Source organism: Haloarcula sp. Atlit-47R (assembly GCF_003665985.1).
GTDB classification, from domain to species: Archaea; Halobacteriota; Halobacteria; order Halobacteriales; family Haloarculaceae; genus Haloarcula; species Haloarcula taiwanensis.
The window spans coordinates 1-109981 of sequence record NZ_QPLQ01000001.1 but is presented as its reverse complement, the minus strand read 5'-3'; the positions used below and the strand labels follow the sequence as shown (position 1 = coordinate 109981).

The 109981-nt window shown below is 63.1% G+C and carries 120 protein-coding genes, 2 tRNA genes, 1 other RNA gene and 2 pseudogenes (1 of these 125 cut by a window edge); 68 read left to right on the top strand and 57 right to left on the bottom strand.

All coding sequences use genetic code 11. The annotated features are described in order from the left end of the window. From DVK00_RS00595 to DVK00_RS00580, 4 genes are all read right to left on the bottom strand, one after another. Positions 1-101, bottom strand: the 5' portion of a protein-coding gene (locus DVK00_RS00595) for a 50S ribosomal protein L10 (RefSeq protein ID WP_121513069.1). 949 nt of this gene lie to the left of the window's left edge; 101 of the gene's 1050 nt are visible here — the first part of the coding sequence; its start codon is at positions 99-101; the stop codon falls past the left edge of the window. 1 nt (position 102) lies between these two features. Continuing rightward, positions 103-741: a 50S ribosomal protein L1 gene (locus tag DVK00_RS00590; RefSeq protein WP_053969032.1), complete on the bottom strand. Its 639-nt coding sequence runs from the start codon at positions 739-741 to the stop codon at positions 103-105. A gap of 238 nt (positions 742-979) precedes the next feature. Further along, a complete protein-coding gene (locus tag DVK00_RS00585; protein WP_121577088.1) occupies positions 980-1468 on the bottom strand; it encodes a 50S ribosomal protein L11 in 489 nt (162 codons plus the stop codon). A gap of 133 nt (positions 1469-1601) precedes the next feature. Next, positions 1602-1802, bottom strand: coding sequence for a hypothetical protein (locus DVK00_RS00580; RefSeq protein ID WP_044951920.1), 201 nt, complete (start codon positions 1800-1802; stop codon positions 1602-1604). A 156-nt stretch (positions 1803-1958) separates the two neighbouring features. Here DVK00_RS00580 and DVK00_RS00575 point away from each other — a divergent pair, with 156 nt between their 5' ends. From DVK00_RS00575 to artA, 6 genes are all read left to right on the top strand, one after another. Next, entirely contained in the window at positions 1959-3068 is a 1110-nt protein-coding gene (locus DVK00_RS00575) for a GTP-binding protein (protein WP_101350459.1), read from the top strand. A 93-nt stretch (positions 3069-3161) separates the two neighbouring features. Then, positions 3162-3602, top strand: a complete 441-nt coding sequence (locus DVK00_RS00570) for a TIGR04206 family protein (protein ID WP_101350458.1) — start codon at positions 3162-3164, stop codon at positions 3600-3602. 72 nt (positions 3603-3674) lie between these two features. Further along, the gene (locus DVK00_RS00565) at positions 3675-4427 is read left to right on the top strand and encodes a VOC family protein (RefSeq protein ID WP_101350457.1); all 753 of its coding nucleotides are present in this window, start codon (positions 3675-3677) and stop codon (positions 4425-4427) included. A gap of 429 nt (positions 4428-4856) precedes the next feature. After that, positions 4857-7628, top strand: coding sequence for a BGTF surface domain-containing protein (locus DVK00_RS00560; RefSeq protein ID WP_101350456.1), 2772 nt, complete (start codon positions 4857-4859; stop codon positions 7626-7628). A gap of 515 nt (positions 7629-8143) precedes the next feature. Continuing rightward, entirely contained in the window at positions 8144-10906 is a 2763-nt protein-coding gene (locus DVK00_RS00555; RefSeq protein ID WP_121535094.1) for a BGTF surface domain-containing protein, read from the top strand. A 147-nt stretch (positions 10907-11053) separates the two neighbouring features. Then, positions 11054-12055, top strand: a complete 1002-nt coding sequence (artA, locus tag DVK00_RS00550) for an archaeosortase A (RefSeq protein ID WP_101350454.1) — start codon at positions 11054-11056, stop codon at positions 12053-12055. 24 nt (positions 12056-12079) lie between these two features. On the opposite strand, the gene dph5 is transcribed toward artA, so the two are convergent. Beyond that, positions 12080-12859 (bottom strand): diphthine synthase, encoded by a 780-nt coding sequence (dph5, locus tag DVK00_RS00545; protein WP_121513075.1) that lies wholly within the window; start codon positions 12857-12859, stop codon positions 12080-12082. A gap of 75 nt (positions 12860-12934) precedes the next feature. Here dph5 and DVK00_RS00540 point away from each other — a divergent pair, with 75 nt between their 5' ends. The 11 genes from DVK00_RS00540 (at position 12935) to DVK00_RS00490 (ending at position 21911) form a co-directional block, all read left to right on the top strand. Next, complete coding sequence (locus DVK00_RS00540) at positions 12935-13915, top strand: class I SAM-dependent methyltransferase family protein (RefSeq protein WP_121577087.1); 981 nt, start codon at positions 12935-12937, stop codon at positions 13913-13915. Between the two features lie 46 nt (positions 13916-13961). After that, entirely contained in the window at positions 13962-14213 is a 252-nt protein-coding gene (locus DVK00_RS00535) for a hypothetical protein (protein WP_101350451.1), read from the top strand. 61 nt (positions 14214-14274) lie between these two features. Continuing rightward, a complete protein-coding gene (locus tag DVK00_RS00530) occupies positions 14275-15822 on the top strand; it encodes a DASS family sodium-coupled anion symporter (RefSeq protein ID WP_121577086.1) in 1548 nt (515 codons plus the stop codon). A gap of 143 nt (positions 15823-15965) precedes the next feature. Then, a complete protein-coding gene (locus tag DVK00_RS00525) occupies positions 15966-17276 on the top strand; it encodes an amino acid ABC transporter substrate-binding protein (protein ID WP_101350449.1) in 1311 nt (436 codons plus the stop codon). A 5-nt stretch (positions 17277-17281) separates the two neighbouring features. Then, positions 17282-18169 carry a branched-chain amino acid ABC transporter permease gene (locus DVK00_RS00520; protein ID WP_101350448.1) on the top strand — a complete coding sequence of 296 codons (888 nt, stop codon included), beginning with the start codon at positions 17282-17284 and terminating at the stop codon, positions 18167-18169. Then, the gene (locus tag DVK00_RS00515; protein WP_101350447.1) at positions 18166-19230 is read left to right on the top strand and encodes a branched-chain amino acid ABC transporter permease; all 1065 of its coding nucleotides are present in this window, start codon (positions 18166-18168) and stop codon (positions 19228-19230) included. The genes DVK00_RS00520 and DVK00_RS00515 overlap by 4 nt, the downstream gene beginning before the upstream one ends. Next, the gene (locus tag DVK00_RS00510; protein ID WP_101350446.1) at positions 19223-20008 is read left to right on the top strand and encodes an ABC transporter ATP-binding protein; all 786 of its coding nucleotides are present in this window, start codon (positions 19223-19225) and stop codon (positions 20006-20008) included. The genes DVK00_RS00515 and DVK00_RS00510 overlap by 8 nt, the downstream gene beginning before the upstream one ends. Positions 20009-20010: 2 nt before the next feature. Then, on the top strand, positions 20011-20760 hold the full coding sequence (locus DVK00_RS00505; RefSeq protein WP_101350445.1) for an ABC transporter ATP-binding protein: 750 nt from the start codon (positions 20011-20013) through the stop codon (positions 20758-20760). A gap of 3 nt (positions 20761-20763) precedes the next feature. Continuing rightward, positions 20764-21177, top strand: coding sequence for a universal stress protein (locus DVK00_RS00500; protein WP_101350444.1), 414 nt, complete (start codon positions 20764-20766; stop codon positions 21175-21177). Positions 21178-21255: 78 nt separating this feature from the next. Further along, positions 21256-21329 (top strand) — tRNA-Thr (locus tag DVK00_RS00495). 276 nt (positions 21330-21605) lie between these two features. After that, a complete protein-coding gene (locus DVK00_RS00490; RefSeq protein ID WP_121535090.1) occupies positions 21606-21911 on the top strand; it encodes a hypothetical protein in 306 nt (101 codons plus the stop codon). A gap of 51 nt (positions 21912-21962) precedes the next feature. Here DVK00_RS00490 and DVK00_RS00485 read toward each other — a convergent pair whose 3' ends face one another. From DVK00_RS00485 to DVK00_RS00470, 4 genes are all read right to left on the bottom strand, one after another. Next, positions 21963-23003, bottom strand: coding sequence for an NAD(P)-dependent alcohol dehydrogenase (locus DVK00_RS00485; protein ID WP_101350442.1), 1041 nt, complete (start codon positions 23001-23003; stop codon positions 21963-21965). Between the two features lie 150 nt (positions 23004-23153). Continuing rightward, a complete protein-coding gene (locus DVK00_RS00480; RefSeq protein WP_101350441.1) occupies positions 23154-23789 on the bottom strand; it encodes a PGF-CTERM sorting domain-containing protein in 636 nt (211 codons plus the stop codon). 54 nt (positions 23790-23843) lie between these two features. Beyond that, positions 23844-24086, bottom strand: coding sequence for a flagella cluster protein (locus DVK00_RS00475; protein ID WP_101350440.1), 243 nt, complete (start codon positions 24084-24086; stop codon positions 23844-23846). 42 nt (positions 24087-24128) lie between these two features. Continuing rightward, entirely contained in the window at positions 24129-24992 is an 864-nt protein-coding gene (locus DVK00_RS00470) for a heme-copper oxidase subunit III (RefSeq protein ID WP_101350439.1), read from the bottom strand. 166 nt (positions 24993-25158) lie between these two features. Here DVK00_RS00470 and DVK00_RS00465 point away from each other — a divergent pair, with 166 nt between their 5' ends. The 3 genes from DVK00_RS00465 (at position 25159) to DVK00_RS00455 (ending at position 27177) form a co-directional block, all read left to right on the top strand. After that, positions 25159-26505, top strand: a complete 1347-nt coding sequence (locus DVK00_RS00465; RefSeq protein WP_121535089.1) for a hypothetical protein — start codon at positions 25159-25161, stop codon at positions 26503-26505. Continuing rightward, entirely contained in the window at positions 26502-26813 is a 312-nt protein-coding gene (locus tag DVK00_RS00460) for a C2H2-type zinc finger protein (protein ID WP_101350437.1), read from the top strand. The genes DVK00_RS00465 and DVK00_RS00460 overlap by 4 nt, the downstream gene beginning before the upstream one ends. A gap of 79 nt (positions 26814-26892) precedes the next feature. Further along, positions 26893-27177 (top strand): DNA-directed RNA polymerase subunit L, encoded by a 285-nt coding sequence (locus DVK00_RS00455; protein WP_005538371.1) that lies wholly within the window; start codon positions 26893-26895, stop codon positions 27175-27177. Between the two features lie 2 nt (positions 27178-27179). Here DVK00_RS00455 and DVK00_RS00450 read toward each other — a convergent pair whose 3' ends face one another. Both DVK00_RS00450 and hisF read right to left on the bottom strand, forming a co-directional pair. Then, positions 27180-28028 (bottom strand): hypothetical protein, encoded by an 849-nt coding sequence (locus DVK00_RS00450; protein ID WP_101350436.1) that lies wholly within the window; start codon positions 28026-28028, stop codon positions 27180-27182. Between the two features lie 296 nt (positions 28029-28324). After that, complete coding sequence (hisF, locus tag DVK00_RS00445) at positions 28325-29140, bottom strand: imidazole glycerol phosphate synthase subunit HisF (protein ID WP_121577085.1); 816 nt, start codon at positions 29138-29140, stop codon at positions 28325-28327. A 116-nt stretch (positions 29141-29256) separates the two neighbouring features. On the opposite strand from hisF, the gene DVK00_RS00440 reads away from it, so the two are divergent. The 3 genes from DVK00_RS00440 (at position 29257) to DVK00_RS00430 (ending at position 31975) form a co-directional block, all read left to right on the top strand. After that, on the top strand, positions 29257-29448 hold the full coding sequence (locus DVK00_RS00440; RefSeq protein WP_101350434.1) for a hypothetical protein: 192 nt from the start codon (positions 29257-29259) through the stop codon (positions 29446-29448). Positions 29449-29542: 94 nt separating this feature from the next. Beyond that, positions 29543-30754, top strand: a complete 1212-nt coding sequence (locus tag DVK00_RS00435) for an FIST signal transduction protein (protein ID WP_121535086.1) — start codon at positions 29543-29545, stop codon at positions 30752-30754. 3 nt (positions 30755-30757) lie between these two features. Further along, positions 30758-31975, top strand: a complete 1218-nt coding sequence (locus tag DVK00_RS00430; RefSeq protein ID WP_101350432.1) for a HAMP domain-containing sensor histidine kinase — start codon at positions 30758-30760, stop codon at positions 31973-31975. Here DVK00_RS00430 and purL read toward each other — a convergent pair whose 3' ends face one another. Continuing rightward, positions 31976-34141 carry a phosphoribosylformylglycinamidine synthase subunit PurL gene (purL, locus tag DVK00_RS00425; protein WP_121577084.1) on the bottom strand — a complete coding sequence of 722 codons (2166 nt, stop codon included), beginning with the start codon at positions 34139-34141 and terminating at the stop codon, positions 31976-31978. A 325-nt stretch (positions 34142-34466) separates the two neighbouring features. Here purL and DVK00_RS00420 point away from each other — a divergent pair, with 325 nt between their 5' ends. Beyond that, entirely contained in the window at positions 34467-34832 is a 366-nt protein-coding gene (locus DVK00_RS00420; RefSeq protein WP_101350430.1) for a hypothetical protein, read from the top strand. 67 nt (positions 34833-34899) lie between these two features. Here DVK00_RS00420 and DVK00_RS00415 read toward each other — a convergent pair whose 3' ends face one another. Next, on the bottom strand, positions 34900-35232 hold the full coding sequence (locus tag DVK00_RS00415) for a hypothetical protein (RefSeq protein ID WP_101351457.1): 333 nt from the start codon (positions 35230-35232) through the stop codon (positions 34900-34902). Between the two features lie 305 nt (positions 35233-35537). Further along, positions 35538-36074, bottom strand: coding sequence for a hypothetical protein (locus DVK00_RS00410; RefSeq protein WP_101350429.1), 537 nt, complete (start codon positions 36072-36074; stop codon positions 35538-35540). Positions 36075-36163: 89 nt separating this feature from the next. Here DVK00_RS00410 and DVK00_RS00405 point away from each other — a divergent pair, with 89 nt between their 5' ends. Then, on the top strand, positions 36164-36397 hold the full coding sequence (locus DVK00_RS00405; RefSeq protein ID WP_101350428.1) for a DUF2249 domain-containing protein: 234 nt from the start codon (positions 36164-36166) through the stop codon (positions 36395-36397). Then, positions 36394-36711 carry a cupin domain-containing protein gene (locus DVK00_RS00400; RefSeq protein WP_101350427.1) on the top strand — a complete coding sequence of 106 codons (318 nt, stop codon included), beginning with the start codon at positions 36394-36396 and terminating at the stop codon, positions 36709-36711. Before DVK00_RS00405 ends, DVK00_RS00400 begins: the two co-directional genes overlap by 4 nt. A gap of 82 nt (positions 36712-36793) precedes the next feature. On the opposite strand, the gene DVK00_RS00395 is transcribed toward DVK00_RS00400, so the two are convergent. Next, positions 36794-37066 (bottom strand): hypothetical protein, encoded by a 273-nt coding sequence (locus tag DVK00_RS00395; RefSeq protein WP_101350426.1) that lies wholly within the window; start codon positions 37064-37066, stop codon positions 36794-36796. After that, positions 37063-37347, bottom strand: coding sequence for a DUF2249 domain-containing protein (locus DVK00_RS00390; RefSeq protein WP_233560769.1), 285 nt, complete (start codon positions 37345-37347; stop codon positions 37063-37065). Before DVK00_RS00390 ends, DVK00_RS00395 begins: the two co-directional genes overlap by 4 nt. Before the next feature lie 89 nt (positions 37348-37436). Between DVK00_RS00390 and DVK00_RS00385 the strand changes: the two genes are divergently transcribed. Then, positions 37437-38750, top strand: coding sequence for a hypothetical protein (locus DVK00_RS00385; protein WP_121577083.1), 1314 nt, complete (start codon positions 37437-37439; stop codon positions 38748-38750). Between the two features lies 1 nt (position 38751). Here the strand turns inward: DVK00_RS00385 and DVK00_RS00380 are convergent, their stop codons facing one another. The 3 genes from DVK00_RS00380 to DVK00_RS00370 all read right to left on the bottom strand — a co-directional run bounded on the left by DVK00_RS00380 (position 38752) and on the right by DVK00_RS00370 (position 39884). Next, positions 38752-39048, bottom strand: coding sequence for a hypothetical protein (locus DVK00_RS00380; protein ID WP_101350423.1), 297 nt, complete (start codon positions 39046-39048; stop codon positions 38752-38754). Positions 39049-39204: 156 nt separating this feature from the next. Beyond that, positions 39205-39504, bottom strand: a complete 300-nt coding sequence (locus DVK00_RS00375) for a hypothetical protein (RefSeq protein ID WP_053969073.1) — start codon at positions 39502-39504, stop codon at positions 39205-39207. Between the two features lie 2 nt (positions 39505-39506). Continuing rightward, on the bottom strand, positions 39507-39884 hold the full coding sequence (locus DVK00_RS00370) for a helix-turn-helix domain-containing protein (protein ID WP_004516178.1): 378 nt from the start codon (positions 39882-39884) through the stop codon (positions 39507-39509). Between the two features lie 211 nt (positions 39885-40095). Here DVK00_RS00370 and DVK00_RS00365 point away from each other — a divergent pair, with 211 nt between their 5' ends. Beyond that, complete coding sequence (locus DVK00_RS00365) at positions 40096-41247, top strand: multicopper oxidase domain-containing protein (RefSeq protein ID WP_121513095.1); 1152 nt, start codon at positions 40096-40098, stop codon at positions 41245-41247. Positions 41248-41438: 191 nt separating this feature from the next. Here DVK00_RS00365 and DVK00_RS00360 read toward each other — a convergent pair whose 3' ends face one another. After that, positions 41439-42014: a halocyanin domain-containing protein gene (locus tag DVK00_RS00360; protein WP_101350421.1), complete on the bottom strand. Its 576-nt coding sequence runs from the start codon at positions 42012-42014 to the stop codon at positions 41439-41441. A gap of 254 nt (positions 42015-42268) precedes the next feature. Here DVK00_RS00360 and DVK00_RS00355 point away from each other — a divergent pair, with 254 nt between their 5' ends. Further along, positions 42269-42766, top strand: coding sequence for a cytochrome c maturation protein CcmE (locus DVK00_RS00355; RefSeq protein ID WP_101350420.1), 498 nt, complete (start codon positions 42269-42271; stop codon positions 42764-42766). Positions 42767-42779: 13 nt separating this feature from the next. Then, the gene (locus tag DVK00_RS00350) at positions 42780-44303 is read left to right on the top strand and encodes a molybdopterin-dependent oxidoreductase (protein WP_101350419.1); all 1524 of its coding nucleotides are present in this window, start codon (positions 42780-42782) and stop codon (positions 44301-44303) included. Between the two features lie 7 nt (positions 44304-44310). On the opposite strand, the gene DVK00_RS21535 is transcribed toward DVK00_RS00350, so the two are convergent. After that, a complete protein-coding gene (locus DVK00_RS21535) occupies positions 44311-44433 on the bottom strand; it encodes a CcmD family protein (protein WP_198560181.1) in 123 nt (40 codons plus the stop codon). Between the two features lie 2 nt (positions 44434-44435). Then, positions 44436-45194 carry a cytochrome c biogenesis protein CcsA gene (gene ccsA / locus DVK00_RS00345; RefSeq protein WP_101350418.1) on the bottom strand — a complete coding sequence of 253 codons (759 nt, stop codon included), beginning with the start codon at positions 45192-45194 and terminating at the stop codon, positions 44436-44438. Between the two features lie 150 nt (positions 45195-45344). On the opposite strand from ccsA (DVK00_RS00345), the gene DVK00_RS00340 reads away from it, so the two are divergent. The 3 genes from DVK00_RS00340 to ccsA (DVK00_RS00330) are packed head-to-tail and all read left to right on the top strand — an operon-like array spanning position 45345 to position 49616. Beyond that, the gene (locus DVK00_RS00340) at positions 45345-46754 is read left to right on the top strand and encodes a cytochrome-c peroxidase (protein WP_101350417.1); all 1410 of its coding nucleotides are present in this window, start codon (positions 45345-45347) and stop codon (positions 46752-46754) included. 49 nt (positions 46755-46803) lie between these two features. Continuing rightward, complete coding sequence (locus tag DVK00_RS00335; protein ID WP_101350416.1) at positions 46804-47268, top strand: thioredoxin family protein; 465 nt, start codon at positions 46804-46806, stop codon at positions 47266-47268. Beyond that, positions 47265-49616: a cytochrome c biogenesis protein CcsA gene (gene ccsA / locus DVK00_RS00330; protein WP_121535084.1), complete on the top strand. Its 2352-nt coding sequence runs from the start codon at positions 47265-47267 to the stop codon at positions 49614-49616. Before DVK00_RS00335 ends, ccsA (DVK00_RS00330) begins: the two co-directional genes overlap by 4 nt. A 5-nt stretch (positions 49617-49621) precedes the next feature. Here the strand turns inward: ccsA (DVK00_RS00330) and DVK00_RS00325 are convergent, their stop codons facing one another. Both DVK00_RS00325 and ccmA read right to left on the bottom strand, forming a co-directional pair. After that, on the bottom strand, positions 49622-50299 hold the full coding sequence (locus tag DVK00_RS00325) for a heme exporter protein CcmB (RefSeq protein ID WP_101350414.1): 678 nt from the start codon (positions 50297-50299) through the stop codon (positions 49622-49624). Beyond that, complete coding sequence (gene ccmA / locus DVK00_RS00320) at positions 50296-50994, bottom strand: heme ABC exporter ATP-binding protein CcmA (protein WP_101350413.1); 699 nt, start codon at positions 50992-50994, stop codon at positions 50296-50298. The genes DVK00_RS00325 and ccmA overlap by 4 nt, the downstream gene beginning before the upstream one ends. A 53-nt stretch (positions 50995-51047) precedes the next feature. On the opposite strand from ccmA, the gene DVK00_RS00315 reads away from it, so the two are divergent. Beyond that, positions 51048-51722: a cytochrome c biogenesis CcdA family protein gene (locus tag DVK00_RS00315; RefSeq protein ID WP_121513101.1), complete on the top strand. Its 675-nt coding sequence runs from the start codon at positions 51048-51050 to the stop codon at positions 51720-51722. Here the strand turns inward: DVK00_RS00315 and DVK00_RS00310 are convergent, their stop codons facing one another. Continuing rightward, positions 51723-52364, bottom strand: coding sequence for a hypothetical protein (locus DVK00_RS00310; RefSeq protein ID WP_101351456.1), 642 nt, complete (start codon positions 52362-52364; stop codon positions 51723-51725). 71 nt (positions 52365-52435) lie between these two features. On the opposite strand from DVK00_RS00310, the gene DVK00_RS00305 reads away from it, so the two are divergent. The 5 genes from DVK00_RS00305 to DVK00_RS00285 all read left to right on the top strand — a co-directional run bounded on the left by DVK00_RS00305 (position 52436) and on the right by DVK00_RS00285 (position 57301). Continuing rightward, the gene (locus tag DVK00_RS00305; RefSeq protein ID WP_101350411.1) at positions 52436-53446 is read left to right on the top strand and encodes a hypothetical protein; all 1011 of its coding nucleotides are present in this window, start codon (positions 52436-52438) and stop codon (positions 53444-53446) included. An 80-nt stretch (positions 53447-53526) separates the two neighbouring features. Further along, complete coding sequence (locus DVK00_RS00300; RefSeq protein WP_101350410.1) at positions 53527-53841, top strand: Htur_1727 family rSAM-partnered candidate RiPP; 315 nt, start codon at positions 53527-53529, stop codon at positions 53839-53841. Beyond that, a complete protein-coding gene (locus DVK00_RS00295) occupies positions 53838-55073 on the top strand; it encodes a TIGR04347 family pseudo-SAM/SPASM protein (RefSeq protein WP_101350409.1) in 1236 nt (411 codons plus the stop codon). The genes DVK00_RS00300 and DVK00_RS00295 overlap by 4 nt, the downstream gene beginning before the upstream one ends. Before the next feature lie 447 nt (positions 55074-55520). Further along, complete coding sequence (locus DVK00_RS00290; RefSeq protein ID WP_101350408.1) at positions 55521-56207, top strand: PHP domain-containing protein; 687 nt, start codon at positions 55521-55523, stop codon at positions 56205-56207. Then, positions 56207-57301, top strand: a complete 1095-nt coding sequence (locus DVK00_RS00285) for an asparagine synthase C-terminal domain-containing protein (protein ID WP_121577082.1) — start codon at positions 56207-56209, stop codon at positions 57299-57301. The genes DVK00_RS00290 and DVK00_RS00285 overlap by 1 nt, the downstream gene beginning before the upstream one ends. Positions 57302-57308: 7 nt before the next feature. Here the strand turns inward: DVK00_RS00285 and DVK00_RS00280 are convergent, their stop codons facing one another. Together DVK00_RS00280 and DVK00_RS00275 are read right to left on the bottom strand one after the other, a co-directional pair. Continuing rightward, positions 57309-57785, bottom strand: a complete 477-nt coding sequence (locus DVK00_RS00280) for an NUDIX hydrolase (protein ID WP_121577081.1) — start codon at positions 57783-57785, stop codon at positions 57309-57311. 43 nt (positions 57786-57828) lie between these two features. Continuing rightward, positions 57829-58803: a transcription initiation factor IIB family protein gene (locus DVK00_RS00275; protein ID WP_004591831.1), complete on the bottom strand. Its 975-nt coding sequence runs from the start codon at positions 58801-58803 to the stop codon at positions 57829-57831. Between the two features lie 223 nt (positions 58804-59026). On the opposite strand from DVK00_RS00275, the gene gatC reads away from it, so the two are divergent. The 4 genes from gatC (at position 59027) to DVK00_RS00255 (ending at position 62200) form a co-directional block, all read left to right on the top strand. Beyond that, positions 59027-59305: an Asp-tRNA(Asn)/Glu-tRNA(Gln) amidotransferase subunit GatC gene (gene gatC, locus DVK00_RS00270; protein WP_101350405.1), complete on the top strand. Its 279-nt coding sequence runs from the start codon at positions 59027-59029 to the stop codon at positions 59303-59305. After that, positions 59306-60583 carry an Asp-tRNA(Asn)/Glu-tRNA(Gln) amidotransferase subunit GatA gene (gatA, locus tag DVK00_RS00265; protein WP_121577080.1) on the top strand — a complete coding sequence of 426 codons (1278 nt, stop codon included), beginning with the start codon at positions 59306-59308 and terminating at the stop codon, positions 60581-60583. A gap of 256 nt (positions 60584-60839) precedes the next feature. Next, the gene (locus DVK00_RS00260; RefSeq protein WP_121577079.1) at positions 60840-61973 is read left to right on the top strand and encodes a M48 family metallopeptidase; all 1134 of its coding nucleotides are present in this window, start codon (positions 60840-60842) and stop codon (positions 61971-61973) included. Between the two features lie 41 nt (positions 61974-62014). Next, positions 62015-62200, top strand: coding sequence for a hypothetical protein (locus DVK00_RS00255; RefSeq protein ID WP_004516202.1), 186 nt, complete (start codon positions 62015-62017; stop codon positions 62198-62200). A 31-nt stretch (positions 62201-62231) separates the two neighbouring features. Here the strand turns inward: DVK00_RS00255 and DVK00_RS00250 are convergent, their stop codons facing one another. Beyond that, positions 62232-63335, bottom strand: a complete 1104-nt coding sequence (locus DVK00_RS00250; protein WP_101350403.1) for a glycosyltransferase — start codon at positions 63333-63335, stop codon at positions 62232-62234. Positions 63336-63437: 102 nt separating this feature from the next. Here DVK00_RS00250 and DVK00_RS00245 point away from each other — a divergent pair. Beyond that, a pseudogene (locus tag DVK00_RS00245) lies at positions 63438-64778 on the top strand (MFS transporter); the annotation flags it as partial. A 19-nt stretch (positions 64779-64797) separates the two neighbouring features. Here DVK00_RS00245 and DVK00_RS00240 read toward each other — a convergent pair. Then, the gene (locus DVK00_RS00240) at positions 64798-65847 is read right to left on the bottom strand and encodes a glycosyltransferase family 4 protein (protein WP_101350401.1); all 1050 of its coding nucleotides are present in this window, start codon (positions 65845-65847) and stop codon (positions 64798-64800) included. 120 nt (positions 65848-65967) lie between these two features. Between DVK00_RS00240 and DVK00_RS00235 the strand changes: the two genes are divergently transcribed. The 4 genes from DVK00_RS00235 (at position 65968) to gghA (ending at position 70056) form a co-directional block, all read left to right on the top strand. Further along, the gene (locus tag DVK00_RS00235; RefSeq protein ID WP_101350400.1) at positions 65968-66255 is read left to right on the top strand and encodes a ribonuclease P protein component 4; all 288 of its coding nucleotides are present in this window, start codon (positions 65968-65970) and stop codon (positions 66253-66255) included. 52 nt (positions 66256-66307) lie between these two features. Continuing rightward, positions 66308-66556: a YhbY family RNA-binding protein gene (locus DVK00_RS00230; RefSeq protein WP_121513108.1), complete on the top strand. Its 249-nt coding sequence runs from the start codon at positions 66308-66310 to the stop codon at positions 66554-66556. Beyond that, positions 66556-67434 carry a mechanosensitive ion channel family protein gene (locus DVK00_RS00225; RefSeq protein ID WP_101350398.1) on the top strand — a complete coding sequence of 293 codons (879 nt, stop codon included), beginning with the start codon at positions 66556-66558 and terminating at the stop codon, positions 67432-67434. Before DVK00_RS00230 ends, DVK00_RS00225 begins: the two co-directional genes overlap by 1 nt. A 228-nt stretch (positions 67435-67662) precedes the next feature. Continuing rightward, on the top strand, positions 67663-70056 hold the full coding sequence (gghA, locus tag DVK00_RS00220) for a glucosylglycerol hydrolase (protein WP_121577078.1): 2394 nt from the start codon (positions 67663-67665) through the stop codon (positions 70054-70056). 94 nt (positions 70057-70150) lie between these two features. On the opposite strand, the gene DVK00_RS00215 is transcribed toward gghA, so the two are convergent. The 3 genes from DVK00_RS00215 to DVK00_RS00205 are packed head-to-tail and all read right to left on the bottom strand — an operon-like array spanning position 70151 to position 72803. Continuing rightward, positions 70151-70948 (bottom strand): ABC transporter ATP-binding protein, encoded by a 798-nt coding sequence (locus DVK00_RS00215; protein ID WP_101350396.1) that lies wholly within the window; start codon positions 70946-70948, stop codon positions 70151-70153. Continuing rightward, entirely contained in the window at positions 70939-71781 is an 843-nt protein-coding gene (locus DVK00_RS00210) for an ABC transporter permease (RefSeq protein WP_101350395.1), read from the bottom strand. The genes DVK00_RS00215 and DVK00_RS00210 overlap by 10 nt, the downstream gene beginning before the upstream one ends. Then, complete coding sequence (locus DVK00_RS00205) at positions 71778-72803, bottom strand: ABC transporter substrate-binding protein (protein ID WP_198560180.1); 1026 nt, start codon at positions 72801-72803, stop codon at positions 71778-71780. Before DVK00_RS00205 ends, DVK00_RS00210 begins: the two co-directional genes overlap by 4 nt. Before the next feature lie 608 nt (positions 72804-73411). Here DVK00_RS00205 and DVK00_RS00200 point away from each other — a divergent pair. From DVK00_RS00200 to DVK00_RS00190, 3 genes are all read left to right on the top strand, one after another. Continuing rightward, positions 73412-73642, top strand: a complete 231-nt coding sequence (locus tag DVK00_RS00200) for a hypothetical protein (RefSeq protein WP_101350394.1) — start codon at positions 73412-73414, stop codon at positions 73640-73642. Positions 73643-73651: 9 nt separating this feature from the next. Then, a complete protein-coding gene (locus DVK00_RS00195) occupies positions 73652-74068 on the top strand; it encodes a PIN domain-containing protein (protein WP_101350393.1) in 417 nt (138 codons plus the stop codon). Positions 74069-74450: 382 nt separating this feature from the next. Then, entirely contained in the window at positions 74451-75167 is a 717-nt protein-coding gene (locus DVK00_RS00190; RefSeq protein WP_101350392.1) for a ZIP family metal transporter, read from the top strand. A gap of 376 nt (positions 75168-75543) precedes the next feature. Here the strand turns inward: DVK00_RS00190 and DVK00_RS00185 are convergent. After that, a tRNA-Arg gene (locus DVK00_RS00185) sits at positions 75544-75618 on the bottom strand. 75 nt (positions 75619-75693) lie between these two features. Then, a complete protein-coding gene (locus DVK00_RS00180; RefSeq protein ID WP_101350391.1) occupies positions 75694-75969 on the bottom strand; it encodes a DUF5798 family protein in 276 nt (91 codons plus the stop codon). Positions 75970-76048: 79 nt separating this feature from the next. On the opposite strand from DVK00_RS00180, the gene DVK00_RS00175 reads away from it, so the two are divergent. Further along, positions 76049-76462 carry a hypothetical protein gene (locus DVK00_RS00175; RefSeq protein ID WP_101350390.1) on the top strand — a complete coding sequence of 138 codons (414 nt, stop codon included), beginning with the start codon at positions 76049-76051 and terminating at the stop codon, positions 76460-76462. Positions 76463-76541: 79 nt separating this feature from the next. Then, positions 76542-76854, top strand: an RNA gene (gene ffs, locus DVK00_RS00170) — signal recognition particle sRNA. Positions 76855-77236: 382 nt separating this feature from the next. Here the strand turns inward: ffs and DVK00_RS00165 are convergent. Beyond that, complete coding sequence (locus tag DVK00_RS00165) at positions 77237-78910, bottom strand: acyl-CoA synthetase (protein WP_121577514.1); 1674 nt, start codon at positions 78908-78910, stop codon at positions 77237-77239. A 95-nt stretch (positions 78911-79005) separates the two neighbouring features. Here DVK00_RS00165 and DVK00_RS00160 point away from each other — a divergent pair, with 95 nt between their 5' ends. From DVK00_RS00160 to DVK00_RS00150, 3 genes are all read left to right on the top strand, one after another. Next, positions 79006-79608, top strand: coding sequence for a class I SAM-dependent methyltransferase (locus tag DVK00_RS00160; protein ID WP_101350389.1), 603 nt, complete (start codon positions 79006-79008; stop codon positions 79606-79608). A gap of 534 nt (positions 79609-80142) precedes the next feature. Next, complete coding sequence (locus tag DVK00_RS00155; protein ID WP_121535078.1) at positions 80143-81006, top strand: fumarylacetoacetate hydrolase family protein; 864 nt, start codon at positions 80143-80145, stop codon at positions 81004-81006. A 324-nt stretch (positions 81007-81330) separates the two neighbouring features. Continuing rightward, positions 81331-82095, top strand: a complete 765-nt coding sequence (locus DVK00_RS00150; RefSeq protein ID WP_101350387.1) for an IclR family transcriptional regulator — start codon at positions 81331-81333, stop codon at positions 82093-82095. A 668-nt stretch (positions 82096-82763) separates the two neighbouring features. Here DVK00_RS00150 and DVK00_RS21530 read toward each other — a convergent pair. Then, positions 82764-82940, bottom strand: a complete 177-nt coding sequence (locus DVK00_RS21530) for a hypothetical protein (protein ID WP_199722304.1) — start codon at positions 82938-82940, stop codon at positions 82764-82766. Positions 82941-83029: 89 nt separating this feature from the next. Between DVK00_RS21530 and DVK00_RS00145 the strand changes: the two genes are divergently transcribed. Next, positions 83030-83428: a hypothetical protein gene (locus DVK00_RS00145; RefSeq protein WP_101350386.1), complete on the top strand. Its 399-nt coding sequence runs from the start codon at positions 83030-83032 to the stop codon at positions 83426-83428. A 27-nt stretch (positions 83429-83455) separates the two neighbouring features. Here the strand turns inward: DVK00_RS00145 and DVK00_RS00140 are convergent, their stop codons facing one another. From DVK00_RS00140 to DVK00_RS00125, 4 genes are read right to left on the bottom strand one after another with little or no spacing between them, the layout of a single operon-like run. After that, positions 83456-84499: a cytochrome b/b6 domain-containing protein gene (locus DVK00_RS00140; protein WP_101350385.1), complete on the bottom strand. Its 1044-nt coding sequence runs from the start codon at positions 84497-84499 to the stop codon at positions 83456-83458. Continuing rightward, the gene (locus tag DVK00_RS00135; protein ID WP_101350384.1) at positions 84496-84906 is read right to left on the bottom strand and encodes a hypothetical protein; all 411 of its coding nucleotides are present in this window, start codon (positions 84904-84906) and stop codon (positions 84496-84498) included. Before DVK00_RS00135 ends, DVK00_RS00140 begins: the two co-directional genes overlap by 4 nt. Further along, the gene (locus DVK00_RS00130) at positions 84903-85565 is read right to left on the bottom strand and encodes a 4Fe-4S dicluster domain-containing protein (protein WP_101350383.1); all 663 of its coding nucleotides are present in this window, start codon (positions 85563-85565) and stop codon (positions 84903-84905) included. Before DVK00_RS00130 ends, DVK00_RS00135 begins: the two co-directional genes overlap by 4 nt. Before the next feature lie 11 nt (positions 85566-85576). After that, a complete protein-coding gene (locus DVK00_RS00125) occupies positions 85577-88978 on the bottom strand; it encodes a formate dehydrogenase subunit alpha (RefSeq protein ID WP_121577077.1) in 3402 nt (1133 codons plus the stop codon). A 235-nt stretch (positions 88979-89213) separates the two neighbouring features. Between DVK00_RS00125 and DVK00_RS00120 the strand changes: the two genes are divergently transcribed. Together DVK00_RS00120 and DVK00_RS00115 are read left to right on the top strand one after the other, a co-directional pair. Beyond that, positions 89214-91346, top strand: coding sequence for a hydrogenase iron-sulfur subunit (locus DVK00_RS00120; protein ID WP_121577076.1), 2133 nt, complete (start codon positions 89214-89216; stop codon positions 91344-91346). Beyond that, on the top strand, positions 91343-91969 hold the full coding sequence (locus tag DVK00_RS00115; protein WP_101350380.1) for a molecular chaperone: 627 nt from the start codon (positions 91343-91345) through the stop codon (positions 91967-91969). Before DVK00_RS00120 ends, DVK00_RS00115 begins: the two co-directional genes overlap by 4 nt. Before the next feature lies 1 nt (position 91970). Here the strand turns inward: DVK00_RS00115 and DVK00_RS00110 are convergent, their stop codons facing one another. The 3 genes from DVK00_RS00110 to DVK00_RS21525 are packed head-to-tail and all read right to left on the bottom strand — an operon-like array spanning position 91971 to position 92621. Continuing rightward, positions 91971-92204 (bottom strand): hypothetical protein, encoded by a 234-nt coding sequence (locus DVK00_RS00110; protein WP_121577075.1) that lies wholly within the window; start codon positions 92202-92204, stop codon positions 91971-91973. After that, a complete protein-coding gene (locus tag DVK00_RS00105) occupies positions 92197-92472 on the bottom strand; it encodes a hypothetical protein (protein WP_101350378.1) in 276 nt (91 codons plus the stop codon). The genes DVK00_RS00110 and DVK00_RS00105 overlap by 8 nt, the downstream gene beginning before the upstream one ends. Beyond that, positions 92472-92621, bottom strand: a complete 150-nt coding sequence (locus DVK00_RS21525; RefSeq protein WP_198560178.1) for a hypothetical protein — start codon at positions 92619-92621, stop codon at positions 92472-92474. The genes DVK00_RS00105 and DVK00_RS21525 overlap by 1 nt, the downstream gene beginning before the upstream one ends. A 97-nt stretch (positions 92622-92718) precedes the next feature. Here DVK00_RS21525 and DVK00_RS00100 point away from each other — a divergent pair, with 97 nt between their 5' ends. Next, a complete protein-coding gene (locus DVK00_RS00100; protein WP_121535075.1) occupies positions 92719-93936 on the top strand; it encodes a hypothetical protein in 1218 nt (405 codons plus the stop codon). 39 nt (positions 93937-93975) lie between these two features. On the opposite strand, the gene DVK00_RS22165 is transcribed toward DVK00_RS00100, so the two are convergent. Genes DVK00_RS22165 through DVK00_RS00080 form a run of 6 tightly spaced genes read right to left on the bottom strand, consistent with a single transcriptional unit; the run spans position 93976 to position 97445 of the window. Then, on the bottom strand, positions 93976-94104 hold the full coding sequence (locus DVK00_RS22165) for a hypothetical protein (RefSeq protein WP_255410190.1): 129 nt from the start codon (positions 94102-94104) through the stop codon (positions 93976-93978). Between the two features lie 44 nt (positions 94105-94148). Next, a complete protein-coding gene (locus tag DVK00_RS00095; RefSeq protein WP_198560177.1) occupies positions 94149-94493 on the bottom strand; it encodes a hypothetical protein in 345 nt (114 codons plus the stop codon). Next, positions 94490-94633, bottom strand: a complete 144-nt coding sequence (locus DVK00_RS21520; RefSeq protein ID WP_198560176.1) for a hypothetical protein — start codon at positions 94631-94633, stop codon at positions 94490-94492. Before DVK00_RS21520 ends, DVK00_RS00095 begins: the two co-directional genes overlap by 4 nt. After that, positions 94630-94896: a hypothetical protein gene (locus DVK00_RS00090; protein WP_121535074.1), complete on the bottom strand. Its 267-nt coding sequence runs from the start codon at positions 94894-94896 to the stop codon at positions 94630-94632. The genes DVK00_RS21520 and DVK00_RS00090 overlap by 4 nt, the downstream gene beginning before the upstream one ends. A gap of 48 nt (positions 94897-94944) precedes the next feature. Continuing rightward, positions 94945-95676 (bottom strand): hypothetical protein, encoded by a 732-nt coding sequence (locus DVK00_RS00085; RefSeq protein ID WP_101350374.1) that lies wholly within the window; start codon positions 95674-95676, stop codon positions 94945-94947. Next, positions 95673-97445, bottom strand: coding sequence for an aldehyde ferredoxin oxidoreductase family protein (locus DVK00_RS00080; protein WP_121577074.1), 1773 nt, complete (start codon positions 97443-97445; stop codon positions 95673-95675). The genes DVK00_RS00085 and DVK00_RS00080 overlap by 4 nt, the downstream gene beginning before the upstream one ends. Positions 97446-97531: 86 nt before the next feature. On the opposite strand from DVK00_RS00080, the gene DVK00_RS00075 reads away from it, so the two are divergent. Next, entirely contained in the window at positions 97532-98137 is a 606-nt protein-coding gene (locus DVK00_RS00075) for a molybdenum cofactor guanylyltransferase (protein ID WP_101350372.1), read from the top strand. A gap of 27 nt (positions 98138-98164) precedes the next feature. On the opposite strand, the gene yqeC is transcribed toward DVK00_RS00075, so the two are convergent. Then, a complete protein-coding gene (gene yqeC, locus DVK00_RS00070) occupies positions 98165-98884 on the bottom strand; it encodes a selenium cofactor biosynthesis protein YqeC (protein ID WP_101350371.1) in 720 nt (239 codons plus the stop codon). A gap of 106 nt (positions 98885-98990) precedes the next feature. Here yqeC and moaA point away from each other — a divergent pair, with 106 nt between their 5' ends. From moaA to DVK00_RS00055, 3 genes are all read left to right on the top strand, one after another. Continuing rightward, positions 98991-100073 (top strand): GTP 3',8-cyclase MoaA, encoded by a 1083-nt coding sequence (gene moaA / locus DVK00_RS00065; RefSeq protein ID WP_101350370.1) that lies wholly within the window; start codon positions 98991-98993, stop codon positions 100071-100073. Positions 100074-100124: 51 nt separating this feature from the next. Next, complete coding sequence (locus DVK00_RS00060; RefSeq protein WP_121577073.1) at positions 100125-101210, top strand: putative sulfate/molybdate transporter; 1086 nt, start codon at positions 100125-100127, stop codon at positions 101208-101210. Positions 101211-101334: 124 nt separating this feature from the next. Next, the gene (locus DVK00_RS00055; RefSeq protein WP_121577072.1) at positions 101335-102348 is read left to right on the top strand and encodes a bifunctional oligoribonuclease/PAP phosphatase NrnA; all 1014 of its coding nucleotides are present in this window, start codon (positions 101335-101337) and stop codon (positions 102346-102348) included. 8 nt (positions 102349-102356) lie between these two features. Here DVK00_RS00055 and DVK00_RS00050 read toward each other — a convergent pair whose 3' ends face one another. Further along, positions 102357-104279 carry a beta-CASP ribonuclease aCPSF1 gene (locus tag DVK00_RS00050; protein WP_101350367.1) on the bottom strand — a complete coding sequence of 641 codons (1923 nt, stop codon included), beginning with the start codon at positions 104277-104279 and terminating at the stop codon, positions 102357-102359. A gap of 174 nt (positions 104280-104453) precedes the next feature. Here DVK00_RS00050 and DVK00_RS00045 point away from each other — a divergent pair, with 174 nt between their 5' ends. Next, positions 104454-104633, top strand: coding sequence for a DUF5786 family protein (locus tag DVK00_RS00045; RefSeq protein WP_053969115.1), 180 nt, complete (start codon positions 104454-104456; stop codon positions 104631-104633). An 18-nt stretch (positions 104634-104651) separates the two neighbouring features. On the opposite strand, the gene DVK00_RS00040 is transcribed toward DVK00_RS00045, so the two are convergent. The 3 genes from DVK00_RS00040 to DVK00_RS21515 form a co-directional block, all read right to left on the bottom strand. Further along, positions 104652-104990: a glutaredoxin gene (locus tag DVK00_RS00040; RefSeq protein WP_101350366.1), complete on the bottom strand. Its 339-nt coding sequence runs from the start codon at positions 104988-104990 to the stop codon at positions 104652-104654. 71 nt (positions 104991-105061) lie between these two features. Next, complete coding sequence (locus DVK00_RS00035; protein WP_121577071.1) at positions 105062-105304, bottom strand: BolA/IbaG family iron-sulfur metabolism protein; 243 nt, start codon at positions 105302-105304, stop codon at positions 105062-105064. Between the two features lie 52 nt (positions 105305-105356). Continuing rightward, a complete protein-coding gene (locus DVK00_RS21515) occupies positions 105357-105533 on the bottom strand; it encodes a hypothetical protein (protein WP_198560175.1) in 177 nt (58 codons plus the stop codon). 79 nt (positions 105534-105612) lie between these two features. Here DVK00_RS21515 and DVK00_RS00030 point away from each other — a divergent pair, with 79 nt between their 5' ends. Continuing rightward, a complete protein-coding gene (locus DVK00_RS00030) occupies positions 105613-105996 on the top strand; it encodes a DUF393 domain-containing protein (RefSeq protein ID WP_101350364.1) in 384 nt (127 codons plus the stop codon). Between the two features lie 9 nt (positions 105997-106005). On the opposite strand, the gene DVK00_RS00025 is transcribed toward DVK00_RS00030, so the two are convergent. From DVK00_RS00025 to DVK00_RS00015, 3 genes are all read right to left on the bottom strand, one after another. Further along, a complete protein-coding gene (locus DVK00_RS00025; protein WP_121577070.1) occupies positions 106006-107463 on the bottom strand; it encodes a lipase maturation factor family protein in 1458 nt (485 codons plus the stop codon). A gap of 80 nt (positions 107464-107543) precedes the next feature. Next, complete coding sequence (locus DVK00_RS00020) at positions 107544-107954, bottom strand: CoA-binding protein (RefSeq protein ID WP_101350362.1); 411 nt, start codon at positions 107952-107954, stop codon at positions 107544-107546. 46 nt (positions 107955-108000) lie between these two features. After that, positions 108001-108375 carry a helix-turn-helix domain-containing protein gene (locus DVK00_RS00015; protein ID WP_004956789.1) on the bottom strand — a complete coding sequence of 125 codons (375 nt, stop codon included), beginning with the start codon at positions 108373-108375 and terminating at the stop codon, positions 108001-108003. 355 nt (positions 108376-108730) lie between these two features. Between DVK00_RS00015 and DVK00_RS00010 the strand changes: the two genes are divergently transcribed. Continuing rightward, the gene (locus tag DVK00_RS00010) at positions 108731-109456 is read left to right on the top strand and encodes a ThuA domain-containing protein (RefSeq protein WP_101350361.1); all 726 of its coding nucleotides are present in this window, start codon (positions 108731-108733) and stop codon (positions 109454-109456) included. A gap of 227 nt (positions 109457-109683) precedes the next feature. Continuing rightward, a pseudogene (locus tag DVK00_RS00005) lies at positions 109684-109981 on the top strand (NAD(P)/FAD-dependent oxidoreductase); the annotation flags it as partial.

The window sequence follows — 109981 nt, the reverse complement described above, 5'->3', positions numbered from 1 at the left end:
CCGACGCTCTCGTAGGACTCGATCATCTCTACGATGGCGTCGACCTCTTCCTGCTTCCACTCGGGAATGGTCTCGGTCTTGCGTTCGGATTCGGCGCTCATATCAGGCAACCTCCATCGCAGGCCCCATCGTCGTCTTCACGTAGACCGTGTCGATGTTGAGCGGGCCCTTCTCGAGGTCCGCGTGCAGACGGCGGAGGATAACGTCGATGTTGTCCGCGATATCCTCGGCGGACATGTCCTCCGCGCCGACCCGCGTGTGGAACGTTCGCCGTTCCCCGCTGCGGAGCTGCACGGTGTTTTTCATGCGTTCGATGACCTCGACGACGTCGTCGTCGGGGTCGAGCGGTTCCGGCATCTTCCCACGCGGACCGAGGACGGTCCCGAGGTAGCGACCGATGTCCTGCATCAGATCCTTCTCCGCAATGAAGAAGTCAGTGTCATCGGCGAGGTCCTTGGCGGCGTCGTCGTCGCCACCCAGTTCCTCGAGTTCGTCCTCGTCGAGTACGTCGTCTGCGACTTCCTCAGCACGAAGGGCGGTTTCGCCCTCGGCGAAGACCACAATAGTGGTCTCCTGACCGGTGCCAGCAGGAAGCACGACGGACTCGTCGACGCGGTTCGACGGGTCGTTAAGATCTAAGTCGCGCAGGTTCACAGCGAGGTCGACCGTTTCGCGGAAATTCCGCTCAGGTGCGTCCTCGAGTGCGCGCGAGACTGCGTTCTCTATTTCCTGATCTGCCATTGTTCACCTCCGTAGTACGCCAATCGGCTTCTACGGGTCAGTGAAACAGGCGGATGCCTGTCTCGTGCGGGTAGACGCCAATGCGACACTTAAACCCGTCGAACCAGCCCAAGGGCCGCTGACGGGCGTGTTTCCGGTTCGCAGGGACCAGTTGTTGACGGGGGTCCAGCAGACAGTGCAGTGGCTCAGCAGCGTCGAAAGCAAGGGAAAACACACGCCAGTCGCACAGCGGTCCGACTTACGCCTGTGCTTCGGCCGCGAACACGTCGTCGTACTCGCCCGCGTCGATGCGTTCCTTGAACTCGCGTGGGTTTTCGCCTTCAATAGTGACGCCGAGGGAGGTACACGTCCCGACGACTTCCTTTGCGGCGTTCTTCAGGTCGTAGGAGAGCAGGTCAGTCTGCTTTTGCTCGGCGATCTGCTTGACCTGGTCGACGGAGAGATCAGCGACGAAGTCTTCCTGAGGCTCGCCGCTGCCAGTCTCGAAGCCGGCCTCGTCCTTGATGAGTTCGGCCGTCGGCGGGACACCGACTTCGATCTCGAAGGAGCCGTCGTCGTCGTACTCGACGGTGACGGGGACTTCGGTGCCGTCGAACGCTTCCGTCTGGTCGTTGATCTCCTGTACGACTGCCTGCACGTCCACCGGTGTCGGGCCGAGTTCCGGGCCGAGTGGCGGGCCAGGGTTGGCCTCCCCACCGGGAACGAGGACTTCGATAGTTCCAGCCATACATAGTGGAATCCTCGCGGCGGTTTAAAGGATTGCGTTTCACGGATCGCTGCGTGAGGCCTCCACACGCTCGAACGCTCACTATTCTATCGACGGAGCGTCCAGCACGACAAAAAATAGGATCCCTGTCGGCTCAGGCGAACGTCACGCCGTGCCGTGCGAGAAAATCACTTGCGTCTTTGATTTCGACCGGAGAGCCGATGATCCGAATCTGCTCACCGTCTTGATGAACACTCACAGTGAACTGCTGTTCCAACTCCTCGCGAATCCCGTCGAGCGCACCGACTGGCAGCAGTATCTGCGTACTGTCGCGGAACCGACTCGCCGCTCCCATTATCGACATATGACGGAGGGTGGCCTATAGGTGTGTCGAATTACATGAGGGTCGTTTGACCATTCTGAACGGGAAGACAGCCATGACGCGTGCCGCGGGGGTGGCGTCGACGAGGGAGGAAAGCCTTATTCGGTGTGAGGGGCCGACATACACTTAATGGGGCTCGAAGAGGAGATTCAGGAACTCGAGGACGAAATCGCCAGCACTCCCTACAATAAGTCTACAGAGGCCCATATCGGTCGGCTGAAGTCCAAGCTCGCCGAGAAAAAGGAGAAGCTCGAACAGCAGGCCTCGTCGGGCGGTGGCGGTGGCTACGGCGTCGAGAAACACGGTGACGCGACTGTTGCGCTCGTCGGGTTCCCAAGCGTCGGGAAGTCGACGCTGCTGAACGCACTGACCAACGCCGAGTCCGAGACCGGCGCATACGAGTTCACCACGCTCGACGTGTACCCGGGGATGCTCAAGCACAAGGGAGCGAACATACAGATTCTCGACGTTCCGGGTCTCATCGAGGGCGCTGCTGGCGGCCGCGGTGGTGGGAAAGAAGTGCTGTCCGTTGTCCGGACCGCGGACCTCATCGTCTTCCTCATCTCCGTCTTCGAGATCGACCAGTACGACCGCCTCAGCGAAGAGCTGTACAAGAACAAGATTCGCCTCGATCAGGACCCGCCGTGGGTTAACGTTCGAAAGAAGGGTAAAGACGGGATTTCGGTCAACACGGCCTCCGGCGTCGAACTCGACGACGAGACAGTCAAGGCCGTCCTGCGTGAGCACGGCTACGTCAACGCCGACGTGACTATCGGCGAGGACATCGATATCGACCAGCTCGTTGACGGTGTGATGGACAACCGCGTCTACCTGCCCTCGCTCGTCGCGGTCAACAAAGCCGACCTCATTGAGCCAGACTACCTCCCGAAAGTCGAAGACGAACTCCGAGAGCGGGACATCGACCCCGACGAAGCGATCTTTATTAGCGCCGAGGAGGAGAAAGGGCTGGACAGCCTCACCGAACGCATCTGGGAGGAGCTCGGCCTGATACGGATCTACATGGACAAGCCGGGCCGCGGCGTTGACCGTGAGGAACCGCTGATCCTCCGTGAGGGAGACACCGTCGACGACGCCTGCGAGAAACTCGGCGGAAGTTTCGACGAGCGGTTCCGCTTCGCTCGTGTGACCGGCCCGAGCGCCAAGCACGACGAACAGCAGGTCGGGCGTGACCACGAACTCGCGGACGAAGATATCCTGCGAATCGTCGCCAACCGGTAGTGGTTGTCGCGCGTCGGCCCGCGCGTGCACACGACATCCAAGTTCTGACAAAGAAGTAGATGCGTTCATGGGTGTGGAGCCCTGCGACCAGATATGGATCGCGGTCCCCGACGCCGTCTTGTGGCCGTTGTCGTTGCCGGCCTCGTCCCGTGGACAGTAGTGCTAATCGGAGCAGAACTGACGCTCATCTTCTCCTTTGGGCTCTTTAATACGAATCCGCCGGAGCTACTCTCGGCCTATAGCTACTTCGTTCGGTTTACCAACGCACTCCCGCAGTTTATCGAGTCGTGGGGCTCAGGCGTCCTGCTGTATGCCCTTGCCCTGGCCAGCGCTGCCGCCGGTGTCGTCTGGCGTGAGGATGTTCGGGTCACCGCTCTTGCTCTTGCAGGTGCGGGTCTGACCCAGTTTCCCGTGTTTCTGGGATTCAACAGGCGGCTCAACTACGTGGCTGTCCCGGTAGGCTCTCTCGTCTTACTGGCCGTGGTCTGGTGGTACTATCTGCCGGCAATTCGGACCAGTTCGGCGACGCGGTGACCCGCAGTATCGAATCCGGACGGAACCGCCTGTGGCGGTAGCCTTTTCGCTCGCTCGGACCACATGCCGTGTATGTGGTCACTCGATCATACGATGATGCGCGTCGAGGATCTGGACGCCTCGCTAGACTGGTACCAGACGTATTTCGATTACGAGGAAAAGGGCCGCTGGGAAGCCGACACGTTCACGAATGTCTTCCTTGGTCCGGAGGACGTCCACGACGAGGGTGCACTGCTCGAACTCACGTACAATCATGACGGGCGCTCGTACACGATGGGCGACGCGTGGGGACACATCGCCGTCCGCTGTGATGACGTGTACGACGCCTACGACGACCTGATGGACGCCGGTGTCGAGGATTACCGCGACCCAGACTCCTGTGGCGGTTCCTATGCCTTCGTCACAGACCCCGACGGCCATGAGATCGAGATCGTCGAGCGGGACCACGGCGCGAAGTGGTCGCTCGACCACACGATGATCCGCGTCGAAGACGCCGACCAGGCTATCGGCTGGTACACCCGAAAGCTCGACTACGACCTGTTCCGCCGCGAAGAGTTCGACGACTTCGCCCTGTACTTCCTCAAGCCCGAAGATGCTCCCGACGAGGCGATGTCAGTCGAACTCACATACAACTACGACGGCCGGTCCTACGAACTTGGCGACGCGTGGGGGCACCTCGCGGTTCAGACTGATGACCTCCACGACGCGTGGGAGACGCTGATGGGGCGCCACGCCGAGGACTACCGTGATCCCGGTAGCTGTGACGACCGTTACGCGTTCACCAAAGACCCCGATAGCCGTGAAATCGAAATTGTAACGAACTGACGGTACTAGTCGGAAGTGACCGTTCAATCCTCCTCTATTCTCATGCCGTAGCTGTCAGGTGTGGTTCTTCTGCGGACTCGTTCCTGAGTGAGCAGTTAGCACTCGTGAGGGTCTGGTATCTCTGGCCAATGAAACCAGCTCCACGATGTACATTCAACCCGTCAGACGCACGAATGACGGAATTATAGCTTGGAATCCACGCTGCTTCTCCTACATCTGATCGCCACGGACGGCGTTTCAATCCTTGACCAGTCATGACAGTCAGATATCCTAACCACAAAACATTTACAGTATACACCTATCGTTTAGACTGTACCCCTACCCATGGCGCCAGAAGTGAGTACGCCGGTTCGGTCTACACGCGATTGCGGTGATTGCGTTCCGACCAGGTGGAAAACTGCTGGGGTCGCCCGATAGCAAACACAAACTATGACAGGAAACTCAGACAAGATCCGCAGCCTGTTCCTGACGGCGCTGATGGTCTTCTCGGTATTTGCCGGGACCATCGCGTTCTCCGGTGGCGCAGCCGCCGCCGCAAACGTCAGCGTCGAGCAGGCAGCAGAATACGATAGCGGCACAGTTGAACTGGCACTTAATGGATCGACCGGCAGCGCAGTCCCAAGAGGGAACATCGATGTCTACATTGACGGGAACGAGAACCCCGGTAATTACAATGTTTCCTCTGTCGATGGGACTGACGACGGGACGACTGGACGTCTTGAGTTCAGTCTCGATCAGGACGTTCAGCCGAACCGGAATCTGACTGTCAAGGTCACCGGTCTCAGTGGCGGTGACGGAACCGTCGTCGCTCAGGATATCGACGTGACATCCGAGACAATCACGACGACTGGGACAAACGATACGGACATCAACGCCTTCCGCGGTGAAGTGATTGCCGTTGAAAACACCTCTGCAGACAACGTTAACAACGGCCCATCCATCGAGGTTGATGCAGACAGCGTCGTTCTGTCCGACTCGTACACTGACAACAGTGAAGTCTACACCGTTGACACCAGTGACCTCGACACTGGCGAGGATTACACGATCAGTGTCAACAATAATGAGGAAGCGGTCGTCACAGTCAGCGACCTCAGTCTGGAAGTGAACATCGACGATGATGTCGGCGACGGTGCCAACATCGACGACACAGACACGCTGGCTGTCAACGTCTCCACGAACCGTGGTGGCGAGCCAGCCAACGCAACGCTGTTCAACGAAGACGACGACAAGGTTGCCACAATTGTCAAAAACCTCCAAGGTAACGAAAATGTCGTGTTCGACTTCGGCAACCAGAGCGCCGACGACAGTCCGTACTACGTCAAGGTGACGGACAACCAGACCGGCGTCTCCGCGGAATCCGACCAGATCAACGTCTCCGAGTCCGACGACGGTGACGCAAGCTTCGAAACCTCAACTGTACAGGATGAGATTGGTGATGTCAGCAACATCACGGTCCAGATGTCCAACACCGAGGACGCCGTGATTAACGTTGGTAGCCAGGAAGACGACAACTACTACATCCAAGGTCAGCTGACCGACGAAGATGGTGACGGCGAAGTCACTGTTCAGTTCAACAGCTACACCGCTGGGACTAACAACAACAACACGGTTCTCAGTGTCCCCGGTGACGACGACCTCGATGATGTCGAAGAGGGTGGTAGCTTTACCGGAAGCAGAGCAGCCCTCGATGAGGACGTGCTTGAAGCCGGTTCCTACTCGATGAATGTGACTGCAGGGACGTCCCCAGATGTCACCAGCCCTGATAATGTTGGAACGCTCCGACTTAACGAGAACTCAGTCGAGAATATGCGGACTTGGGTTGCACCGAGTGACGCGGATATCGACGACGAGGATATCGACATCTACGATCGCATCGGTGAGAACCTCACGCGGTCCGACGATGTCGCAGCTGAGGATCTCGTCGTCCACGAAATCGAAGCATCCGGTATCGAAGGTGCCCTCGAATACGAGCAGGAAGATAACGGATCTTCCGACGTGACTGAGGCGTTCATCGCCGCTGCCGACACTACGCCGGATCGTATCAATGATGACTCGAGTGCGTCCGGCCTCCGACTCTACGTCAACCGGACCGATGTCGGTGCGAACGCGGATGAAGATCCCGTCAACTTCACGAACAGCAGTGATGCCGTGACTGTTGTCGACGACCCGGACAACAACACCTACTTCGTTGCTCTCGACACCAGTGATGTTGAGTTCGAGTCTGGTAACACGATTACCGGCGAAGAGGACACGGCACTCAACGCGACCTTCTCCGTTCAGGAAGGGCCGTTGAGCGACGATAGCACATCCGAAAGCGCACTCTACACAACGTCCGAACGCAACGCGGAGTTGAACCTCGACGAGGACGGCTTCGTTACTGTTGGAGCCGCGGCCGGACAGACCGTGAGCGGCGATACGAATGTCGCTCCTGGCTCCGAGCTTGAGGTCGAAATGGAGTCTGAAAGTGAGGCAAATCCATTCGTCCTCCGTCCAGAAGCAACTGTCGGTCCAAACGGCACGTACACTGCCACGGCTGACTTCAGCGAATACTCCGCCGGCACGAACTTCACCGTCCAGACGCTCGACGTCGATGGTGACTCTGACTTCAGCGACGAGGAAGACGGCCGCATCGTCGAAGCCGACACGGCCACCGTGAGCATCAGTGACCAGGAATCCGACGGAAGCGAAGTCGTCGTCGACAGCGCGCAGCTGTCTAGCGGTGGGTTCATTGTCATCCACGACGGCTCACTGCTTGACGGCGATGTCGAAGGTAGCGTTATCGGGAACTCCGAATATCTCGAAGCCGGTACCTACAATGACATCACGGTCACGCTCGACGAGCCAATGGACGAGAACTTCACGGCCATCGCGATGCCGCACCTCGACACCAACGGCAACGAAGCGTATGACTTCCCGGGTGCTGACGGTCCGTACACCTCGAACGGCTCTGCCGTGACGGACAGTGCGAACGTGACCGTCTCAGCCGAGGAACCGGAGGACACGCCTGAGGACACGCCTGAGGACACGCCTGAGGACACGCCTGAGGACACGCCTGAGGACACGCCTGAGGACACGCCTGAGGACACGCCGATGGACACTGAAACCGAGACCACTGCAGCGGAAGGCCCTGGCTTCACCGCAGCTATCGCGCTCATCGCGCTGGTCGCTGCTGCGCTCCTCGCTGTCCGACGCGACAACTAACCGGAACACCCCCGGTCCCTGAACACCGTTCTTTCTTCCGCGCGCACGTGGGCAGTGCCAACAGTCTCATACAGCGTCACCGATTCGCGGCCCGGTTCCCGATTCGGGATTGTGCCTTCGCTTCCATGCAGCTAATTGCCGACTGTCAGTCGTGACTGGGTATAGTCGGACGCTGGCGCTCTCTTCGAAATGAACTCCGAGTGAGACACACCGGTCTGTGGCGCTCTTCAGACAACTGCCTCAGCCGGCGTGGATCCTCTCTAATTATCTAACAGGTCAACGGAAATACCATATCAGGTGTAAATATATGTTCAAAAACATTATTCGCTGATGACTACTTGTAGTATACTTACCAGCTTTATTCCACAAAGCATTTACCACACTTCGGGCAATGTACCGATACCCCTACCCATGACGCCAGAAGTGAGTACGCCGGTTCGGTCTATGCGGGGCCTCGGTGGCCGCGTTCCGACCAGGTGGAAAACTGCTGGGGTCGCCCGATAGCAAACACAAACATGACAGATACAAGCGAAAAAATCCGCAGTCTGTTCCTGACGGCGCTGATGGTCTTCTCGGTATTTGCCGGGACCATCGCGTTCTCCGGTGGCGCAGCCGCCGCCGCGAACGTCAGCGTCGAGCAGGCAGCAGAATACGATAGCGGCACAGTTGAACTGGCACTTAATGGATCGACCGGCAGCGCAGTCTCTGCCACTGACATCGATGTCTACCTCGACGGGAACAAGAACCCGAGCAACTACGGCATCACCAGCGTCGGTGCTGACGGGCAGAACGGACGTCTCGCGTTCAGTCTTGCTCAGGACGTTCAGCCGAACCGGAACCTGACTGTCAAGGTCAGCAACCTCACCGGTGGCGACAACACAATCGTCGCTGAGGACATTGATGTGACGTCCGAGACGATTAAGGCGTCTGGTTCAAACGATACGGACATCAACGCCTTCCGCGGCGAAGTGATTGCCATTGAAGACACCGACGCAGACGCCACTAACAACGGCCCATCCATCGAGGTTGATGCAGACAGCGTCGTTCTGTCCGACTCGTACACTGACAACAGTGAAGTCTACACCGTTGACACCAGTGACTTCGACACTGGCGAGGATTACACGATCAGTGTCGACAATACTGAGGAAGCGGTCGTCACAGTCAGCGACCTCAGTCTGGAAGTGAACATCGACGATGATGTCGGCGACGGTGCCAACATCGACGACACAGACACGCTGGCTGTCAACGTCTCCACGAACCGTGGTGGCGAGCCGGCCAACGCAACGCTGTTCAACGAAGACGACGACAAGGTTGACACAATTGTCAAAAACCTCCAAGGTAACGAAAATGTCGTGTTCGACTTCGGCAACCAGAGCGCCGACGACAGTCCGTACTACGTCAAGGTGACGGACAACCAGACCGGCGTCTCCGCGGAATCCGACCAGATCAACGTCTCCGAGTCCGACGACGGTGAGGCAAGCTTCGAAACCGGAACCGTTCAGGACGAGCTCGGCGATGTCGCCAACATCACGGTCCAGATGTCCAACACCGAGGACGCCGTGATTAACGTTGGTAGCCAGGAAGACGACAACTACTACATCCAAGGTCAGCTGACCGACGAAGATGGTGACGGCGAAGTCACTGTTCAGTTCAACAGCTACACCGCTGGGACCCATGGAACCAACACGGTTCTCAGTGTCCCTGGTGACGACGACCTTGATGAGGTCGAAGAGGGTGGCAGCTTCAACCGAGGAACGCTCTCGGACGACGCACTTGAAGCCGGCTCCTACTCGATCAACGTGACTGCAGGGACTTCCCCTGACGTCACCAGCCCCGACGCAGTCGGGACGCTTCGCCTCAACGAGAACTCCGTTGAAAGCATCAATACGTGGGCCGCCCCGAGCGACGCAGAGATCGACGATGACGATGTCGATATCTACGACCGCATCGGCGTGAACCTCACCGAGTCCGACGACCTCGCAGCCGAGGACGTTGTCGTCCACGAGATTCAGGCCTCCGGTATCGAGGGTGCACTCGAATACGAGCAGGAAGACGGAAGCGCGTCTGACGCAACCGAAGCGTTCATTGACGCGACCGACACCACGCCGGACCGCATCAACAGCACTGATACGACGGACTCCGGCCTCCGACTCTACGTCAACCGAACCGATGTCGGTGCGAACGCTGAGGAACAGCCGATTGACTTCTCGAACAGCAGTGGCGCCGTAACTGTTGTCGACGACCCGGACAACAACACCTACTTCGTCGCTGTTGATACCAGCGACGTTGCGTTCGAAAACGGCAAGACGATCGTTGGCGAAGAGGACACGCGCCTCAACGCGACCTTCTCCGTCCGAGAGGGTCCGCTGACCGACGACCGCAACAGTGACAGTGCGATCTACACCACGTCTGAGCGCGACGCGACGCTGAACCTTGACGACAGCGGTGTTGTCACGGTCTCGGCCGCGGCCGGGCAGGAAGTGACTGGTACGACGAACGTCGCCCCCGGCTCCGAACTCGAAGTTGAGATGGAGTCTGAAAGCGAGGCGAACCCGTTCGTCCTCCGCCCGGAAACTGATGTCGCACCTGATGGCACGTACACTGCCACGGCTGACTTCAGCGAATACTCCGCCGGCACGAACTTCACCGTCCAGACGCTCGACGTCGATGGTGGCTCTGACTTCAGCGACGAGGAAGACGGCCGCATCGTCGAAGCCGACACGGCCACCGTGAGCATCAGTGACCAGGAATCCGACGGAAGCGAAGTCGTCGTCGACAGCGCGCAGCTGTCCGAGGGTGGCTTCATCGTGATTCACGACAGCACTCTCCTTGACGGCGAGGTCGAGGGTAGCGTTGTCGGGAACTCGGAGTACCTCGAGGCAGGCAGCCACGAGGACATCACGATCACGCTCGACGAGCCGATGGACGAGGACTTCACGGCCATCGCGATGCCGCACCTCGACACCAACGGCAACGAAGCGTACGACTTCCCGGGCGCTGACGGTCCATACACCGCCAACGGCTCCGCCGTCACGGACAGTGCGAACGTGACCGTCTCAGCCGAGGAAGAGCAGACCGAAGCGCCGGACACGGAAACCGAAACCGAAGCGCCGGACACGGAAACCGAAACCGAGGAGCAGACTGAGGAGGCCACCACCATGGACTCCGGAACCGAAGAAGCTGAGACCACCGCCGCGGAAGGTCCCGGCTTCACGGCAGCTATCGCGCTCATCGCGCTCGTCGCTGCTGCGCTCCTCGCCGTCCGACGCGACAACTAACCGGAACACCTCCGGTCCCTGAACACCGTTCTTTCTTTCGTGCGCTACGCCGGTAGCGACAGCGCTACCGATAGGTCGGTCTGACGACACTACCGCACAGTAGCGCAACGACAAAACATATACGCCGGTTTGGCTAACGTACGAGCAATGAGTGAGACAGTCCTGCAGGCAGGCGTCGACATCGCTGGACTGTCGTTCGACCCGGTCACAGTTTCGGAACCGCTGATGTGGCTCGTTCTTGCGGCGTTTCTGGGAAGCGTGGCCGTTGCGCAGTATGATACGCGACTGGCTCGCCCCGTTGGCACGGCCGGCTGGGTTTTATTCGCGGCGTACTGGCTCGTCCTGGCCCCGCATTTCATACTGATACAGAAAAGCGTCGTCGAGGGACTGGGAAGCGTCATGGCCGTCCCACTGTCGCTGTACACCGGCTATTTACTCTGGAACGGCCGGGAGTCGTTGCTGGTATTGACCCGTGCCATCGGTATCATGGGGGTCATCTACGTGCCCTTTCTCACTATCGGGCCGCTCCGCCAGACAATCATCGAGATCGTCACTGATCAGGTCGCCTTCCTGATGACGCTCATCGGGTACGACCCGATGGTAGTCGACGGGCTTTCGTACAACGGCATCGACATCGCGTCGAAGCAGTACCCTTACGAAAACACGTTCTGGTTCGACAGGAACGAGCGGCCGATAACGTACACTATTATTCTGGCCTGTACAGGTATCGGCAGCATCTCCATCTTCGCCGGCGGCATACTGGCAGTCAAGGCACCGTGGCGGCGGAAGCTCCGCGTGCTGGTCGGGGCCGTCGGTATCATTTATCTCTTGAATCTCCTTCGGAACCTCGGGATCGCCCTGGCCTTTGGCCTCCAGAAGGCGCAGTTCTTCCCGGGAACGGTCATGACGCTGTTTGGCCTCAGTGACCCACAGCTCGTGTCCTACTACATCGTCGACCGGATGGTGGCGCAGTTCGGCTCCGTCATCGTCCTCGTCGGGCTGACGTGGGTACTGATGCGGGAGCTACCGGAACTCACGGTTATCGTCGAGGACCTTCTGTTTCTCGTGACCGGAACAGAGTACGACCTCGGAACGGCGTTCGAAAAGGACCGGTCGGAGTCGAGCCCCGCAGCGCCCGGTGACGACTGAACCGCGCCGCGGGACCGACACTCGCTATTCTAGCGCTGCACCAGCGATTGACTCCAGTGCATCCGCCTCAAGCGGATGAAGTGACCCGGGGATGACAAGCAAATGTAGCGGGTCGCCAAACGTCTGTGTAGCGAGTTCGTCGAGCGTAGCAGCAACCACCAGTGGTTCAGGACTGCCGGCTCTGGCCACGACAACGCCGTGCGTGTCCGGGAATGGCTCCGACAGCATGGCGGCGGCTTGGCTTGCGGTCATGTACGTGTCGTCGCTGTCGTCCCAGTGGGGGTCGTCGACCTTGATATCGAGGTAGACCAGCGTATGGAGGTCCCGGTCCTGATTGTCCTCGATGGTAGCAACGACGCTATCCGGAACGCCGTCACCGCCGTGGGCGTCTTCGAAGGGGAGCGTTGTGGCCTTCCCGAAGCGGTAGTTCTGCAGGCCGGTCAGCGAACCGGCGGCAGTCTGGGCGGTCGTGCCGTGGACGATTCGGGTCTGGATACCGCGGTTCTCGGCACGGAGTCGGAGATCAGTGTGTGTCGTTGAGACCATCGTATCCCCGGCGGTACAGAAGACGACGCTTTCGCGCTCAGCGGCTTCGAGAATCGGCTCGGGGTCCTGCTCGATACCGGCACGGTCGCGGAGTTCGATACTCGTCTCCAGCGCGTCCTCCAGCGTTTCGAGATCAGTGCCGATCAGCCGGCTCGTGTAGAACTCGGCGAACACCCGGTCGGCGTCCCGGATGGCGTCGCGGCCTGCGACCGTGACAGAGCGCTCGTCATAGAGGCCCAGTCCGACGAAAGTGAGCATATCCGGAGTGGGTCGCCGCCGGGCATAAAGGGCGCGAAGCGTCAGGCTTACCACCCACGGTCGGAGAAGAGACGTATGGGCGTTCCCTGCGTTCGCGTTCCCCGCGAGGCCGGCGAAGAGACGCGCCAGCGCCTCGCCGAGGCAAACCTCGTCGACGACGGCTACGATATCACGGTCGTCGACGGCCAGCTATACGTTCCTGTCACCGACCCCACAGCGGTGCCGTCAGACCTGGCCGTCGTGGAGGCAGATCCGCCGGTTCGCGAAGGCCAGACGATGCCGGCGGATGCCCTCGGCTTCGATCCGAGCTACGAACGCATCGGCGACATCGCGATTGTCGACGAGGACGACGACGAGCGGGCGCGGGCGATTGCCGACGCGATTATGAAGTCGGACCTCCCCGTGCGAGCGGTGTTGAATCGCGCATCGAAAATCAAGGGCGAACAGCGGGTCCGCGACTGGGACGTACTCGCTGGTGAGGGGACGGAAGTCACTCACCGGGAGTACGGCTGTACGTTCGACCTCGACCTCGCAGAAGTGTACTTCTCGCCGCGGCTGGCGACAGAGCGCCATCGTGTTACCAAGCAGGTCAGTGCGGGAGAGCGAGCCTTCGACATGTTCGCCGGTGTCGGTCCGTTCGTGATTCCGTTCGCCAAACGCGAGGCGACCTGTGTCGGGACCGACATCAACGAGACGGCGATCAAGTACCTCCGGGCAAACACAGAGCAAAACGGCGTCTCCGACCGCGTGACCGGTATCTGTGGCGACGTACGCGAGGTTGCCGGCGAGTACGAGGGCTGGGCCGACCGCGTCGTGATGAACCTGCCCCACAGCGCCGATGAGTTTCTTGAGACCGCCGTCTGTCTGGCGGCCGACGAGTGCGTTCTGCATTACTACGACATTCAGCACGAGGATGACCTGTTCGGTCCCGGCGAGCGAGTGATCCGGGCGGCTGCGGAGCCGACGTACGACGTGACGGTCGAAACGCGCCACACTGTTCGGTCGTATGCCCCGAAAGAACACAACGTCGTTCTCGACGTTCGGCTGACACGCTAAGACGAACAGTTATGTTCATTCGTCTGATGGTGGGGAATAGTAGCAGATGGAGGTGAGCGAGGGTGACGACATCGACATCCACGACATCTCGCCGACAGCGTGGCGGCTCCTCCGCGTCGCGGCGGGGTTCGGCCAGCGGGAGGTCGAGGTGGAAATCGACGATATCATGCAGGCTCACATCTCGATGCTGGAGAACAACAACCGGAGCCTCTCGGAGCAACGACTCGAAGTGTTGTTCGATCTGTACCAGTCGGAGCTGACTACCGAGCAGGTTCGCGTGCTGGTTTCGAACTTCTAACCATGACCGAAGGGATATCCAACGGACGCCGAGACGCGGTGACTAACCAGCGGGGCTTGCCATGACCTGGTCGGGTCGAACGCGACCGCGACGAACGGCGGCGGCGATTGCCGTCGCGCTCGCCTCGACAGCTGTGATAGCCGCGGTCCCGACGCCGTCCGGACTCGATATCGCCGCCCAGTATGCACTGGCGACGATGGCCTTCGCGGCGATTCTCTGGGTGACCGACGCGCTGCCGCTCCCGGTAACGGCGCTGCTGATACCGGTGTTACTGACGGTGTTCGGCATCTACACCGAGATGGAGGCCGCACTCTCGGGGTTTGCCGACCCGCTCATCTACCTGTTCGTGGCCGGCTTCATGCTCGCGAAGGCGCTCCAGACTCACAACATCGACCGTCGCATCGCCCTGCACCTCATTAGCTGGATGGGGCGCTCGCCACGACTGCTCATTCTGGCAATCATGGTTGCGACGGCGTTTCTCTCGATGTGGGTGTCGAACACGGCGACGACGGCGATGATGACCCCCGTCGCGCTGGGTGTGCTTGCCGAGGTTGTCGGTCGAGATGTTCCCGACGGCGAGACATCGAACATGCGGGTCGCGACCTTGCTCGGCACGGCCTACGCGGCGAGCGTCGGCGGGGTTGGGACCCTCATCGGGACACCGCCAAATGTCGTCGCCGTGGCGTTTCTCGACAGGCTCATCGGTGTCGAGATATCGTTCGTGCAGTGGCTGGCCATCGGGCTTCCGATCGTCGTGTTGACCCTCCCACTGACGTGGTACGTTCTGACGTTCTGGCTCTACCCGCCGGAAGTCGAAGACGTGAGTGAAGCGAACGCGCAGGCGAAAGCGTATCTTGCGGAGGAGGGGCCACTGTCGGCAGGGGGTCGCCGCGCAGCGTATATCTTTGCGGCTACAGCGGGCCTGTGGATCCTCGGTGGGCTTGGGTTCCTGTTCGAAGGCATTCTTCCCGACCCGGTGTTCGTGACACTGTTCGGCGGCGCAGGCGACACTGTGTTCGGTCTGACGGGGCATCGGGGCGTCCTGTATCTCGTGGTGGTCGGACTGCTCGCGATCCCGGCACTCGTCCTCTCCGGCGCCGACGACTGGGAGAATCTGGTCGATATCGACTGGGGGACGATTATCCTGTTCGGTGGCGGCATCTCACTGGCAGATGCACTGGCCGAAACCGAGGCGACGACGTGGCTGGCACGGACTGTCTTCGATACTCTAGTCGGCGCACCGCTGGTCCTCGTCGTGCTTGCTGTCGTCGTGTTCACCGTGCTGGTGACGGAACTGTCCTCAAATACGGCGACGACAACGATACTCGCTCCGATCCTCATCGGCCTCGGGAGCGTGCTCGCCGGAACACTCGGCGTCGAGCCGGTGCAGGCTGCGATTACGCTGACGGTTACCGGGGCTATCGCGGCGAGCTTCGCGTTCGCACTCCCCGTCGCGACGCCGCCGAACGCCATTGTCTTCGGCAGCGGCCACCTAGAGCAGCGGGATATGATACGGGCCGGTATCGTGCTGAACGTCCTGATGACGCTCGTGTTGACAGGGCTTGTCCTCGTTTCCTTCGCGGTCTTCTGGCCACACATACTCTGGTAGGCCGCTCTTCCGCGTGGCTCGCTCTGAGAGGGGTTTTATACGTACAGGTCTGTCTCTGTCGCCGTATCCTTAACATTTAATAGGGTATGTCACAACGGAACGTACAGGCCGTGTATCATTGATACACGGGTGTAAAACGACCTATGACTGGACAACACGACCGACGCGCGTTTCTGAAGGTGGCAGGAAGCACAGGTGTCCTCGGACTGACCGGCCTCGCTGGCTGTTCTGGTGACGGGGGCGACGGCAGTAGCGACGGGGGCGATGGAAGTGGTGGCGGCGACGGCGGCTCCACCGGCGAAAGCGGCAGTGGAACGAACGTCATCACTCTCGGTGGCTCGATGAGTCTCACTGGAGACAACGCCGACCTCGGGCAGTTGTACAAGGACGCGTACGAACTGACCATCGAGCGCATCAACGAGTCCGGCGGCGTCGAGGCCGGCGACGGCAACACGTACGAACTGGAGATGGTGCTCCGTGATGACAGCACCGACGCTTCCCAGTCGAAGTCCATCTATCAGGAACTCATCGACCGCGAAGGGATCGACTACCTGCTCGGACCGTACTCAAGTACGGTCACCCTGCCCGCGAGCGCCGTGGCCGCACAGAATCAAAAGCCGATGGTCGAGGGCGGCGGCGCGAGCCCTGAAATTTTCGCACAGGGCAACGAGTGGATTTTCGGCCTCCTGCCGACGGCGAACAAGTACGCCAAGAGCTACATCGACATGTGCCTCGCACAGGACTCGGCACCGGAGTCTATCGCGATCCTTGCCGAAGACGGCACGTTCAGCCAGTCGACCGCAGAGGGGGCACGGAACAAAATCAGTGACACAGATCTGGAACTGGTCGTCGATCAGACGTTCCCCTCGGACACGTCTGACCTCTCGACGAACCTCGGCAGAGTTCGAGACAGCGGCGCTGACATCCTCCTGCTGTGTGCCCACCAGAAGCACAACATTATTCTGGCCAACCAGATGGAGAGTCAGAACGTCAACGTCGACGCGGCGATGGGGACCGTCGGCAGCCTCAACGAATCGTTCAAGAACGAGGCCGGCGCGAACGGTGATTATCTGTACGGGCCGTCCTCGTGGGCCGTCAACGCGAACTTCGACGATCCGGTGTTCGGCAAGACCGGCGACTTCGTCTCGGCTATCGAGGAGAACTACGACTACACGCCGGACTACCACAGCGCGGCCGGCGAGGCAGTCATCCTCACCTATATGAACGCCTTCCAGAACGTCGACGAACTCAACCCGACAGCGGTCCGAGACCACATCCGACAGGCCGAATTCTCGACGGTGTACGGGTCTGTCGCCTTCGATGACAGCGGCGTCATCGACAAGAACATGCTGGTCTATCAGTGGCAGCCTGACCCGGGCCTCCAGATCACGTACCCGGAGAACGTCGCACAGTCGGAACCGATATATCCGATGCCCGACTGGAGCGAGCGCTGAGAGCGATGGCTGCCACCCAGTTCGTCGTCAACGGCCTGCTGGTCGGTGCGCTGTTCGCAGGCGTGGCGGTCGGATTCGCGCTCATCTGGGGCGTCGTCGACATCATCAATCTCGCCCACGGCGAGATGGTGATGCTCGGCGGCTACACCTCTTACTGGGTGCTGACGCTGATTACCGGGAACGCGGAGGGGTCGCCGCTCCTGTTTCTGGCGACCATCCCGGTCGCCATCGCCGTACTGTTCGGAATCGGCTACGCGCTCCAGCGAACGCTGGTCTCGCGCGTCATCGGAACCGACATCTTCCTCACACTGCTGGTGACCTTCGGCGCGAGCATCGCCATCCAGCAACTGGCGATACAGGCGTGGTCGGCGAACCCGCGGTCGATTCAGGTCAGCTTCGCGGACCCGTCGATGACTCTCGCCGGTATTGTCGTCCCGAAGATGAAACTTGTCGCCTTCGCCGGCGCGCTCGTCCTCACTGCGCTCATGTACGTGTTCCTCCAGAAAACACGGACCGGACGAGCGATACGGGCCGTCTCACAGAACCCCGAGGCCGCGGCGCTGGTCGGCATCGACGTCGAGCACACCCGCGCGGTGACCTTCGGCGTCTCATCGGCTATCGCCGGCGGTATCGGCGCGTTCATCGCCGTCATTCTGAACATCCAGCCGCAGATGGGGCTCATCTACACGCTCAAGAGCTTTATCATCGTGGTCTTTGGCGGCGTCGGAAGCATCCCCGGCGCGCTCATCGGCGGCCTGTTGCTCGGCTCGGTCGAGGAACTGGTCGCCGGCTTCGCGTCCTCGCAGTGGACGCTCGCAGTGAGCTTCTCGCTGCTCATCGTCTTGCTCATTCTCAAACCGAAGGGCCTGTTCGGCCAGGAGGCTGACCAATGAGCACGACTGACGAGGAGTCTGGCGGCGTCCTCCGGTCGATTCTTCCGCCGGAGCAAGTCGACCGGTTCCTCGGGACCTGTGACGACTACGGCTGGCCGCTTCTCGGTCTTGGAGCACTGGTTGCAGCCTCGTTCCCTCTCCTCGGCCTCGAAGGCGGGTACTACATGACAGTGCTCACCGAGATGTTCCTGTTTGCCATCCTGGCGCTCTCCTGGGACATCGTCGGCGGACAGACCGGCTATCCCAGTTTCGGGAACATGGCCTTCTTCGGTATCGGCGCGTACGCGACGGCCATCCTGACGAAGGACTTCGCCCTCGCGTTCCCGGTCGCGTTCCTGCTGGCCGGCTTGCTCGCCGTCACCTTCGCAGCTATCATCGGCATCGTCGTGCTTCGGCTCCGTGGCCACTACTTTGCCATTGCGACGCTGGGCGTCCTGCTGGTCGCGCAACAGGTCTCCCGCATCCTCGATATCACCGGTGGCGCCAGCGGCAAGATACTGCTGGAGACGCCGTCGGCCGAGACCTTCTACTACCTGTTCCTCGGCGTTCTCGTCTTCGAGATGGGGCTCGTCTACTACCTCTCGGGGACGCGCTTTGGCTTCGTGCTGAACGCCATCCGCGACGACGAGGAAAAGGCCACGGCGATGGGGTTCAATACCACCTACTACAAGACAGCCGCGTGGATGCTGGCCGGCCTGTTCACGGGCTTTGCCGGGGCCGCGTACAGCCTGTTCAACACGTTCATCGACCCCCAGACCGCCTACAACGGCGCGTGGAACGTGGAGCTCATCGCGATGGCGCTGCTGGGCGGGTCCGGCACCGTTGCCGGCCCCGTCATCGGCGCGTTCGGCCTCCACACCATCATCGAACTCGTGGAGACGTACGCCGTCGGGTGGCAGCTCGTCTTGCTCGGTGGGGCCGTCATCATCACTGTTATCGGCTTCCCCAAGGGGGTCGTCGGAACGCTCAGCGAATACGCGAGCCAGATGGACTACTACAAGCACGGCGGCATGGCCGCCACAGATACTGACGACGGATCGGAGGTGAGTGCCGATGAGTAAAGCGACGAGCGGCCCGGTGACCGACACGGACAGCGACCGTGCGGTGTTGCAGACGGACGGCGTCACGAAGCGCTTCGGCGGGCTGACCGCCGTCGACGACGTGGACATCGCAATCCACAGCGGCGAAATCGTCGGCCTCATCGGGCCGAACGGCGCGGGCAAGTCCACGCTGTTCAACTGCATCACCGGCACGCTGACGCCCGACGAGGGCCGGGTCTACCTGCAGGGCGAGGACGTGACGGACTGGCCCGAACACAAAATCGCGCGGGCCGGCCTGGGCCGGATGTTCCAGGAAACCCGCATCTTCGGGGACATGACCGTCCGCGAGAACCTGCTGCTTGCGGCACAGGAGGGCGGCGCTGACGTCTCAAGCCTCATGCGTCGCCCCGACAGTTCGCTGCTCGCCCGGACGGACGAATTGCTGGACTACGTCGACCTCGGCGGGCTGGCCGAGACCCGCGCCGGGCGGATGAGCTTCGGCCAGCAGAAGCTACTCGAGTTCGCGATGGAGCTGATGTCGGAACCGGAGATCCTGCTGATGGACGAACCGGCCGGTGGCATCAACCCCTCGATGCTTGGGAATCTCATCGACTACATCCGCAGTGCCAACGAGGAACAGGAGTCGACCATCTTCCTCATCGAACACAACATGGACTTCGTCATGGACATCGCCGACCGCATCTACGTCCTGGCCCACGGCGAACGTATCGCTGAGGGGACGCCCCAAGAGATACAGAACGACCAGCGCGTGCTCGACGCGTACCTCGGGAGGGAGTAAGTATGGCATCCACACCAGACGCCACGGGCGACTCGACCGGGGAGCCGGTGCTTCGGATGGAGAACGTCACAGCCGGCTACGGCAACACGACGGTGTTACACGACGTGAGCATCGCTGTCGAGGACGAACAGGTCGCCTGTCTCATCGGTCCGAACGGCTCGGGGAAGTCCACGCTGATGAAGAGCATCTACGGCTTCGCGGATGTCCAGACCGGGACAGTATCGTTTCGGGGCGAAGACATCACTGGCCGGTCGCCACAGCAGAACCTCAGCAACGGGATGAGCTACGTGCTGCAAGATGCCAGCGTCTTCCCGGGGATGAGCGTCCACGAGAACATGCTGATGGGCGGGTACGTGTTCAACGACGACGACCGCGCCGCCGCCCGTGCCGAGGAACTGTACGCGGAGTTCCCGGTGCTCGCCGACCTCCGGAGCCAGTCTGCCGGCACCCTCTCGGGCGGCCAGCGTCGCCTGCTGGAACTGGCCCGCGCGCTAATGGTTGAACCGGACGTGATGATGCTCGATGAGCCGTCTATCGGACTCGAACCGCGGTTTATCGACGACGTGTTCGAGCGCATCAAGCAGCTCAACGACCTCGGGACGACCATCCTGCTCGTCGAACAGAACGCCGAAAAGGGGCTCTCTATCGCCGACCGGGGCTTCGTGCTCGCAAGCGGCGAAATCAAGTTCACCGGCACGGGGACCGAACTGCTTAACGACGAGGAAGTCGGACGCTTGTATCTAGGAGGGTAAAACATGTACACGATACTTGTCCCAGTCGATGCCGATGAAGACCGCGCTCGTGGCCAGGCCGCCTTCGTCGCGGAGCTACCGTCTGCCGAGACCGAGATCAAGGCCGTAATCACACATGCACTGACCAAGGAAGAGGCGGAAGCGCCCGAGGAGATACGCAACGTCGAGCGGATCTCGACAGTCAGGCTCGTACGCGACTATCTCGAGGACCACGATGTCGATGTCCAGCTAGCTGAGGGCCAGCAGCCGCCGGCTGACGGCATCATCGACCTAGCCGAGGAGTTCGACGTCGACCAGATCGTCATGGGGTCCAGAAAGCGGTCACCGACCGGCAAGGCCGTGTTCGGGAGCGTCTCTCAGCAGGTCCTGCTTGAGGCGGACGACCCGGTCACCGTCGTCGGGTCCCGAGCTGAGTGAGAACGTCTCTCTCGGTGGCGCCGATTCGCAATCCTTATTGCGGTTATGCGTCCAACAACTGATGTACGCGAGCGACGCGCCGGTGTAGCTCAGACTGGCAGAGCGAATCCTTCGTAAGGATTAGGCCGAGGGTTCAAATCCCTCCACCGGCTTTCCGCTTTTGAATGTTGGTTTACGGGTTAGCCGTGTATTCTACCGAAGGCGGTTTGTCGACAGTTACAGGAACTGTGTCACTGTTCCGACGGTGCTCCGCAAGCTAATATAAAAATGAACCTCAGCAGTGATGCGATACGGCAACGGACTGCCGGGCGGAATTTCTAGCCGTAAACGATGGTCACACAGCACGAATTACTGGCGGAGACTGCGGTGTGCCCGCGAGACCGGCACGACGGACGCACGTGCGGACAGTCAGATGGAGTGTGGTTCTGATGGATTTCCGAAACGCCTGGCACCGCGACACCGACGAAGACGTCTGTTGCATCGCCTGCGGTGAAACGGTCGCCCGGTCGGACGCCCGAGAGTACGATAAGTACGGGGACCGCTGGAACCGCGACGGCAAGTCCTTCGAATATCTGTGCAAGCCCTGCTACCAAGAGTACTGTCACTTCGGCCGGGCCGGGCTGGAAGACCGACTCGAAGCGGCCGGTGCCGGGACCGTGAGTCGAGACACGTTTCTCAGACGCTATCATGATCTGGCCGAGGACACAGAGCAGACCCGCGCCGACGGTCACTGAGCCGGACGGTGGGTCCTCCGCCCGGCGATGGGATACCGTCTCGGGAACGGTTCAGGGCGTTATAACCGCTCTCCCGTCGATATCCCGGTTTTCCAGCATCTGTGCGACGGTGTTCACCTCGCTGAGGTCGTACTGGGTCGTGTGGAGGGTAACCGCGCCGCGGTCGACGAGTGCGACCAGTTCCTGCAGCTCGGTGTACTGACCGACGATGTTTCCCTGATAAGCGAATTCGCCGTTGACGAGCGCCTGCGCGGGCTCGTGGATATGGCCGCCGTAGCCGATGATGTGGTGGTCGCCGCCGGCGGCACAGATATCGGGCGCGAGCGCCGTCGTCTCATCGGCCCCGACGAAGTCAAGGACTTGTGCGGCACCGACGCCATCGCTGATGGCTTCGACCTCGGCGGCGACGTCTTCGCTTTCTGGGTTGATGGTGTAGTGTGCACCGAGGTCGGCGGCGAGGTCGCGAGCGGACTGCTTGATGTCGACGGCGACGAGGTCGGCGGCACACATGGCGTCGAGGCACTGGAGGCCGATGTGACCGAGGCCGCCGATGCCGATAACGACCGCTGTGTCGCCGGGATTGAGTCCGTCGACGGCCTTCTTCGCCGCGTGATAGGCCGTGATACCGGCGTCGGCGTGCGGGGCGATGTCAGCCGGGTCGACGCCATCGGGGAGCGGGATGACCGACCGGTCGCTGGTCAGTAACTGGTCGGCGAAGCCGCCGTCGGTCGTCAGTCCGTTGAACGCGTCGTTCTCGCAGTACATGGTCTCACCTTGCCGGCACGGTCGGCAGGTCCCACAGGTCTGGACCGGGTGGCAGATGACTTTGTCGCCTTCCGAGACGATGTCGACGTCGTCGCCCGTTTCGACGACTGTGCCGGCGTTCTCGTGGCCCAGCGTCATCGGGAGGTCCTGCGGGACGTACTGCTCCCACATTCCCTCGATGATGTGATTGTCAGTCTGGCACCAGCCGGCTCCGTCGACTTCGACGATGACATCATCTCCGGCTGCGACCTGTGGCGCACCTACGTCGTCTATCGAGAGCCCGTTCGACATGTCGTGCGTGTACTCGTGGAGTCTGGCTGCGCGCATCGTCCTGTCTCCGGACGAAACGACAATAAACCCATATTATAAAACATCGTATATATTGGCTGTATCGTTGTCCACCCGTCTGGAAGAGTGTCGGGCAGTCGGTCGGCGTTGCGTCCGAATATAAAAACAGCGGTGCGGTGACGCAGCTACTCAGTCCCGACTGGCAAGCAGCGCGGCCCCCAGCAGTGCCACGACGGCGACGGGAATTCCCATACCGGGACCGAAGGCCGACGAGGGCGCGGGGCTGGTCGCGCGGATTGGGTCCTCGACCGGCTCATCAGCCGCGTACTCCCAGACAGCGGTCTCGTTTTGAACGATATCAGCGTTCGAAGACGAGATGTCGGCGGGCATCGTCAGCCGGTACTCGACTGCGACGCCGTCGCCGAAGGCCACATCAGTATCCTCGTTCGCAGTGACGAACGTCCGGTCTTCGAACGTGACGTTGCCCCCGCTCGCGTTGACCGACACATCGCTTTCCGGGCCGGGGTTCCAGTCCGTGAATGTCATCGAGAGCGTGACGTTCTCACCCTCCAGTTCTTGTTCGTACGTGTAGTTCGACATTCGACTGGTGTTCACGTCGGCCAGAAGATATCCTTCGACCGAGTCATAGCCTTCCTGCTGGGCCTGATTCTGAAGCCCGTCGTACACTGACGGGGACATTTCGAGGGTCAGGTCGTACTCCGAAACTGTGCCGTCGGCGGCCACAGTCGAATCAACCGTCGCCGTCACACAGCCGGATAGCACGACGAGGGCAGCGAGGCCGATTGCGGGGATAATCCGATGCATACCTCACCGAATCGGATGCGGTGGAATAAGCCTTGTTACCGAAGTCGGTCCGGCTCAATGTGTCAGGACCAGCAGCTGGTCATCAGTCCGGACCAGACAGAAGGGCGACCCGGGGTTTCCGAAGGTATTTGTCCGTTTGTCGCTGATAAAGAGCGTCTCGAACTCGTTGCCACAGGCCGGACAGGCGAACCCCTCTCGGTTCGACAGCGTCATCGTACCCCGGTCGTCTTTCAGCAGCTTGAGCCCGTGTCGGTACTCGTGAACGTCAAAGCTCCCGCTGATGTCTAGCCGATCCATACGTGTGAAACGAGCGGCGGCCGTCTAAAACTCGTCGGCGACTTACACCAGGTTCGCGCCCATGTAGAGCACGACGACGAGGAAGATCCAGACGATATCGACGAAGTGCCAGTACATCGACGCCGTCGAGACGGAGGTGTGCCGTTCAGCCGAGTACTGCCCGTAGTACCCGCGGATGAAGACAATACCGAGGAGCACAGCGCCCATCGTGACGTGGAGCCCGTGGAGCCCAGTCAGCCCGTAGAACGCGGACCCGTAGATGCCGCCACCGATTGTAAAGCCCTTGTGAACGATGAACTCGTAGTACTCGTAGACCTGTCCGCCGATGAAGACGATGCCCAGTAGCAGCGTCGCGCCCAGCAGCTTCAGGAACCGGCTGCGGTCCCCGTTACGGAGCGCGACGTGACTGAAGTGCAGCGTCACGGAGCTGGCAATCAGAATCAGCGTGTTAATAATCACCAGCGAGCCGAACACTTCGGGCACTGCCGCCTGTGTCCAGACCTCGCCGCCGCGCACAATGAAGTAGTACACGAAGCCAGCGCCGAACGTGGCGATTTCGCTCCCGAGAAACAGGAGCATGGCGAACTTCAGCGTCTTGTCCGAGTGGTAGTCCGTCCCGCGCTCCCAGAAGTCCGAGACGAAGGCGTGGTACAGCCAGCCGTAGATGCCAACGAGGAAGAGGCCGACACTCCCGGCCATCGCTCCTGCCCCGACAGTCTGGCTGACAAGCGCGTTCTCACCCATCGAGAGCACGAGCAGGGCCGCGCTGACGTAGATGCCCGAACCACCGATCGCCGTCACAAAGGGCCACCAGCTGGCCTCGCCGAACCCGTGGGGCCAGTCCTCCGTCGCCGGGAGGTGGTGGTCCCCGTGCCCGTCGTCCGCGTGTTCATCGGAGACACTCATACTAGGGCCCTTGCGAACGGAATACTAAAAGCCCATCCAATTCCCTGCGGCCTGTGCCACCGCAACCCCGATCCGACGGGTGCCTCGCCGGCATCCCGGAAACTACACGGGGGCGAAGCCCCAACTATCGACGATGACATCTGGGAGGCGTCGCACAGTCGCGCTTGTGGTGTGTGGGCTGGGCTGGCTGGCCGCGACAGGGACGGCGAGCGCACACGGCGGCAGTCTCGCCGGCGGCGGCCGCGAGTCACTGACGATCCCGACGTGGCTCTTTCTGAGTACCGGCGGCGCGGCCGTCGGCGCGTCGTTCCTGCTGGCGTCGTTTGTCACTGACCGCGCGTTCATTGAGCGCATCCACGACTGGGGGCGACCGCTGTCGGGTAATTTCGAAGGCATCCTCCGGCTCGCTGGGCAGCTCATCGGGCTTGCCGGACTCGCCGCAGTGTTCGTCGTCGGCTTCATCGGGCCGACGAACGCCCGGACGAATCTCGCAATACTGCTCGTCTGGGTCGGCTGGTGGGCTGGGCTGACGATGACAACGTACCTCGTGGGGAACAGCTGGGCGACGCTCAATCCGTTCAAGACCCTCGCTGGGTTCCTCCCGACACTCGACCGCAGCTACCCGGCCCGCGTCGGGTCGTGGCCCGCCGTCGGTGGCCTGCTCGTGCTGGTATGGGTAGAGGTCGTCAGCCCGCTCGCTGACCAGCCCCGACTGCTCGCGTCAGTTGTCGCCGGCTACGCTGTGGTGACACTCGCGGGCGCGCTCGTGTTCGGGCCTGACGACTGGTTCGCTCACGCCGACCCGGTGGAACGGGTGTTCCGCTACTACGGTCGCTTTGCACCCATCGGCCGCGATGAGGACGGACTCCGGCTCCGCCTCCCCGGCATGGACCTCTCGACGCCGCGGCTGGTCGACGGGCCTGACGAGGTCGCCTTCGTGATCGCTTTGCTGTGGGTCACGACCTACGACGGACTGGTCACGACACCGGTCTGGCGGGACCTGACGACGCCACTCGTCGCAGCCGGTGTCCCGCCGCATCTCCTGTATCCGGTCGCGCTCGCTATCGGCTTCACCGGCTTCCTCGGTGTGTACCGACTCGCGGTCCGGCTCTCCCGCGATATGTCGGACACGTATCTGACCCCGGCGGTTCTCGCACGGCGGTTCGCGCCGCCGCTCGTCGCCATCGCCGTCGGCTATCATTTCGCGCATTACCTCGGATACTTCCTCGTCCTCGCACCCTCACTGGCCGTCGCGCTCACGTCGCCGTTTGCGAATCCGGCAGTAGTGCCGACCGTCGACCTGCCGGCGTGGTTCGGCGCGGTCGCGCTCGCGTCGGTCATCGTCGGTCATCTGGTCGCTATCTGGGTGGCCCACGCCGCCGCATACGACCTGTTTCCCGCGCGACTGCAGGCGATTCGGTCGCAGTACCCGTTCATCGCGGTCATGGTGTTTTATACGATGACGAGTCTCTGGGTCGTCTCACAGCCGGAGGTGGCACTCCCACATCTATGACTGACACAGCAACCCAGCCGGTAGCTGATACGGCAGCGACAAGTACCGACGACGAACCAGCCTACGATGTCCCGGCCGACGCCACGGCCCACACGTGTTCGTACTGCGGCCGGCCGTTCGCCCGCGAGTCTTGGCTCGCGCTCCACCGCGGTCTGGCCCACCCTAACGAACTCGGCGACGAGGAGATTGAGGCCTTTCGAGCGGCCCACAGCGAGGAGGAAGAGTCGCTTTCGACGTTCCGACTCCAGGCACTGGGCGCGCTCGTACTCCTCTACTTTGGCTTCCTGATGGTGTACGCACTCGTGTAGTCTCCGGGTGTCACGCTGTCACCGACACAGCGGACGGGAAGCGAAGCGTTGATGGGTCGCAGGTGACCAACAGATGGGTATGGACCTTCGCGTTATCGACAAATCCGACACGGAACTCTCTATCGAAATCGCCGGTGAGGACCACACGTTCATGAACGTCATCAAAGGGGCGCTGCTGGAGACAGAGGGCGTCACGGCGGCGACCTACGACGTGAACCCGGAACAGTCCGGTGGCCAGACGGACCCGGTGCTGACAATCAAGACCGAGGAGGGCGTCGACGCGCTGGAAGCGCTCGAAGACGGAACCGACGCCGTCATCGAGAAGGCAGACAGCTTTACCGACGCGTTCGAAGCCGCCGCGTAATTCTAACAGAGCACGTACGTGACGAACACGCGTTCGTCCGGACCGACGTGGATGTCGAGACCGATCAGTCCGTCCTCCGCTCTCTGAATCCTGTTGCCTCGCTCAATGTAGCTGTCGACGAGTGCGGTCGCCAGTGCCGTCTCGTTCTGGTACTGGCTGAGTGACTGTGGCGTCCGGTCGTAGGCCACCTCGTAGCTGACCACGACTGGGCGCTCACAGGAGGGGGCGAACCGGGAGACCCCCTCGCGCGTCGGCCGCTCGCCGTTGTCGTATCGCGCGTCGACACGGCCCTTGTTGTAGTAGGCTGCGGCGTCGTCTAGGGTCGCGTTCCGCGAGACCGTCCCGCCGCCGACGCCCGACCGCCGGACGTTGTACACGTCGACGTAGGTGCCCTCGACTGCGGCGAGCGAGAGCGAGTCGACGGTGTCGCCGCTTCCGGCGGGGGATGCGATCTGCGGTGGGCCGGCGGGGGTTTCGGCGGCGAAGCCCGGCAGCGTGATGCCGCCGACAGCAGCAAGCACAATGAGGCCGAGCAGCAGTGCCACGGCGGCGTAGCCGAGCACGTACTTCGTTTCGAGCACGTCCAGCCAGCCGGTCTTTATATCATCCAGCGGATCGTCCTCCGGCGGCCCCGTCCGTCGCTCGAAGTTACTCCCGCCACAGCGTTTGCACGGCGGCGAGTTCTTCTGGTGCTGGCGACCGCAGTCCAGACAGACCCATCTGGGGCCGCCCTCGACGACTTCTTCGTTGACTTGCGTCACGGCCTCCTCGAAGGAACCGTGCCCGCAGTTGTCACACGGCGGGTCATTTTCTTCGTGAGGTTTGCCACACCACTCACACCGCCATTTCATTGGTGATGCTCCGTGGTGGGCGGATAAAGCCTGCCCGATGCTAGGCCACGGCGCTGTGACTCTCTGGAGCCGTACCCCCACTGTCGCTCAGCCAGTTGACGCCCCGGGTACGACCTCCCCCACGGACGGATGCTGCCAGCGACTGCCGAATCTGTGCCCGCTAACGCCGACAGCTGATACCGAACGCCGAGACGCGGAAAAAACCGAGGCCATCCGAGACGCCCAGAGAACTGCGTCATACAAAGAAAGAGACAGGTACGGCTATTTACTATTTCGACCCCAGGCCGGGGACGGTGTTACAGTCGGACCGGAATCCCCTTGCCGCCGAGATACTCCTTGGTCTCGGCGATGGAGTACTCGCCGAAGTGGAAGATAGAGGCGGCGAGACCGGCGTCCGCGCCGGCATCGACGAACACTTCTTCCATGTCGGCCGGGCTCCCACAGCCAGAGGAAGCGATAACCGGCGTCGAGACGGTGTCACAGACGGCTTTCATCAGCGGGATGTCGTAGCCATCCTTGGTCCCGTCGGCGTCGATAGAGTTGACGAACAGCTCGCCCGCGCCGCGCTCTTCTGCTTCGGTGGCCCACTCGATGACGTCCAGTCCAGTTCCCTCGCGCCCGCCCTTGACGGTGCATTCGAACCAGCAGGACTCGCCGTCGACCTCGGTGTAGTGCTCGCCGTCGTTGTCAAAGCGCCGCCGGGCGTCGACGGAGATGACGATGCACTGGCTCCCGAAGGCTGCCGCGCCCTCGTTGATGAGGTCCGGTTCGGCGATGGCCCCGGAGTTGATCGATACCTTGTCCGCACCGGCCCGCAGCGTCTCTTTGATGTCGGCGCGCGTCCGGATGCCACCGCCGACGGTCAGCGGGATGAACACCTCGTCGGCCACGGCCGACACTGTATCGAGCATCGTCTCGCGACCCTCGGCGGAGGCGGTGATATCCAGAAAGACGAACTCGTCGGCCCCGGACTCGTTGTAGGCCTTTGCCATCTCGACCGGGTCGCCGGTGTACTCCAGATCCTCGAAGTTGACTCCCGTGTACACTGCCGCGTCACCGTTCTCGTCTACGTCCACGTCGATACAGGGGATGATCCGTTTCGTGAGCGTCATTCGATAGTTGTGGATTCGACACAACGCCGCTTGACCGTTTCGACTGGTGCAAGTGTCTGGCCGATACGCAGTGCCAATCCGACAGCTACACGTACGACGCTCCTGAACCACCGACTATGGCAGACGACCACCACGAGGAGGACCGGCCGGATTACGACCCCGAACACGTCGAACTCCCCGCGCGCGAACCGCCGCTTCGCTCGACGGCCCCACAGAGCGCGTTCACCATGTCGCAGGTCGGCACAGGGCTCGGCGTACTGCTGGTCGGACTGGTTCTCACCTTCGGTCTCGCGCTGGCGCTGGCCTGAGACGGTCGATAAGGCCTCGCCGACCGGCATAAATATCAGATCTGATATTCCTGGGGAGGGGTATATAGGCTTACACGTCAATAACTGTTGTACGATGTCGCCCCAGTCAGACGCACGTACGGCGGTCGCTACGGGAACGTCAGTGGCGACTGCTGGGAAACGCGCTGGCCGGGAGGCGACAAGCACTGCTCGTGACCGGCTTGACGCCGAGCGAGTGGATTTCTGTCAAGTGTTTGCTAGCTCGGAGTTCGATGCTGAAGCCGTTCTGGCGGGCGTGAATGCGCTCGTCGGCGACGAGACAGCCGTTGTCGGCTGTACGGCCAGTGGCACGTTCACCGAGGAGCGAGCGATGGATACCGGCGTGGCCGTCACGCTCGTTACCAGTGATTCGTTCCGGTTCGATACGGCCCTTGCTGCTGGCCTCAGCGACAACACCCGTGGGACTGTCAGAGACGCTGTCCGGTCGCTTCCTGGAAACATCGAAGAACCGTACCAGTCAGCGATCGTTCTCCACGACGGTCTCGCAGGTGTCGGTGAGCAGTTGTCGTTGTCGGTCCAGCGACGGCTCGGCCCCTATGTTGAATTCGCAGGTGGGGCAGCGTCTGACGGTCTCCGGATGGAGTCAACGCCGGTGTTTTGTGATGCGTCAGTTGTCGAGGACGCAGTCGTTCTCGTACTCGTTTCCGGCGAGAAACGTCCGATCATTACTGTCAACCACGGTCACAGCCCCATCTCGGAGCCTTGGGAGGTAACTGATGTCTCCGGAAACGTGGTTCACGAACTCAACGGTGAGCCAGCCTTCGACGTGTGGAAAGACGCCGTCCGAGACCACGTTGCGGAGACGTTAGGGGTCGCGGTCGATGATGTCCCCGTCGGTTCAGCGCAGCTCAGGAAGCTCATGGTCGCATACCTGTTTGGCATCGACCAGGGTGACACCTACAAGATTCGCTGGCCACGGACTGCGATTGAAGAGACTGGCGCACTGCAGTTCGCCGTCGATATTCCGGCGGGGACTGTCCTTCGGATAATGCATGGCGACAGAAGGGACCAGATCAGGTCCGCCGAGCAGGCTGCTGTCGACGCTGTCTCGCTGTGCGACGGTAATATCGCCGGCGCGTTCGTCTACGACTGCGCGTGCCGTCAGATTCTCTTCGACGACGCGTTTCCGGCGGCTGTCGACGGTATCACGTCGACCCTGTCGGCTCCAGTCGCTGGGTTTGAGACGTACGGGGAGCTGTGTATGCAGGCCGGACAGCTCAGTGGCTTTCACAACACGACAACGGTGCTTTTCGCACTGCCGGAGTAACAGATGGATCGAACAGGACTCGTTTCAAAGTTCGCAGAAACGGTGGGCATCGAGAAGGCGTCAGCTATCGTCGACGACGCGATAGCCGACCTCGGTATCAGCGACGAAACGGAGATAGACAACACGGATGCACAGGACATCTGTGATATAATCCAGCACAACCATGAGGGATACGTCGCACTCGTCGCGAGTGAACTCCGCGTACAGCTGGCGGCACAGGAACGATTTGACGCGCTTCTGGGAAACATTCCGAACCCGGCTGTCGTCGTCGGGTTCGAGCAGCGAGAACCGTACGTCAAGTCGATCAACGAAGCGTTTGCGGAGTCGTTTGGCTACGACCAGACGGATGCAGTCGGAGCGAAGCTTCGGACACTCCTTGCGCCACCCGGGTCCGACGCCGAAGGTATCAGGACAGACTGGTGGGAACAGACCGGTCAGTCAGAGCAAGAGGTCAGACGGATGACCGCATCAGGCGAGGTCCGGACCTATCTGTTCCGGAGTACGATTGTCACCCGTGACAGCAGCCAGCTGGAAGGGTTCGGGATATACACCGACATCACAGATCGAAAGCGCCGGGAACAACAGCTGAAACACCAGAACGAGCGGCTCGACGAGTTTGTCAGTATCGTCAGCCACGACCTTCGGAACCCGTTGAACATCGCCTCCGGTCGCACCCACCTCCTGCTTGATGACATTGAGGATGGGGCTGTGCAGGAAGGGCTACAGGAGATCGCTGCAGCACACGACCGGATGGCCCAGATTCTCGATGATACGCTGACGCTCGCGCGGCAGGGGCGAGTCGTCGGAGAGACCGCGAGCGTCTCCATCGAAACCGTCGCCGCCGACGCGTGGCAACAGGTCGAAACCGAGGACGCAACGCTTACCATCGAAACCGAAGCGACCGTCGAGGCGGACGCCGAGCGCCTCCAGCAGCTCTTCGAGAATCTCTACCGGAACGCCATCGAGCACGCGGGCGCTGACTGCTCCGTTGTTGTGTCTGTGCCCGAGAGACACGGGCAGAGTGGGTTCTCCATCGCGGACGATGGTCCCGGTATTCCACCGGACGACCGTGAGCTGGTGTTCGAACACGGTTACTCAACGAACTCGGACGGGACAGGGTTCGGCCTATCAATCGTTCAGAGCATCGCTGAAGCACACGGCTGGTCGGTCACAGTCACAGAGAGTGAGATGGGCGGGACGCGGTTCGATATCCGCTGGTAATCAGGCCAGTTCGTCGTCGATAACGGACCGCAGAGCGGCGATTTCCGCGGCGTCGTACTGCAGTTGCTCGTCGGTGACGGTGATATCGAGGTGGTTCGAGCCGGTGGCCGCACCGAGCTCCGTCACCGGCGCGACGCCATCGAAGGCCTCACGGACTGCTGCCGGGTCGGTCGTCTCGAACACGACGCGGCCGGGCCGCTCGTTGAACAGGAGTCGGTTCTTGGTCCCGCGGTCGACCGTTTCGATTTCGACCGACGCGCCGGCGTCCTCGTGGACCATCTCCGCAAGTGCCACCGCGAGGCCGCCGTGGCTCACGTCGTGGCTCGCCAGTACGTGGTCGGCGTCGGCGACCTCGGCAACGGTCTCGACGACCTCCGTCGTATCGGCGGGGAGGGCGGGGAAGCGGTCGGTTCCGCCGAACTGCGCGGTGTACTCAGAGCCGCCCAGCCGCGGGTCGGTCTCGCCTTCCAGCGCGGTGTCGCCGACGACCACGAGCGTTCCCTCACCGGACAGCGACAGCGGCGGAGCGTCGTAGCCTTCCTTGACCCCGACCAGTGCGAGCGTCGGCGTGGGCGGAATCGGCCCCTCCTGGGAGTCGTTGTACAGCGAGACGTTGCCGCCGACGACCGGCACGTCGAGGTCGCTGCACATGTCGGCCAAGCCATCGACGATGCCTTTGAAGCCGCCGTAAACGTCCGGCTTCTCGGGGTTTCCGCCGTTCAAGCAGTCCACGGCCGCGTGGGGCGTCGCGCCCTTCGCGGCGACGTTGGTGGCGTTCTCCAAGGCGACGGCGCGAGCGCCCTCGTAGGGGGCCGCGTCGGTCCAGTTGGGGTCCGCGCCGGCCGAGAAAGCGAGGCCGGTGCCGGCTTCGCGGATGGCGAGCAGGGCGGCGTCGTCCCCCGGCAGGACGCTCGTGCGGACCTGCACCTCGTGGTCGTACTGGCGGTACACCCACCGCTTCGAGGCGCAGTTCGGACTGGCGACGATGCGCTCGAAGGCTTCCTCCAGTGACACGGTCGGCAGGTTCCGTTCCTGTTTCGGTGGCGCGTCGCTCGGCAGGTCGTTCATCGGCGCACCGTCCCCGAGGAACGCGGCGTCCACGTCGACGACCGTCTCGCCCTCGAAGGTACAGACGTAGTTCGTACCCGGCTCGGTGAGTTCGCCGATGACCGAACAGCCGAGGTCGAACCGCTCGGCGAGTTCGGCCACGCGGTCGACGTTCTCCGGCGCGACCTCGTAGACCATCCGCTCCTGGCTCTCGGCGAGCAGGTACTCCATGGCGTTCATGTTTGGCTCGCGCTCGTGGACGCGGTCGAGTTCGATGCGCGCGCCGAGGCCGCCCTTGGCGACGAGTTCCGAAGACGCCCCACCGAGGCCAGCGGCCCCGAGGTCGCGGGCCGACTCGACGAGGCCCTCGTCCAGCAGCGCCTCGTTGCACTCGATGAGCAGTTTCTCCGAGTACGGGTCGCCGACCTGCACAGCCGGCCGGTCCTCCGTTTCGGCGTCCTCGGCGAGGTCCTCGCTGGCGAATGACGCGCCGCCGAGGCCGTCCCGGCCCGTCGCGTTGCCGACGAGGACGAGCTTGTTGCCCGGCTCCTGTGCCTCGGCGGTGATGGTCCGCTCGGGTTCCAGCAGGCCGATACAGGAAACGTTCACGAGCGGGTTCCCCTTGTAGTCGTCGTGGAAGGCGACGCTGCCGGTGACGGTCGGGACGCCGATACAGTTCCCGTAGTGGGAGATACCCTCGACGACGCCCTCGAAGAGATAGCGGGAGTGCTCTCGGTCGAAGTCGCCGAAGTACAGGCAGTCGGCCAGCGCGATGGGATACGCGCCCATCGACAGTGTATCGCGGACGATGCCGCCAACGCCCGTCGCCGCCCCGTCGAAGGGGTCGACGTAGGACGGGTGGTTGTGGGACTCGACGCCCATCGTGATGTACATCTCCTCGCCGTCACCGTGGGACGGCAGGGAGACGACGGCTGCGTCGTCGCCGGGGCCGATGACGACCTGCTCGCCCTCGGAGTCGAACGCCGACAGCAGGGGGCGAGAGGAGCGATACGCGCAGTGTTCGCTCCAGAGGTTCTCGAAGAGAGCGGCCTCCGCCCGTGTCGGCTCCCGACCGATCTCCTCGACCACGAGTTCGTGGTCCGCGTCGGACAGGCTCATTACCTCGTCGTGGCCGCCCACAAGATAAGTCCCTTTCCATGCACCCGCGCCGGCAGCACACGAACGTACAACAGCGTCGGGAGCACACGTCCCACGCGAGGTGAGTGACCCGTTCAACGACCCGCAGCCAATAGCTGAAACGCATGTCTGACTACGAGCTTCCACTGCCCTCGACTATGGTTTTCAGGAAGTGAAGATGAAGACGTAGCGCAGTCATAATGAGGTCCTATGCCGGTATTCTGCAGGAACCACACGGAACTCCTTTTTCAAATCAGATAACTGGCCCTCGCAGTATATATGGCCGCTAGACGTACCCCGGTACAGGATGGGGTCTGCGGATAGCGACTGGCTGACGCTGGAGGGGAGTTCCTTCTCTGTCCGGTCGTTCTCCAGCGTGTGGGCGGTGGCGCTGGCGACCTACGGCGTCGGCGACGTGGTTACTACCATCGCCATCGTCTATTTCGTCCCGACGTTCACCGAGGCGAATCCCGCGATTCGGTGGGCGATCCAGTCGTTCGGCGGCGGTGGCTTCCTCGGACTCAAACTGCTTGTTATCTACTGTTGTCTCGGCTTGAGCATCTGGGGCGGCGTGCTGGAGGAAGACCCACTGCTCTACTACGGCCCGCCGGTGCTCCTGACAGTGCTTGGCCTCGTCGTGACCGGCTTCAATCTCACGCTCCTGTTTTCTTGAAAACTCCCACAGGCGCACCCCTTCGAAGTAGCGACGCTAGCAAGTGAGACGTCCCAGCGGGACCGGGCTACGCAACCGTCGTGTTGCTGGTGGGTGTCCCGTTCGACTCGTCGGTAGCCGGTGTCGGGGTTTCAGTCAGGAGCGCACTCGGTGGCGGCGAGCCACTTCCGCCGCTCTCGGTCGGCGTAGAGTCGGTTCCGGCCGGTGTCTCTGCCGAGGGTGACTCTGTCGGAGTAGGCGGCGTCTCAACGGCGGGCTGGTTGGGAGCCGGGTCGTTAGTGTCGGTGAGACCGAGAGTTCCGACACCAGCGCCGATGGCGGCGAGTAAAACGAGAAGGACGAGTCCCAGAAGCCGCTTGTTGTAGGTCCCGTCCGCATCTCGGACGATGCCGCTACTCATGTCAGTTTCGCCCCCGGCTGGCTGTGGCATCGCGGTGGAAGTGCAATACTATCATTTTTTGGCACGCTGTTACCCTTTTCGTAGAGAGACCCCTCCACGGTCCCACCAGGCCACCGATATCCCACCCCAGTCGACTCGGCTTACGATATGTCGCCCAGCAGACCGTATAATGGTTTCCATGTTTTCAGCCGTCACAAAAGGTTGGTTCTCCCCGCAGTATTCTGCCAGTGTGGTTGCCCGGACCGACTGCCAGCGGATATGCTTCACGAGGTCACTGAGCACGCTACGCTGCGGGCTGTCGGCTGTCAGAACGGGACGCTCTCGTCGGACGCTTCGCCTTCATCGTCGGCTTGGAGTTCACCGGTGTGTCGGTACCGTGTCTCGAGTTGCTGGAGTTTGTCGTTGATACTCGTACTCTGGTGGTGATCCGGGCTTACGCGAACGCGGACAAGATCGTACTCGTGGCGGTCCGAGAGCCCATTCCAGGCGCGGAACGCGCCGACAGTCAGCGTGTCGCTCTGGGGGCAGAACTCGGTCGTCGGCGTGAACTCCGCTCTGAGAACACTGCCGCCGTCGGGTTCACGGCCGTAGCGGAAGCCCGCGTCCGGGTGCCGATGGTCGAGGTTCAGCCGTGCGAGGTTGTACCCGAAGGTCATGTCGTACACGCCACGCTCGTCGAACAGGTCCATCGTGAGGCGGTGGAAGGCAGCGTGGTCGGCACCGGTCAGTACCGCTGTCTCAGACAGAAACGGGCCGGGGTCGGGGTTGTGTTCGAGAACGAAGGTTCCATAGCTGTCAAACCCGACGTCTGAGCCGCCGCGGAGGCCGGAGAGAAGGCTCATAGTAGAGTGAACGGGTGGCACACTTCAGGGCCTACTCCCGAACGTGTTCGGGGCAACCCCCTCCCCGACTCCCGGCGAACACGCAGGTGATGCCAGCAACCACACTCGACCTGCGTGAGACGCCGCCGCCCGAGCGACACTCGAAGATACACGACTCCTTTGAGGCGCTGTCGTCCGGGGAGACGCTTCGGATCATCAACGACCACGAACCGAAGCCACTGTTCTACGAAATGCAAGCCGAGGTCGAGGCGTTCGACGCGGCGAACTACCAGTGTGAGCAGGACGGTCCAGAAAAGTACGTCGCGGACCTCCCGAAACAATGAGCGAATCTACTGCCGCAAAAACGGAGCGAGCAACGCTCGACGGCGGTGAAGACGGCCGGACGAGGTTGTTTGACGGGGAGCCGAAGACGGTCCAGTTGACGCTTGGTGCGGGCGAGTCGATTCCGGCGCACAAGCATCCCGGTCGGGACATCGTGTTCGTCCTCCGTTCAGGCGCTGTGGACCTGACGCTCGGTGACGAGACGCTGTCACTCTCTCCCGGTGATGTCGTCCGGTTTGACGGGGATCAGGACATCTCCCCCACCGCAGCGGCGGACAGCGAGGCACTGCTCGTTCTGGCGGCGTCGTCGGAGTAGGCGCATACTGGTCGGCTGTCTCTTCGTTCGGACATCGTATTCTGCGGACGCACTAGTCGCCAGGGGAGTACGACCGCTCGCCTCACTCGAACAGGGAAATCGCCGTTTCGATCCGCTCGTCGTCCGCGTTCTTTGCCGCGTCCTGAAGACTTGCACGGGGGACAGCGAGCAGTCGCTCGACGAGCCGCTCGCTCAGTTGTTCCACCGCCAGCCGCTGGGCAGCCGTCAGGTCACCGTCCTGCTGGAGCTGTGACAGCGTCTGTTCGAGTTGCTCCTGCTGAATCTTCGCACCGCGGCTGTTGATACGAGCGACCGCTTCGTCGACATCGACAGGGGACTCCGTGTTCCGACTCATCTTCGCCAGATGACCGTCACTGTCGTGTCCTCGGTCTCAACACTTTCGAAGTCGTATCCTCTGTCTTCGAGTTTCGGATAGAGGTGCTGTGGGGCACGGTCGTTGAACTGGACGAGAACAGTATCGTCGTCGAGGTCCGCAAGCAACTCCAGCGTCTGCTTGAGCGGCTTCGGCGGCCCCAGCGACTGCACATCGAGGGATTCCGTCGGCGCGTCATCGGGCGCATCGGTTTCCGAAACCAGGGCCGCGGTCTGGGCTGTTGGCTGGTGGTTCGGCGTCATGTGTTCTCGTTCGGTTGTAAGCGGGCCGACCCTTTTCCCGAACATATTCGGCCACACTGCCAGCAGGGACAGCACCGTATCAGACGATAATGAGCGGAATGCCTGCTGATGTGGACGCTGACGCCGCACCGCCGATGACGGTTCCGCTGCGTCATTTCGTCGTCGCGCTGGCGTTTCTGGTCGCCGGTGTCACCGTCGGTGTCGTCGGGGGTCGGGCCGGCCACCTCGCGCAGGTCCACCTGCTGCTTGCGGGATGGGTCTGTCTCACCATCATGGGCGCACTGACGCAGTTTGTCCCGGTCTGGTGTGGCATCGAACTTCATTCGCATCGCCTTGCCGCTGTGCAGTTACCACTCGCAGCGGTCGGGTTCGTAGGGCTGGCAGCTGGCTTCCTAACGGGGACTCCCGAGCTATTGCCAGTTGCTGGCGCAATCGCGCTGGTCGGGGTCTGGACCCTCTGTTACAACGTCGGGCGGACGCTACTCACTGCGGAGCCCGACGTCACGGCGATTCACTTCGGCTGGGCACTGGTGTTTTTCGCCCTCGTGACGGCTGCGGGGTTGGTGCTGGCGCTGGACCACGCCGCCGGCGTCCTCCCGCTTTTGGGAATCGGCCGGCAGGGGCTCTTGCTGGCCCACGGAACGCTCGCCGTGTTCGGCGCGGTCCTGACTACTGTCGCGGGCGCGCTGGCCCAGCTCGCCCCGATGTTCACCCAGGCCGACACCGGCCGCATTGACACGGCGGTCCAGCGGGTCGAGACCGCTTGTTATCCGGTCGGCGTCCTTGTCTTGGCTGGCGGTCGCCTGGTCGGCTCGCTCGTTCTGGCCCGGCTCGGTGCAGTACTGGTCGCTGCTGGGCTCGGCGTGGTGGCGGTGCTTCTGGCGCGACAGCTTATCGGTGCGCGAGTCGAGTGGTCACCGATGCTGACCCGCTACAGCGTCGCAGCGTTGTCGCTGTTTCTCTGGGCAGGCCTGACGGCGGTCGCGTGGTGGACCGACCCGCTGGCGTACACCGGGCTGCTCGGTCAGCCGTCGACAGTATTGCTCGTCGGCGGCGTCGGCTTTGTCGTCTTCGGGACGCTGTATCACGTCGTCCCGTTCATCATCTGGGTCCATCGGTACAGCGACCGTCTCGGTTTCGAGGACGTGCCGATGGTCGATGACCTGTACGACCACCGTATCGCGGCGGTCGATGGCGTTGCACTGACTATCGCATACGCCCTTCTCGTGAGTCAGCAGTGGCTTGAGACACCGAACGGCACGGCACTGGCAGTCGGGCTACTCGCGTTTTTCGGGACCGTCCTGTTCGCGGGTAACCTCGTCGCCGTCTTCGTCGAGCATAGCCCACAATCGCTGCCGACACTCCTGACCGGCCGTGAACGCACGCCCGCCGAGGACTCGTGACTCAGGTCGTCGTGGTCGGTTGGTCGGTGTACAGCGAGTACGTCAGAATAAAGAATCCAGCAGCGGTGAACAGTTCTTCGACAGTGACGCTCTGTGCCACCGGCAGCCCGACGAGCTGGTGGAGGCTCCCGCCGAGTATTGCGCCCAGCGTGACGAACCCGATGCCGAAACAGAGCGCCCGCATCGCCGGTGCCTGAGTGCGACGGTATGCGCGGTAGGTCAACGTCGTCAGTACCACACCACAGAACAGTGTGACTGTCTTCATTCCGATTAACAGCACTGCGTTCGCTCCGAGCATGCTCCTGATTGACACGTCCGCACAGATATACCGTCCGTAGCGTTTCCAGTCGGTGGGAATCCCACCGTCACGACGCGAAACGGACCAGCGGCCCGTTCCGACGAGATCGAGGCGGAAGAAGCGAATCTGTTACCGGGTGGGCGCTCTCCGTGCTCGCTACCGCACGTACAGCGAGTACAGGATGATGCCCAGACCGATGGCTGTTAGCGAACTCGACGTGAAGACGCTTACCGGAAGCAGTTCTTGGCCGAGATACCTGCCGATGGCGATGTCGAGCACGCCGCCGGCAAACGCACCGAGCGTCACCACGCCGAACCCGTATGTGAGCCACTTGTGCTGGGGGCTTTTCGTCCGGCTGTACGCCTGATACGAGTAGTACGTTATCAGTCCACCAAGAATGAGGATCAGTGTCTTCGAGACGACGATGCCGACCTGTGAACTTGGGATGTGTACCATGGTTATGTCTCCTTTCGCACCTCAGACCAGAGGTTTTCGAGCCGTTGGTCCGGCGTCCGAGCGCGATGTGAGATATCGACGGTGAGCGACAGTTCCTCGTCGAGGCTGATGACGACCTCCTCGAAGTCAATCGCGTACCGACTGGCGTGTTGACCGTCCGACCTGACTTCCACACCCTCGTACAGCAACGAGGACTCCGTCAGTAGCTCCAGCTTTCGGTAGGTCGTCGATAGCGGTACGCCGCTCCGGTCGGATATCTCGCTCGCCGTCAACGGTTCCTCCAGAACGCTGACAATGGCGCGGCAGTCCTCGTCGTCGAGTGCGTCGAGGACCGCCTGTAACTCCGGCGTCTCCTCGTCAGCGAAGGGGTCCCGGACCATCCTTGCCCGACACTGCCCGCCCAAGACGTTTAATGTAACCGACTTAGAACCGCCTACCGCCCGACAGAGTCGACGTTTCCGTAACACAGCACGCAATATATGGGGAACTTATCTGTAATCGTGCAGTCGTTCCCAATTACTGAGAACGCTTCTGTTGGCCTGAGAACTCGCTTTGGGGGTTTATACTGTGGTGTCTTACCCCCAATTGCTTATGGAAGACCAGATCGGCGCACCCGGATCGGGCATCTCCCGTCGCGACTTCGTGAAAGCCTCCGGCCTCGGCGGCACGGTCGCGCTTGCGGGCTGTACCGCTCCGGGTGAGGTTCCAACTGAAGAGTCAGTCGACACCACCACTACCCCAGCACAATCCGACAGCGACCTCCCGACCACGTCGCCGCCGGAAATCGTCAACGTCGACGAACAGGGTGGCGAAGTGACGCTGTCCTCCGTTCCGGCCAAACACGAAGCCCATCCCGGTGAGTCGATGGGCGGCCCGGTCGAACTGCCGAAGGTGTGGGCGTTCAAAGCTGACGATGGCGAACCGAGCGTCCCGGGGCCGATTCTCCGGACGACGGAGGGCGAGGACATGGAGGTCACCTTCGACAACACGGACGGCATGCGCCCGCACACAGTCCACTTCCACGCCGTCCAGAAGCAGTGGGAAGACGACGGCGTCCCGACGACGACGGGTATTCGTATCGACCCTGGCGAGAAGCACACCTACACCATCCCCGCGAACGTGCCGGGCACGCATCTCTATCACTGCCACTACCAGACCCATCGCCACATCGACATGGGGATGTACGGCATCTTCCGCGTCGATCCGAAGGGGTACGAGCCGGCCGACAAGGAGTACTTCATGACCCTGAAGGAGTGGGACTCCCGGCTGAACCGACAGATGGCAGGCATGGACGCTAGCTACGATGTTCGCAACCGCCGCCCCGACACGTTCACCGTCAACGGTAAGTCAGCGCCCCGGACGCTTCACCCGGAGGACGGCTCGCCGATCATCGTCGAGCAGGGCGATACGGTGCGCATCCACATGTGTAACAACGGGTACATGGACCACCCGATGCACATCCACAACCACCGCTTCCAGGTGACCCACAAGGACGGCGGAAAGATTCCGGAAGCCGCCCGCCACGACCAAGATATCACCAGTATCCCGCCCGCCGGTCGGCACACGATTGAGTTCGAAGCCGACGCCGATCCCGGCATCTACCTCGCGCACTGTCACAAGGTCAGCCACGCGATGAACGGGACCTCGTACCCCGGTGGGATGATCACCGGTGTTGTCTACAAAGAAGCGATGGACACCGACATCTTCAAACAGCTGATGGACTACGCCGGCTACGACGCATAACGCAACGCTCGGCGCATCGACTCGCTTTTCGAGGCACTCTCGGGAGAGAGGTCATAAATTAGCTGATGCTATATCGAATCCGGCTGTCGTCCGGCAGCCGAGTCGCTGGCCACTGGCCGCGACCACAGAATGAGGCACCACGCCGCAGAGAAGAAGCCGATGGCGGATTCAGTCCGGCGATCGCTACCGCGTTACCGGACGATGACGCTGCCTTTCATGCCGAGCGCCTTGTGGGGCGTGCAGTAGTAGTTGTACACGCCGGTCTCCTCGAAGGTGTATTCGAACTTCACGCCTGTCCCGCTTTCCGACGAACCGGAGTTGAAGGTCTCGTCCTCGGCCACGACGTTGTGTGCGGCCCCCTTGCCCGTCCACTCCCACTGCACCGTCGTGCCGGTCGATATCTCGACTGCCGCCGGAGCATAAGCGAAGTTCCCGTTGTTCCCCGATGCCCCGACCTCCACCGTGACGGTGTCCTGTCCGGTCGCGTCGGTCACACTGCCGTCGAAGTTGCTCGTGTCGCTGAGATACGACGACACCGAGGACGGCACGTCCCCACCACCGGACTGTGCGGCGGTTGTCGCTTCCTCCGTCGGGGTCGGGGTGGCCGTCGCCCCGCCGGCGTCCGCTTCGGTCTCGCCGCTCGGCGACTGCTCCGCCGAACTCGATGTCGTCCCGGGCGCAGTACACCCCGCGACGGATGCCCCCGCAACTACTGTGCCGATACTCGCGATGAACCGACGTCTGTCAATGTCTCCTGTATCAGTCATAGTTATCGAATTGCGTTCCGCCCGACGCGTCACGCGACCATACCGGTCACGAGTAAGTGAATATGTTCGGGGGAATAATAGCGGCGTGCGTTCCCAAAACCTGATAACCGGCTGCACTACTGAAACACGCTTGCGGACCTACTCTTCAACAGGGATGCGTACGCGTTCGGTAGTTACAAACTCCTGTATGCATCACGTGTCTACACACGAACCGTGTCGTGACCGACCGGTCCGGCCGTGACACCACACTATCTATGCAAACGAAAACAAGGCTTCTCGTCGGGGGCGTGGTAATCCCGGTGCTGTTCGGAGCGATGGCCGTCACCACGATGGGCGGTGCGGCCGAGTTTACGACACCGACCAAGATAACGAACACCGGCGAATACGACGGCGACAGAGTGAACCTCGAAGGCATCGCCATCGACATCGAGCAGACGAACGAGCGGCTCTCGTTTGCGGTCACCGACGGGAACGCGTCGGTGCCCGTCGTCTACGAGGGGCCGATGCCGGAGACGATGTCCGCCGGACGAACGGTCGTCGCCAAGGGGTACTACAACGGGAGCGCGGTCGAGGCGGAGTCGCTGTCCATCCGCGCACACGAGGGCGAGCACCCGTCGGGTCACAACAACTCCACGCAGTACGGGTCGATGAACGGCACCCACGCGAACGTCACGGGCTACGACAAGGGGGCCTACGGCAACGCGTCGGACGGAACGAACAGCGAACGAGTGGCCGCGCCACGCCGGGAATAACACCGTCTGACCTATGAGTGAGACACCTTCGGTCTTCCAGGGCCGGTCTCGTCGTGCGCTGACGGTCTTCGCCAGCGGCGTCTCGGTTGTGGGGACCTCCTTCGCGCTGTATGGCACCACGCGGGAGTTCGTCATAATCGCGGCCAGCCGAACCGCGCTGGACGTCCTTCCGAGTTCGGTGGTCGCCTCCATCATCTGGAACTTCGGCGACCTGTCGTTCTCGCTTGCCCTCCTCGTGTTCGGCATCGCGCTGGCCGGCGTCACCGGCGCGGTCAGCTACGCCGGCTTCCGGGCGGGCGAGCGCCTCGTCGGCGAAGCCCCGAACGTCGGCGGGATGGCCCTCTCGCTGGCCGTCGTCTGGGCGCTCGTCGCCGCGACCGTCTGGTCACCGCTGGCCGCCGTGGTGCCCGCCGCCGCTGGGACAATCGGGACCGGGCTGGTGATTGCGCGCTCGACCGACGACGCCGACCAGCTATCGACCCCTGACGACAGGCGGGCGTTCGTCAAGACCCTCGCCGGTCTCGGTGCCTACAACGTCGTCGCACACGCCGTCGGCTTCGTCCAGGGCAGCGGGTCCCGGACGGACGAACTGTCGACGCCGCCGTCCGAGAGCGAGGCGTCCGACCTGGTCCAGCAGCGTCTCGACGCGGCGGCTGACCGTTCGCTCAACGTCGACGGGATGGTGGGGCTGGTCGACACGACGGACTCGTTTTTCACCGTCGACATCAACCCCCGCCCGCCGACCGTCGAGGCAGAGAACTGGGCGCTCTCGGTCACCGGCAACGTCGAAACCGAGCGGGAGTTCACCTACGAGGAACTCCGACAGCGCGAGACGGTACATCGGTTCAAGACGCTACGCTGTCTGGGCGACCCGGTCGACGGCGAGCAGATAGGGACCGCCCTCTGGACGGGGTGTTCGCTGCTGGACCTCCTAGACGAGGCCGGCGCGAACGGGAGCCACGTCGTCCTCCGGGCGACCGACGACTACTACTACTCGGTGCCGATGTCGATGCTCTCGGAGGCGATGCTGGCCTACGGGATGAACGAGCAGCAACTCCCGCGCGAGCACGGCTACCCCGTCCGCGCGCTGATTCCGAACCGGTGGGGGAAGCTCAACGTGAAGTGGCTCGACGAAATCGAGGTCGTCGACCAGTCGGAGAGCGGCTACTGGGAGGAGCGGGGCTGGAACGGCATGGGGACGGTCAACACGGTCGTCAAGTTCGGCGCAAGCAACCGCCTCTCGGACGGACGGGTCCAGCTCGGCGGCCACGCTTACGCCGGGACCGACGGGATACAGGAGGTTCGCGTCTCGCTCGACGGCGGCGAGACGTGGGACACGGCGACGCTGTCGGACCCGCTGCCCGACCCCGACACCTGGCGACAGTGGAAGTACGAGTGGCAGCCCGACAGCACGAGCTACACCGTCGTGGCGAAAGCGGTCGACGGGACCGGAACGGAGCAGACGCGCGTGCGTTCGAGCCCGTTCCCGGACGGCGCGACCGGCTGGAGCCGGCTCGACCTCAGCGTGCAGCTGTGAGACGGGGTTACTGGTCGACGAGGTCCGAGACCTGTTCTTCGAGCGCCGTAATCCGGTTCCGGAGGTAGCCGACGTACATGATGAGCGCTAGGAAGACAGCGCTGTACCCGACGAGGAGGAGGGGTTCCACGTTCACTCACCCCCCTTCCCCATCGCGTGGTCGTCGAGCGACCGGTCGCGGCGTGCGTAGTCGACGCGGCGCTTGAGTTCCCGTAGCTGTACGCGCGAGCCGACGAGATAGAGGTAGACCAGCAGGAGCGCCGCGATAGAGAGCAACAGCGCCGGGACGGTAATCGTCGCCTGCGTGTCCGGGTTCCCCGCCGTCGGCCGGTGGAACGTGGGGGTCCAGAGCCGCGTGGACAGGTACGAGAGCGGCACGGTCACGAACCCGATGATGCCGTATACCGACGTGATGCGTTTGAGTGAGGCGGAGTCCCCGCCGGCGGAGTAGATGAGCAGGTAGCCCGCGTAGATGAACCAGATAATGAGGAACGTGACCAGACGGATGTCGGTCCACTCCCACCAGCTGTTCCAGATGACGCGCCCCCACACGCTCCCGGTCACCAGCGTCAGCGTGACCATGAGGAACCCGACCTCGCCCGACGAGTGGGCGAGGAACTCCCAGAACGGCGTCTCGGTCGCCAGATAGAGGGCACAGCCGAGAAACGTCACGGTGAGCGCGACCGCCGCGGCCGTCGCCAGACCGATGTGCCAGTACGCGATGAGGTTAATCTTGTGGCTCACGCCGTACATCGAATCCGACGCCATACCGAAGACGCTTCCCAGCGACGCGACTCCGGCTAGAAGGGTCAAGTACTTGATAACGTTGGACCGCAACAGCGCGCGGAGGGACGGAATACCGCGGGTTTCGAGCCGTGCCAATACGCTCATACGCTCAGTTCTTCAGGCCAACTTAAAAACTGTTGTGCGGATTCCCACGGACTCGTAGGCCGATAATCGATAGACTGCGACCGGCTGTGTCGACGGATTCCCTGTATATTTACCGCTCCGTTTTAAGAAGGAGCCGGAACATGTGCGAATATGTCGCGACAGCCGTTGGCTCGCGCCGTCTTCGTCGTTGGCATGTCGCTGCTGTTGATCGGCGGACCGATCGTAAGCACCGTTGGTGCTGTGGATGGGGGGCCGTCGGGCGAGGCAGTGGGCGACACGCTTGACGAGACAGCGCAACAAACCGCACAGACGAGTAATCAGAGTAGCAACGAGACATCCGATTTACCCGTCGAGCCGCCGACCAGTCAGCCGCTGCCGTCCTACGAGGAGGTCCGGCAGCCAAACGACACGGAGGCGAAAATCGAGCTCGGCAAGAAACTGTTCTTCGACCCCCGCCTGTCCGACACGGGGTCTATCTCCTGTAACACCTGCCACAACGTGATGGAAGGTGGTGACGGCAGCCGGACCGTCGGCCGCGGCGTCCACGGCCAGACCGGGCCGCGGAACTCGCCGACGGTGTGGAACGCCGTGTTCATGAGTACCCAGTTCTGGGACGGCCGTGCCGACACGCTCGAACAACAGGCGAAAGGGCCCATCACCGCGGGCGTCGAGATGGGGATGCCGACCTCGGAAGCGGCGATGGAGAAGATACGTAGCAACGAGGGCTACGTCGAGATGTACGAGGAGGTCTACGGCGGCGAGAACCCGGTCACGCTCAACAACACCGTCGACGCGATCGCAGCCTACGAGCGGACGCTCATCACCCCGAACAGCTCGTACGACCGGTACGTCAGAGGGGACGAGGACGCCCTGACCGAACGACAACTCAACGGGATGGAGACGTTCAAGGAACTGGGCTGTCAGGGCTGTCACTCCGGTCCCGCGTTCAACGGCCCGCAGTGGCAGATGGAGAACGGGAACGGGTACTACCAGAAACTGGGCGTCTACCAGGGGTCGAACCCGCAGTGTGACCAGTACATCGACCGGTACAACCTGTACGCCGACTCCGGGCGCGCCGGCGTGACCGGTGATAGCAGTGACGAACACAAATTCAAGGTTCCGACGCTCCGGAACGTTGAACATACAGCGCCGTACTTCCATAACGGTCAGGTTCGGACGCTGGAGAACGCGACGAAAGTGATGGCTTCCTGTCAGGTGGGGCAGAACATTTCCGACCAGCAGGCCGAAAACGTCACCGCGTTCATGACCAGTCTCACCGGGCAGTACCCCGAACAGCAGATGCCGCGCATCCCGTCCCGGAGCGGCGGCGAGCCGATGCTCCCTGAAGACGCAGGTGACGCATCTGCTCCGGAGACCGACGACGCCGCCTCTGTCGGGACGCCTGCAGAGACGGCTGCGTCACAGCAGACGGCTGCCCCACAGCAAGCCGGGGTCCGCGGTGGCGGTGACGGAGGCTCCCCGACTAGTACTGCTGCGTTCATGATGGCCGCTGCGCTGATCATCGCGCTAATCGCTGTAGCCTACGCACAGCGCAAGTAAGCGGAATCGACAGCCTTTCTGGCACTACATCTTTTATTCCAGTCAGCAAATGAATGCTCGTAAAACGCTCACCGTCGCGTTCTTTCTAGTGGTCCTTGGGGTGGGCCACTACTCAATGAACGCCGCACCGGTGGTCCGTGACGACGCGCACACGTATCAGGGAGGTCTAGAGTGGGAAACTGAGCCCAGCACTGCGTTCGACGCGGCCCAGTCACAGGACAAGCCGGTTCTGGTCTACTACTGGGCGACGTGGTGCACGTACTGCGAGCGGTATGACAAGAACCACTATCGAAACGAAACCGTTCGCGCTGTGCTAGATGAGTACGTCTTGCTCGCGGTAAACATCGATGAACCTGGGAACGGGACGGGGCTGGTTCGCCAGCATCAGGCGACGTATCCACCACAGCATCGGATCATGACACCTGAAGGCGAAACTGTCGAGAGCGTTGAGGGGTATATCGGGCGGGACGAACTACTCGCAATACTTGAAGAGAGGTCCGAGGAGGCAACATGACAGCGGTCGTGTTCGGTCTTGCCGTTGGTACCTGGCTGCTGGCAATCGGCCTGTTCGGGAGCGTACTCGCCACAGTATTGCTCGGCTACGAGTACGCGACCGGCGACCAGTCGTTCCTTCGGGTCAGCAAAGGCGCTGCAGGAGTTGCGACGGGGTCATTCGTCATTGCACTGCTGTACCTGACCTTGCAGTTTCTCAGTGGGGATTACACCAACGCGTATGTCTGGGACAACACTGCAAACTATCTCCCGACGCTGTACAAAGTCACGGGCGTCTACGCGTCCAACGCGGGGTCGGTGCTCCTGTGGGCGATGCTTACGGCCGTTGTCGTCACAGCGACTCTGCTTCTGGATCGGTATAGTGCGCGTGGCGCGCGTCTCCCCCAATCCCTCGGAATGGGGGTTGTCACCGTCTTCGCCTGGATGCTCGTCACTGACAGTCCGTTTACCCCCCTGTCGACAAGGTATCCCGCCGTCGCAGCGAACGGGATTCCACGGGATGGCAGCGGTCTGAATCCGTTGCTGGTTGACCCGTTCATGGCGATCCACCCGCCGATCACGTTCTCGGCGTACGCACTGTTAGTGGTGCCCTTCACTGTTGGCGTGACACACTTCGTTGCCAGGCTCCGGGGGACCGAGAGCGTGCTCGACGACTGGCTGGACGGCATGACACGTTGGCTCCGGGCGTCGTGGCTTCTGTTGACCGCCGCAATAACGCTCGGCGGGCTCTGGGCGTACCGGGTGCTCGGCTGGGGTGGTTTCTGGTCGTGGGATCCGGTCGAAACGTCCGTGCTCATTCCGTGGCTCGGCCTGACTGCCGTGTTACACACGCTTAATCAGTACCGACGCTCGGGCCGGTACGCGGTGCTCGCGCCCGCTGCCACGGCCGCGTTGTTCCCGCTGGTTATCTACGCGACGACTGTGGTCCGGAGCGGCGTCTTCCGGAGCGTCCACTCGTTCGCCGGTGGGGGCATCGGAAGCGGCGTCTTGTTCCTTCTCGGAGGGACGAGCACCTTGGCAGTCGGCCCCGCGTTCGTCCACTGGTTCAGGACTGAACAGGGAGACACAGATGAGGCGGGGCTGCTCGACCGGGCGACGATTTACCACGCTGCTGTGCTCGGGTTCATCATGCTTGCGTTCGTCTCGCTCTGGGGCCTCACGTTTCCCGTGGTGCGCAGCCTCGCTTCGGGCGTCGAGGTCAGTGTTGACGCGCGGTACTACAACCTCTGGAGCTTCCCGGTCGTCGTCGCGATGTTGCTTGCTGGCGGGATGTACGCACAGCAAGAGCGCTTCAGCACGCGAGTGACAGTCGGAACGGCCGCCGCAGTGCTCATTGCCGCCCTCGTTGTTGGTGTCGGGCTGGCACGACCGGAATGGCAGTTGGCGTCGACTGAACCGTTCGACCCGGCGTATTACCGCGCTATTGGGAGTCTCAGTGTAGTGACCGTGCTCCCGCCGGCAGTGTACTTCGCAGGCGCATGGGTCGTCCGCTACACGGGACGCCTCCGTCGGCTAACCGGACGGCGCGCGAAGCTGAACGAGACTGGCATTGCGCTCATCCACGTCGGCGCGGCGCTACTCGTCGTCTCTGTCTCGTTCGTCTACGTCTTCTCGACGACGGCGTCCGTCGGTATCGCCGGCGCGACCGAACTGGACGATACCGGGGAGCGAATCGTCCGCGACGTCGAGGGGTCGCCGTACACGGTCGAGGTAACCAATTACTCGCCGGAGCACACGCCGACGATAACCGACGCAGCGATGACGCCGGCCGAGATTGGCTCGGTCTCCCCCTCGACGTCAGTATTGCTCGTGAAAGGGGAGGTGACAGCGGTCCAGCGCTTCGAGAACACCACCATCGCACAGCTCAACGACTCGCGCGTGTGGGTCGGTGCCGACAGTGGGGCGGTGCAGTTCGAAGAGGGATCGGTAATCGTCGCCCGTGGGTCCCTCTCTGATCCCCGCTCAGAGAATATCGACGCGCTCGTCTACACTACCGGCGAGAACGTCGGACCCATATCGGCCCCACCGACGGACGCGTACACGCCACGGGTCGTTGATCATCAGTACGATGTCCAGCTGTATCGGGGCGATACGCTGGTCGCCGACGGCACCGTCGCCGAGCAGTCTTATCGCGGGCGCGACATGCAGACCAACGACCCGCTCATCGAGCGCGGGCTTGCTGGCGACACGTACGTCGTCGGGACCCGCACTGCCGGCGGACTCTCGATTGAAATCAGCCGCTACCCGCTGGCCAACCAGATATGGTTCGGCGTCGCGGTGATGCTCGTCGGGATGGCGCTGGTCTTCCTGTTCGACCCGGCCTCGGGTGCCGTCGGTGCCCGCGAGTGACGGGGTCAGGCTTCGATGACGAACTCGAAGCTCACCCACCCGGTGACGAGCACGGCCCCGTCGTAGACGAGGAGGATTCGGAACCACTCCGACAGCCAGAACGGCCCCCTGGAGAGGCTCGTGAGTTCGATTCCAGCGAGGATGACCGGCACCACAAGCGGGACGAGTAACACCGGGAGCAGCGACTCGTTGACCTGTGAGTTCAGCGTCAGCGCGGTCAGTAACACGCCGGCGGCGCTGAATCCGACTGCCGCGAGCGGGAACACGAGCGCCAACTGGACGAGCAGGGCGGGCTCGAACGGCGTCCCCAGAAACACCGTCACCGCGACGAGGGTCACCCACCCGATAGCCGTCACGAACACCGCCGAGCTACAGACCTTCCCGAGGTAGATCGCGGACCGGTCGACGGGGGCGAGCATCAGCCCCTCGATTGCGGCGTTGTCGTCCTCGACGGCGATGCCCCGGGAGAGCGCGAGCGTCGTGGCGAACACGAGCGCTATCCAGAGCCCACCGCGGGCGATGACCGCCGGCTCGTCGACCCGGCGGACGAACACGAACGAGAAGATGACGACTATCAGCAGCGCCAGCACCGCCGCGCCGTTGGCCCGCCGCTTCCCGCGGGCTTCGAGCAACAGGTCCTTCGCCGCGATAGCCCGAACTGCGCGCAGATACCGTCGAATCATGGTTGTCGAGGTGTGTCCACGTACTGTTGTCTGATCGCGTCCGGCCCGGGACAGTCGGCCGTGTCAATATCACGGACGAGCTGTCCTCCCTTGAGTGTGAGCACCCGGTCGGCGTGAGTGAACCCGTGGTCGACATCGTGTGTCGCGAAGACGATTGTCGTCTCCTCCAGATTGCGTAGCTGGTCCGTCACTCGTAGGAGAGACTCTTGATCAAGTCCAGTGAACGGCTCGTCTAGCAACAACAGCAAAGGGTCATGCAGCGTCGCCCGCGCGAGTGCGAGCCGCTTTGCCATCCCGTGGGAGAACTCGCTTACGGGGTCGCTGGCTCTGTCCGCGAGCCCGACGGCGTCGAGCTGGGTCTCACACCGGCTCCGGTCCACCCCGTGTAGCCTGGCGTGCAGGCGGAGGTTCTCCCGGGCAGTCAGTTGCTCGTAGTGGTACGTCTCGTGTGCCACGAAGCCGATTTCCCCACGCTGTGTCGGTCGGTCGCGGGAGAACTCGGTTCCCTCAAGCGAAATCGTCCCCTCGCTCGGTCGCGTCAGCGTCGCCAGGAGCCTGAGTAGCGTGGTCTTGCCCGACCCGTTGTGACCGAACAACAGCACCGACTCGCCGCGACCCACCTCGATATCGATCCCCTCAACACCGACCTTCGGCCCGAAATACTTCGAGACTGTAGACAGCGAGAGGACGGCCATCACCAGAGGGACGGACAGCAGATGTTTTTACCTTTTGTAATCCAAATACGGGTATGGCAGCGGTCTCACTCCTAGCGTCGTTTGCCGCCGGTGCCATGACCGTTCTCACGCCGTGTTGTCTCCCGGTGCTCCCGCCGCTCCTGTCGGGGAGCGTGGGTCACCGGCTGAAACCGCTCGCGATTGTCGGCGGGAGCGTCGTCTCCTTTACCCTCGTCGGCCTGGTCACCGGCTACCTGGGGACGCTCACCTCCGACTCGCTGCGGGCCCCCGCGTTCCTCGTCATCATCGCCTTCGGCGCGGTCATGGCCGACGACGACCTCCACGAGGCGTACGCGGCGACGGCGTCGAAGGTCTCGGGACGGGTCGACGGGCTCGGCATCCTCTCCAGTTCGGCCCACCCAATCGCCGCCGGGTTCGCGCTCGGGCTCGTCATCGGCATCCTCTGGCTCCCGTGTGTCGGCCCGGTCCTCGGCGCTGTGCTGGCGTACGCGGGCACGACGGGCGACATCTCACAGAGCGGCCTCCTGCTGTTTAGCTACGGCGTCGGGTTCGGGCTCCCGATGCTCGGTGTCGCCTACGGGAGCAAGGTCGCCGGCGGGCGGGTCAGGGAGGTACTCCCGGGTGCCGAGCAGACGGAATCGGTCCGCCGGCTCGCTGGGTACCTCCTGCTTGTCAGCGGCGTCGCGTTGTTGTTTCAACTGGACCGCGTGCTCCTCTCGACGCTTTGATTAGCCGGTCATCGCGGCGACGCGGAGCATCAGGAACAGCATCGTGACCTGCAGCGCCCCTTGGACGGTAAGCAGTGTCGCGGTCCGGACGCCGAGGGAGACGACCCGTTCCGGGTCGGGGTCCGCACTGCGGAGTTCGCGGTAGGTGAGTACGTCCGCCGGCAACACGCCGAGCAGTGCGATACCGGCGATAGCGACCGCAACGCCGAACACGGCGCGCACGAGCGTCGTCATCGGCCACACGATACCGTACGCGAGCGCCATCGTGACGCCGGCGGCCAGCGTCACGACCGTCAGCGTCGGCAGCAGGACCAGCGTCGTCGGTGCGAGCCGCGCCACTATCGGGTAGGCCGCCGCCGTATCACGTTCGCGCAACAGCGGTGCCAGGACGAACCCGTACGCGAGGACGAGCGCCGTCCACGCGGTCCCGACCCAGACGTGGATGGTCCGTACTGCCCCGATGGGACCGGTCAGGGCCGCGTACCCGAATCCGGCGGCGACACAGGCCGCCAGTCCGCCGCCGACGCCCAACGCCGCAGTCGGCCCGTGTCGGTCCGGCATCGGTCTGTAGTACGTCCGGCCGATGAAAAACGAGTCGGTCGACGCGTTCGGGGCCTCGACCCGCCAGCGTCCCGCCAACATCTGGCGGTCTGCCGGGATTGCACAACGCTCATAGGTTCGGTGGAAAAACATCCGGACAAGGCTCTCAAACCGTGCCTCGAAACCAGACGCGCCGGCGGACGCTCGCGTTGCTCGGCTCCGCGCTCTCGGTTCCGGTCGCCGGCTGCTCGGGCGGCCTGTTCGGCAGCGAGACGGACACCGCGCCCGACACCCCGACACCGACCCCCGAGCCGACAGTCCAGCGCGTACCGGCAGCGTACCGGCTCCGGCGCTGGCTCCCCCCGCTGTGGACGCTCCCGTACTCGAACCCCGCGCAGGTGGGCTACCAGACCGTGAACGTCTCCGACCTGCGGTTCGCTCGGCTCGACGCGTCGGCCGGGAACGAACTCATCGCCGACGCGGCCAGCGACGCCCGAACGGAAGACAGCATCCCGCTGGCGATGACATACCGCACCGAGGCGCTCGAAGTCGTCGTCATCGCCCGCGGACCGACGGAGGCCCTGCTCGACTCGTTCGAAGCCCGGGGCATGACCGAGGGGTCGTCGGACGCCGGCTACCGGGTGTACTACCAGACCGACGAGGAGGGCGAGCGACGGCTCACCTACATCGGCGGCAACGAGTGGAGCGTCTACGTCCGGTTCAGCGGCGACCGGGACGAGGACCTCACCGCGGCGCTGCTTGAGGCCAGGACCGGCGAGGGCCAGTCGTGGGCGAGTGCCAGCCCCGAGACCCGGCCCCTGTTTTACGACGCGTACGTCGCCGCCGACGCCCAGGGTGTGCTGTTCCCGTCGCCGACCCCCGGCAGTTTCGAGGGCGTTGACGGCGACCTCCACGGGGCGCTGGCGAGTACGGTCTTTCCGGGCAGCGACGAGCAGTCCTACGACACCGCGCGGATGCAGGTCACGCTGGCGTTCGCCCCCAACGCGCCCGCCCGGCGCTCGGCCGTCGAGGCCGTCTATCGCGGGGCCGCGGAGTCCGCCGAGCGGGAGACGTTCCGCCTGTCGTACTGGCCGGTCTTCGACGACCCGACCGTCGAGCAGGTCGGCGAGAGTGCGATACGCGTCCGGCAGGACGTCGACACGGAGACGCTCCGGGACGCATAGGGCTCCGAGTGAGGGCGGGTAGTTCCCAGTAGCTGAGAACACGCCAGTCCCGTTTTTCTTGGGGAGACTAACAGGGGGGTATGGAAGAGTTCGACCACGAGGTGGACGCCCCGCGGGGCGCAACGAGCCGCGAGTGGGAGGTGTTCGTCCGCGAGGACACGGCGGACCCGCTGGCCCACGTCGGAAGCGTCAGCGCACCGTCCGCCGACATCGCCAGGGAGCAGGCCGCGTCGCTGTTTGGCCGGACCGCCGTCACGCTGTGGCTGTGTCCCGCCGACGAGACCCGCCGCTACCAGACCGACGACGCGGCCCTCGGGTCGGGGGCGACGGGGGAAGATGCCACGATGAGCATCGACGAGATGGAGTCGGAGACACTCCGGGGTGAGAACCGATGATTTCGGTCTCGAAACTGCTCTGTGACCTCGATGCCGAGGGCGATGGCCTCCGGTACGACGCGGCCGACGAGTCGACCAAGCGCCAGATACGCGACCGGAAACAGCGCCGCCCCGTCGTCGTCTGGAACGTTACGAAGCAGTGTAATCTCTACTGCGACCACTGCTACGCCGCCGCCGACACTGACATCGCCGACGGCGAGCTCTCGACGGCCGAGGGGAAGGCGCTGCTGGAGGACCTGGCCGACTACGGCGCGCCGGTGGTGCTGTTTTCCGGCGGCGAACCGCTCGTCCGCAACGACCTCGAAGAACTGGTCGCCTACGCGAACGAGGTCGGTGTCCGCCCGGTGCTCTCGACCAACGGGACGCTCATCACCGAGGAGCGCGCCGAGTCGCTCAAGAATGCTGGGCTGAAATACGCCGGCGTCTCCGTCGACGGCCTGCCGGAGCGAAACGACGACTTCCGCGGGGTCGACGGCGCGTTCGAGGGCGCGGTCCAGGGCATCGAGAACTGCCTCGACGCGGGCCTGAAGACCGGCCTCCGGTACACCATCACCGAGCGCAACGCCGCCGACCTGGAGGGCGTCGTGGACCTGCTGACCGACGTGGGGGTCGACCGCTTCTGTTTCTACCATCTGGACTACGGCGGGCGCGGGACCGAAATCGTTGACGCTGACCTCACACCTGAGGACCGCCGGCAGGCGGTCAAGCGGGTCTGTGACATGACTCGGAAGTACCACGACCGCGGCGAGGAAATCGAGACACTACTGGTCGGGAACTACGCCGACGCGGCCTACCTCGTCGAGTACGCCCGCGAGCACATGAGCGACGCGCAGGCCCAGCGAGTGTACGAGTACCTGCGGGTCAACGGCGGAGACCCGACCGGCGAACGCGTTGCCGACGTGGACTATCAGGGCAACGTCCACCTCACACAGTTCTGGCAGGGGTACTCGCTGGGGAACGTCCGCGACCGCTCGTTCGGCGACATCTGGGAGGACGAGTCGAATCCGCTGCTTCGGGCGCTCCGGAACCGCGAGGACCACCTCAGCGGGAAGTGTGCCGACTGCCGCTACGCTGGGGTCTGCCGCGGCGCGTCGCGCCTGCGTGCGCTCACCGTCGAGGACGACCTGTTCGCCCCGGACCCGCAGTGCTATCTGGAGGACGCCGAGGTTCACGGGCCGCTGCCGTTCGACACCGGCGGGAACTCGGTCGCTGGCGGGAGTTCGGCAGACTGACCCGCTCGTGTTTAGTCGAGAAACTGCAAGTACTACTGACCAGCCCCGCGTTCAGTCCCGCCCTGTCGGCTGACCGAGCGGCTACGCCGGAACGGGAGGGGTGTCGGCAGCGCTACACGCCCGCTGCTCGGGCGACCTGCGGTCTCCCGGTGGCCGGGGTTTCTGGCTCTCAGCACCACGCTTCGCAGTAACCGCTGCCACCGACCCGGACAGCCCTACTTTAATCCCCGCCAAACCAAGGGGGACGACTCATTCCTGCGTGCCGGTAACTATCACATGCGACCGTCGATTGACGGTCGTGTCGTCGGGAAACACACGCTCAGTCTCGTGGGACAGATGGGCGTTCCTTCGGGCATTCGGCCGCCCTGGACACGGCGGCCGGTTTGTTCTCTGTGAGCACTGGGGCGGACCGGGGCGTTTTTGCCCTGCCCCCCGCTATCGACACCTGTGCAGTCGGTTGAGCTACACGCGCATTCGTCGCTGTCGTACGACGGCCGGGACCCGGTCGAGCTCCTCTTAGAGCAAGCCAGCGGTGTCGGACTGGACGCGCTGGCTGTGACTGACCACGACGAAATCGACGCCAGCCTCCGGGCGGCCGAACTCGCCCCGGAGTACGGCCTCGTCGGGATTCCCGGCATGGAGGTCACGTGTGCCGCCGGACACGTCCTCGCGCTGGGGATACAGGAGGCGATTCCGCCCCACCTCCCCTTCGACGAGACGCTTGACCGCATCCGCGAGCAGGGCGGGCTCGCGGTCGTCCCGCATCCGTTTCAGGAGTCCCGCCACGGCGTCTTAGAACACATCTCGAAGGCCGAACTCGCGACGGCCGACGCCATCGAAGTGTACAACTCGCGGCTGCTGACCGGGCGGTCGAACCGGCAGGCCGAGCGGTTCGCGCGACGAAAGGGGCTGCCGATGACCGCTGGCAGTGACGCCCACATCGCGGAGATGGTTGGGCAGGCGGTCACCAACGTCGGCACGGACGAACGAACCGTCGAGGCGATTCTAGACGCGATCCGCGAGGGTAAGACGACTGTCGAGGGGAAGCGGACGCCGTGGCGCATCAGCTTCCGGCAGGCGGCTGGCGGGGCGAAGCGACGCGTCAAGAACGGTATCGCGGAGCTCCTACAGTGATGCAGGGAGCCGACGCGGCCGCCGTCGCCGACGCGCTCGACAGCGGCGACCCGCTCCCAGGGACCGGCGGGTTCGCGGGCGACGTGGACGGGACGCTCGTCCGGGACGTGCTCGGGCGTTACCCGCTGTTCGTGGAGCGAGACGTTGCCGAAGAGGGGCGACTCGGCCACGACCAGTGGGGTCACGACCCGGCGGCGCTGGAAGACCCGCGGTCGTTCCCCGCAGGCCACGTCCGCGACGGCGACGGGACCAGACGCCGCTTCACGCTGCCGTCGCCCGACCCGTTTCCGGACCGAGAGACGGCGGTCGAGGCGGTCCAAGCGGCCGTCGAGACCAGCGTCGACGCCGTCGACACCGACGGGCTGGCAATTGCCTTCTCCGGCGGCGTGGACTCGGCGTTGCTCGCGGCGCGGCTCGACGCGCCGCTGTACGTCGCTGGGTTCCCGGACAGCCACGACGTCGAGGCGGCGCGGTCGGCCGCGGACTTGCTGGGGACCGACGTGCGCGTCGTGGACCTCACTCACGACGCCATCGAGCGGACCGTGCCCGAGGTCGCGCGCGCGACGGGGCGGGTCAACGCCATGGACGTACAGATAGCGCTCCCGCTGTACCTGGCCGCCGAACGGGTCGCGGCGGACGGCTTCGACCGGCTGGCGCTCGGGCAGGGAGCCGACGAACTGTTCGGCGGCTACGCGAAGGTCGCCAAGGCCCCCGAGGACCCCCGGGTCGACGCTGACACGGTCAGGGGCGCACAGCGCGAGGTCGTCGCCACGCTCCCCGACCAGCTAGAGCGGGACGTGCTCGCGTTGCGGGCCGCGGGCGTCGAACCGGTGACGCCGCTGTTGCACGACCGCGTCGTCGCGGCCGCCCTGCGACTGGACGGCGACCTGCTGGTCGACGGTGAGACGCGGAAAGTCGCGCTCCGGGCGGCCGCCCGGGAGTCGCTCCCGGACGAGATTGCGGACCGGGACAAGAAGGCCGCCCAGTACGGCTCCTTGGCGGCCCGCGAACTCGACCGCCTCGCCCGGCAGGCCGGCTACAAGCGCCGGATGGACAATCACGTCACGAAGTACATTGAAGCGCTCATCGAGTGAGCTGCGGCTACGGCTCGTGAACCGACTCGATTGCTCGCTGGCCGACCTCGACGACATCTGCCGGGAGTTCCCCGCTCCGGTCACGTAAGTCAGCCACGGAGAACCACTCCCAGTCCTCGGCCGGCTGTTCGCCCGGCCCCGGTGTGATGTCGCGGCTGTCCGCCCGGCCGTAGAAGATGAAGTCGATGTGCTGGTGGCCCACCTCCCCCTCAGCGGTGACGTTGATGTCTTCGAGCAGGAAGTGCTGTGGCTGAGGTATCGACTGGACCGTCTCGCTCTCGATATCCTGCTGGGGTGCGATGAGGTCGACATCAAGACCCAGTTCCTCGCGCGTTTCGCGGAGCGCGGCTTCGTGGGGCAGTTCGTCGCGGTCGATGTGGCCGCCGGCTGGCAGCCACATGTCAAGCTTGCTGTGTTCGTGCAACGCGACGCGGCTGTCGCTGACAACGTAGACGGTTGCGACAAAATGGCGGGTCGTCTCCATACCGACGGAACGGCACAGTCAGAGGTTTAGGTTACGATACCGGTCAGGGGTGGATGTTGTCTTCCGCTTCCAGCAGTTCGTGGTAGCGGTTGCGGATGGTAACCTCGGAGATGTTGGCGACTTCGCTGACCTGGCTCTGGGTCACCTTCTCGTTGGTGAGCAGCGAGGCGGCGTAGACGGCGGCGGCGGCGAGGCCGACCGGCGACTTCCCGGAGTGGACGCCCTCTTGCTTGGCGTTCTGGAGCAGCTGGCGGGCGCGCCGTTCGACCTCCTCGGAGAGGTCGAGGTCCGACGCGAACCGCGGGACGTAGCTTTCGGGGTCGGCGGGCTGGATTTCGAGGCTCAGCTCGCGGACGACGTAGCGGTAGGTGCGAGCGATTTCATCCTTCTCGACGCGGGAGACGCCGGCGATTTCGTCGAGCGACCGCGGTGTGCCGGCCTGTCGCGCGGCGGCGTACAGCGACGCTGTCGAGACGCCCTCGATGGAGCGGCCGGGGAGCAGGTCCTCGTCGAGGGCGCGCCGATAGATGACGCTCGCGGTCTCGCGGACGTTCTCGGGCAGGCCCAGCGCGGAGGCCATACGGTCGATTTCGCCAAGCGCCTGCTTGAGGTTGCGCTCTTTGGAGTCCCGTGTCCGGAACCGCTCGTTCCATGTGCGCAGGCGCTGCATCTTCTCACGCTGGCGTGAGGACAGGGAGTTGCCGTAGGCGTCCTTGTCTTGCCAGCCGATGTTGGTCGACAGGCCCTTGTCGTGCATCATATTCGTCGTCGGCGCACCAACGCGGGATTTCTCGTCTTTCTCCTTCGAATCGAACGCGCGCCATTCGGGACCGGGGTCAATCTCGTCCTCCTCGACCACCAGCCCACAGTCTTCGCACACCGTCTCACCGCGCTCGCTGTCGGAGAGTAGCGCACCGCTACACTCCGGACAGACGAGTGATTCCGACTCCTCTTCCTCCGTCTGCTCTGTCTCCGTTTCGCGCTCGTTCGAGTATCGGCGGATGCTGGTATCGGTCATTTGTTGGGGGTGGGACAACCGGGTATCGTACCCGAAAAACGTGTTGTATCCTATTGTTGTATCTACGGCGACTTAAAACTTTTGTCTGTTTCAGAAGTCCAATTTTCGGAACGGAAAACAAGAGTTGGCAAATCGTGTGTATTACCCCCACAATTGTTAACTTATTTATATTTCTGCCCGGTGTTTCGAAACGCTTACCGCGTATCCAGCACTCCGGCCCGACATGAGCGACCCCGCCGTCGATCCCGAGGAGGTCCGGCACGTCGCCGACCTCGCCCGTGTTGACCTCGCAGACGACGAGATCGAGCGGTTCACCGAGCAGTTCGGTGACATCCTCGACGCGTTCGAAGCGCTCGACGATGTGCCCGAGACAGAACGGGAGGCAGACCTCTCGAACGTGATGCGCCCCGACGAGATACGTGAAAGTCTCTCACAGGAGGACGCACTCCAGAACGCCAGCGACACCGAGGAAGGACAGTTCAAAGGACCGAAGGTGTCGTAGATGACGGCGTACAACGGCTACGTCACCGACGAGACAATCGAGGGGGCCGAGGACGGCCCGCTGGCGGACACGACCGTCGCAGTCAAGGACAACATCTCAACCGAAGGCGTCCGGACGACCTGTGGCTCGGCGATGCTTTCCGACTACGTCCCGCCCTACGACGCGACGGTCGTCCAGCGGCTGAAAGACGCCGGTGCGACCATCCCCGGCAAGACCAACATGGACGAGTTCGGGATGGGAACGACCACCGAAACGTCGGCGTTCGGCCCCGTCGAGAACCCCGTCGCCGAGGGCCGCGTCCCCGGCGGTTCCTCCGGTGGCTCGGCCGCCGTTGTCGCGGCCGGCGATGCTGACCTCGCGCTGGGGAGCGACACCGGCGGTTCCATCCGCTGTCCGGCTGCGTTCTGTGGCGTCGTCGGCATCAAACCGACCTACGGACTGGTCTCCCGGTACGGCCTCGTGGCCTACGCGAACAGCCTCGAACAGATAGGCCCCATCGCGCCGACCGTCGAGGACGCTGCAGAACTGCTGGACGTTATCGCCGGCCCGGACGAACACGATGCAACGACACAGGAAGCACCCGAGGCCGACGGTTCCTACGCGGCGGCTGCCGACGGTGACGTCGACGGACTCTCTATCGGTGTTCCGACAGAGCTGCTCAACGGGGCTGACCAAGAGGTTGTCGAGACGTTCTGGACGGCGTTGGACGACCTCGAAGCACAGGGCGCGAGCTACCACGAGGTTGACCTGCCCTCGGTCGAACACGCCGTCGAGGCGTACTACGTCATCGCCATGTCCGAGGCGTCCTCGAACCTCGCGCGGTTCGACGGCGTCCGCTACGGACAGTCGGGCGGCTACGACGGCAACTGGAACGATTCCTTCGCCAACGCCCGCGAGGAGGGCTTCGGCGAGGAGGTCAAGCGCCGGGTTCTCCTCGGAACGTACGCCCTTTCGGCGGGCTACCACGACAAGTACTACAAGAAGGCACAGGACGCCCGGGCGTGGGTCAAACAGGACTTCGACGAGGCGCTGGATGACGCCGACGTGTTGGCGTCACCAACGATGCCCGTCCCGCCGATGAAACGCGGCGAAAGCCTTGACGACCCGCTCACGATGTACCTGGCCGACGCCAACACGACCCCAGTGAACCTGGCGAACCTCCCGGCTATCTCCGTGCCGGCCGGCGAGACCGACGACGGGCTCCCCGTGGGCCTGCAACTGGTCGGACCGGCCTTCGGCGAACGCGAGATAATCCGCGCCGGCAGCGCGCTGGCGTAGGGACGCGAGTGAGCGGAGCGAACGAGCGATTTTTCGCCTACGTTTTTCGACGAGTGGTGCTCGCAGCGAACACAGTGAGTGAGGACACCCGAGGAACAAAAAGGTGGTTGGCGAGCGAGAAATAATCCGCGCCGGCAGCGCGCTAGCGTAGGGACACGAGTGAGCGGAGCGAACGAGTGATTTTTCGCCCGCGTCGCGGTCGACGGGTTTGCGCCCCGTCACGCTTTTTGAACAGGCTGGTGAAATAGACACGAGAGTGCCCCCCACCCACAGTACACGCCGGCTACGGCTGGGTGCCCTCCTGCTCGGGCTGGTCGCCTTCGACGCCCTCGCCGTGGTCACGGCGTACGTCCTGGCACACGTCGCGTACGGCTTGCTCCCGGCGCTTGGCCTCCCGGTCGGCGCGTCAGTCTGGACCCGGGGGTTTCATCTGGTCCCGCTCGGACCCGTGGTGCTCGCCGGGACACCGCTCGTGTTGGCCCTCCAGTGCTGCTTTGGCTACCGGGTCACGCTACGGGAGGCCGCCGGCGGCCCGGACCTGCCCGAGGCACCCGAGCCGGAAACCACCAGAGAGCGCTTCACCGCGATCAAACGCAAGCGGACTGCGACACAGCTCCGCAAGCGGGTCGCACGGCTGGCCCAGACGGTGGATATGGCAACGCCCGAAGTGCGCGTCATCGACTCGGCGACGCCGAACAGCTACGCCGCGAGCCGGCCCGGCGAGCGGACGCTGTTCGTGACGACGGCGCTCATCAACCAGCTTGCCGACGACGAGCTGGACGCCGTCCTCGCTCACGAACTCGCGCATCTGAAAAACGGCGACTCGTTCGTGATGACAGCGGCGGCGTTCCTGCCGATTGTGAGCGCACGCGCCACCCGGAGGCTTCGGACCACGCTCGAAACGTCGGTGTTCACTCACCGGTTCCTCGACGGAGAGATAAGCAGAAACGCCGTCGGCGCTGCCTATTTTCACCTCCCGCTGGTCGCGTTCGCGCTCGCCGCAGTACCGTTTACCGCGGCGCTGTATCTCGCCAGCACGACCTGTTACCGGCTGTTGTCCAGAGTCCGGGAGTACGCGGCGGACGCAGGCGGCGTCGCCATCTGTGGCTCCCCGGCGGCGCTCGCCAGTGCTCTGGAGACGCTGACAGCGGACCAGCGCCCGGCCACGGACATCCGAACTGCTGAGACCGGTGTGCGGGAACTGTGTGTGGTGCCGTACGCGATTGCAGACGGGACGCCCGACCCGCCGGAGGGACGGGCCGAACGGCTCGCCCACCGCTGGCGGAGCGTCTCCGAACGGCTGCTGCCCGGGTCGCATCCGGACGTCGAACGCCGCATCGCTGCGCTGGCAGAGCGACAGTCCGCCCGTGACCAGCACGAGCGCCCGTGACGAATGGGTACAGTTTACTCGCCGGCGGCCCGAAAGAGCGTATGAGCGACGACGCCGAAGGGCGACTCAGCTGGCTCCACTGGCCGACAGTCCTGAAGGGGCTGGCACTGGGAATCGGGGCTGGCCTGATACTGGCCGTCTCACTGGGGGATTTCTACCTCGGGATACTGCTCGGGACACTCAACGGGCTCGCGTTCGGTATCGGTTGGTCACACTCGCGGGCCTGAGCTGCGGAGTCCGGCGCTGTTCGGATGACGGTTACAGCACGCTAGCGTACACGTCGGCCAGTTTGTCGATGGCGTGCTCGACGCTGATTACGTCCCGCCGGGCAAGACAGCGCTCTCGAAGCTGTATCTGGTCATCGAGGACGCGCTCGATAGCCCGGCGAAAACCGTCGATGTCGCCTTCGTCGTATGAGTAGCCGGTTTCACCGTCTTCGATGGTGTCGCTGAGTGCGCCGGCGTCGACGCCCGCGACGGGCGTCCCACAGCAGTTGGCCTCCAGCGCGACCAGCCCCTGCGTTTCGACGGGGCTGGGGAACGCGAACACGTCAAGTGTCGAGTACAGCTCGGGAAGCTCCGCCCGGTCCAGAAAGCCGAGAAACCGCACGTCGACATCGCTGTGTTCGGCCGTCGCTTCGAGGGTTTCACGGGCCGGGCCGTCGCCGCCGAGCACGACAGTCACGTCCAGCCCCTCGCAGGCGGTGATGATGTCAGCTAGACATTTCTCGTAGCCGTGGCGGCCGGTGTAGCCGACGATGGGGCCGTCGGGGAGGTCGTAGCGGTCCCGGAAGTCGGTCGTGTCGACCGGTTCGAACACGGTCGTGTCGACGCCGTTCGGGACGACGGACACCGTTGTATCGAGGCCAATAGACTCCCGGAGATGGGTCGCTGCGCGCTCGCTTGGCGCGATAACGGTGTCGGCACGGCCAAGGAACCAGCGTTCGTAGCTCTCGGCGCTGGAGCGGACCGCTGACTCGACAGCGCCGTTGAAGGAGACGTACTCGGCGTACTCGCTCGTGGGCGTGTGATACGACGCGACGAACGGGATGTCAAGCTTCCCCGCGAGTCGCTGGCCAGCCATCCCGAGGCTGAACGGCGTGTGGGCGTGGACCAGTTCGGCGTCCCGGACGCCGTTCGGTATCTGTGGCATCCCGAGGCGAAAGCCCTCGTAGAACGGGAACGGGAGGCTCCGGACCGGGTACTCGTTGTCGGCGGGGTCGTGGTCGCTTTTCGGATAGACCACGCCCATGCGACCGCCGCGGTCGCGCCAGCGGTCCCGCCACGTCTGCACCGTGTAGGTCACCCCATTGACGGTCGGGAGATACGTGTCGGTAAACGTCGCGACGTGCGGCAGTGCCATCGCCGCGGCGTAGCAGGACCAGGGCTTAAACCGTTGCCATTGGCAAGCCACTAATCAGGTGATTGTCACCCGCCACCAAGCGCCAGAGCGCTTTTCCGGGACCGTGGTGGAGTGTGGGTAATGGACCGGGACGGCTGGCTGTACGCCTGGGCGCTCGCATCGGTGGCACTGGGCGCGGGTTCGCTGCTCGTGCCGCTGTATTTTGTCGCCATCGGCGGCGAAACGTTCATGCTGGGCGTCCTCGCCGGGGTGGCCGCCGCGGCGGGCGCGCCCGGCGCGCTCGTCTTCGGGCGCGTCGCCGACAAAACGGGGAAGCGCCGTTCGCTCGTCCTGGTCGCGCTGGGACTGGCGGTCATCGCCCTGGTGCTCGTCTCGCTGACGGAGCGGCCGTGGCTAGTCATCGTCGGCAACGGCCTGCTGTGGTTCGCGGCGGGCGCGGTCGCGCCGGTGCTGACCCTGCTCGTCACCGTCGGAACCGTCGAGCGGGACTGGCCCGCGCGGTTCGCTGTCCTGAACCGCTACCAGGGCTGGGGGTGGGCCGGCGGCCTCGTCCTCGGCCTCGTGTGGACGACGCTGCTCTCGGGACCGCTCGGTGAGGTTCCCGCCCAGCAGTCGCTGCTGTGGCTGTGTGCGGCCGCCGTTTCTCTGTCGATGGCGCTCGCGGCGAAGTGGCTACCGGCCGACCCCGACGAACTCGCCAGCCCACGAGCCAGCCGGCTCTCGCGGGCCATCGCCCGGTCGCGCCGGCTCCCGGTCAGGAGCGCGACGTTCCCGGTCGGCCCGGGCCGGCTGTACTGGCTCACGCGGTCGATACATCCACGGGACGTCGTGGCCCGGTTCACTCCGGCGCTGACGGTCTACTTCGGAGGCGTCGTCGCCTTCTTCGTCGGGTTCGGCGTGTTCTGGGGACCGTTGCCGCTGTATCTCTCGCGGACGCTCGGCTACAACTCCGGTCTGGTCTTTGCGCTGTATCTCGTCTCCAGCGTCGGGTCGGCGCTGTGGTACGACCGCGCCGGCAAACTCGCCGAGCGGTACGACCCGAGCGGGCTTCAGGTCGGCAGCCTGCTCGCCCGCGCGGCGCTTCACCCGGCCGTCGCCGTCGTGGGACTGCTCTTCTCGGCGGCGCTCGTCGGCACAGCGGTCACCGGCGTCGTGTTCGCCCTCATCGGCGTCGCCTGGGCTGTCATCGCCGTCACCGCGGCCAGCGTCGTCACCCAACTCGCGCCGGCGGCGATTCGCGGCGAGGCGCTCGGCATCTACACCGCCGTCTCTGGGCTGGCGAGCGGCGTCGGGTCGATACTCGGCGGCTGGCTTGGCGGCTACGGCTTTCTGCTCGCGTTCTCAGTCGCCGGTGCGCTGGTGTTTGTCGGCGCAGCACTGGTCGCAGTCGTCTGGCGTCGCTCACCGTCGGTAGCTGTCGCAACGGACCCCCGCTCAGCATAACAATCCGCTGGGGCGGCGATCAGACCAGTTTTTCGTACGTCTCGATCAGCCGACGACCGACCCGGTCTAAGCTGTGTTCTCTGGCCGTCTCTTTAGCGTTCTCTCCGAGTCGGTCCCGCAGGTCCGGGTTCTCGGCGAGACGCTCCAGTGCCTCGCGGAACTCCGTTTTGTCAGAACAGATGAGACAGTCGTGGCCGTCCTCGTAGTACTCTCGGAACACCGGAATATCGGAAAGGACGACCGCCTTCCCGCAGGCCATCGCCTCCAGCACGGCGATACCCTGATTCTCTGCCTTCGTCGGGAACAGGTACACGTCGCCGGCCCCGAACGCGCCGCGGATGTCCTCGACCCAGCCGGTGAACGTGACGTTCTCTGGCGGGTCGTTCACCCACTGCGAGACGGTCTTCGAGGCCTGTGGCCCGGCGTCGTATGGGCCGAACCACGCGAAGTCGTGCTCCGTTGCCTGTGCGAGTTCACAGAACGTCGTCAGCCCCTTGCGCTCGAAGACGTTGCCGACGGCGAAGACGACCATCCCGTCGAGGTCGTAGCGCCCGCGGTAGTCCTCGCGCATATCCTCGTAGCCTGCCAGCGCGTCGATGTCGACGCCGTTTGTCATCGGCCGTATCGGCGCATCGACCGGGTACGACTCGAGGATGTCCTTCGTGTACTCGGAGGGACAGAGCACGAGGTCGGCCTGCGAGTAGAACCACCGGAGGTACCGACCCAGTGCCGGCGCGACCAGGTTCGACCCGCGGAAGCTATCCCGGAAATCCTCGCGGGTGACGTGGGCGTGCAGGACGAGCGGGATGTCTGCCTGCGCCGCGTGTTGTGCCACAGCGACGGACCCCGGTCCGATCATGTTGCAGTGAGCGATGTCAAACGCTCGGAACACCGGATCGTTGAAGGCGATATTGCCACCCAGTGCCCACGCCGGATGGCCCTCCTGCCAGGGCGTCGTCTCCACCTCGATGTCGGTCTCGGACAGCGCCGCCCGCTGGTGGTCCACGGCAGTTCCGATGCCCGACCGGTCGAGGCGGTCGGCTAGTTCGAGATAGTTCAGGACGCGCACGTCTCGGGCAACTCCACCGGGGCCGAAAATCCTATCGACTTTCCCTGTGAGGGGTTGTAATAGATCGCAGTTGCCAGCTCGTTCGGAAGGCATTTTCCCGCCGCCGACCCAGTACCGCCAATGACGGACGAGGCGACCATCGCCCGCGAGCGTATCGAGCGCCTCCAGTCGCTCGCTCGCGAGGCCGTCCAGGCTGGCAACGAAGACCGTGCTCGGTCGTACGTCCGGCGCGCGCGACGCGTCGCGGAGCGTCACCGTCTGCGGCTGCCGCGGTCGTTCGAGCGGTCGACATGTGACGCCTGCGACACGTATCTCTTGCACGGCCACAACGCCCGCTCGCGAACCCAGTCCGGCCACGTCGTCATCACCTGCGACTGTGGGTCACAGTCCCGCTACCCGTACGACTGAGGATTCTTTACGACTACTGGTTTTAAGGGGCTGTCCGCGCTAAACCGTGTACATGAGTGACTCTTCTCGACAGTCTCGGATACACGACCTCGACGCGACACTCCGCGTCGGCAAACACGGCATCGAATCAGTAGCGGACGAACTCGATGACCAGCTGGAGAACACCGACCTGGTGAAAGTCAAGTTCCTCCGCTCGTCCCGCGGCGGCACGACGACCGAGGAACTCGCCGACGACCTTGCTGAGCTGGTCAACGCCACCGTGATTCAGGTTCGGGGACACACTGCTGTGTTTGAGAAATGATGCAGGTCCAGCCACTCGCCGACCTACTCAACGGGCTCGGTGTGCCAGCGGCCGGCTCTATCGCTTCGGCAGTGGTCTTCGTCGTTGTCTTCGCCCTCGTCTACGTTCTGGGGAAGGCAATCGTCCTGCCTATCGTCGACCGCTCGCTCAAGTCCCGCGACCTCGATACGCACGCTCGGCGGCCGCTGAAGAAGGTCGTCAGCATCGGTATCGTGTTCGTCGCCATCTCCGTCGCCTTCGGGATGGCCGAGTACGGGAACTTCCTGCAGTCGCTGGCGACCATCGCCGCGGCAGCGACGCTGGCCATCGGCTTCGCGATGCAGGATGTCATCAAGAACTTCGTTGCCGGCGTGTTCATCTACACCGACAAGCCGTTCCGCATCGGTGACTGGATCGAGTGGGACGGTAACTCAGGCGTCGTTGAGGACATTAGCCTCCGTGTGACTCGCGTCCGGACCTTCGACAACGAACTGCTTACCGTGCCGAACTCGAATCTGACCGACGGCGTCATCAAAAACCCTGTCGCAAAGGACCAGCTCCGATTGAAGTTCGTGTTCGGCATCGACTACGACGACGACATCGACGAAGCGACTGAAATCATTCTCGACGAGGCCAGGGCACACCCGGGGATTATGGACGACCCCGAGCCCTCCGTTCGCCTCGTTGAACTCGGTGATTCCTCTGTCGGACTCCAGTCCCGTATCTGGATCGAAAACCCCAGTCGGTCCGACTTCGTCAAGACCCGCGCCGAGTACGTCAAGTCAGTCAAGCAGCGGTTCGATGCCGAGGACATCAATATGCCGTATCCGAACCGGACCATCGGCGGCGGGCTGGAGATGACCGGACTCGACAGCGTCGTGGAACCGGCCGACGACTGAGGGCAGGGCGGCGGCTTTTTTGTGGGCGACCGCGGCACGTGACTGCTGTCCCGGCAGCTGGTGGTCGGCTCGATACTGTAATTTTCGCCTGCGTGAACGGGCTGACCAGAGGCAACGCTCTCGGCTGTGCGGGTGGGGCACAGGTAGTGATGTGAGGGAAACGCTCATATTGTGTGTGAGAGACATACGTGCTATGAACGAATCGGACAGGCAATGGGATGACGTCTGATGGCGCGTTCCAGTTTCCGACCCGATGCGACCGACGCGCTGTGTACCTGGCAGCGTGACCGACTCGACGAGCACGAGAGTCGGTTCGACGCGGCGACGCAAATCACGTCCCGGCTCGGTGCACACTGGCGAGACAGCCACGCGGAGTTCGGGTTCTGGACGCCGGAACTCGTCGGTGCGGTGCCGGCCGAATCTGTGGAACTCGAACTGTTGACGGCGACAGAGCCGGTCGACCTGGCCGCCGCTGAGCAGACCGTCGCCTTCGACAGACAGCTCGTGGAGACGCGCCGGGAAGGGGAGTTTACGTGGGCGGCGGTTGACGGACCACGGCCGGGGACTCGCGACCAGCTCGGGACGCTCTACCGCCTCAGCTACGAGCAGGACGGCAGCCGGGAGACCATCACGGATCCGTTTGCGGACTCACTGCCCTTCGGTGCCTACGGCCCGCCGGAGCTGTACGACATGGACCGCCTCGATGAGCGCCGAGACGACCGTGCGTACTTCCAAGCGCTCGCAGAGGACGGTGCCGCCCCGCACGCCCACGAGGACGACGGATTGCCCCGATTCGAGCCTGCGACGAGCATGCTCGAAGTCCACCCGGGGACCGCAACCGAGTCGGGCACGCTCGCTGGCCTCACCGATGTCTTCGACCGAATCGGTCAGAAACAGCGCGACGGCGAGGCGCTGACGCCGGCTGAACGCAACTTCACCGGGTACGACGCCGTCCAGCTAATGCCGCTCGCCCCCATCACACAGAACGAAGACGAACTGGGCTACTGGCTCCCCGAGGCCGAGAGCGAGGGGCAGCTCACGGCGACAGTCAGGCGCCCCGACATGATAAACTGGGGGTACGACATTGTCATCTCCGGGTTCGGAACGGTCAACCCGGCCATCTTAGAGAGCCGTCGGCCGGACGAACTCGTCGACCTCATCGCGACCTTGCACACGATGCCGGACCCGGTCAAGGTCGTCTTCGACATCGCGCTGGGCCACGCCGACAACGGCGCGCTCCCACTGCTCAACGACGAGTGGTTCGCCGGACCGGGGATGTACGGGCAGGAGCTTGATTACACCCAGCCGGTCGTCCGTGCGGGCCTGCTCGAACTCCAGCGCCGCAAGATGGACTTCGGGGCGGACGGGATCCGCGTCGACGGCGCACAGGACTTCACGAACTGGGACCCCGAGGCCGAGGAGGAGTACCACGACGACGAGTACCTCGCCGAGATGGACCGGGTGACACAGGAGGTGGCCGGTGTCGAGTACCGTCCGTGGATGATCTACGAGGACGGCCGCCCGTGGCCGCGCTCGGACTGGGAACTCGCGTCGACGTACCGGACGCTCATCGAGGAACACCCCCACGCCTACCAGTGGGGGCCGGTCACGTTCGCCCACAATACGCCGGCATTGCAGACGTTCTGGGCGACGAAGTGGTGGCGCGTCCGCGAGGTCGCGGACACGGGCGAGAACTGGATCTCCGGGGTCGCGAACCACGACACGATCCGCCGCGGGACACAGCTCGAACCGGACCCGCCGTTCAGCCAGCCACAGATAAACCGATATCTCGGCGACAGCCGGCAGGAGCAACTCGAACGGGCCTACAACAATCCCGCCACGACGATCCTGTTTCACGGCTTCATGCCCGGCTGTCCGATGGATTTCACGCACGCCAACATGCGAGCCCCGTGGGGCTTCGTCCGCGACACGGACGCCGTCTGGAACCTGAAAGTCCTCGCCGAGGAGAAGAACTTCCCCGAATGGCAGATACGGGACCGCGACTTCGAAGACGACCGGTTTTTCACCCGTCTCAAGGAGTGGGGATTCGAAAGCCGCGCGGAACTGAGCGCGTTCCTGACGTGTCTCAGCGACACGGTCAGCATGACCGACTACGACAAGGCGGAAATGGCAGCGCTACTTTCTGTGGTCGGGACACCCGTCGGCGACGACCTCTCCGTCGAGGACCTGGAACAACTGGGTCTCGACTGGATGCGGGACATCGCTCACTTCGCCACGCTCTCACACTGGACCGACACACAGGACGACGACCGAACCGCGTTCGACCTCGAAGTCAGACGGTTCCGCCACGAGCACGACTGGGTGACGACAGACCTTACGGGCGAAGATGTACTCGACTACGTCTATCCGACTGACGGGACAGTACTGTACTACGGCTACCGCACCGATTCGGAGACCGGCGAAGAACTCCTGTTCGTGGGGACCATGGAAGGCGTTGCCGAAACCGTCACTCCCAGTCATCTCGTCGATGTCGACGAAAACGGGTGGGATGTCGCGCTCGCCTCCCCAGGGCTGGCAGTCAAGGACCCGGGCGAACCGGTAACGCTCGCTGACAGCCAGGCCGTGCTCTTCAGTCGATCTACTGCGAACGGGCCGTTGTGACACTATCTCATAGGACGGCGTGTTCACTGCGACGTAGAGCGATAGTGTGGCGGCCCTGCTACATGGGCCATCTTTCGAGGCAGGAAGAGCTGTCTTATCGACTGCTTTGGCTAGCACCAGGTGTCTGACCGAGTTCCGCTCGGATGCGTGCGACGTACTCAACGAACCGGTGGGACGTTCGCTCTCGGGGACGGTCTATGTCGACGGTGACTGTCGACTGGACAGTGCCGGGGTCGTCGTCCAATACAACGACCCTGTCAGCTAGTTTCACGGCCTCGTCGATATCGTGAGTGACGAAGACGACCGTCTGGCGGGTTTCGGCCCAGATATCGAGCAGTTCGTCGTGGAGTCGGTCGCGTGTTCTGGCATCTACGCTGCCGAAAGGCTCGTCCAGCAACAGTATCTCCGGATCGACAGCGAGCGCACGGGCGATGCCGACGCGCTGTTTCATCCCACCCGAGAGCTCTTTGGGATACGCATCCTCAAACCCTGACAGACCGACGAGGTCGACCAGTTCCCGTATCCGCCCTTCACAATCGGGACAGTCACACGCGGGCCGGTCGAGACCAAAACGGATATTCCCCCGGACCGTCAGCCACGGGAATAGCGCGTACTCTTGAAAAACCATCCCGCGGTCAAGCCCCGGCTCCGTGACCCGGTCGTCGTCGACCAGAATCGAGCCGCTGTCGGTGTCCTCGAGGCCCGCTATCGTTCGCAACAACGTCGTCTTGCCACAGCCCGACGGACCGACGATACAGCAGAACTCGCCTTCCCGAACGGAGAGTGAGACACCCGAGAGTGCCTGTACGGAGTCGTAGGCCTTACTGACACCGTCGACGACGATTTTCCGACCCGCTTTGGCCGGGTCCGACGACCGTTCACTCAGCGCCATGCGAGAGCCCTCCGTTCGAATAGCCGGAAGCCAACGTCCATCGTAAGGAAGGCGAGGCTGATGAGGAACATGTACGCGACGCTGGTCTCCATCGCGAGGTTGTTCGCGGCGTTGATGATCTCGTAGCCGACACCGGGCGCACCGAACAGTTCGGCCCCGACGACAATCATCCAGCAGCGTCCGATGCTGGTACGGAAGCCCGTCAGCAGCTGCGGGGCGGCACTCGGGAGCGCGACCAGCTTCAGCATCGACAGGTCCCGTTTGACTCCCAGCGTCGATGCGGCGTCGGTGAGTTCGCTCGAAACGCCCTCGACGCCGCCGTAGGCGGCATAGAAGTTAATCCAGAACGCGCCGACGAAGACGATGAAGGCCGCTCCCGTGTGATGGATACCGAACCAGACGATGGCGAAAACGACCCACGCCAGCGGCGGAATCGGCCGCAGCACCCGGACGAGTGGCCGCAGCCAGTCGTCTAGCACGTCGTGCCAGCCCATCGCCAGTCCGAGGCTACTGCCACAGGCGGCACCCAGCAGTAGGCCCGGGATGTAATGAAACAGGGTCTGTGTGAGATGTGCAAGTCCCGTCGGCAAGACGAGTTCCAGTCCGGCGAGCGGGGCGACGATTCGTGTCGAGGTTGCGAACAGCTGGACGAAGGCGCGTGCGGAGTCGACGGGTCCCGGAACCAGATACGACGGCTGCGTCGTCAGCGCTCCGACCCACCAGATAAGCAGGAAACTCGCCAGGCCCCCGAGGCCACGGAGATATCGCCGTGCTTCTCTCTCGACGCCTCCGTCCAGCAGCGTCTCGGGACCGGTGTCGGTGGGCGCGCTCATGACTCGATGGCGTCGTAGGGGCCGAAGGCGAACAGTTCCTCACTCGGCACCGGTTCGTCGATGTTTCCGACGCTCGCAACGAACTCGCCCATCGTCGCGGTCTGCTCGGTGACAGCATGCGGGTCCGAGATGAAATCGGACGCCTGTGACTCGAAGGCCGCCTGAGCGAGTTCCTCGCTTACACCCGAGCCGATGACCGACGCGGCGTGGCCCGCGGCCACGTCCGGTGCGCTCGCTGTGAATGCGGTCGCTACGGTGTGCTGTTCGACCAGTGACCGTGCGATATCGCTCGCGTCGATGACCTGCTGAGTCGCGTAGAGCACCGTCACTGGATGGTTCTCCAGGACAGTCCCCGACCATTCGAGTTCGCCGTAGCCGTCTTCACGGCCGATTATCGTCGCGAACGGCTCCTGAATGACGGTCGCATCGATATCGCCCGACTGAATTGTCTGGACCGCTTTCGCCGGTGGAACCTTCGACTTGTCGATGACGGTGTCAATTTCCCCGGCGTCGAGAGCCTCTTGAATCCAGTACCGGAGCACAATGTCGGGAACGCTCCCATCCGGTGGGACACCGAACCGGATTTTTCGTCCGTTCTCACGCTCGAAGCGGTCGAAAACGGCGTCGGCCTCTTGCTCGTACAGGTCGACGAGCTTGCTTGTCCCCATAATCTTGAACCCGTTTCGTGAATTCGCAGCGAGAACACCTGCGTGCGTGCCTCTGTCGGCGAGTACCATCGCCGGAGTGACGCCAAAGAACGCGACATCGACGTCCCCACTGGCAAACGCTGTGACGACACTGGGGCCCGAGCTAAAACGCTCGACAGTGACCTCTGCCGGGACAGCGTCGTAGTAGCCCTCCCGTTCCATTACGTAGTGTTGCATGTTGGGGTAGATCGGGACGTACCCTACAGTCACGGAATCAAGCGAGGCCGCACCCTGGCCGAGACAGCCGGTTACCGTCGTCGCGGCTGCACTAGCGCCAGCCGTCTGCAGTAGTCGTCGCCGCGTGATAGATACCATCTGTGTTATTAAATATACAGCTATTTCTAATAATTCCTGTGATAATAGAATCTTGTGTTAGTAATAATGTATCGGCACAGGCGCTCCTTCCGTGTTCTCTCAAGCCGGATAGTAGATGGGTCGGTGAACACAGTCACTTTACCACTGTTACGGGACGCTCCCGTCGGTGTTTGACGGCGAAGCTATCGTGGTCGCTGTACTGGCAGCTACGGTAGGTCACTGCAGCGCAACCCGACGACCAGGTCCGCTCTCTGGACTCTTTCAGACGCTCGCCACTTGCCCTTACAGTATCGGGTGTTTCGACCAGTACATCGACCTGATAGTGGTCGGCATCGAACGGTAGCGCTTCAGGTCCCGAGCGATTGGACGCGTGCAGACGGCTACGTGCGCCGTGGACTTGATTACCGTCACGCCGGCTCCGCCCTGCTGCAAATTCCACAGGCAACACTCTTCAGTTCGTACTGTCTGCTCGCAGCAAAATGCCACGGGCGCTGAGGGCGCTCGCTCGACTGGTGAACGAAGTCCATTGTTTGGCCTGAGGCGGCCAAAATCAGTGGTCCTAAGATTCACCGAAAAACACAGTATTCTGTGAACACATAGCTTGCTGTATGCCCAGTATCACTGTCAACGTGGACGACGACCTCAAGGAACGCATGGAAAGACACCCCGAGATCAACTGGAGCGAGGTCACACGACAGGCCATCGAAGAGAAGATCGAGGCGCTCGAAGTGATGGACGAACTCACCAGTGAGAGCGAACTCACCGAGACCGACGTACAGGAGATCGCCGACAAGATAAACGAGCGTGGACGGAAGCGCGTCGACGAAGAATCGGCGTAGACACGACGAATAAAACTGGTCATCGACGCCAACGTCGTCATCTCTGCCCTCATCGCTGATTCGAAAACGCGAGAACTCATCGTCACACTCGAACCGGACCTCTTGACACCGGCATTCGTCCACGACGAGATCGATAGCTACAAACGACTGATCGCGGAGAAGTCCGGGATGGAACCGGACCGCGTGGCACAGTTCGTCGATCTCCTGTTCCAGTACATCGAAGTCGTTCCTGCCGGAGACTTCCACCCAGCTATCAAGCACGCAGACGAAGCAATCGGTGACACCGACCCCGACGACGTTCTCTATCTGGCGTGCGCGATTGCCAACGATGCAGCTATCTGGAGCGATGATGCCGACTTCGAGGAACAGAACCTGGTCGAGACGTACTCCACGGGTGACGTGATTAACTCGTTCGATACCCGCTGAGTGATTGAGTTTCTTAGCGGCGTACAGTGTGACTAGAGGTAAATCACCGGAAGGCACAAGCCCTGTCCCAACCGCTTGACGAGCGAAGGAAAGCAACAACATTGCGTTCATAGAGAATTTCGGGCCAACGCTGTCGGGCAGTTTGGGTGGTGAAAATCCGCGACGGGCGCTGAGGGCGCTCGCTCGACTGGTGGACGGGTTTCCTTGTTGGGCTTGAGGCATCGTAATCCACGGTGTCGAATGCCCGTTATATGTGAGAAACCAGACTTTCTCGTGGGCTCGTGCTGAATACACAGCACATAGCCAGCAGCGACGCGTCCACTGCCGGACCAGTGAACAGTATCTGATAAACACTCTTGACGCTTCGGTCAGCAGGGACCGTATGGTACTGGTTCAGGCGCTGTCGTACACCGCGCTCGCGGTTGTGGCCGCCTTGGTGGGCGGCGTAATCGCCATCTCCTATCCACCGGGGCCGCAGATGGAAAGCAACATTCAGCACTTCGCGGCCGGAGTTGTGATCGCCGCCGTTGCCGCTGAGTTGCTCCCGAACATTCACGACCGGGCACCCCGAGTCGTAGTGCTTGGGTTCGCCATCGGGGTTGCGACGATGTTGGGCATCCACCGGCTGAGTAAGACCATCGAGAAGCGCGATATTGGCGGCCAGTTTGCTGGCGCGGCGGGGTTGCTCATCACCGTGAGTATCGATATGCTCATTGACGGAGTCCTCATTGGGGTAACCTTCCTTGACAATCCCGACACCGGCGTCATCATCGCCGTGGCGCTGGCCATCGAGGTGCTCTTCCTCGGTGTTGCTGGCGTCATCGCACTCCCACGAGATATCGGGGTGGTCAAGAAACTCGCAGTCCCGACAGTCTTCGGACTGCTGCTCGCGTCAGGCGTAACTGGTGGCGTGCTTGCACTTGACGGAGTAACCGGCGCCCCCATCGCGATTATCCTCGCCTTCGGTTCCGCTGCCCTGCTGTACCTCGTCACCGAGGAACTGCTGGTGAAGGCCGGGAAAGTTCCCGAGACACCGGTGTCGACGACGCTCTTCTTCGTCGGCTTCCTCGCAATCTTCCTGCTTGATATGCTCCACTGAGACGGCGATCAAAGCGAGAAAGAGAGCCGTTATCCACTTGACCGGACCCGGGACAGCTCACACGCCACAGGCGCGTCGGGTAGTGGTCGTCGGACCAGACGTGACTGTTGAACTCCTTCTATATATTCAGCACGGAACACTTGACAGCGTTCGAGGCGGTTCCTGAATGCCGTGAGTTTCCGATACAAGCGGTGGTGACCCCTCAATTGCCGATTGATTTTTTCAGAGACGAACGGTGCAGATGTAGGCGAATCACCAGACGATACCGCTCCAGTTCAGAACCGTTCGATTGTTGAACGAAAGGAACCGAGATTATAAATCCAGAATCTGCGATTAGAAGGATTTAAAACCGAAAATTCGCCGGAACTAACCGATACGGGCGCTGAGGGATTTGAACCCCCGACGGTTTGGTCCGAAGCCAAGCACTCTGTCCAAGCTGAGCTAAGCGCCCTACGTACAATGGTATGATGACGTTATGGTTTAAACCAACCGGTTCCGCCGCGCTCATGGTACCGCTGTCTGGGAGTTACTCTGAAGCCGCTTCAGCTGTGTTCTTATCAGTGTCAGCGGCGACTTCGGCCACGACTGCCTCCGGGTCGACGCCCCGTTCTTCGGCGAGTGCCTCGATGAGCGCGCGCTGTTCGGCCAGTTCCTGCTCCATCCCGTCGACGCGGGTGTTCGTCTCGTCGACAGTGCTTCGCAGGTCTTCGAGCTGTGTTTTCAGCTCGTTGACCTTCTTGTAGAGGTCCTCTGCAATGTCGGCGACCTTCTGTATCTTTTTCGCGGTGGAACCCAGTCCCATGGTCACGGATACGGAGAGCCGACATTTCCTCGTTTCGCTCGAACGTCGCTGTTAAGACGCCGCCGGCCACAGCGACGATATGGACGACCTGCGGCTCGCTCCAACTGTCGGTATCGTCGGCTGCGTTCTGTATCTCCTTGCGCTCGCGGTTCCGTACGGCCTCGTCGAGACCGCGAGCGCCGTGGGAGCGTACTACAACTCGGGGGCGTTGTCCCCGCTGTTGCCGGGCGTGTTCGCGCTCGTCTGCATTATCGTGCTGGCGGCCGGCCGCGAGGGGCGGTCGGACCCGAGCGTCGCGGCGGGCGCGAGCATCGGCATGGGCGTGTTCATCGTCGCTTTGAGTCTCCTCTGGGCGGTCACCGTCCCCGAGAGCCTCGTGTTGGGGCTGACCGAGTCAACGCTGATGGAACATCACCGCTGGGGCGTTGTCGCCGTCGGCTGTCTCATCCCGCTCGGTGGCACGTGGTTCGCGCGGGCGCTGGACCTGCTGTAGGCCCGTCTGCCCACTGGGGCGTCGTCCAGCGGTCTGTGGGCGCATCCGAAAGGCCCTTATGGGGTGGCGGCGGACTTTCAGATGGACTAGGTCGGGGGGCTAGGCCCCCCTCCTCGCCCGCACTGTGGTCTTGAGCGGGGACCGAACACCGGGGGCGTCCGGTCTGACGGACGTGGACCCCGTAAGCTAACGTGGAAGCCTCGTCCCACGGGGACGGCGGTCCGCGTGGTCGCACCTGCAGGGGTGTGCCCACGTGGTTAAACGATGGCACCCCGCCAGGCACGGAAGTGAGCAGCGGACCATCGAACACCCGTCGCTCGTGGGGTCGCGGGGTGGAGGAGGCAAACGGGATTACCCGCGTCCGAACGCCGGGCTATCCTGGCTGTCCGTTCCATTCATACTTTCTGCACCGACAACCAGTGTCGTATAGGCACACCGCCGGAGACTCTGTAGGTGTGCCAGTAGAACAGCCGTGTTTCGGAGTGGATTGTGCCGGGAACCGTGCCATCGACAGGTAACTGACCGGTGTTTCGAATTCATATTGCACTAGAGTGTCGAACTGCTGCTAACTTGACATCGTATTCCATATTTTAGTTTTCAAACAGAGCGTTTGCTTCTATATATCACACTAGTCGTAATTTCCGAATGAAATTCCCAATTAATTCAGGTATTTATATCTATACCTCGATAGAGAGCCAAGATACGAGCACAAATCTCTAGGCTTATCGTTCATTCCGCCGATTCCGGAATCAAATAACCGTCTGTTCCCGGGAATTACGATGACTCGGCGTCGGCGTGCCACTCCTGGAGTTCCGTGCGCCGGATTTTCCCGCTGGTCGTCTGTGGCAACGCGTCTGCGAACTCGATTTCGCGGGGGTACTCGTACTCGGCGAGGTGGTCCCGAACGACGGACTCGATTTCCGACCGGAGCGTCTCCCGTGCCGGCGCGTCCGCGGCCGTCTCGACGTAGGCCTTGATGATTTCCCCGCGCGTGTCGTCGGGGACGCCGATGACGCCGGCCTGGACCACGTCGGGGTGTTCGAGAATCGCGCTCTCGACCTCCGTCGGCCCGACGCGGTAGCCGCTCGTGATGATGACGTCGTCCTTGCGCGATTTGAACCAGACGTAGCCGTCGTCGTCCTGCCGGGCCAGGTCGCCGGTGACGAACCAGCCCTCGACCTCCTTGGCCGCCGTCTTTTCCCGCATGTTCCAGTACTCGTCGAAGAACACCGAGCGGTCGTGGGGGCGCAGCGCTATCTCGCCGAGGTCGCCGGCCGGAACGGGGTCGGCGACGCCGCGGTCGGCGGCCTCGGGGTCCAGAATCGCCAGGTCATAGCCCGGCAGCGGCTTGCCCATGCTGCCGGGCCGGGTGTCGAACCAGTTCGAGTTGTTGGCGACGACGAGGTTCAGTTCCGTCTGCCCGTAGAACTCGTTGATGGTGACCGAGTCGAACGTCTCGGCCACCCAGTCGACGATTTCCGGCGTCAGCGACTCGCCGCCGACGGCGATGGTCTCGACGTCGAGGTCGTACGTCGCCGTCGGGTTCTCGACGTCCATCAGCATCCGGAGGGCCGTCGCGGGCACGAACGACCGGGTGACGCCGAACTCCGAGAGCAGGCCGAACGCTTCGTCGGGGTCAAAGCCCGAAGCGGGGTAGCCGACGACGGTCCCGCCGTGGTGCCACGTCGCAAAGAGCGTCCCGCCGAGCGCTGCGCCCCAGGCCCAGTCCGCGGGCGTCCAGACCGTCGCGTCCGGTCCCAGTCCCTGATCGAAGAAGTTGTACGCGGCTGCGGCTCGTCCGAGCCAGAGCGCGTGTGAGTGACGGACGCCCTTTGGCGGGCCCGTCGACCCGCTCGTGTACAGTATCGCTGTATCGGTGTCCGGCGTGGACTCGTAGGGTTCGATGTCGGTGTTTTCCGGCGCGGCGAGCACATCCTCGAAGGCGTGGACATCACCCGCCGGCGCGTCGGTTTCGATTTCGACGACGTGTTCCAGCGCCGGACAGGCATCCCGAACTGCGTCGATGTCGTCACGCACGGCCGGATCGATAATCGCGACGTTCGTGCCGGCGTCGTCCAGTCGGTACTGGAGCGCGTCCGTGCCGAACAGGACCGTCAGCGGAACCGACACGGCCCCGAGCTTCCAGTTCGCCAGGTGCGTGACTGGGTTCTGTGGCTTCTGTGGCACGACGACGCCGACTCGGTCGCCGGCCTCAACGCCGAGCCTAGCCAACCCGGCCGCGAGCCGGTCCGATAGCGCGTCCAGTTCGCGGAACGTGTACCGCTCGCGCCGCCCGTCGGGGTACGCCTGTTCGAGCGCTACCCGTTCGGGGTCGTCGTGTTTTTGCAGGAAGTCGACGGCCGGATTGTACGACTCCGGCAGTTCCCAGGTGAACTGCTCGCGTGCCTCGTCGTGTCCCTCGAAGTCCGGCATCACTGTCCAGCCCATGGCATGCTGGTCGTCTGGGTGGCTGTTGCGTCTTTCGGTCATGGTCATCACGACCGTTCCGGCAGAACTTTCCGTCTTCCCCACCCGAGTTGACCGTGGACTCTACCGACATTCGCGAGGAGTGGGCCGACCGGTCCGGCGAGTACTCCCCCGCGTATTATGCCTACTATGGAGCGGACGAGACGAGTGAGCTGGTGCAGTCGATACTTGCAGAGCATGTCGAGCGAGACGCGGCTATTCTAGAGGTCGGGTGCAGTTCCGGGCGGCACCTCGCCGCATTGTCCGACGCTGGCTACTCTGATCTAACCGGAGTCGATATCAACGCCGACGCGCTGGACATCCTTGCCGAGACGTATCCCGAACTCGCGGCCGACGGTTCGTTCCACGCGATGGCTATCGAGGACTTCGTCACGGATGTCGCGGATGACACGTACGATGCCGTTTTTTCAGTCGAAACCCTCCAGCACCTCCATCCGGATGTCGACTGGGCGTTCGAGGAACTGGCACGGATTGTGGACGATCTGCTAATCACCGTCGAGAACGAAGGTGGCGACGCAGGTGAAGTAAACTACGTCGATGACAACGTCCCGCTGTACTATCGGGACTGGAAGGCGGTGTTCACAGACTGTGGACTTATCGAAGTGGATTCGATAGATGGAAAGCGCGATACTGTTCGGATTTTTCGGGTTCCCAAGTGAGAATTGATATTAAAAACGCTGTATCCAGTCTAGCAATGACATATGTCGATAATATCTGCTTGTATACTCGAATATGGATCAGAAAAGTCCGAGTGTGGTTGTAACCGTGTGGGCAGTGCTTGCAGAATTCGCGTGCGATTTATCTATTGCTTGTGACTTGTTGCAAATGGACATTACAAAGGTGGTGGCGGATTGAAAGCCGTAATGCTATCACTCAAACACCTGTGCCTCGAATAGGAACTGGGCTGCTGGGTCTCACGACACACACTGGGATATCAGAATAACGTATGTACGTCTGTCATTCAAACTGTTCCGTATTGCTGAACAGAGATCAGCCTGATTGAAAGGTGGTTGTTGCCCGACGGCAGGAAGTTGGGCGTGTGTAGCTCTGTGGAACATAGTGGTTGCGCCCAATTACTTGTCTACCGCCGGATAGCCGCCTTCCACAGCAAATATCAGTGCGGTCTTACGACAGGCAAGAGCCATACCGTTGGCAGCACAAGATTCATGTAGTGTTGCAGTTTGCATCTCTGTATGAGATACTACCAGCTGCGCGACGGGAACTCACAGCGGTTAGCGGTCGAAACTGGGGACAGTACGTACGATTTGACCAGCGTCAAGCCCCAGCTCCGAACGTTCCGTGACCTCCTCAAATCATCGTCGATTGCGGAGACCGCGCCGGACGAACTCAGCGCCCGCCACCTCGATGCTGCCGAGGCAGTGTCCGAACAGCGGCTCGGAGCTGATGCGACCGATCCCGTTACTGCCGACGAAGTCTGGGCCGCTGGCGTGACATACCAGATCAGCGAAGAAGCGCGGACGGAGGAAAGCGACACGCCCGAGATGTACCTCGACGTGTACGACGCGGAGCGACCGGAGATATTCTTCAAATCGACGCCGAATCGGACTGTCGGTCCCGGCGAAGCGGTCGGTATCCGAGCCGACTCAGACTGGGACGTGCCCGAGCCTGAGCTCGCGGTTGTTCTCTACGAAGGAGAGATCGTCGGCTACACTGTCGGTAACGACATGAGCAGTCGGTCTATCGAGGGGCAGAACCCGCTGTATCTGCCCCAGGCTAAGGTGTACGACCGCTGTTGTTCGGTCGGCCCGGCCGTCGCCACGGATATCGAGGACCCGCACTCGCTGACGCTCTCGATGTCGATTCACCGCGGCGGCGACCGTGTCTATCACGGCGAGACCAACACCAGCGAGATGAAACGCACCTGCGAGGAACTCGTTTCGTACTACACCGCACACAACGCAGTCCCCGAGCTGTCAGTGCTACTCACCGGTACTTCGCTCGTTCCCGACGACGATTTCACGCTGCAGGAGGGAGATGAAGTCACTATCGACATCGAGTCCATCGGAACGCTGAAAAATCCCGTTACAGTCGTCTGAGCGACCATCGGACCGAGCACGGGTCAGTACCCGCTTTGGATAGGGTGTCACAGCGTGATACCCCGCTCACCCCTCGGCTTGATTTCGATTGTGCGCCTGTGTGTGGGTCTGGTAGGGATGTGCGCCGACGGAGTTATTACACTTCATTTGACTGCCCGCGCCGTGGGTATCGCTGTCTGCGACAATCGGCCGAAACAGACGCGCTACAGTCTGCAATGAGGTGCTATTGATATGCCATGACCGGGACCAGTGTGCCGTCGAAGCCACCGCTCTGTCCCAGATGTTTGAACAACTGTTTAATACGAGGGCGTACCATGACCGGGTATGGCAAAGACCGCTCAAAACCCAGTCAAATCCGCCGAGACGACATTCGAGGTGCTTGACGCACTGAAAGACCTCGATGGGGCCGGAGTCACCGAACTGGCACAGCACCTCGGCATCCCGAAGAGCACGGTTCACAACTACTTGAGCACGCTGGAGCAAGAAGAGTACGTTGTCAACAGAGACGGCGTGTACGAGGTCGGACTCCGATTCCTGGAACTGGGCGCGTACGCCCGTCACCGGGAGAAACTGTTCGAGATTGCGAAGCCAGAAGTTGATCGGCTGGCCGCAGAAACCGGCGAACTTGCGAATATTCTCGTCGAAGAACACGGCCGCGGGTCATACCTGTACCGCGCTCGGGGAGACAAAGCCGTGCAGGTCAAGGCCCACGTCGGAACGCGCGTTCCGCTTCATACGACAGCGCTCGGAAAAGCGATTCTCGCACACATGCCGACCGAACGGATTGATGCGATCGTCGACCGCCACGGACTCGGTGGGGAGGCCAGCAAGTCGATACGCACCAGAGCGGAGCTGGAGCAAGAGTTAGCGGACGTTCGGGAGCGCGGCGTCGCTTTCGACGACGAAGAGCGTCTCGAAGGGCTTCGCTGCGTCGCTGCCCCAGTGCTCAACCACGATGACGACATTCTCGGTGCGATCAGCGTCTCGGGACCGACCAATCGGTTCCGTGGCGATCGGTTCCGCGAGGAACTCCCGCAGAAAGTACTGGAAGTCGCCAACGTGATTGAGCTGAACGTCACCTATTCGTGACGGCAGTGTTCAGCGACGGGGAACGATAGTACAATCCTGTGGACGCCACGCTTGAGCAGCGTACTTTCGACAACACGGCCGTACTCGGACAGCGATTGTAGCACAACACAGACCGGTCAAGGGAGAACTCGAAGTGCACGTAAGCGTTTGCCACGTATTATATCGTCACATAACACCCGTAAGGGGACACGAGCCCCTGCTTTCATTGGATACTGTTAGTTCGTAGCGTTGGCTGATAACCGGTGTCTCTGCGTATTGTTCCGTATGAGTGAACGGTTGTCAACGTCATCGTACATCGGTCGGTACTGGATGCTACCATGACTCTGCCGTAGTCCGTATCTCAATAATGGATGTACTACTGTTACGCTAACTGAGACACATCGATTACGCGTTTCGTATCACTGGATATGTTCCAAGTAGTAGCTAAACACACCGAATTTCGATGTAGTACGTCTGAATATCTGTTTTAGACACAATTTTTCGAAATATAGTACTAACACAGCAGCGTAGATGCAAATAGCGCGAAATATATTCGAGTTTTGGATAGAGACAACTATATTCTACTGGTACTGAGATATATTACCACTCATCTGTCTGTATATTTTGCGCAGGGAAGGACACGCTATAGCTATCGCTTCAGCAGTGGCGTGTCAGATCGAGGTGTGCAGTTACGCGAGGAACTGGACGCCCAGCCCCAGCAGGAACAGCACGACGACCCCAATCGAGGATAGTTCGAGCCATCTGGACTGCACGTCAGCGGACCTGATGCTCGCGACGAACAGCGTTCCGACGATACCGACGACGACGACCAGTGCCAGATACACCGCGTTGAGCGCTGATGCCATATGCTATCATTTCACAGCGGTACAGTAAACACTACTGGTTGCACGGCCCCGCCACAACGGTAATGAGAGACAGTCACATAGTCAGGGACATGCGTCTCGAACTGCGAATCTGTAAACACTGCTACGAGGGTGCTCATGGGAACGATCAGAAGACGGCGGTGACACAGGACATGGTCGCCTGCGCCGAACAGGTCCGTGAGTACAAGGACCTCATCGGGCTTGATGCGCTCTATATCACGAAGGTGACGGAAGGCGACCCCGGCGGCGCGGAAGCACTGGATGTCATCGTCGCCAGCATCGAGGGCGATCAGGTCGCGCTCTCCGACACACAGCTGGTCATGGAGGACGGCGACGGCAACATGCTCGTCTATCCGGAACCCAAAGACATTCTCAAGGTCCTGACGCGGAACCTGAACCAGATTCAGGAGCAGACCCGACAGGATGTCGGCGTCGAGCTATCGCCGGAAGGACAGGCACTCATCGCGTAGCTGCACAGAAAACGGTTCTCAGTCGGGTCAGTTCTCGGTGTCGTCTGATTCAGGCTGGCCGCCGTCGGTCTGGGGTTCGCCTCCGTCGGCCGCAGTCGTCGGCTCCCGCTCCTGCTCTAACTGCTGTTCCCAGCGGATGCGCAGGACGTTTCCGTACATCGAGAGCACGAGGCCGACGCCGAGCACGACCATCCCGAGGTTGATACCGACGGTCAACAGGATGCTCGACGGTCCGCCGCCGATGGCAATTTCACGCGGGACCGGATAGCCCTCGTCGAAGATGCTCCCGATGAGCACCGAGACGATGCCGATGACGGTCATCGCGCCGAAGACAGTCGAGACCGTTCGCCACGACGGGGACAGCGAGAGGCGCTCAATCCCCGTGGTGTCCGGCTCCTCATCGTCGTCGCCGTGGTGCTCGGGCACCATGCTCCGGGGGATGAACGCCTTCGTCTCGACGGGGTAGAAGGCGGGGTGCATCCCGTGCTCGAAGATGTGGAACATGACCCCCATCAGCATGATGACGCCCAGCAGGCCGTGGAACGTCACGAAGGCCATCGCGGCCGCCTTGGTCTGGAACATCGCAGCGAGGCCGGTCTTGCTCCAGATGAGCAGCCCCGAAATCGCAAGCAGGGTCAGCTCGATGGAGAAGATGAACACGACGCCCTTGCCGATGTAGGACAGCAGCGGGACCTCGTCGGCCTTGTAGCCGGCGAACTGCCGGGCGCTCGGGTGCCGTTCGTCGACCCGGCCGAGCACGAACTGGATGTCCTGAATGAACGCGTCGACATCGTCTTTCGCCGGGAGAATCTTCGCGAAGTTGCTCCGTCCGGTCGAGGAGATCACCTGCAGTGTGATCCAGAAGACGACGAGCGCGACCAGCCCGATGCCGGTGATGCGGTGAATCGCCGTCACACCGGAGGCCCCGCCCATCAGCGTCAGCATCCACCACAGTTCGTCGTTGAACATGATGGCGTAGCCGGTGAAAAACAGCAGGAACACGTCAAGGCCCAGCAGCGAGTGGAACAGGGTCGTCACGCGCGTGAACTTCCCGTGGTCTAGGTTGCTCACGAGCTGTCACCTCCCTGTCCTTCACCGGGAGCCGGCGAGCCACCGTCGGCCGCGACGGCCTCGCCCACGTCCTCTCCCGGGTCGCGCATCTGGCCGGCGAGCCGCTGGAACGCCGCCCAGTGGATGAACACCATCACGAGGATGAACGCGCCCATGATGACGTCGGCCGCGTGGATGAGCGCGATGAGGAAATCGAGCGCGGGGATGGTGTTGCCGAACACCCAGTCCGCGCCGATACCGCCGCCCTCGACGCTTGGATTGACCCGGTACAGCGACTCGTAGCCGAGCCTGAATCCCTGTGCCCAGAACAGCGCCAGCCCTGCGACCACGAGGCCGACGACCGCGCTGACGAGCACCGAGACGCGGCTGTAGCCGTTCACCTCTGGAAGGTCTTCTGTGTTTGTCATTGGAACTCACTGGCGTCCTCGCCAAAGATGATGTCCATGGCGACGTCGTTGAAGAAGGTGCCACTGTCCCTGTTGTCCAGTTCGTCCGAGATCTGTTCAGGCGTTCCGACCAGAATCGCGTCAGTGGCACACTCCTCGGCGCAGGCCGGCCCCTTGCCGACGTCCTGGCGCTCCTCGCACATGGTACACTTGTCCATATTGCCGCCGCTGCCGACGAGGTTGGCGACCCCCTCGTCCTCGTCGGGGAACTGGGGCGCGCCGAAGGGGCACGCAGAGAGGCAGTACTGACAGCCGATACAGAGGTCGTCTCGGACCCGGACGAAGCCGTTCTCCTTCGAGATGAGCGAGTCGGTCGGACACACCGACACACACGGCGCGTTCGAGCAGTGGTAACACTGCATCGGCACCGCGGTCTCGCCGGGCGATTCGCTCTGTTCCATCGCTCGACCGCTGCTCGCGTTGAGCCCGGAGGCTGCCTCCTGGCCTTCGAGCATCGTCGCGATACTGATTCGCTGTTCGTCCCGTGGGACATCCCACGTACGCTTACAGGAGACGACACAGCCGCCACAGTCGATGCACGCTTCGACGTCCGGGAAGATGCGCGCGTCCTCGCCGGTACTCATCACGCCGTCGTGCATTACTTCATTTCCTGTTGACATACTAGCTCACCTCATTGCACCGTCGAGTTGTCGCGGACATCGAAGTCCTTCTGGGTCCCGACGTCGTTCACGTCCTGCGGGAAGTCGAAGTCGAGGTCCACGTCGATGTTGTACCGGTCCAGTACCGCCGGTGTCGCCGGGTTGACCGCGACCATCGACACCTTTGTCTCCTGCATCTGTGTCTCTACGTCGTAGCCCCGGGACGTGATGGCGTTCGCCGAGTCCCCGATGGCGTAGGGGACGTGGCCGTCCGGGTACTTGTCCTCCAGACTCTCGCCTTTGAACACGCCGCCCCAGTGGTACGGCAGGAACACCTCCTGGTCGTTCGGCCGGTCCGTCACGCGGGCTTTCACCAGCACGGAGCCACGGTCCGTCGAGGAGATGACCACGAGATCACCGCCGTCGACGCCGAGTTCTTCCGCCTTGTTCGGCGTAATCTCCGCGTACATGTGCGGCTGGAGGTCGGCGGTGTGGATGTTGTTTCGCGTCTCCGCGCCGCCGCCCTGATGTTCGACCTGCCGCCCGCTGGTCATGATGGTGTCAAGATCTGGACCGTCGTCCTGATTGTGGATTATATCTGTGGCCCGTTCCTGCTCGACGAGGTTGTTCTGGTCGAGGCGGTAGAAGTTCCGCTGTTGGCCGTTCGCTGGCCACTCGTTCAGCAGTTCCGTGTCCGGCCCCTCGATGGGTTCACGGTGGACCGGCACCTTGTCGAGGAAGCTCCAGACGACGGCCCGTGCCCGGCCGCGCCCGGTCGGCGCGTCGGGCTGGGCGTAGTCGTACTCCTCGTAGAACTCGGGGTCGACGCCTTCGCCAATCATCGTTTCGAGGTACTCGTCGAACACTGCACTCCCGGTGTCAGGGTCGTTCAGCGCCTGCGCGGCGGTGTACACAGACTCCTGATTGTCGAGCGCGTACTGCTGTGGGATGGTGAGTTCGTCCGGCTGGACCTCCTGCTCGGGGTCGACGAGGCTCTGTGGCGGCGTCACCTTCCAGCCCGGATACTCCGGGATGCCGTGAATCATGCCGTCCGCGGCCGTGTCGTCGTCGTCGGCCCACTCGGGGTTGTACGGCGCACGGGTCAGGTCGAGCGCTTCTTCCTGACTCTCGTACCGGTCGCCGACGGCGTCGAGCGTCTCCTGCATCGGGTACTCGTCGTCGGTCGGCATCGCCTCCCAGTCCTCGGGCGTGGGTGCCTGGACGCCCCACCGGGTCCGGAAGTCCTGCCCCCCGTTGTTGGGGTCTAGGTCGTCGTTCCAGATAATCGGGGTACCTGGGTGGTCCTCGCCCCAGCAGGGCCAGGGGAGCATCCAGTACTCGCCCGCGACCGGCGTCCCTTCGGCCCCTTTGAGGTCCTCGTTGGAGAACGCCCAGTCGTACTCTAAGTGTTGCTGGAGTCGCTCGGGGGTCTGCCGGTAGCCGATGGTGTTGGTCCCGAGGTTGAACTCCCGGACGACGCCCTCGTAGCTGGACTTGCCGTTGTACAGCTCCGAGCCCGCGCCCCAGTCGAAGTGCTCGCCAAAGCCCAGGTAGCCGGCCAGCTCCTGCATTATCTGGAGGTCCGGCTTGGAGTTGTGGGCCGGCGAGCGGACCGGCTCGGACCACTGCACCGACCGGTTCGTGTTGGTCAGCGAGCGGTAGTGCTCGTACTGGCTCGACGCCGGCAACAGCAACACCGGCGGGCCGTCCTCGTAGTCCGGGAGGACGCTCGCGACCGAGGGGAACACATCGATAACGACCAGCAGGTCGAGGTTCTCCATCCCCTCTTTCATCTGCTCCATCTCGCTGATGGAGTTCGCCGAGTGCCCCCAGAAGAACGCGATTTTCGTCTGGTCGGGCTGGTATATCGGCGTCTCCTGGTACCGGTCCTCCCGGTCGAGCGCCGACTCGAACCAGCGGGCCACCGTCAGCCCGTTCTGGAACATCATCGAGTTCTCCGCCGGGTTGTTCGGCCCGTGGTCGGCGTTCGGCGGTAGCGAGTCGGCGTCCTCGCTCCCTTCGTAGTTCGGGCTCTGGCGGACATACTTCTCCGGCGGCATCAGTTCGAACCGGTTGTACATGTCCGCAAACGATGTGTCGCCGCTGGTCTCCGGGGTCCGGTCCCAGATTTCGGCCCACCAGGACCAGCCGCCGGCTGAGAGACCGTAATACCCCGGCAGGATATGGCTCGCGACCGCGAGGTCGGTCGCACCCTGGACGTTTGCGTGGCCACGCATCACCTGGAGGCCGCCGCCGCTCCGGGCCGCGCTCCCGGAAGCGAGACTCGCCATCGCGTACGAGCGGATGTTCTGGGTCCCGTTGTTGTGCTGGGTCCCGCCCATCGCCCACTCGATCTGGATGTGGGGCCGGGCCTCGTCTATCATGTCGGCGATGCGCTCGATGTCCTCGGCGGACACCCAGGTTATCTCCTCGACGGTCTCCTTGTCGTACTGGTCGAGTTCAGCGTCGACGTCCTCCCAGCCCTGGACGCGGTCGGTGAGCATGTTCTGCCCGCTGTCGTCCGCGTCCGGGTCCATCGCGAGCCCGTGCTTGTCCCGGAGCTCTTTGATGATACCCATCATCAGGGCCACGTCGGTGCCCGGCCGGAACCGCATGAACTCGTCGGCGTGGGCCGAGGTCTTGGTGAACCGCGGGTCCAGATTGAGGATGGTCCCGCCGCGTTTCTGCCCCTCGAGGATGTGCTGCATCGCGATGGGGTGTGCCTCGGCGGGGTTCTGGCCGATGATGATGTTCAGGTCGAAGTTCCGGTAGTCCTGAACGGTGTTCGTCATCGCGCCGTAGCCCCAGGTGTTTGCCAGCCCAGTCACCGTCGTGGAGTGGCAAATCCGGGCCTGGTGGTCGATGTTGTTCGTGCCCATGAACGCCGCCAGCTTCCGGATGGCGTAGGCCTCCTCGTTGGAGTGGTGGGCGCTGCCGAGCAACATCACGCTCTCGCGGCTGTGCTCCGCGTCGACGTCGACGGCCTCGTCCGGTGAGGTGTCGTCGTCGGGCCACAGCGCCCGGATGTCCGTCGCCAGACGGTCGTAGGCCTCGTTCCACCCCATCTTGCGCCACTCCCCGTCCTCCTGTATCATCGGGTGCTTGAGACGCTTCTCGGAGTGTTCGGTCTCGTAGATGCCAGCCCCTTTCGAACACAGCGACCCGGCGTTTATCGGGTGTTCGTGCCATGGCTCCATGCCGACGAAGGAATTACCCTGTCGCTCGCCGCGGAAGCCACAGCCCACCGAACAGTAGTTGCAGATTGTCTTGGTCAGTTCGGTGTCCGTGTCTGCTCCGTCCGTTTCCTCGCCGTCCTCCTGAAGTGCCCGACCAGCGCCGCTGACGCCGAGGGCGACGCCCCCTGCGAGGGCGCTCGCTTTCATAAACGAGCGCCGGTCGAGGTCCAGTGAGACTGGGTCCTGTTGTGTACTCATGGTGAATGGTGCCCACCCATTACCGATGCTGTCCACGTTTGCCACGCAATCTGGTTTGTCATTGTCTAACTAGGCGTGCTACAAATTCACTGTCATGTATGATAAAAGGTGTCATATTTTGCCATGATTATTACTGGGGATTTTTTGACGGGCCAAAATTTTGGGGGTTGTGTTCACGAACACATATGTGAACACTCCGCAAGTTCTATTACTTCGACAGGATTTTGCATGATTAATGAATACAGGTGCCTTTGTGTGTTCCTGTGGGGGGTCGTGTGACATCGACCTCGAAGCGGTACGGGACGGTGTCGACGATGTCGATGTCGTCGCCAGTTCCGAACTGCTCTGCCAGGACGGGCTGGCCGGGATGTCACAGGTCATCGAGGAGTACGACCTCGACCAGATCATCGCGACGACGCCAGAACCGTCGTGTCAGGACCGCATTCGCGGGCTTGCGGACGAGCACGGCCTGCACCCCGAGGCGTCGGTGTTCGTCGACCATCGGGAGACCAACGCCTGGGTCCACGGCGAGGCGGCGGCAACCGACAAGACGGCCCGCCTCATCAACGCGACACGCGCGGGACTTCGCGAGGAAGCACCCTCGCGAACGGTGTCGAAAGACGCCGGCAACCGCGTCGCCGTCGTCGGCGACCCGGGGACCGCCCGGTCGCTGACCGACGACGCCGACGTGACGGTCATCGCGGACGGGCAGGACTTCGCTGACGTGGAAGGGCTGAGCAATGTGACGATAGAGCGCGGGCGGGTTGTCGACATCGAGGGCTCGTACGGCGAGTACGAACTCACGCTGGAAGCCCGCGTCACCGACGACTGCATCGACTGCATGGACTGCGTGCGGGAGGGTCCCGACGGCATGGTGACGGAGTTCCCCGTCGACATCTACCCGGACGCACCGGACGGCGCGTGGACGGACACCTGTCCGACCGACGCCATCGACCTGGCGGGGGTCACGCGCACCGTCGAGGTCGACCAGGTCATCTACCCCGGCGGCCGCGACGACGCCCGCGGCGGCCGGCTGGGCTTTTACACCGGCCCGGTCGACGCCGGCACTATCGCCGCCGTCGAATCGCAACTGGGCGGCATCGAGAAGCCGCAGTTCCTCGACCTAGAGATGGACGTCTGTGCCGCTGGCGCGTCCAGTCAGGAGGGGTGTACGGCCTGCGTCGACGCCTGTCCCCACGGCGCGGTCGACCGGCCGACCATCGACTCCGTGGAGTTCGACGAGGCCGCCTGCGAGAACTGCGGGGCCTGTACGAGCGCCTGTCCGACGGGCGCGACACAGCTCCGCGAGCCGTCGAACCGCCGGCTCGCACGCGAGGTCGAGGCGCTGCTGGAGGACGACGCCGACGGTGGCCTGCTCTCGCGCGGCGACGACGGCATCGATACGCAGGTCATCGCGTTCGTCTGCTCGGAGTACGCCATGGAGCGGCTCCGGGCGCACGGACGGAAGGCCGTCCAGTCGGGGGACCTCGACTACCCGCCCATCCTCCCGGTCCGGGTCAACTGCACCGACACGGTCGGCGAGGCACATGTCATGCACGCGCTGGCGGCCGGCGCGGACGGCGTCGCCATCGTCGGCTGTGGCGGCTCCTGTCTCCACTCCGGGCCGGACCCCAAGCAGGACCTCGTCGACCGGGTCAATCAGGCGACGACCGACCTCGGCCTGGGCGACCGCGTCGGCTTTTTCGCCCCGGAAGCGGGCAACCCCGAGGCCTTCGCCGAGTCACTGTCCGGGTTCGTCGAGTTCGGCCTCGACGAGACGCCGATACCGGCCGGCGACTACGAGGCGACGGGCCGCAGCGACGCCGACCGCGAGGAACCCCGCCCCAACCCCGACTTCGACAGCCACGGCTGGACTCTAGAGAGCGTCCGAACCATCCTCGACCACGTCGACCCCGAGCGGGAGGTAATTCGCGGGCTGAAGGACTTCGGCGTCATGGACGTCAGCGACGCGTGCACGCTGACGCCGACCTGTACGAACCTCTGTCCGACCGACGCTATCCAGCGGACCGGCGAGGGCGAACTGGCGTTCAACCACGCGGACTGCGTGAACTGCGGGCTCTGCGAGGAGGGGTGTCCCGAGACGGCGATTACGATGCACGACGGGCTGGACCGCTCCCTGCTCCCGGAGAACCGGGGCGGCGAGGCCTGGGTGACCGTCCACGACGGCGACATGCTCGAATGCGTCCGCTGTGGCAAGCCGTTCACCAGCGTCGCCTCCGCGACCAAAATCGAGGAGGAGGTCGGCAGTCAGGTCGAGGGCCTGGCCCCCGACGCCGACCACTCGGTCTTCGAGTACTGTAGCGACTGTCGGAGCCGTCTGCTGTTCGATCAGGGGGAGAAACGATGAACGACGCGGCCGTCTACGAGGCCCGCCTCGAACTGGTCGATTTCGTCATCGACGTGTTCTGGGACGTGCCCGACGAGGCGTTCGTCGAGCGGCTGTTGAGCGGCGACGTGCAGCTGCCGGGCGACTCCATCAACGACCAGTTGGACGAGGGCTTCGAGATGCTACGGGCGTGGATCGACGACAACGCGGACCGGTCGGTGTCGGCGGTGCGTGACGACCTCGAACGGGAGTACACGGACCTGCTCGTCGGCCCGCGCCCGCCGGTGTTGCCCCACGAGACGAACTACCGCGAGGACACGGAGTTCATCGGCGAGGGGCTGGCCGAGGTCGATGCCAGCTACGCCGCGGCGGGGTGGGCACCCCCCGAGGAGTACCCCGAGGAGGACGACTTCATCGCCGTCGAACTGGCGTTCCTGCGCTATCTCATCGAGCGCCAGCGCGAGGGCGACGAGGAGACCGTCGGCTACGAGCGGGTGTTCATCGAGCAACACCTCAGCGAGTGGGTCGTCGACTTCACCGACGAGATGCGCGAGGAGGCCGACGACGGACTGTTCCTCGCGGCGGCGCTAGTCTGTGAGGGCCTGGTCCGCTTCGAGGACGAAATCGTCGCCCAGATCGGCTAGGCTACTGGATGCGGAGGACGAGCCCCACGCTGGCGACGAGGCCGACGACCAGCAGGACCTTCACCGCGGGCAGCAGGAACGCCATCGCCTGTTCCATGAGAAAGAGCGACCGCCAGGTATTGATCGACTGTGCGATGACTGCGACCGCTCCCGCACCCGCGACCAGCACGCAGAGCAGCGTGACCGACACCGCCGCGACTACCCCGAATGGGTTCACACGCAGTCGCTCACGCATCGGGGACCACCCGTCGACCGACGACGAGGACCACGAACAGCGGCACGAGGACCATCAGGAGGCGGCTGACGAACAGCCCGATGTAGCTGATGGTCGATTCGAGGTGAATCTGCCAGTGCCAGCTCCCCTTGAGTTCGGCGATGAGGCCGATTGTGCCGACAACAAGCAGTGACAGCGCCAGCAGCGTAGCGAGGGTGTAAACCAGAATTCGGAGATATCCGAGAAGTGAAACGGCGGTCAGCCTGGAATTCGATTGCTCGGTGGCCATCAGGTACCCTCTCCGGCCCAGTGCTGCTGATAGATATCGTACGTGATGACGGCGAGGACGACCAGCCCGACACCGAGGACTGCCGCGCCCATATCGGGTGGAAACGGGAGATTGAGTCCCGGTTCCGAGTGAATGGGTATAGTTAACATGGAATGTGGTACGGACTGGCAACTAAAAAACCGTTGCGACCTGTTCTCCTGAGACAAAGCTTTTCTCCACGTAGTCCCACCCCTGTGATAGTATACCATGACTTCGCGCCGCGGACTGCTGCTTCGGCTCTCTGCACTCACCGGAGCGGCCGGTCTCAGCGGCTGTTCGTCCTTGCTGGCCAGACAAGCGGAGTCACCGACGGGTGACCTCGACCCGAACCCGCGAGCCGACGAACTCCCGATACGGCAACACGCCTGGAACGAGCGCCTCCGGAGCGATGCCGCCGGCAACGACCTGCTGCCACATCATTTCCGGCTGTTCATGCTCGACCTCGACACCGAGCCGTCGGATGCAGCCGCGGAGACTGTCGAGCTAGCGATGCGAACACTGGAAGACGCGTATGAATTCAACAGTGCAGGGCTCCTGCACATGCTCGCCTGGGGGACGAACTACTTCGACACCTACGGGTCGCTCGATACGTCCCCGATACGCAGCCCGCGAGCCCTCTCCCGGACGGACGACCCCGACCTGCAGTCTTTCGACGCGATGCTCGTTCTCGCGAGCGACGTTCCCTCGCACCTCGCCGCCGCAGAATCCGCGATGTTCGACACGCGGCCGAGGCTGGCCGATACGGAGATTCAGGGCCGGCTTGGTGACGTGTTCTCCGTCGCCGACCGCCGCGGCGGCTTCATCGGCGAGGGACTCCCGGCGGCCCACGCTGATGCCGAAGGCGTCCCTGCCGACATCCCCGAGGAGTCTTATATGTTCTCTGGCTTTTTTGCCGGCCGGTCCGGCACCCAGGCCAGCGAGGACCGCGTTACAATCGACGACGGTCCCTACGCCGGCGGGACGACGATACACCTCTCACGAATCAACGAGGCCTTCGATACCTGGTGGGAACTCGCCCAGTCCGACCGCGTCAAGCGACTGTTCTCTGCGGAGTTCTCGCCGGCGGACATCGACAGGGGCGACCTCCCTTTCGCCGACATGGTCCGCGAGCACGCGAGCAGCGAGGGGGAGGTCGGCCACTTCGAGAAGGTGGCCCGCGCCCGCAAGGACGGGGAGCCGATTCTTCTCCGGCGGGACTTCAACACGATTGACGGCGGTCAGGCCGGCCTGCACTTCCTCTCGCTACAGGAGCACCCGCGTGACTTCGAAGAGGTCCGGGACGCGATGAACGGCTGGTGGCTCCGGGAAGAACACGAAGAGCTCCGGGACCGGCAGAACAACGGTCTGCTGGAGTTCATCGAGGTGGTGTCACGCTCGAACTTCTACGTCCCGCCCCGCGACAAGCGGGCCTTCCCGGCCCCGTAGCCGCCGCTGATCAGCTGTGAGAATTGAAGGCGGACGCCGCTACTCCTCGTCGCTCGTCGTGTCGTTCTGGTTCACGTCAGCCGGCCAGACGCCGTGGTCCCAGACCTCGAAGCCGTTGAACGTCTCTGTCGCACCTTTGGGTTTCCACTCGCCTTGTTCGTGTGCCATTATGTATCAACTGTCACAGTGACTGGGCTTAAATTTTGGTGCCGTCACTCAGACGGCGTCCCCGGCGGTTTCTGCTCGTCCGTCACCTCGTCGAGGAACGCGTTGGCGTAGAGGTCGACGTGCATCTTCAGAACGGCACTCTCGTCGATCCCGCTCTCTTCGGCCTGTCGACGGAGCAACGCAGCCAGTTCCTCGGTCGGTTCGTACCGTATTTCGCGGCCGTCGACCTCGAAGACCACGTCGTGGGACTGTGAAACGAGGTGTTCAATCTCTAGCAGCGCCTGCTCGACTTTGGTCTCCAGCGCCTCGTCAATGTCCTCTAGCCGCCGGTCGGCCCACTCCTGGGCGGCCTCGTACAGCCGGTCGCTCACCTCGAAGGCGAGCGTCAAAACGACACCCCCTCGCCCTCGAACTCGGGCGTCCACAGCGTCGTCTCCTCACACACCGGACACTCCTGCCGGCGCGGCTGCCCCTCGAACGCCGAGAGGTCTATCATCTGGCCGCATTCCTCGCAGCTGTAGTAGGTCATTCTTCGGATGGCGGCCACGACTGCGGAGCCGGGTCCGTCTCGGTAATCTCGGAGTACAGGACCACGAGCGCCCCGAGTACGATGGTCAACACGAGCACCCCAGCGACCCCGCCCAGCGCGTTCTGGCCAACGAATGAGGTTGTCCCGGTCGCGAGGTCGATGGTCGACGCGACATCGAACAGTGTCAGTAAGAGCCAGACGAAGGCTCCCAGTACCACGAACGTGAGTATCTTCGACTGCTGGATCGCGGTTCGAAGTGCCATTGTTGTTCGTGTATGACAATGACCAGCAAGCATTATAAAAATACGGCGTTACCCGTCGACGAGGTCCCAGTCCGCTTTCTCTGCGGCGTCGGCGAGCGGAACGAACTCCCAGCCGGCCCGCTCGGCGACGGGTTCGTCGTCCGGGCGGCCGACCAGGACCATCCGCTCGGCGTAGAACATCGAGTGCTCGTCGATGTCGGCGAGGCGCTCGGCCGGCTCCTGGCCCGCGCCGCTGAAGAAGTCGGCGTCGATGCCGTGGTCGCGCTGGAACTTGTTGATGACGAAGGCGTCGACGTCGCCGACGATACCGACCCAGTCGGCCCATCCCCGCGCCTCACGGAACACCAGTTGCGGGTCGGCGAACTGCCGGGCCGCGTCGTAGGTCACGGCCATCGTCATGTCGTCGATGCCGCCGCCGTGCGGACCGCTCGCTTCGACGGCCTCCTCGCCGGCGTCCGGGTCCTCGGCGACATTCGAGGCTGAGTCGGTGTCGGCCGCGGCCGCGCCGCCCGCGCCGCCGCTGTCCGTCGGGATGCCGACCGGCTTGTCCTTGTTCTCCCGCGGGACGTGAGGGACCGGCTGGCCGCCCGGGCTGTCGGCCGATTCGCTGTCCGCGTCTGCGCTCGCGTCCGTGGCGTCGTCAGCCGATGCCGCCCCGTCCCCGGCTGGCACCGGTTCGTCCTCGGGTTCGCCCTCCCCGCTCCAGAACCAGTCGCCCCGGTTCGGCGTCTCTTCGTCGTCCTGTACGTCGAGGTCGTCGAGGTCTATCTGGTCTGTCATTCTCCGAGTGTCCTGCCTGCCGGGAGCGTCGACGGGTCGAGTGGGTCCGTGAGGCCCAGTCGCTCTATCGTCTCGCGGGTGGGCCGGCCGTCGGCGTCCCAGCCGCGCTGGCCGTAGTAGGCGTCGAGCATCGCGTCGAAAGACTCGGCGTCGACCGCCGCGCCCGCGTTCGGTCCCGAATCGAGCGGTTCCTGTAGCTTTGCCGGGAGTTCGTCGTCGGCCCGCGAGACGCCCTCGCGGACATTGAACAGGCGAGTGAGTGTCCAGACGCGCTCACCGACCGTCGCGAGGTCGTCGTCCGTGTCGAGGCCGATAGCGTCGAGCCACTCCGCGCCGAGGTCGTCGAAGGCGTCGCCGACGAAGTCGTCGACGATGAGACACCACAGTGCCGAGCGCTGGTCCTGTTCGCGAATGACGGCTGCGGCCGCCCGCTCGGGGCTCCAGTCGCCGTCGAAGGCCTCCCGCTCGATGGGGAGCGCCCGCCGGTGGCAGGCCCCGCGGTCGCTGGTCGCGTACGCCAGCGCCATGCTCCGCGCGCCGCGGGGGTCGTAGGCGGGCAGTTCCATGGCCTTGACCGTCGGCAGGAGGTCGGCTCCGCCCAGACGGTCTGAAGCCGCATCGACACCGTCGGCCAGAGCGTCGCCGAGCGCTGTCTCCCGCGCGACAATCTCTTCGAGGAGCGCCTGCGCATCGTCGGGACTTCCGTACTCGAGCGAGCGGTCGAGCAGGCCGGCATCGCTGGCCTTGATGGCCCACGCGACGGCGCTCCCGGCGCTGATGAGGTCGAGCCCCAGCCGGTTGCAGGTCTCGCCCAGCGCCGCCACGGCATCGAAGTCGTCGATGCCGAGCCCGGCCCCGAGACTCATCGCTGTCGCGCCGCGCGGGATGGTCTCGCCGTCTTCGGTCTGGACGCGGAAGCCGCCGGGGTTACCCTCGTCGTCGTACTCCCGGCCTGCGGCGAGTTCCTGGACGGCCTCGATGCCGACGCCGTCGGCGCCCTCGAACTGGCCGTCCTCCCAGCCGCGCGTCGAGAGCGCGCCGACCTCGTTGGCGAAATCGACCGTCTCGACGGTCCCGCTGGCCTGTAGCCACTGGCCGGTGTCGCCCTCGCGGTACCGCTTTGCGTACCGTTCCCGTAACTCCGCGAGGTCCGTCGGCGGGTCGCCGCGAACGACGACGGCTTTCAGCCGTTTTGCGCCCATCACCGCCCCGGCACCGCCTCGCCCGGCGTGGTGTTCGCCGCCGTCGGAGGCGATGGTGGCGAATGCGACGCCCTGCTCGCCGGCCGGCCCGATACACGCCACTGCGGCCTCGGGGAACGCCGCGTCAGTTTCGGCTGTGTCCTGTCCCCACGTCTCGGCGGGTTCGACCGTCGCGCCGTCGTCCTCCACGACGAGTCTGACCGGCTCCGGCGCGCGCCCGGTGACCAGAATCCCGATGTGGTTCCGCAGCGCGCCGGCTAGCGTGTCCGGAAACGTCCCGCCCGCGTACGAGTCGAGGAAGCCGCCGGTCAGGGGCGACTTCGTGACTGCGGCATATCTCGTCTCACCCGGCAACAGCCCCGATACCGGCCCGAGCATGAACAACAGGAGGTTCTCGGGGCCAAGCGGGTCGGTGCCGGCGTCGAGTTCGTCGTACAGGTACCGAGCGCCGAGTCCCTTGCCGCCCACGAACTGGCGACGCCAACCCTCTGGGACCGGACGGCTTTCGACTGACGCCGACGACAGGTCGACGTGGAGCATCCGGTCCCGGTTGGCTACTGTCATCATACCTCACTCCTCCGTCTGTCGACTAAAGGATTATCCCCACCAGCCATGCACGAAGCGCCTTTCTGCCAGAGCCGAGAAGGCAGGGTATGCGCGCAGGCACTATCGTCGCTGGCGGCCGGTCGACGCGGTTCGGCGACAGCGACAAGGCCGTCGCCGACCTCGCTGGCACGCCGATGATTCGCCGCGTCGCCGACCGACTGGGTCAGGTCGTCGACGAGCTCGTCGTGAACTGCCGCGAGGACCAGGTCGAGGCCATCGACGCCGCGCTGTCAGGCCACGCCCTCGACCCGACGTTCGCGCTCGATGCGGACCCCGACCAGGGGCCGATGGCGGGCATCGCGACCGGGCTGGAGGCCGTCGACAGCGAGTACGCCGCCGTGGTGGCCTGCGATATGCCCTTTGTCGATCCGACATTCGTCGACTACCTGTTCGAGCAGGCGGCGTCCCACGAGGCCGCAGTTCCGCGCCCGGACGAGTGGTTTCAGACGACGCAGGCAGTGTATCACGCGGACGCGATGCACGACGCCTGCCGGCGAGCGCTGGAGCGCGGCGAGCACAAGGTCGTCGAACCGCTGTTCGACCTCGATTACGTCGTCGTTGAGCGCGAAGCCGTGCTCGAACACACCACGCTGGAGACGTTCGAGAACCTCAACACCCGCGAGGAGTTCGAGGCCGCGGCCGAGCGGTTTTGAACGAACGGGGCCGGCGTCGGCTCGCTCTCAGACGACTGCCACCAGTGGATCGTCGGCTCGCATTTCCGCGAGCACCACGCGTGGCACGTCGGCGCGGTCGTGAATCGCCTCGGCGACAGCCCGCGCGTTCGTTTCGAGTCGCTCGTCGTCGACCATGTTGAGCAGCGGAATCGCGGTCGCGTCGGCTGGCACGTCTTTCAGCCCGCCGCGGCCGCTGGCGAGCACCGCGGCGACATCTCTCGGTCGAATCTCGTCGCCGGGGGCACGCCCTGTGATTGTGGCCACCTCGTCGACCCGATGGACAATGTCGTCCGTCAGCGGTTCGCCGACGACGTGTGCGCTCGCGATGGGGACGACCGTCGATGCCGTCGCGGGAAGCTGTGGCTCGCGGTCGCTCGGCGCCTTGAATTCCCGCATCCGCGCGCCGTCAGCTTTCACCAGAATCGGGGACGCGATGTCAGCCAGGTCGGCGACGGTTTCCGGGTCGTAGCCGCGGTAGCGGTCCGGTCGCTCCTGTGCCGGGACGACGCCCAGCGGCCACGCAGACGCCGTGTCGATGGCTGATCGGGGGCTCTCAGTCACGACAACGTCCGCGACCCAGCCGTCGAAGATGGGTATCCGAACCGTCGCGGTGACGACTGCCTGCTCCAGTCGCGCTGCGAGCGTTGCCATCGTCGTCTTCTTCCCCCCAGCGCCGACGAAGCAGGTGGTCCCATGTCGCCCGTCCAGCGCGTCGACGATGTCCATACGCAGTGCAGGGCGGTGGTCTGGTTAATCGTTACCCCGTGTCCGACGACGGAACCGGAACAGTCACGCCATTTAATAGGCTGTGCTGTGAACAGTTAGCAAGGATATGCTCGAAGACGACTTCGGTCGCGAGGTCTCCGGTGTCCGCGTCTCCCTCACCGACCGGTGTAACTTCGACTGCGTCTACTGCCACAACGAGGGGCTGGGCGACACACGGGGCCCGATGGAGGCACAGGACGACGAACTCACTGCCGACACCATCGTGGCCTTCCTCGAAGTCGCCGCCGAATTCGGGGTCGACTCGGTGAAGTTCACCGGCGGGGAGCCGATGCTTCGGGAAGACCTCGAAGCGATTGTCCGCCGCGCCCCCGACGAGATGGAGGTGTCGATGACGACCAACGGCACCTTCCTCCCCGGACGCGCCCCGGACCTCGTCGACGCCGGACTCGAGCGAGTCAACGTCTCGCAGGACGCCCTCGATAGCGAGGCCTTCGCCGAACTGACACAGAGCGGGGCCTACGACCGCGTTCTCGAAGGCGTCGAAGCGGCGCTGGACGCCGGCCTCGCCCCGGTGAAGCTCAATATGGTCGTCTTCGAGCCGACCGCGGGCTACGTTCCGAAGATGGTCGACCACGTCGCCGAGAACCCCGGCCTCCAGCTCCAACTCATCGAGTACATGCCCGAGCTGGCTGGCCACCCGGAGTGGGCCATCGACATCGACCGCGTCCACGACTGGTTGGAAGACCGCGCCGACAAGGTCGAACACCGGGAGATGCACGACCGCAAGCGCTACTGGATGCACAGCAGTGACGCGGCGGTCGAAAGTAGCGGCGCGACCACATCGCTGGCCGCGTCCGACGGCGGCGTTCGGACGGAGCCGGTCAACAACCACAACAGCGGGATGGTCGAAATCGTCGACCCCGTCGGCAACGAGAACTTCTGTGCGAACTGCCACCGCGTCCGGCTCACCCACGACGGGTATCTCAAGGGCTGTCTGAACCGCAACGACGACCTGCGCGACATCGGCACGACCAAGGAGTCGATGCGCGCCGCGTTCCGCGAGACAGTCGACACCCGCGTCCCCTACTACGGCGAGTACATGGTTGAAACAGAGGACGGCGAGTGGGAGATAAACGAGGCGTACATCGACACTGACGGGGACCGTGCGCCCTACGAGTACTCGGAGTAGCGGCCGCCGCGGGCCGGTACGCTCACTGTTTCGCCGTCGGTACCAACCGTCATGAGTTTCCGGTTCCGCGACCGGACGACGGTTTCGCTGTCGTGGACCGAACTGACCGGAGCAGTCGGGGACTCTGCGACGGTGCTCCCGGTTGTCGTGGCTGTCGCCGTGCTGACAGAGCTTTCGCTCCCGGTCATGCTCGTCTGGTTCGGCGTGTTTCAGGTCGTCTGGGGGCTGTACTACGGTGCTCCGATATCGGTCGAGCCGATGAAGGCTTTCGCCGCGCTGGTCATCGCCGGGACCATTTCGACCGGGGAACTCGTCGTCGCAGGGCTCCTGTTGGCAGTGCTTTTACTCGCGCTTGGCACCACACAGTCGCTCGAAACTGTCAACCAGTACGTCGATGACACTGTTGTTCGTGGGGTACAACTCGGCGTCGCGCTGGTCCTGCTGGAGACCGGCGTCGGTTTCGGACTCGACGACCCGAAGCTCGTGGCCGTCGCCGCCGGTATCGTCGCTGTCCTTGCGGTGGTCGGCTACAGCGGGCAGAGCGCCTTCGCCGTCTTCGTCTTTGGAGCGGCCATCGCTCTCGTGGAGACCGGGGTTCCGACGCCGGCTGTTCCAGCGGTTGACGCCATGTTTATGCTCCCGACGATGACACTGTCGGTGCAGACGGTAGAGGCTATCCTCGCTCAGGTCGCGGTCACGGTCGGTAACGCCGCCCTCGCCACGTCGGTCCTGCTCGCCGATTATTTCGACCGGGACGTATCCGCGGACCAGCTCTCGAACAGCATGGGGCTGATGAATCTGGTCGCGGTTCCTTTCGGCGCGTTTCCGATGTGTCACGGGAGTGGCGGCGTCGCCGGGAAGTACGCTTTCGGGGCCAGAACGCCCGGTGCCAATCTGATACTCGGCGCGGGCTACGTGCTGACCGCGTTCCTCGCTGTCGGTGTCATCGCGGCCTACCCGACGGCGCTTCTCGGGGTCATTCTGGTACTGATCGCGCTCCAGTTGGGCTGGACCGGGGTTTCCAGAACGGACGACTTGGCAGCTGTCGCGGCTATCGGTGTCTTCGGTGTGCTCGTCAACCTCGGTCTCGCACTCGTCCTCGGCGTTCTCGTCCAGCAACTGCGCGCCCGGTCGTGAGCATTGCAGCGCGTCCCGCGAGGGCCGCCAACCGTGGCTTTCCGGCTGTTCTTGGCTTCTATACACTGCGTGTCTGCCGGCCCCCCACACGCTTGTATCAGGAGGTCGAAGGGACAACTGATAGATGCGCCCTGCAACGGAACTCGAAAATCTGCTTGGAAAGGCCGACTCACTCACTATCGTCTGTCACAACAACCCCGATCCCGACTGTCTTGCCAGCGCGCTCGCGCTCGGTCGCATCGCGGCCGCCATCGGCATCGACGAACGGCGAATCCTCTACAGCGGGGAGATTTCACACCAGCAGAACCGCTCGTTCGTCAATCTGCTGGAGATGGACCTCCGGGAGTTCGACCCGGCCGACGTGACCGACCGCGAGTCTTCAGAACTGCTCGCCTTCGTTGACCACTCCATTCCGGGGTCGAACAACCGGGTCCCCGAAGACGTCTCGGTCGACATCGTCATCGACCATCACCCAGCCGAGGATATCGCGGCCACGTTCGTCGACCACCGGGAGGAGATCGGAGCGACGGCGACGATACTGACCGAGTACCTCCGAGACCTCGACATCGAACTCAATGACCGTCTGGCGACAGCGTTACTGTTTGCCATCCGGCGGGAGACGCTGGGGTTCCTGCGCGGCGTGACGCCGGACGAGTACGGCGCGGCCGGCTTTCTGGCCGACACGGCCGACTCTGGCCTGTTGCGGCAGCTCTCCTCGCCGTCTGTCAGCGGCGCGACCGTCGACGCAATCGCCGACGCAATCGAGAACCGGACGGTCCGCGGGTCGGTGCTGATATCACACGTCGGCCGGACAGGGGAACGGGACGCACTCCCGCAGGCGGCCGACTATCTGGCGACGCTTGAGGGCGTCGAGACAGCCATCGTCTTCGGCATTGTCGAAGACGCTATCCAGCTCAGCGCCCGGTCGACCGACTCCCGGGTCAACATCGGCGACGTGCTGAGCGAGTCCCTGAGCGATGTTGGGAGCGCAGGCGGACACCGCGAGATGGCCGGCGGCGAGGTGCCACTCGGTATCTTCGCCGACTACACGAGTGACGACACCGTCCTCGTCGACATCGTCGAGCAAGTGATCTCGGGGCGGCTGTTTGCCGGATTGAATCTCTCGGAAGAGAGCTAACTCGCCGTTCAGGACAGCCGGAACGTTTCGAGGTTCTTCGGGTTGTGTGTCCGCATGTTGAACTTCTGGTACAGCGCAGAGGACAGCTGGTTCGTCGTTGACGCGTCGCCGTGGACACAGAGGATTTTCTCCGGCCGCGGGTGCATTGTCTCGACGAACGATTCGAGGCCCTGCCGGTCGGCGTGGCCGGAGAAGCCGTCGACCGTCTCCACGTTCAGTCTGAGGCTCACCCGTTCGGCGCGTGGCCCGCTCGTGTCGCCGAGGGTGACCTCGTCCTGACCCCGCTGTATCTGCCGACCGAGCGTCCCCTCAGCCTGATAGCCGACGAACGCCATCGTGTTGTCCGGGTCGCTGCCCAGCAGCCGGAGCCAGGACATCACGGGGCCGCCGGTGACCATCCCGGAGGTCGTCAGAATGATAGACGGTTCGTCGTCGGCGATGTCCCGTCGCATCTCGTCGCCGCCGTCAACTTGCTCGAACTGCTCTGCGAGGAACGGGTTCTCGTCCTCGTAGAGGATACGCTGGCGGAGGTCGTCCCGGAGGTACTCCGGATACGCGGTGTGGATGGCCGTCGCCTCCCGAATCATCCCGTCGAGGTACACCGGCATCGTCGGGATGTCGCCCTTTCGCATCGCTTCTTCGAGAACGAGCATGAGTTCCTGCGACCGACCCACGGCGAAGGCCGGAATCAGTACCTTGCCGTCGTTCTCGTGGGCCTCGTTGATAACGTCCTTGAGGACCCGCTCGGAGTCGGACTGGTCGGTCTGGTAGTCGTTTTTCCCGCCGTAGGTCGACTCAAGCACGAGTGTCTCGACTCGCGGGAAGTCGTTGACCGCGCCATCGAGCAGGCGGGTATCTTTGTAGTGGATGTCCCCAGAGAAGGCGACGTTGTACCGGCCCTCGCCGATGTGGAAGTGACACACCGCCGAGCCGAGGATGTGCCCGGCGTTGTGCATCGTGAGCTTGATGTCGGGCGCGATGTCGGTGACGTTGCCGAACTCCAGTGGAATCGTGTGTTTCAGCGCGTCCCGGACCTGCTGGCTCTCGTAGGGTGGGGTGCGGCCCTCCTTCGAGGCCACGTCGAGGTAGTCCAGCTGGAGCAGGCCCATCAGGTCCCGCGTCGGCGCGGTCGTGTATATCGGCCCGTCGTAGCCGTACTTGAACAAGATGGGGATGAGCGCAGAGTGGTCCAGGTGGGCGTGGGTCAGGACGACGGCGTCGAGAGAATTCGGCCCAGCCGCGAGGGCTTCGGGTGCTTGGAGATACGGAACCTCGCCCTCAGCACCGGGTTTGTCACCGCAGTCGATGAGGATTCGGGACTCCGGCGTCGAGAGGATGAATGCGGCGCGACCGACTTCACGACAGCAGCCGAGCGTCGTGAGCCGAACCCAGTCCTCGTCGCTCGTGGTAGGTCGGTTGATCTGGCGACCGACACGCTGGAGGATGTCCCGGCGTTCCTCGCGTTCCTGCTTGAGATAATTCCGGACGTTCGAGACCGTCGAGGACTCCATCGGCGGCGTCCGGACGACCTCCGGGGTCCAGCCGACGGAGGCGGAGATCTCGTCGAGGGTTGCCCCGTGGCGGCCGATGACGCGACCGGGCTTTTCGGCTTCGATAAACACTTCGCCGGTCTGGCGGTCGAAATCCAAGTTCTGGACGCCAGCGTCCTCGGGAATCGTCTGCGTGATTCGAGTCCGCGCTTCGTTCGGCGGGACGAGTGCTTCTTGCGTGGGGCGAACGTTGATTCGTTTCCGCAGCGTCTGTGCGAGATTTCTGACGATACCGTCGCGGTTGGCAACCGTCTGCGCGTCCGGCGTGTAAATAACTAGTTCCGGTCCCTCGAACGCGACAGATTCGATTTCGATGTCGTCCGGTGTCTCTTCTTCGACCTGTGCTTTAATTCGATCAAGTGTCTCGTCTGCGGAACTCATAAGTTTGGAGATGGAGGCCCGATAGCCGTCGGTAAAACCACGGCTCTCGACTGCCGTTATCTAGCGGGAGTGCAAGCACAGTAAAGAACCTTTGCTTGTCTCGCTATGTCATTGGAGGGTTGTAGCTCGGCAAGAACCGGCGAATTTTAGTGTGGGACTCCGAGTTGTGTGTGTATGGGCTTTGGTAGCTACGATGAATCCGAACAGAAGGACAACGACGTAGATGCAGACGACAGCGATGGCGTTGCGGTCCACGAGAACGACCACGACGGATCGGTCTCCTTCGAGACGGAGGCGACCACGAGCGACCTCGTCGACAAGCTCGGCGACATGAAAGACGAAGACGAAGAGTAACGCCGCTCCCGACCGCAGTTACTGACCGACTTTTTCGCCGAGTTCGCCGCGCTCGTGAAGCTGTTCGAGGATATCGCTGCCACCGATGAACTCCCCGTCGACGAACGTCTGTGGAATCGTCTCGCGCCCGCTGTGGCGCTCTAGAGCCTCCCGATAGGCATCAGTCGCTTTGAGCACGTCCACTGTCTCGATGTCGTCGCGGTGCTGTTGCAGCAGTGCGAGGGCCTTCTTCGAGTAGCCACACTGTGGCATCAGCTCATTGCCTTTCATGAACAGCACAACCTCGTTGTCTTCGATGACGCTGTCTACCTGATCCGTGACTTCATCCGGGGAGAGTTCTTCGGGCTCAAATCCCATACCGTCACTAACAGCGTCGGCAATAAAGGCGTACCGACGGTCGAGCAGAGCCGCACCGCCGGGGTACACGGTTACTCGGCTTCTTCGGGCGTCAGCGTCGTCAGCTCGATGGCGTGAATGTCGCGAGTGAGATGCTCTCCCAGCGCGTCGTGGACACGCTGGTGCTGGTCGACCAGCGACTCGCCCTCAAACGCCGGCGAAACAACGCGTACCGCGTAGTGTTTGTCGTCGTCGGGGTCCCGCGGCGTGGTGACCGTCGCCTGTGCCTCCGGAAGCGCGTCCTCGATCAGTTCGGCGACCGAATCCTCGTCCATACGCGCTCTGTGGAGAGCGGCGGGCAAAACAGTTGGCGTCACACAGTCGTGGTCACCGAGTGATTGACAGCTCCCGACCGATACCGACCCCGAGGGCGACCAGTCCCAGAACCGCGAGCGCGACCCCGCCGAGCCAGAGCGCCGAGAGCGAGGCCGTAAGTCGGACGGTCCAGAGCCCGGCTACCAGCGCCAGCCCGCCAGCAACGACCAGCTTGACGAACCGCTCCATGCCCGTGCCTGCGGTGACCGGCGGTAAATCCCTGCCGGCTGAACCACAGGTGTTTGTGCCTCTGGCACGTAGCTCGTATATGAGCGACGCAACGCTCGTCTACGACGACGACTGCGGTTTCTGTACGTGGTGGGCGGACTTCATCGACGAGCGGTCCGACCTCAGGGTCGTGGGCTTCTCCGAGCTAGACGACGACGTACTAGAGCGACTCCCGGACGACTACGAATCCTGTTCGCATCTGGTGACCGAGGAGGACGTGTACTCCTGCGGGGAATCCATCGAGACAGCGCTCACATACACCGACATGGGCAAGGCGGCTCGGCCGCTGCTCTCGTTTCTCCGGCAGTTCGAGGATTACGAGCGATTCCGCGAGCGGGCCTATCGGCGGATCGCCGATAACCGTTCGAAGTGGGGGAAGGTCATGTCGAAGACGCCGCCAGCGCGCAGGAACGACGCGAACTGACGCCCCATCTCAAACGTCGGCGAGTCGCAGGTCACCGTCGCTGATCGGGCTGACATAGGTGCCGACGCGTTCGCGCTCCCACCACTGCCCAGTCTCGCGGCGCTCTTCGGGCGTCGTGAACCGATACCGGTAGCGGACCGCACGGACGTGCGTCGGCGTGGTCTCCGAGAACGGCACCGAGGCGAGCAGTTTTTCGGTAGCCTCGTCGCCTGCAAGCAGTCGGTCCAGCAGCGCGAGAAACCACGGACTCCGTCGCGGCGAAGAGGTCATCGCCGCGAACCACAACTGCCAGTCAAGCCGGTAGTGGTAGGGCGCGAGTTGCCGCGGCCGCTGTGCTGGGTCTGTTGGTTTGCCTTTGAACTCGTAAGTCTCCCATTCCGTGTCGGCCGTGACGACCTCGTCGGTGGTCCCCTGGACGACGATTTCGTAGCGCGTTCTGGTAATCGAGCCGAACGCGCCGTAGGCGTTGACTAACCGGAGCGAGTCGAAAGCGGTGTTCATCACCTGCCGCTCCGAGAGGATGTTGCGGACCGGTCCGACGCTACGCCAGAGGACGACAGCAGCGAGTCCGACCGACAGCGCCTGCAGGTACAGCGGCGGCGCAGTCGCGCTCGGAGCAGTGACCGGGAGGGTTGCTGTGAAAACGTCGTCCCTGAATGCCGCAATAGCCTGAACGATAGTGAGGGCATTGAGCCACGAGAAGTTCCCCGTCAGCATGAGCCAGCCCTGAAAGCCGATGGTCGCTACCCCCGCTACTGACGCCCACGGCTGTGGCGCGAAGTAGAGGAACGGTACGGCGACTTCGACGACGTGGTTTCCCAGCACTTCGAGTCGGTGGAACCGGTCGGGGAGGTGGTGGGCGTACCAACTCACCGGGTTCGGAATCGGCTGGGTTTCGTAGTGGTAGTCCAGTGCGGTGAGGTCCCGCCAGCAGTCGTCCCCGCGCAGTTTGATGAGTCCGGCACCGAACATATTTCGGAACAGCACCCACTTGAGGAGCCACACGACAGCGACCGGTGGCCCCGCTGTCCCCGCGCCGAGAAATGCCGCGAGGAAGCCGGTCTCCAGCAGCATCGACTCCCAGCCGTAGCCGTAGAAGGTCCGCCCGGCGTTGACGAAAGAGAGATACAGCGCCCACAGCAGGAGCCACAGGAGTATCGACACGGGGACCGCGTACGGACGCGGGAGCCACGACGGGACTCCGACGAGTGCCAGCGCCGAGAGCCCGACGCCGGCCCAGGCTGTGATACCGATGACGCGGTCGTTCGGATAGACATAGAACAGACTGGGCCGGTCACGGAACTCGTAGCGGTCGACGTACTGCTGTATCGGCAACAGGCCGTCCTCGCCCGCGAGCGGACGGAACTGCGTGGCTGCGACGACGAACGCCAGCAGGTAAATAACCGCCAGCGCCCGGTGGAACAGCATCCGAACGAGCCAGTACGCCGCTGGCTCCCACGGCAGCATACACCGGATGTGGCTCAGCCACGGACTAAACCGTACCGGGCGACGGCCGTGTCAACCGTACTCAGCCATTATCTGCCTGTTCAGGCCAGCAGTTGCTGGTGTGTCGGCTTCATACAGCGGTCCTGGACGACGCGGCGGCCAGCAGCTTCGGCGCGTTCGACGGCCTTGTCGTCGTGGATGCCGAGCTGCAGCCAGATGACGGCGTCGTCGTCGCGTTCCAGGGCCGCGTCGACGATATCGCTGACCTCGTCGCTGGGCCTGAAGACGTCGATAATGTCTATATCACCGGGAATATCTGCCAGTGAGTCGTAGGCCTTCTGCCCGAATATCTCGTCAGCAAAGGGGTTGACCGGTATCACCTCGTACCCCTGTTCGGTGAGGTACTTCGGAATTTCGTGGGCGTCCTTGCCGGGGCTGGTCGAGCAGCCGACGACGGCGACGCGGTCCAGTTCGAGAATGTCTCTGAGTTCGTCATCCGAAGTAACGGGCATACACGACAGTTCGTCGGGCACCAATAAAAGCGATTGCCTGCGGGACCTACTCTGCGGGCTCATCAGCCTCTGTCGGTTCCTGCAGGTAGGTCTCGCCCCACGCTGCCATTTCGGTAATTACGGACTCCAGTGACTCTCCGTGTTCGGTGAGCGAGTAATTGACGCGAAACGGCTGTTCGTTGATTACTTCGCGGTCGACGAGCCCCTTCTCCTGCAGGTCTTCGAGGCTGTCGGAGAGCACTTTAGATGAGATACCGTCGACGTTCTCCTTGAGTTCGTTAAATCCTGAGGGGCCGTTATCAAGCAGCCGGTGGATGATAACGGGGTGCCACTTCTTCCCGATAAGGGACGCCGTCGTGGTTATAGGACACCAGTCCTCGCCAGCACACCAGACGGAAAGCTTCTCCGGTGAATCGCTCATATCTTGTCGTGATTTCGGCCGCGGCCGGCTAATAACTACCCCTGTGCAGGTACCGGAAACACCGTCTGTGGACTACATCGGGAGACACGGTGGACACTCCCACACCGATGTCGGAAAGAACTATGGCCCGCCATATCCAGCGGTACCTGATTATGGCTTCCCAGCACGGTTGCTGCCGCAGGCGATTTCAACTATTGTCGCAGCTCGTCGCGTCGGCTGGTCGCGATGTTCGAAAAACCAGTCGAATGCCTGAACAGGTACCGGGATCACTTCGATCCTCGCTAGTATTGACACGTTGCTCTTCAGCCGCGAGCGAGTAGTCATATTTTTCTCTGGTTATTCAGTGTATTCTTGTATGGTTGCAGTCACCGTGTGGAACGAAAACCGGCACGAACGGGCGACAGGCCCCGCCAATGCGATGTACCCCGACGGGATCCACACGACGTTGGCTGAGATGCTTACGTCCTACGGCCACACTGTTCGGACAGCGACACTTGACGACCCTGCCAACGGACTCACCGAGACGGTGCTCACCGACACTGACGTGTTACTGTGGTGGGGCGATGTCGCACATGATGCCGTCAGCGATGCGGCTGCGAGCCGCGTTGAGCAGGCTGTCCGTGACGGGATGGGGTTCATTCCGCTTCACTCCAGCCACGAATCGAAGCCGTTCGAGGCGCTTATCGGGGGAACTGGTACCCTGCGGTGGCGCGAGGAGGGCGAGCGTGAGCACGTCTGGGTCGTCAAAGCGAGCCATCCTATTACCGACGGACTTCCCGAGGAGTTCGAACTCGAACGTGCCGAGATATACGGAAAGGGGTTCGACCTACCGATACCCGACACCCTGGTGACTGTAAGTTGGTGCGACGACGGCACGGTATTTCCCAGCGGGTGTTGTTACTACCGTGGTGCAGGGCGTATATTCTACTTCCAACCCGGTCACGAAACGTTTCCCGTGTACCACCGGCCAGTCGTCCAGAGGCTCTTGCACAACGCCGTTGCGTGGGCCGCGTCGAATGAGCGCGATCACTCCACGCCGAACAGTCCTGCTCATCAGGACAACCGTCGTGGTGCCTGGTAGCCCGACTGACTCCCAATTAGCTGTCTGGAAACGACCGCTCGAATCGTAATTGGTGATTAAGAGTCGTCTTTCGGAACGGTAGGCGCTGTTTTCTCTCGGGATGGTGACCGAAGGCAACTGCAAACTTAGGAAACTGGACCACGACCATGAGCCAGTATGCGAGGACAACAGCAGAGCCGTAGACCGATTCCAAAGGGTTTGTATCTAATGACTCCGGAGAGTGGCCTATGACAGAGAACGTGGTCGTGCTCGGGTCGGGGTATGCCGGCGCGGGGGCAATAAAGAGTTTAGAGGACGAGTTAGACGGTGAGGCGGACGTTGATGTCACGTGGGTTTCTGAGACGGACTATCATCTGGTCTTGCACGAGTCTCATCGGTGCATTCGGGACCCGAGTGTTCAGGAGAACATCGCTATCCCTGTTCACGAGATCAAGCAGCCCTCGACCGCCTTCATTCAGGACGAGGTCGTCGGCATCGACACCGACGCTCGGGAGGTCGCCCTCGCCGACTCCGCTGCTGTCGAGT

What these genes read in the sequence shown, in the direction of transcription:
- DVK00_RS00020 (WP_101350362.1), bottom strand. Translation starts at nt 107,954, where the DNA reads ATGCCCGTTACTTCGGATGACGAACTCAGAGACATTCTCGAACTGGAC.
- DVK00_RS00325 (WP_101350414.1), bottom strand. Translation starts at nt 50,299, where the DNA reads ATGATTCGACGGTATCTGCGCGCAGTTCGGGCTATCGCGGCGAAGGAC.
- DVK00_RS00010 (WP_101350361.1), top strand. Translation starts at nt 108,731, where the DNA reads ATGGTTGCAGTCACCGTGTGGAACGAAAACCGGCACGAACGGGCGACA.
- DVK00_RS00060 (WP_121577073.1), top strand. Translation starts at nt 100,125, where the DNA reads ATGAGTTTCCGGTTCCGCGACCGGACGACGGTTTCGCTGTCGTGGACC.
- artA (WP_101350454.1), top strand. Translation starts at nt 11,054, where the DNA reads ATGAGTGAGACAGTCCTGCAGGCAGGCGTCGACATCGCTGGACTGTCG.
- DVK00_RS00385 (WP_121577083.1), top strand. Translation starts at nt 37,437, where the DNA reads ATGAGCGGAATGCCTGCTGATGTGGACGCTGACGCCGCACCGCCGATG.
- DVK00_RS00130 (WP_101350383.1), bottom strand. Translation starts at nt 85,565, where the DNA reads ATGTCAACAGGAAATGAAGTAATGCACGACGGCGTGATGAGTACCGGC.
- DVK00_RS00340 (WP_101350417.1), top strand. Translation starts at nt 45,345, where the DNA reads ATGTCGCGACAGCCGTTGGCTCGCGCCGTCTTCGTCGTTGGCATGTCG.
- DVK00_RS00125 (WP_121577077.1), bottom strand. Translation starts at nt 88,978, where the DNA reads ATGAGTACACAACAGGACCCAGTCTCACTGGACCTCGACCGGCGCTCG.
- DVK00_RS00555 (WP_121535094.1), top strand. Translation starts at nt 8,144, where the DNA reads ATGACAGATACAAGCGAAAAAATCCGCAGTCTGTTCCTGACGGCGCTG.
- DVK00_RS00430 (WP_101350432.1), top strand. Translation starts at nt 30,758, where the DNA reads ATGGATCGAACAGGACTCGTTTCAAAGTTCGCAGAAACGGTGGGCATC.
- DVK00_RS00145 (WP_101350386.1), top strand. Translation starts at nt 83,030, where the DNA reads ATGCGTCTCGAACTGCGAATCTGTAAACACTGCTACGAGGGTGCTCAT.
- DVK00_RS00575 (WP_101350459.1), top strand. Translation starts at nt 1,959, where the DNA reads ATGGGGCTCGAAGAGGAGATTCAGGAACTCGAGGACGAAATCGCCAGC.
- DVK00_RS00315 (WP_121513101.1), top strand. Translation starts at nt 51,048, where the DNA reads ATGGCAGCGGTCTCACTCCTAGCGTCGTTTGCCGCCGGTGCCATGACC.
- DVK00_RS00105 (WP_101350378.1), bottom strand. Translation starts at nt 92,472, where the DNA reads ATGGCCACCGAGCAATCGAATTCCAGGCTGACCGCCGTTTCACTTCTC.
- DVK00_RS00585 (WP_121577088.1), bottom strand. Translation starts at nt 1,468, where the DNA reads ATGGCTGGAACTATCGAAGTCCTCGTTCCCGGTGGGGAGGCCAACCCT.
- DVK00_RS00285 (WP_121577082.1), top strand. Translation starts at nt 56,207, where the DNA reads ATGCAGGGAGCCGACGCGGCCGCCGTCGCCGACGCGCTCGACAGCGGC.
- DVK00_RS00045 (WP_053969115.1), top strand. Translation starts at nt 104,454, where the DNA reads ATGGGCTTTGGTAGCTACGATGAATCCGAACAGAAGGACAACGACGTA.
- DVK00_RS00530 (WP_121577086.1), top strand. Translation starts at nt 14,275, where the DNA reads ATGACCTGGTCGGGTCGAACGCGACCGCGACGAACGGCGGCGGCGATT.
- DVK00_RS00090 (WP_121535074.1), bottom strand. Translation starts at nt 94,896, where the DNA reads ATGGCACTTCGAACCGCGATCCAGCAGTCGAAGATACTCACGTTCGTG.
- DVK00_RS21520 (WP_198560176.1), bottom strand. Translation starts at nt 94,633, where the DNA reads ATGACCTACTACAGCTGCGAGGAATGCGGCCAGATGATAGACCTCTCG.
- DVK00_RS00350 (WP_101350419.1), top strand. Translation starts at nt 42,780, where the DNA reads ATGAGTGAGACACCTTCGGTCTTCCAGGGCCGGTCTCGTCGTGCGCTG.
- DVK00_RS00335 (WP_101350416.1), top strand. Translation starts at nt 46,804, where the DNA reads ATGAATGCTCGTAAAACGCTCACCGTCGCGTTCTTTCTAGTGGTCCTT.
- DVK00_RS00230 (WP_121513108.1), top strand. Translation starts at nt 66,308, where the DNA reads ATGAGTGACTCTTCTCGACAGTCTCGGATACACGACCTCGACGCGACA.
- DVK00_RS21530 (WP_199722304.1), bottom strand. Translation starts at nt 82,940, where the DNA reads ATGGCATCAGCGCTCAACGCGGTGTATCTGGCACTGGTCGTCGTCGTC.
- DVK00_RS00100 (WP_121535075.1), top strand. Translation starts at nt 92,719, where the DNA reads ATGACTTCGCGCCGCGGACTGCTGCTTCGGCTCTCTGCACTCACCGGA.
- DVK00_RS00250 (WP_101350403.1), bottom strand. Translation starts at nt 63,335, where the DNA reads ATGGCACTGCCGCACGTCGCGACGTTTACCGACACGTATCTCCCGACC.
- DVK00_RS00515 (WP_101350447.1), top strand. Translation starts at nt 18,166, where the DNA reads ATGAGCACGACTGACGAGGAGTCTGGCGGCGTCCTCCGGTCGATTCTT.
- DVK00_RS00535 (WP_101350451.1), top strand. Translation starts at nt 13,962, where the DNA reads ATGGAGGTGAGCGAGGGTGACGACATCGACATCCACGACATCTCGCCG.
- DVK00_RS00365 (WP_121513095.1), top strand. Translation starts at nt 40,096, where the DNA reads ATGGAAGACCAGATCGGCGCACCCGGATCGGGCATCTCCCGTCGCGAC.
- DVK00_RS00590 (WP_053969032.1), bottom strand. Translation starts at nt 741, where the DNA reads ATGGCAGATCAGGAAATAGAGAACGCAGTCTCGCGCGCACTCGAGGAC.
- DVK00_RS00275 (WP_004591831.1), bottom strand. Translation starts at nt 58,803, where the DNA reads ATGACCGATACCAGCATCCGCCGATACTCGAACGAGCGCGAAACGGAG.
- DVK00_RS00135 (WP_101350384.1), bottom strand. Translation starts at nt 84,906, where the DNA reads ATGACAAACACAGAAGACCTTCCAGAGGTGAACGGCTACAGCCGCGTC.
- DVK00_RS00395 (WP_101350426.1), bottom strand. Translation starts at nt 37,066, where the DNA reads ATGAGTCGGAACACGGAGTCCCCTGTCGATGTCGACGAAGCGGTCGCT.
- moaA (WP_101350370.1), top strand. Translation starts at nt 98,991, where the DNA reads ATGCTCGAAGACGACTTCGGTCGCGAGGTCTCCGGTGTCCGCGTCTCC.
- DVK00_RS00030 (WP_101350364.1), top strand. Translation starts at nt 105,613, where the DNA reads ATGAGCGACGCAACGCTCGTCTACGACGACGACTGCGGTTTCTGTACG.
- DVK00_RS00455 (WP_005538371.1), top strand. Translation starts at nt 26,893, where the DNA reads ATGGACCTTCGCGTTATCGACAAATCCGACACGGAACTCTCTATCGAA.
- DVK00_RS00580 (WP_044951920.1), bottom strand. Translation starts at nt 1,802, where the DNA reads ATGGGAGCGGCGAGTCGGTTCCGCGACAGTACGCAGATACTGCTGCCA.
- DVK00_RS00055 (WP_121577072.1), top strand. Translation starts at nt 101,335, where the DNA reads ATGCGCCCTGCAACGGAACTCGAAAATCTGCTTGGAAAGGCCGACTCA.
- DVK00_RS00120 (WP_121577076.1), top strand. Translation starts at nt 89,214, where the DNA reads ATGAATACAGGTGCCTTTGTGTGTTCCTGTGGGGGGTCGTGTGACATC.
- DVK00_RS00490 (WP_121535090.1), top strand. Translation starts at nt 21,606, where the DNA reads ATGGATTTCCGAAACGCCTGGCACCGCGACACCGACGAAGACGTCTGT.
- DVK00_RS00380 (WP_101350423.1), bottom strand. Translation starts at nt 39,048, where the DNA reads ATGCTCGGAGCGAACGCAGTGCTGTTAATCGGAATGAAGACAGTCACA.
- DVK00_RS00115 (WP_101350380.1), top strand. Translation starts at nt 91,343, where the DNA reads ATGAACGACGCGGCCGTCTACGAGGCCCGCCTCGAACTGGTCGATTTC.
- DVK00_RS00085 (WP_101350374.1), bottom strand. Translation starts at nt 95,676, where the DNA reads ATGACAGACCAGATAGACCTCGACGACCTCGACGTACAGGACGACGAA.
- DVK00_RS00255 (WP_004516202.1), top strand. Translation starts at nt 62,015, where the DNA reads ATGAGCGACGACGCCGAAGGGCGACTCAGCTGGCTCCACTGGCCGACA.
- DVK00_RS00180 (WP_101350391.1), bottom strand. Translation starts at nt 75,969, where the DNA reads ATGGGACTGGGTTCCACCGCGAAAAAGATACAGAAGGTCGCCGACATT.
- DVK00_RS22165 (WP_255410190.1), bottom strand. Translation starts at nt 94,104, where the DNA reads ATGGCACACGAACAAGGCGAGTGGAAACCCAAAGGTGCGACAGAGACG.
- DVK00_RS00235 (WP_101350400.1), top strand. Translation starts at nt 65,968, where the DNA reads ATGACGGACGAGGCGACCATCGCCCGCGAGCGTATCGAGCGCCTCCAG.
- DVK00_RS00225 (WP_101350398.1), top strand. Translation starts at nt 66,556, where the DNA reads ATGCAGGTCCAGCCACTCGCCGACCTACTCAACGGGCTCGGTGTGCCA.
- gatA (WP_121577080.1), top strand. Translation starts at nt 59,306, where the DNA reads ATGACGGCGTACAACGGCTACGTCACCGACGAGACAATCGAGGGGGCC.
- DVK00_RS00400 (WP_101350427.1), top strand. Translation starts at nt 36,394, where the DNA reads ATGAGCGAATCTACTGCCGCAAAAACGGAGCGAGCAACGCTCGACGGC.
- DVK00_RS00175 (WP_101350390.1), top strand. Translation starts at nt 76,049, where the DNA reads ATGGACGACCTGCGGCTCGCTCCAACTGTCGGTATCGTCGGCTGCGTT.
- DVK00_RS00165 (WP_121577514.1), bottom strand. Translation starts at nt 78,910, where the DNA reads ATGGGCTGGACAGTGATGCCGGACTTCGAGGGACACGACGAGGCACGC.
- DVK00_RS00520 (WP_101350448.1), top strand. Translation starts at nt 17,282, where the DNA reads ATGGCTGCCACCCAGTTCGTCGTCAACGGCCTGCTGGTCGGTGCGCTG.
- gghA (WP_121577078.1), top strand. Translation starts at nt 67,663, where the DNA reads ATGGCGCGTTCCAGTTTCCGACCCGATGCGACCGACGCGCTGTGTACC.
- DVK00_RS00505 (WP_101350445.1), top strand. Translation starts at nt 20,011, where the DNA reads ATGGCATCCACACCAGACGCCACGGGCGACTCGACCGGGGAGCCGGTG.
- DVK00_RS00565 (WP_101350457.1), top strand. Translation starts at nt 3,675, where the DNA reads ATGTGGTCACTCGATCATACGATGATGCGCGTCGAGGATCTGGACGCC.
- DVK00_RS21525 (WP_198560178.1), bottom strand. Translation starts at nt 92,621, where the DNA reads ATGTTAACTATACCCATTCACTCGGAACCGGGACTCAATCTCCCGTTT.
- DVK00_RS00025 (WP_121577070.1), bottom strand. Translation starts at nt 107,463, where the DNA reads ATGCTGCCGTGGGAGCCAGCGGCGTACTGGCTCGTTCGGATGCTGTTC.
- DVK00_RS00470 (WP_101350439.1), bottom strand. Translation starts at nt 24,992, where the DNA reads ATGAGTGTCTCCGATGAACACGCGGACGACGGGCACGGGGACCACCAC.
- DVK00_RS00485 (WP_101350442.1), bottom strand. Translation starts at nt 23,003, where the DNA reads ATGCGCGCAGCCAGACTCCACGAGTACACGCACGACATGTCGAACGGG.
- DVK00_RS00035 (WP_121577071.1), bottom strand. Translation starts at nt 105,304, where the DNA reads ATGGACGAGGATTCGGTCGCCGAACTGATCGAGGACGCGCTTCCGGAG.
- DVK00_RS00435 (WP_121535086.1), top strand. Translation starts at nt 29,543, where the DNA reads ATGTCGCCCCAGTCAGACGCACGTACGGCGGTCGCTACGGGAACGTCA.
- DVK00_RS00355 (WP_101350420.1), top strand. Translation starts at nt 42,269, where the DNA reads ATGCAAACGAAAACAAGGCTTCTCGTCGGGGGCGTGGTAATCCCGGTG.
- DVK00_RS00040 (WP_101350366.1), bottom strand. Translation starts at nt 104,990, where the DNA reads ATGGGATTTGAGCCCGAAGAACTCTCCCCGGATGAAGTCACGGATCAG.
- DVK00_RS00475 (WP_101350440.1), bottom strand. Translation starts at nt 24,086, where the DNA reads ATGGATCGGCTAGACATCAGCGGGAGCTTTGACGTTCACGAGTACCGA.
- DVK00_RS00080 (WP_121577074.1), bottom strand. Translation starts at nt 97,445, where the DNA reads ATGATGACAGTAGCCAACCGGGACCGGATGCTCCACGTCGACCTGTCG.
- DVK00_RS00215 (WP_101350396.1), bottom strand. Translation starts at nt 70,948, where the DNA reads ATGGCGCTGAGTGAACGGTCGTCGGACCCGGCCAAAGCGGGTCGGAAA.
- DVK00_RS00480 (WP_101350441.1), bottom strand. Translation starts at nt 23,789, where the DNA reads ATGCATCGGATTATCCCCGCAATCGGCCTCGCTGCCCTCGTCGTGCTA.
- DVK00_RS00525 (WP_101350449.1), top strand. Translation starts at nt 15,966, where the DNA reads ATGACTGGACAACACGACCGACGCGCGTTTCTGAAGGTGGCAGGAAGC.
- DVK00_RS00360 (WP_101350421.1), bottom strand. Translation starts at nt 42,014, where the DNA reads ATGACTGATACAGGAGACATTGACAGACGTCGGTTCATCGCGAGTATC.
- DVK00_RS00570 (WP_101350458.1), top strand. Translation starts at nt 3,162, where the DNA reads ATGGATCGCGGTCCCCGACGCCGTCTTGTGGCCGTTGTCGTTGCCGGC.
- DVK00_RS00190 (WP_101350392.1), top strand. Translation starts at nt 74,451, where the DNA reads ATGGTACTGGTTCAGGCGCTGTCGTACACCGCGCTCGCGGTTGTGGCC.
- DVK00_RS00310 (WP_101351456.1), bottom strand. Translation starts at nt 52,364, where the DNA reads ATGTTGGCGGGACGCTGGCGGGTCGAGGCCCCGAACGCGTCGACCGAC.
- DVK00_RS00295 (WP_101350409.1), top strand. Translation starts at nt 53,838, where the DNA reads ATGATTTCGGTCTCGAAACTGCTCTGTGACCTCGATGCCGAGGGCGAT.
- DVK00_RS00370 (WP_004516178.1), bottom strand. Translation starts at nt 39,884, where the DNA reads ATGGTCCGGGACCCCTTCGCTGACGAGGAGACGCCGGAGTTACAGGCG.
- gatC (WP_101350405.1), top strand. Translation starts at nt 59,027, where the DNA reads ATGAGCGACCCCGCCGTCGATCCCGAGGAGGTCCGGCACGTCGCCGAC.
- DVK00_RS00155 (WP_121535078.1), top strand. Translation starts at nt 80,143, where the DNA reads ATGAGATACTACCAGCTGCGCGACGGGAACTCACAGCGGTTAGCGGTC.
- hisF (WP_121577085.1), bottom strand. Translation starts at nt 29,140, where the DNA reads ATGACGCTCACGAAACGGATCATCCCCTGTATCGACGTGGACGTAGAC.
- DVK00_RS00300 (WP_101350410.1), top strand. Translation starts at nt 53,527, where the DNA reads ATGGAAGAGTTCGACCACGAGGTGGACGCCCCGCGGGGCGCAACGAGC.
- dph5 (WP_121513075.1), bottom strand. Translation starts at nt 12,859, where the DNA reads ATGCTCACTTTCGTCGGACTGGGCCTCTATGACGAGCGCTCTGTCACG.
- DVK00_RS00440 (WP_101350434.1), top strand. Translation starts at nt 29,257, where the DNA reads ATGGCAGACGACCACCACGAGGAGGACCGGCCGGATTACGACCCCGAA.
- DVK00_RS00420 (WP_101350430.1), top strand. Translation starts at nt 34,467, where the DNA reads ATGGGGTCTGCGGATAGCGACTGGCTGACGCTGGAGGGGAGTTCCTTC.
- yqeC (WP_101350371.1), bottom strand. Translation starts at nt 98,884, where the DNA reads ATGGACATCGTCGACGCGCTGGACGGGCGACATGGGACCACCTGCTTC.
- DVK00_RS00375 (WP_053969073.1), bottom strand. Translation starts at nt 39,504, where the DNA reads ATGGTACACATCCCAAGTTCACAGGTCGGCATCGTCGTCTCGAAGACA.
- DVK00_RS00415 (WP_101351457.1), bottom strand. Translation starts at nt 35,232, where the DNA reads ATGAGTAGCGGCATCGTCCGAGATGCGGACGGGACCTACAACAAGCGG.
- DVK00_RS00075 (WP_101350372.1), top strand. Translation starts at nt 97,532, where the DNA reads ATGCGCGCAGGCACTATCGTCGCTGGCGGCCGGTCGACGCGGTTCGGC.
- DVK00_RS00150 (WP_101350387.1), top strand. Translation starts at nt 81,331, where the DNA reads ATGGCAAAGACCGCTCAAAACCCAGTCAAATCCGCCGAGACGACATTC.
- ccmA (WP_101350413.1), bottom strand. Translation starts at nt 50,994, where the DNA reads ATGGCCGTCCTCTCGCTGTCTACAGTCTCGAAGTATTTCGGGCCGAAG.
- ccsA (WP_121535084.1), top strand. Translation starts at nt 47,265, where the DNA reads ATGACAGCGGTCGTGTTCGGTCTTGCCGTTGGTACCTGGCTGCTGGCA.
- DVK00_RS00280 (WP_121577081.1), bottom strand. Translation starts at nt 57,785, where the DNA reads ATGGAGACGACCCGCCATTTTGTCGCAACCGTCTACGTTGTCAGCGAC.
- DVK00_RS00205 (WP_198560180.1), bottom strand. Translation starts at nt 72,803, where the DNA reads ATGGTATCTATCACGCGGCGACGACTACTGCAGACGGCTGGCGCTAGT.
- DVK00_RS21515 (WP_198560175.1), bottom strand. Translation starts at nt 105,533, where the DNA reads ATGGAGCGGTTCGTCAAGCTGGTCGTTGCTGGCGGGCTGGCGCTGGTA.
- DVK00_RS00460 (WP_101350437.1), top strand. Translation starts at nt 26,502, where the DNA reads ATGACTGACACAGCAACCCAGCCGGTAGCTGATACGGCAGCGACAAGT.
- DVK00_RS00560 (WP_101350456.1), top strand. Translation starts at nt 4,857, where the DNA reads ATGACAGGAAACTCAGACAAGATCCGCAGCCTGTTCCTGACGGCGCTG.
- DVK00_RS00015 (WP_004956789.1), bottom strand. Translation starts at nt 108,375, where the DNA reads ATGAGCGATTCACCGGAGAAGCTTTCCGTCTGGTGTGCTGGCGAGGAC.
- DVK00_RS00450 (WP_101350436.1), bottom strand. Translation starts at nt 28,028, where the DNA reads ATGAAATGGCGGTGTGAGTGGTGTGGCAAACCTCACGAAGAAAATGAC.
- DVK00_RS00110 (WP_121577075.1), bottom strand. Translation starts at nt 92,204, where the DNA reads ATGCGTGAGCGACTGCGTGTGAACCCATTCGGGGTAGTCGCGGCGGTG.
- DVK00_RS00510 (WP_101350446.1), top strand. Translation starts at nt 19,223, where the DNA reads ATGAGTAAAGCGACGAGCGGCCCGGTGACCGACACGGACAGCGACCGT.
- DVK00_RS00410 (WP_101350429.1), bottom strand. Translation starts at nt 36,074, where the DNA reads ATGAGCCTTCTCTCCGGCCTCCGCGGCGGCTCAGACGTCGGGTTTGAC.
- DVK00_RS00500 (WP_101350444.1), top strand. Translation starts at nt 20,764, where the DNA reads ATGTACACGATACTTGTCCCAGTCGATGCCGATGAAGACCGCGCTCGT.
- DVK00_RS00540 (WP_121577087.1), top strand. Translation starts at nt 12,935, where the DNA reads ATGGGCGTTCCCTGCGTTCGCGTTCCCCGCGAGGCCGGCGAAGAGACG.
- DVK00_RS00390 (WP_233560769.1), bottom strand. Translation starts at nt 37,347, where the DNA reads ATGACGCCGAACCACCAGCCAACAGCCCAGACCGCGGCCCTGGTTTCG.
- DVK00_RS00200 (WP_101350394.1), top strand. Translation starts at nt 73,412, where the DNA reads ATGCCCAGTATCACTGTCAACGTGGACGACGACCTCAAGGAACGCATG.
- DVK00_RS00050 (WP_101350367.1), bottom strand. Translation starts at nt 104,279, where the DNA reads ATGAGTTCCGCAGACGAGACACTTGATCGAATTAAAGCACAGGTCGAA.
- DVK00_RS00210 (WP_101350395.1), bottom strand. Translation starts at nt 71,781, where the DNA reads ATGAGCGCGCCCACCGACACCGGTCCCGAGACGCTGCTGGACGGAGGC.
- purL (WP_121577084.1), bottom strand. Translation starts at nt 34,141, where the DNA reads ATGAGCCTGTCCGACGCGGACCACGAACTCGTGGTCGAGGAGATCGGT.
- ccsA (WP_101350418.1), bottom strand. Translation starts at nt 45,194, where the DNA reads ATGAGCGTATTGGCACGGCTCGAAACCCGCGGTATTCCGTCCCTCCGC.
- DVK00_RS00405 (WP_101350428.1), top strand. Translation starts at nt 36,164, where the DNA reads ATGCCAGCAACCACACTCGACCTGCGTGAGACGCCGCCGCCCGAGCGA.